Origin of the sequence: Aneurinibacillus sp. XH2 (genome assembly GCF_001439585.2) — a bacterium.
GTDB lineage: Bacteria > Bacillota > Bacilli > Aneurinibacillales > Aneurinibacillaceae > Aneurinibacillus > Aneurinibacillus thermoaerophilus.
This window is the reverse complement of sequence record NZ_CP014140.1, coordinates 3,330,001-3,445,343: the sequence shown is the minus strand read 5'-3', so window position 1 is coordinate 3,445,343 and position 115,343 is coordinate 3,330,001. Positions and strand designations below refer to the sequence as shown.

Here is a 115,343-nt window from a genome sequence, read left to right as displayed (position 1 = left end):
AGAGGTTAGTTTCTCTATAAAGCTGTTTTGTGATGGGATTTTTTGTTTATTTACTTATGGGTGCGAGAAATCGCACAAATGAAGAGGTAGGAACCTCGGAGCGGTTCGTCGAATTCGATCGAATATCGGATAAGGAGGAGAAAGATGAGTTCTACAGTAAAAGTGTCTATTCGTATTGATGGGCAGGAGGTAAAGGCGATCGAAGAACAGAATGTCATTGATGCGATTAAGGCGAGCGGCATTGATATTCCACACATCTGTTATCACCCGAACCTGGGCACGATTCAAACGTGTGATACTTGTATGGTGGAAATCAACGGTAAGCTGGCGCGTGCTTGCGCGATGAAAGTAGAGGACGGCATGAATGTAGAGACAAAATCACCGATGGCGAGGGCGGCGCAAGTGGAAGCGATGGATCGCATTCTGGAAAACCATCAGCTTTATTGCACTGTTTGTGACAACAACAACGGAAACTGCCGCATTCATAATACGGTCGAGATGATGCAAATCGAGCATCAAAAATATCCATATAAGCCAAAGCCGTACAAAGTGGATATGTCCCATCCGTTCTACCGCTATGATCCGGATCAATGCATTCTTTGTGGTCAATGCGTGGAGGCTTGTCAGAATGTTCAGGTAAATGAAACGCTGTCCATCGATTGGGAACGCGAGCATCCGCGGGTTATATGGGACGATGACGTTCCGATTAACGAATCATCCTGTGTATCTTGCGGCCATTGTGTAAACGTATGTCCATGTAATGCGCTGATGGAAAAATCAATGCTTGGCGAGGCTGGCATTATGACAGGCATGAAGCAGGAGTTGCTTGGCCCGATGATTGACTTTGTAAAAGAAGTGGAGCCGGGGTATAGCGGCATTTTTGCCGTATCTGAATTGGAAGCAACACTGCGCGCAACCCGCATAAAAAGGACGAAAACGGTTTGTACGTTTTGTGGTGTCGGCTGTACGTTTGAAGTATGGACCAAAGGACGCAAAATTCTCAAAATCCAGCCGACTCCGGATGCGCCGGTTAACGGTATTTCCACTTGTGTGAAAGGAAAATTCGGCTGGGATTTCATTAACAGTGAAGAGCGGCTGACGAAGCCACTTATCCGTAAAGGCGATGAGTTTTATGAAGCGACATGGGAAGAAGCATTGGAGCTGATTGCAAACAAATTCCAAGAAATCAGAGAACGCGACGGTGCGGACGCGTTTGGTTTTATTTCATCTTCTAAATGCACGAATGAAGAAAACTATTTAATGCAAAAGTTCGCGCGCGCGGTTATCGGAACGAACAATGTCGATAATTGCTCCCGCTATTGCCAATCCCCGGCGACAACGGGATTGTTCCGTACGGTCGGATATGGTGGTGATGCGGGCACGATTTATGACATGGCAGGAGCCGGCCTAGCCATTATCGTTGGCGCTAACCCGGCAGAAGCACATCCGGTTATCGCTACGCGTCTGAAGCGCGCTCATAAATTAAATGGACAGAAGCTTATCGTTGCCGATCTGCGCAAAAACGAGATGGCAGAACGCTCGGATTTATTCCTGCGTCCGGCGCCGGGGACGGATCATGTCTGGCTGTCCGCCGTCACAAAATACATCATTGACCAGGGATGGCATGACAGGGAGTTTCTCACCAAGCGCGTAAACGGTTTTGATGAGTACGTGAAATCGCTAGAAAAATATACGCTGGAGTATGCGGAAGAAGTCACTCGTATTCCGAAAGAACAGCTAATCCAGACAGCGAATATGATTTATGAAGCTGATGGAACAGCTATTTTCTGGGCGATGGGCGTTACTCAGCACTGTGGTGGCAGCGAAACGAGTACGGCGATCAGCAATCTGTTGCTTGTGACGGGAAACTTTGGCCGTCCGAATGCCGGCGCATTCCCGCTGCGCGGACATAACAACGTACAGGGGGCGTGCGACTTCGGGGCGCTTCCGAACTTCTTTCCGGGTTATGAACTTGTAACGGACGATGCGGTGCGTGAGCGTTATGAAAAAGCCTGGAACGTAAAATTGCCGCGAGAAAAAGGGCTTGATAATCCCGGTATGGTTGAAGCCATTCATAAAGGCAAGCTGAAAGCTATGTATCTAATGGGGGAAGATATGGCATGGGTTGACTCCAATGCGAACCATATTCATGCCGCACTGGAAAAGCTGGAGTTCTTCGTCGTTCAGGACGTGTTTTTCACAAAAACGGCTCAGTTCGCCGATGTTATACTTCCAGCTAGCCCGAGCCTTGAGAAAGAAGGCACATTTACGAACACGGAGCGCCGTATTCAGCGTCTGTATCAGGCACTGGAACCGCTAGGTGAATCCCTTCCAGATTGGAAAATCATTACCGCCTTGGCGAATCACCTTGGCGCGCATTGGTGTTATGAGCATCCAGGAGAAATTATGGCAGAAGCGGCAAGCCTTACGCCGCTGTTTGCTGGTGTAACGTATGAGCGCCTGGAAGGATGGAATAGCTTGCTCTGGCCGGTAAATGCGGACGGAACAGATACACCGCTGTTGTATACAGAGCGCTTCCCATTCCCGGATGGAAAAGCGCAGCTTATGCCGACTGACTGGGTTCCACCTGTGAAAACAGGGGACGAATATGACCTGGTGTTAAATAACGGTCGTTTGCTTGAGCACTTCCATGAAGGAAATATGACCAATAAGTCCAGGGGGCTTTTATACAAAGTGCCGGATACGTTTGTGGAGGTCTCGCCGGAACTTGCGAAAGAGCGCGGGATCAAAGACGGGTCCCTTGTCCGGCTCGAATCTGAATACGGTGCTGTAAAACTGCGTGTCATAGTTACTGACCGCGTGCGAGGGAACGAAGTGTATGTGCCGATGAATTCGACCAATGAAGATTCGGCGGTTAACCTTTTGACGAACAGCTTCTATGATTTGGTGACACATACGCCTGCTTATAAAGAAACAAGGGTAAAAATGCAAGTGCTCCAGGTGGAAGGTGAAAGTCCGCTTCCCCGCTATAACTCTCGTTTTGGCAAACGCAATCCGCAGCGCGGGGTAGAAGTGGAGCGGAAATGGAAGCGTGCGGATTATAGGGCATTGGAAACCGCTGGACAGGGGGAGAAGTAAATGGCAAAACCTACAACTACGATCAAGAAGCACGAACCGACCGAAGCCGAACTTCAGGCGCAGGCGCTCGAGGAATTGACTGGTCTTATCGCCAAAAACGGTGAAGCGCTGCAGGAATTACTGAAAGTGATTCGCCTTTTGTATGAAAGCGGAGCCTTAGAGATCATTGGGGGGCTAATCCAGGCGCGAGAGAAAGTTGTAGAAATCGGTATTTCCCAGCTTTCCAAACCTACGATGACCCGTGGTATTAATAGTGTTATGAGTGTGGTCGGAATGTTGGGGGAAATGGAGCCTGAAACAATTAAAAAAGTAGTGGAAGGCATTGTTAATGGCATGCGTTGTTCCGTCGAAAAAGCGAGAGCGGACGAAAAAATGAGCTTGTTTGATTTAATAAAAGCTTATAAAGATCCGGATGTAAATCGTGCTATAACGATTATGTTGAGCTTTCTGAAAGGGATGGGGCAAAAGTTGTAACTTCATCCAAATACAAAGAAAGAAACTGTCTCAAACGGTTATCTGATTATAAATAGAATACAATGTGTAGATTATTTATTGTTTTGTATATGCATATATAGCAACACAAAAAGGGGGCCCTATCACTTTGGGCCCCCTCTTTTTTTATATGCATAGAATTATGCGTATATGCATATGTGCGGAAAGTTAAAAGGCATTCTTCCTAATTTTTTAATTACTTTGACTTATATTGAAATTGGCATAATAATTGCTTTGTATATCTATTGTAAAAAGAGATGAAATGATTTTTTATGTTCATTCTCTTATTTCATGGAGTAGGAGTTGATGTTATGCAAAACAAACTATTTCTAATCGCTGTTCTACTTTCCATGATTTTACCTGCGTAAATGTAATTAACGGAGCCGGTTCTCAAGAATGCATTTGATGTTTTGTTTTATATAAATATGGACAACAAAGATAAATGGAGGGACCGAGATCATGCAATATCCGCTTTCACCGGATGTACAACCGGAATTTTGTACAACCGGTTCTTTTATGAGATTGCCTTCTAAACGTGAAAACGCAAAGGTTGCTATTCTTGGCATGCCTTTTGATACAGCTGCTTCCTTTAGGGTAGGCGCCAGATTTGCGCCGCAGGCAATTCGTCAGGCGTCAATGACATTATTCCCTTACCATCCAGTGAATGATGTGTATCCTTTTGAAGATACAAATGCCATTGACATAGGGGACGTACCTGTTATTCCACACAATATTCACCGTAGTTATGAGCTTATCGAAGAGACTGTATTGAATCTAATGAATGAGGAAATTGTGCCGATTGGATTGGGCGGAGACCATTCTGTCACATTGGCAAGCTTACGCGCGGCGGCCAAAGTATACGGTCCTGTTGCTTTGATTCATTTTGATTCTCATACAGATACGTGGGATACGTACTATGATGAAAAATATTGGCATGGTTCTACCTTTATCCGTGCATATGAAGAAAAATTATTGCAGTCAGATAAAGTGTTCCAAATCGGAATTCGGGGCACGCTCAATCATCCTGGAGATGTGCAGGCGAGTGTAGATTTGGGCTACAATGTGATCACGACTCAAGAGCTGCGTAAACGTGGGGTAGAGGATGTTGTCCAACAAGTAAAAGAGACAATTGGTAACACCCCTTGCTTTTTAAGCTTTGATATCGATTTTGTTGATCCTTCCTGCGCACCTGGAACCGGCACATTGGAAGTGGGCGGCTTTAACAGTCTTGAAACGCTTGAAATGATTCGTTCTTTCACCGGTTTTAACTATGTCGGTTTTGATTTGGTAGAAGTTTTGCCTCCTTATGATCCGACGCAAATCACCTCTCTTCTGGCTGCAACATTAGTGCATGACTTTGCCAGTCTGGTAGCGTTGAATAGAAAGAAAAAATAGAAGGTGTAATAAATAAGACAAACAGGCTTTCCGTAAGCAAATGTTAAGGAAATGTCTATACGTACATGAGCGTAGGTGCTACAACATCTACGCTCATGCTGTTGACAAAGTACAGGTCAACAGCATGAGCAAAAAATTCATACCCAAAATTGCATAAGTTATTCTATTATTCATAATTGTTATTACATAATTATTTGTAAAATTTAAATGTATTCTTTTTTGTTTTACGCATAAATCGCGCAAAATACTGCGATATATTTTCCTCTCAATAATTAGAACAATTTTAATATTCTTACATGGCATGGTGTTTGCTTTATCAATATGTTGTTCGAAAAATTTCGATTTATGTAGTAGTTACAAGGAGGAAGATATATGGAGAAAGTAACTTTAAAGCGTTCTTTGAAGTTGTGGCACATTGTTTTAATGGGCATTGGATATATGACGCCGATGGTTGTGTTTGACACGTTTGGAATTGCTTCTGAGACGACCGGGGGGCATGTACCCACAGCTTATATTCTTGCATTGGTAGCAATGTTATTTACAGCTGCTAGTTACGGTAAGATGATACAGGTATTTCCAAATGCTGGTTCTGCATATACGTATACACAAAGAACTATCAGTCCGCATATTGGGTTTCTTGTCGGTTGGGCCGCGTTAATGGATTATTTATTTTTGCCAATGGTAAATGCTTTGATTGCTCAAATTTATCTTTCTGCTACTTTTCCTGGGCTTCCTGCGTGGATATGGGTTATTGGATTTGTCGCTATTGTAACGTTAGTTAATATTTTTAGTGTAAACTTTACAGCTAATTTCAATACAATGCTTGTTGTTTTTCAAACACTAATCATGGTTGTTTTCATCGGGGTAGCCATAAAGAGGCTGCTGAATGGGGATGGTACAGGAATGCTGTTCTCCATAGAACCATTCTATAAAGAAGGAATTAATACTTCGGCGCTTATCGCTGGCGCGACCTTGATGTGTTTTTCTTATTTAGGATTTGATGCGGTGACAACACTTTCAGAGGAAACACCCAATCCAAAGAAAACGATTCCACGCGCGATTTTTCTTGTAGCATTGATTGGCGGTGCTATGTTTATTATAACGTCTTACTTTATTCAATCAGTATTTCCGACCGCGGCCCATTTTAAAGACCCGGAAGCCTCTTCTCCTGAGATTGCTGCGTATATGGGCGGCCTGGCATTTCAGGTATTTTTCCTTGCAGGAGGACTTGCAGGAACGCTTGCTTCCGGGGTGGCATCGCACGCCAGTGTTTCGCGTTTGCTGTATGTAATGGGACGGGACAGTGTGCTTCCGAATAAACTGTTCGGGTATATTCATCCGCGCTGGAGAACTCCGGTTGCAAATATTGTGCTCGTTGGCTTGATTTCTGTGACCGCGGTTTTTTTCGATTTGGCTACGGCTGCCTCTTTTATTAATTTTGGTGCATTGATTGCGTTTACATTTGTGAATCTTTCTGTTATTTCGTACTATGTTGTTCGTAAGAAAATGCATAAAACATTCAAGGGATTTTTCTCTTATCTGGTTATGCCGCTTTTGGGCGCTGGTGCTGTAGCTATTCTTTGGGCAAATTTAGAAAAAAGTTCTTTAATGCTCGGAATTGGGTGGGCTATTGTCGGTTTTATCTATTTATTGTATATTACGAAGTTATTTAAAGTTAAGCCGGCGAGCATTCACTTTGAAGAGATGGAGGAAATGCATCCTTCTAGTTACATCGATGAAGAAGAGAAATCATTTGCGGTTGAGGAAACAGGAGAGATTAATCAGGCTAAAAACGCATAGCTTTTATATTTAAAAAGCGTTGGATTCGTTAAGAATCCAGCCATTTTTTCTGTTATTTGGTAGTTCAACTTTCTCACCTTGAACCACGTTATGAAGCATTGTATAAAGGGCATAATTAAGCAATGGCACAATATTGGCGCCATCGAAAATCGCTGTGTAATGATCGTACGTTCTAAATCTAATACATTTTGCAGAGAAGATAAATGTCCTTAGTGAATAAAGTGCATGAGGAGACCAACCTTTCTCATTGAGTTGTCTGGACAACTACTCTATTCGAGATTTGGGAAGGTACTCTTTTTTTTATGCCAATTGAGCCTTACGGTTCAAGGAATTTTAGTTATGAAATTCATTCATTTGACTTTGAGTATTCTTTAGTGCGGCTCATCCGAATTTATCATTGGCAAAAATGGCCGATCGACTAGGGGTTAGCCGAATCGTACCCTTTCGTTATTCTCTGTAATGGTATTTTATGAAATGACTTGTTTGGGGCTCTGGGTACAATCCGATGCGGTTCACCTGTGTGTCAATAATTCCATCGGCTAACGCGAGCTGCTGTCGGATATTTTCCGCCTGTTCGGGTGTATTAAAGTAAGCGAGGATATATCGTTCCTTCATTAAACATGTCACAAAACATGTCGCATCCTTTCCGTAACATTCAGACTTATGCTTTTATTGTTCACGGTTTTATTCGTATTTATGCGCGAGTTGGAAAAACGTTTCGCATAAAAACCCAACAGAGCATAAGCAGTAAATTTAACCCGATCAGATACAGTACGAGCGCTTTGGTAGCTGTGGTCGCCATGACGAGCAATACGAATAATAGCGTGCTGAGCAGACGCCCCAGGCTGAAAGCAAACTCGCGAATAACGATATATTCTACCCTTAATTTTGCTTTCTCCATGCTTTCCCCGATCACATCAAATGATGTGGAAACAAGGGGCACGGCAAAAAAAGGGTAAAACAGAGCGGTACCGATACCAAGCAAAAGCAGTGTGCTGAAGCGGATTTGCGAGAGCAGTGGCAAAACGGCCACTATGAGCATGAAAGCTCCGATAAAAAGTGAATATTCCCGTTTGTGAGGACGAATCCATTTTCCCACAATATAGTAAGACACAAGTGACAGAGTAGACGTAAGAAATGCGTATATTCCTACTGTCAATTCGCTTGAAGAGGCGATAAACACCAGTAAACCGACGAGAAAGACAACTACGCCTTCTCGCATACCCCAGAAAAAATAGGAAAACACGACGTAATGCCAACGTGAAACGTTGCGGGTATCATTCCATACACTGCGCAATGAAAAGTGTCCTTCGCATTTTCTTTTGGTGATAAAGAAGCTGACCACTACCGCCAAAGTGAAAATGATGAGCGAAATAGAAAAAATAAGCCGGTATCCATTTGCTTGGTGTGAGACGAGCCATCCAGCAAGCAACGGGGCACCTCCGGCGGCCATCGACATAAGCAGTCCGTTCACCCCGTTAAAAACATCTCGGTTTTCTGGCCCGGTAATTTCAAAATACATAACGTAATATCCAAGCCAATAGAAGCCGGCTCCTATGCCAAGCAAAAGGCCAAGCAGAGCGACATAGTTTGTGGCTGACGGACCGAGCATGAGGACAGTTAGATAAAATATGGCCAGAATGAAAACGCCGAGGCGAATGCTTATGACACGATCCCATCTTTTTATAAGGTGACCGCCGATCCAAAATGTAGCTAGAATAGAAAAGAAGGTAAAAAAGTTAAACCATCCGATCATGGCATAGTCTTTTTTTACTTTCCACAGGTAGATATTGACGAAAGTGTTGGAGAGGCCGACGGAGATAAGGTATAGCGTATTCATTAGCAGAAGAAGCCAGGACTGTCTGTCCAGTTTTCCTGTTTGTTTCATATGAAAGCTCCTTTTTATCTTATTGAGACGGTCGTTTTTAGCGTACCCTGCCGTACTTCTCTTTTTGCAAACAGAAATTTCCACAGATGGTTTTTAGTTTATAGTGGATTGACAACATAAAAAATTTTTATAATATACCATAAGGGGTATATAGGGTATTTACTATTTGGACATATGCTATACGGGATTGAAAATTTACTGGGGAAATGGGCAAAAGAATAATGCAAGGGTATTTGGTGAGAAAATAAATGCATCCGCTGTGAAGCAGAAAGAAGGTGAAGATATGCTTCGCGTAACTCCGGAAGCGATTGCGAAGCTGAAGGAGACAATGGAATATCCGAAGCAAGATATTCTCCGCATTTTTATTGCTGGAGCTGGTTGAGGAGGCCCCAACTATGAGATGGCTCTGGAGGAATCCATCGAAGATACGGATAAAGAAGTTATGGTTGACGGCATTCGTTTATGTTTAAAAAGATGACCGGAATATTAGTTTCACGAAAAAAACAATACGATATCTCTTTGTACTTATTTAAGCGTACTGTTTTACTACTTATATGTGGCAAAAGAGAGGAGAGGGGCTTTGCTTGATGCAAGAAAAAATGAGCAAATGTTATATAAAAAAGCCCCGACATTTTCATGGCCGACTTCTAAAAGATTAATTTTGCAGTTTATCGCGGAGCAGGGCGATATCCGCTTCTAGCTCGTCCACTTTCATTGCCATTCGATTCTGGCGCAGCTCCATTCGTTCCAGGCGATACATACCTCGTTCTACGTCTTCAATTCGGGAAAGTAATTTCTGTTGTCCAGTTTCTAAAGATTGAAGAATCAATTTATCGGCTTTGATACTTTCAATGTGTTTGCAGTTAATAGAATCTTTTAGTTCGTCAAAGCGCTGATTCACCTCTTTTTCAAAAGTATCAATACGTTGGTTTAGGTTTTGAAGCTCACTTTGGACTCCTTGTAAAGCTGACAAAATCAAATCAAACCTATCGTTCATTTTTCATCACCTCCTGTTTATATTTTTAAAATTGTCCTTTCTAAGCCAAGCGCAAGAGGTATTTAACTAGTTCGTTAGTCGCAACGTTTCCTGCTCTCTTATTTTTCTCGTTATGTTATGGATGCTGAATGACTAAGATTGATACTCCACACGGCTAAAGCCGTGGGATTCTTGGGGCATTAGCGCCCGCCGTTCGCTTTGGACAACGCACAAGTTCAGGGTGGGGTGTCATCCCATCCCATACTACACCGCATGTACCCACATGGGCAGCGTACCACCAGTACGCTATTCGTGCGTTCACTCCCATGGTTTTACTTCGCTATCAGAACCTTATACCATGACGTCCACAGGAACATGTGACCTACTACCAGTAGGATAAGTGTCGCTCATATATTTAATTATACAGGAAATGGTTGCTCTAAGCATACCCATGGATGGGATACAGAGCAACGCCGCCTTTTATTCCATGATGAAAACCGTGGGTTTTCAGACGGTTGCAAACAAATACTTGTGAAACACCGCCTGTATACTTTGTGCAGACGAATTTCTTCGCTTAGAAAAAAGCGAGAGTGAAACAGAAGAGGCGAGAGTTTTCTTTCGATTTTGCGCCTTTCATCATGAAGTTCCGCTTCGGTTTGGAAGTGTGGTGATTTGCGTAAATCGAACAACAGGCAAGCTCGATCAATATCTGGGGCTTGATGTGTTTCCTGAGGAATTTGAGGCGATTTCCCCTGTGCCATCTGTTTCAAATGAACAAGCAGTAGCATGTTTTTGTTCCAAATTGGATTTTGAGTTGCAGTGGAGAAAAGAGTATACGGAGGATAACAAAGAGTACTACGAGCTAGCATATGTGCCTATATTTCCTTCGATACCGGGTGAGTTGCGTTTTATCGAGGCGCATACGGGAGAAATAATAGTAGGGAAAAAGTGACGAGACAAGACTGTTCCGAAAGCGGGCGGTCTTTTTTGTGTTTGCATAATCTTTACATGTACTTAAATCAAAATTAAAAGTTCTATAAAAAACGGCTTATAAAATAAAGGTGAATGTACATAAATATCATTTGATATTTCGATATTCTTGCGTGGTTGGAAGGAAGAAAGGGACACGAATTTAACAAATCAGGAGTGATATCTTTCATGGAGATGAACCGGAGGGAATTTCTTACATACTTAGGCGCCGGAACGGCTGCTTTGGCTTCTCTTGCAACAGGAATTCCGGCCTTTGCCGCTGAAAAAACATTATCCGAGAGAACGGCGAACCATCTTTTTGGTTTAAGTGAGGATAAGCGTAAGCCAACGAAAGTAAAGTTTAAACCAATCCAGGCAACAGATAAAGATGATCTTGTGCTTCCGCAAGGATACAAATATGACATTGTCGCTTTGTATGGAGATAAAATTAATGCAAAAGGTGATACATTTGGGTTCAACGCAGACTTTACCTGTTTTCTGCCGATAAACGGTAGCAGTGAACATGGTCTACTCTGGGTGAACCATGAATACCTTGGCGAGCTTGAATACTATGTGACTGGGTACGATGCTCTAAATGCTGATCCGAAAAATAATAAACGCACGGCCGAGCAAATCGAAAAGTACCTGTACTCGCTGGGGGGCTCTGTCATTGAAGTTAAGAAAGAAAACGGGCAGTGGCGCTTGATTTCTGATTCGAAATACGGACGGCGTGTTAGTGGTCTGACCAAGCATACATTAACAGGACCGGCCGCTGGTTCTCCAGCGGTAGGCGGCACACGCGAAGTGATTGGCACATTCGCCAACTGTTCCGGCGGGGTTACGCTCTGGAACACCATTCTTTCTTGTGAAGAGAACTTTGACAGCGTTGTTGAAGACACGAAACGAAAAGATGCAACACATTACGGCTGGGTGGTAGAAGTTGATCCGTTTGATCCGAATTCCACGCCGAAGAAGCATACGGCACTTGGCCGTTTCTCTCATGAAAATACGGCAATGACCATCGCGCCGGGAGGACAGTTAGTTGTCTACATGGGAGATGACGCAAATGACCAGTACGTATACAAATATGTTTCTAAAGGAACATATAAGCAGGATGCAGGGAAAGCAAACACGAAACTGCTTGAAGAAGGAACGTTATATGTGGCTAATTTCGGCAAAGGGAAATGGATTGCCCTGGACTATGAGAAGAATGAAGCGCTGCAAAAAGCCTTTAAATCACAGGCTGATGTGTTGGTTAATTGTCGGGAGGCCGCGAAGGTAGTAGGTGCAACGCCGATGGATCGGCCGGAGGATTTGGAAGTACATCCAATTGACGGCACGGTATTTATCTCTCTGACTAATAACTCCAAGCATGGCAATTTCTACGGTCAAGTTATCAGATTATTCGAAGAAGATAACAATCACGCTGCTGAAGAGTTTACGTTTGAAATTTTTGCGGCAGGCGGTCCGCAGAGCGGATTCGCTGCGCCGGATAACCTTGCTTTTGATAGTGCAGGCAACCTCTGGGTTGTAACCGATATTTCTTCCAGTTCGATGAATAGCGGAATCTATAAAACGTTTGGCAATAACGGTCTGTTCTTCATCCCGACGTCAGGCCCGGATAAAGGGATCGCTTCACAGTTCGCGTCTGCCCCAGTCGGTGCTGAAATGACCGGCCCGTGGTTTACGCCGGATGAAAAAACACTATTCCTGTCTGTACAGCATCCAGGTGAGAACCTGGAATCATACGCGGCACCGACTAGCCACTGGCCGCGTGGCGGCGCTTCCATCGCGCTCCCGGGTGTTGTAGCGATTACTGGATTTTAATTAAATAGAGGAGGCAATAGCATTATGCTATCAAATATCGGAATTCCGGGACTGATTCTCATTCTTGTGATTGCGCTCATCGTATTTGGGCCGAACAAATTGCCGGAAATCGGCCGTGCGTTTGGTCGTACGCTAACAGAGTTTAAGTCGGCGGCGAAAAATTTAACGCAGGATGATGACGAAGAGAAGAAAAGCACGCCAGCGCTTGTCAATTCTGAAGAGAAAGTTAAGAAGCTTTCGTAATCGTTACGAAAAGAACGGTATCTGTGGGTACCGTTCTTTTTTTATGCATAGAAAAAAGAACGGTTGATTATTCGATGCTTACTAGATATTTTGTGGATACTGCTTTTGGATTGAGGATGCGGACAGACAAACTTTGTTCGTTGAAAGTGAACACAGACGCAGAAAGAGGAAGCATATTTTGGTGTTATGCAAATAAGCATAACTTTAAAAAGAACGATGCTAATCTTGCTAGATTGTGTTATTTTGATTACCGCTCAAGGAAAAATACAAAATGGCCGTATGGTTGCTTTGTTTGGTTCTGGCACGTTTTTTGTTTCTATAAAAAATAAGGATGATATGTGTCATGTTGAGACATCAAAAGAAAATACGGAGGTGGTATTGATTCATTCGGCGCCGTTACCCATCTTTTTAGCCATACAATTTCCAACCAGGAACTGCCAGAGAAAGAGTGTGATGTGTTAAACATCACAAATTTTATAACTGCGTTACCAGCATTCGCTCCGGCTGTTTCCCAATACTAATATCATGATTATGCTTATATGAATATAATTATTCAAAAACGCATAAAAATGTCTGAATTAATAAAAAATGAAAGGGTTACGAGGCTATGAAAAAGTGTTGATATGATGCTATTCGTAAAAAGATAAGCGTTCGCTTTTAAATTTGGCACAGGTTTTGCGAGAAATTAAAAAGCGAATCGCAAAATTTAAACATGGAAAAGAGCGAGGAGGACTGCACATGGCAGAAGTGGCAAAGACACAAGGGTCGCAAAGCGTACAGGGAGCGGGCGCTTTTGAAGTATTAAAAATGTTTATTGACGGACAATGGGTCGAATCTTCAACAGGCGATACGCGCGAGGTTGTGAATCCAGCCAATGGTGAAGTAATCGCAGTAACGACTGAAGGAAATGAAGAAGATGTGCGCAAAGCTGTGGCAGCAGCAAAACGTGCTTTTTATGAAGATGGCTGGTGGGACACTCCGGCGAGCGAACGAGCGCGTCTGTTGTTCGAAGTTGCGAACAAGCTGGAGCAAAGAGCGGACGAATTTGCCAGACTGGAAACACAAGATAATGGTAAACCATTGCGTGAGACTCGGATCGACGTGGCGGACGCGGTCGCTTGCTTTCGTTATTATGCGGGGCTTGCCACGAAACCGCACGGTCAAACATACGAAGTTGCGGACCCGATACAAGCAATGGTTGTCCGTGAACCAATCGGAGTTTGCGGCCAGATTATCCCGTGGAACTATCCGCTGCTGATGGCTGCTTGGAAACTCGCTCCGGCTCTGGCTGCGGGCAACACGGTTGTATTTAAGCCTTCCGAAGTAACGCCGCTGACTGCCATCAAGCTGTTCGGCATTTTCGAAGAAGTCGGATTCCCGGCTGGCGTAGTTAACTTGGTGCTTGGCGCAGGTCAGACGGTGGGGCATGAGATTGCGGTTAACTATGACATCGACAAAGTAGCGTTTACGGGCGGCACGAAAACTGGTCGAAGCATTATGCAGGCTGCAACTGGGAACCTGAAGAAAATTTCGCTGGAGTTGGGCGGTAAGTCCCCGAATATTGTATTTGCGGACGCAGACTTTGAAACAGCGGTAGATTATGCACTATTTGGTATTTTTGTTAACCAAGGGCAGGTATGCTCCGCAGGTTCTCGTCTCTTGCTGGAAGAGAGCATTTACGACAAGTTCATCGAGCGTCTTGTAGAACGCGCAAAAAAAATCGAGGTAGGGCCAGGCTTGGCAGAAGAGACGGAGATGGGGCCGCTGGTTTCCGAAGCGCACATGGAGAAAGTGTTGAATTATATTAAGATCGGCCAGGAAGAAGGCGCGAAGCTTGTTTGCGGTGGATATCGCATTACGAAAGGCGAGCTGGCCAAAGGGTACTTCGTGGCACCAACGATCTTTGTCGACACAACACCGGATATGCGTATTGTACAGGAAGAAATTTTTGGACCGGTACTGGTTGTACAGAAGTTTAGGGATGAAGCAGAAGCGATTAAACTGGCAAACGATACGGTTTACGGCTTAGCTGGCGCGGTGTTTACACAGGATGGTGCAAAAGCACAGCGCGTGATTCGTAAGCTTCGCGCGGGTATCACTTGGATCAACTGCTATCATCCGACCTACAACGAAGCGCCGTGGGGTGGATATAAGCAGAGCGGTATTGGTCGCGAACTCGGCACATTCGGTTACGAAGAATACACGGAAGTAAAACAAATTAATATCAATCTACAGGTAGAATCGACTGGCTGGTTCAAAAACTAATACTGGTATTTTTCTTCTATCTCTATATATCGTATCAAGCCATAAAGCAAAAAAAACGGTAAGATTGCAGGCCGGATGCGGAAAGAAATGCATTCTGGCTAAATAAATTCAATGAAAGTGGAGGCATCAAAGCATGGAAACAACTATGAACAAATATAAAGAGGTATACGAATATACAGCCAAAGTTTTGGACATTATCGAGAAGACTGATGTAACGAAAGAGGAAGCACAATGGATTACGAGTGAAACCGTGAACGGGTTCCGCGAAAACGTAAACTCTGGATTTCTTGAGTACCGCAAATCGGTTACGAAAGGTGGACAATACGCTTCCGTAGAATGGAAAGACTCGGGTCCGAATTGCTTTATTGATGTAAACGGCAAAGAATACATTGACTGTCTGGGTGGTTTCGGTATTTATAATGTGGGACATCGCCATCCAAAGGTGGTAAAAGCGGTAAAGGATCAGCTTGATAAGCAGGCATTGCATAGCCAGGATCTTTTGGATCCGCTGCGCGCGATGCTGGCGAAAGCGTTGGCTATGCTCACACCGGGCGACTTAAAATATTCCTTCTTTGGCAACAGTGGTACCGAAGCGGTGGAAGCAGCACTGAAATTAGCGAAAATCTATCACCATAAAGAAGGGCGTAGCACTTTTATCGCGACGACACGGGCGTTCCACGGCAAGAGTCTTGGTTCCTTGTCCGGTACGGCAAAAGGCGTTTTCCGTAAGCCGTTTATACCGCTGGTAAGCGGATTTCGTCATGTTGCGTTTGGTGATATTGATATGATGAAGAAAACGATGCATGCCTGCCATATGGTTGGTGAGGATGTAGCGGCGGTTATCGTTGAACCGATTCAGGGCGAAGGTGGAGTTATCATTCCGCCGGACGATTATCTGCCGAAGTTGCGTGAACTGTGTGACGAGTATGGCGCATTGCTGATTTTCGATGAAGTGCAAACAGGTATGGGCCGTACGGGTAAAATGTTCTGTGCAGAACACTATGGAGTGACACCGGACATTATGACTTTGGCAAAAGCGTTCGGCGGCGGCGTTATGCCAGCAAGCGCAACCATTGCTACGGAAGAAGTATTCTCTCATCTATTCGATAACCCGTTCCTGCATACAACAACATTCGGCGGTAACCCGCTGGCATGCGCGGCGGCTCTTGCTACTATTAACGTGTTAATTGAAGAAAAACTGCCGGAACGCGCTGCGGAAATGGGAGAATATATGTTGAACGGGCTGCGTGAAGCGGCTAAAGGACATGAAAATAAAGTGCTTGAAGTACGTGGTAAAGGTCTTTTGATCGGTATCGAATTCGTTAGTGACGAAATTGGATACGAAGTGGCAAAAGGCTTCTTCGATAATGGAGTTTTGACAGCGGGAACACTCATCAATGCGAAAACAATCCGCATCGAACCACCGTTAACGATTGAAAAAGAACAGTGCGATAAAGTATGTGAAACATTTGCGAAGGTGCTAAAAGAGGTAGACAAAGCAGTTCTCGTATAGGCTGCGTGAGGTAGATGGTCATTCAGTATCCGGTGCTTAGTCCTTATTATGGAAAAGTAGAAAAATTATACATCCGTCTGCCTCATACTTTTACGAATGGGAGACATTGTTCTTGATTCGTACGAGTGACGGAATGATCGAAGAAATCGTAGCCGATACTGCTGGCTATGTATATTCCTATGAAGTAGCGAATGGGGATCGGATAATTCCAGGGATGGTACTCGCATATATTAGGGAAGAAGCCCCGCAAGCCGGAAATGATGAAAATGACAAAATGAGCGATTTATGCGCGGATGAATAAAAACAAGCAGGAAGTGTGGAACAAGTTTTAACGCTTTCCTGCTTGTTCTCATATGTATGCAGTAGTGTATAATAAAATTAGTTTATGCATAATTTCTTGAACGGAAGGAGGAAGGAAAGTGCTGGTATTTACCGAAGAGAATGTACGAAAAATTCATACCATATCTACAGACATGTCATTTTCTGAAGTTGAACGTTATTTAGAAGAGCAAAAAGAACCGGTTTTGTTTGTCAAGAAAAAAGAGGAAGTCATTGGCTATGTTCGTGTCCAGGATTTATCGTCCGATAAGGAAGCGGAAAACAATGAAATTCCTTTCTGGCAGGCACATTTGATACCGCTGCATTTTGCTTACCATATTTATTGCGATATATCTGTATCTGATGTATTTAAGCTGCTCGGAGAAGAGATTGTTATTGTAAAGAATAAGCAGGATGAAGTATGCGGATATTTGCGTAGGGAAGACATTTTGATAGAACTCCTGCGGCAAGACAACCACAATATTGACCTGTTCCGAACGATTCTTTCATCGATTCCAAAGGGGATTTTTGTGGTGGATAAACAGGGGAGTATCATCAATTATAACGATGAAGGATTGCGCATGATCCGCTGTGAGAAAGAGAAAATTCATAATCGACCAGCGCGTGAAATTTTCGGCGCGGAACAAATTGAACGTGTATTCGCCACAGGCGAGACGATTCTTAACCAACTTCATATTCGTCCTGAAATGGGAATTTTAGCTGATTATAGTCCAATTCTTAGTCCGGAACATGAGGTTAAAGGCGTTGTGATTGTGGTACAGGATTTGCCGATGCTAGAAGAGATGGCGATGGAACTTGATTATGTAAAAGATTTGAATAAAGATTTAAAAGCGATTCTTTCTACCATTTATGACGAGATTCTGGTTGTCAATCATAAAGGGGAATTGTTGCGTTTTAGCGACAATAACACGTTGAATTTTCGCCAGGATGATTTAGAAAATCTCGTAGGCAAAAATTTGCTGGAACTGGAAGATCAAGGGCTGTTTAAACCATCCGTTACACGCCTTGTGCTTGAGCGAAAACGAAAAGTTTCAGTTATTCAGGATATGAGTAACGGAAGAAAAGTGCTGGCAGTTGGAAATCCAGTGTTTGATGAAGAAGGCAACATTGAACGGATTGTCATTGCATCCCGCGATATTACAGAAACGACAAAGCTAAAAAGCGAATTAAAAGAAATGAAAAAGCTGTCCCAGCAGTATAAAGAAGAATTGGAAAGTTTGAAAAGCAGGCATACGTTAAACCGAAGCGTTGTATATTGCAGTCCCAAAATTGACCGTATTATGCGCGAAATTGAAAAGATTGCTCGATTTTCTTCCACCGTGTTGTTGACCGGTGAATCCGGCGTTGGTAAAGAGGTGTTTGCCAAGGCGATTCATCAATTGGGCGCACGCGTGAACCAGCCGTTTTTAAAAATCAACTGCGGCGCGATCCCGGAAAATTTGTTGGAGAGCGAATTATTTGGATATGAAAAAGGGGCGTTTACAGGCGCCGATCCGAGAGGGAAGGAAGGGTATTTTCAAAAGGCGAACGGTGGCGTACTCTTTTTGGATGAGATTGGCGAAATGCCGCTGTCACTACAGGTAAAGCTGTTGCGCGTGCTGCAGGAGCGGGAAGTGATTCCGGTAGGCAGCACACAGACGATTCCGGTCGATGTGCAGATTATCGCTGCAACCAACAAAAACCTAGAACAAAAAGTAGAGGAAGGAAGCTTCCGTGAAGACTTATTTTATAGATTGAATGTAATTCCGATTCATATTCCGCCGCTTCGAGAGCGCCCGGAAGACATTCCGGTATTAGCTTATTATTTCTTGCAGAAGCTGAACGAGAAGTATCACCGCGATATTCAATTGAGTCCGGACGCACTTAATTTGCTTGAAGTGTATTCTTGGCCGGGGAATGTCCGCGAGTTGCAGAATATCATTGAACGGGCGGTCGTGACGACCGAAGAAGAAATGATTCACGCCGATCATCTGAATCGGTTCCTGCAATGGAAAAAAGCTTCAACGAAAGTAAGACCGATTATCACGAATTTGATTCCATTGCAGGAAGCGCTCGAAGATGTGGAGGAGCAGTTAATTTTGCTGGCGATGGAGCGTTACAAAACGACCACCATGGCGGCGAAGGTGCTTGGCATTAGCCAGTCTTCCGTCAGTCGCAAATACCAAAAAATTGTGCAAAAGCAGGCGAGTATGCATGCATAAAATTGTTTGGCCCGCTGGTTCGCAAGTCTGAGAGGGGTGCGAATGGGCGGGTTTTTTAGGTGAAAAGGTCAAAAATAGGAGGATATATCTTGTTATTTATCATATTTGGCCTATATAATATTCGTTGTATGGCTATTTTTTATATTTAACTCATGGAAATGTTTTTATTTTTGATTATGGGGGAGAAAATGTCAAATTTATCTTGCAAATTTGACGGCAGAGAGTTTGCCAGTCTTGAAAAAATGGTAGAGATACTATTGCATGAAGCAAGTGAGCAAATGGCGCTTATTGATGGAGGAAAAAAGAAAAATAGCCATCAGGAAAGGGCATATGCGAAATGGCGTCTGGTTCATTTGCAACATTGCTTCGGAGAATATGTACCTGAACAATACAGAAGTACATATAACTCCCTGTGGAGTCAGCTCTATCGCTTGGAGCACCAGAGTAATTATCGGCATCCGTACATCGTATATCTGCTGGAAAAAGCGTTGGCTCAAGAGCATTCGCACATCGAATAAACGTGCTGTCCTATTAGAGGACGGCTTTTTTGTTATGCGAAATTTAAGCCAGGCTTAAGGAAAGAGGATTTTGGAATGTGTTATAATGACGGAAAATCCATGCCGCATACGATAGGTTGAGGTGACGGGAATGCTTGCGATGCCGGATATGTCCGCCAAAAAAATTTTGCTGATCGATGATGAGATAGATATTTTGCATTTGCTGGAAACCGTGTTAAAGAAAGAAGGATTCTCTCATATTTATAAGGCATCAAACGGATGGGATGGAATTGATATGTGCTGTGCACATCAGCCGGATATTATCGTGCTTGACATTATGCTGCCTGATATGGACGGCTTTGAAGTATGCCGGCGCCTGCGTGACATTACGGTGGCACCGATTCTTTTTTTATCGGCGAAAAACGAGGATACGGACAAAATCCTTGGTCTTGGGCTCGGTGGTGATGATTATATTACGAAACCGTTCAGCCCAAAGGAAGTAGCGTATCGGATAAAAGCTCATTTTCGCCGCCATTATTATTTAAGCAGAAAAGAAGAGACAGTATACACATTTGGTGATGTGGAAATTGATGCCAAGCGTGGAGAAGTGCGGAAGGCAGGGAAACTGGTAGCGTTAACTGCGAAGGAATATCAGTTGCTATTGTTTCTTGCGCGCCATCCGAACCAAATTTTCAGCAAAAGCAAACTGTATGAAGCAGTCTGGGAAGAAGAGTATTTCGGTTATGATAACACCATTATGGTGCATATGCGACATCTGCGTGAAAAATTGGAAGACAACCCGTCTGCTCCTGTGTATTTGCTGACGGTACGGGGGCTTGGATATAAATTGCAGAATGAGGGGAAAGTGCAAGCATGAAGTGGAAGATGACCAGTTTGTTCCTTGTCCCGCTCATTTTGATGACGGTCGCATTTACGTTTATTAATTTAGCGGCCGTTATTTATTTTTCATCGGCAGAACCGGAGAAAAACGCATTCATCTCCTTTTTTCCTTATGAGGAATATACACGGAAGTTTGGCCGTTTTATCGTATTTGTGGATGATAAGCCGCAAGTTTCGCCTGAAGGAAAGAAAGAACTAAGCAAGAAGCGAGCCTGGATTCAGATACTTAATGCGAATGGTACTGAAGTATACAATCTGAATAAGCCGGAAGCTGCCCCAAAGCATTATACGCCGGGAGAGCTTGTGCATTATTACAGATATACCGCTTCGATTCAAGACTCGACGTTGTTTGTTAGCTGGGTTACTCATGAGGACACGAAATGGACGTACATTCTTGGGTTTCATTATCATACGATTTCCCGATATGTGATGTCGTTTAGCCCGTTCAAAATGATAAATTTTTGGAAAGAAGTCATTTTGGCAGTGTTTGTGTTAACATTCTTAATGGTGATTACGATCGGGTATTTTTTTGGCCGCAAGTTGACACGGCCCTTGGTCGAGATTATCGGAAGTATACAGGCACTGGCACAAGGGCATTATTCCATAAAATACAACATACGTGGTTTGTATAAAGATGTATATAAAAGTTTGAATCAGCTGGCTGATGCCCTAAAGGCCAGCGAGGTGCAACGGATGCGGCTAGAGAAAATGCGTGATGAATGGGTTACAAATCTTTCGCATGACTTAAAAACGCCGCTTGCTTCCATTAAAGGGTTTGGGGAAGTGCTGGCCGATTCAGACTATGAAATTTCACCGGACGAAAGGCGAAAATATGCCGACATTATTGTTGGTAAAACGAGCTATATGGAAAAATTATTGGAAGATTTACGGTTGACATACCAGTTAAAAAATAATCTGCTTCCGTTGCAAAAAAAGGAAGAAAATGTGGTTGAGCTTGTCCGGGAAATTATTATTGATTTGTTGAACGATCCGCAATACGGAGATAGAGCGATCGAATTTGTTACAAACAAAGAGCATGTACCGCTTTTGCTGGACCGGGCTTATTTCACTCGTGCTTTTACCAATCTTATATACAATGCGGTTATTCATAATCTGCCCGATACCCGTGTCTGTGTAACCGTGACAGAAGAAGCGGAAATGGTGACAGTACTTATTCGGGACAGTGGGAAAGGGATTGCGGAAGAAGAGATAGATAAGCTGTTCACCCGCTATTACCGCGGGACGAGCACGAATGAGCGGCATCAGGGCTCCGGTCTGGGCATGGCGATTGCCAAACAAATTATTGACGCGCATGGCGGTGAAATTTGTGTCACAAGCAAACTTGGGGAAGGAACAGCGATTCGTGTTGTTTTTTTGCGGCAGAAAGACAAGAAATTATAAATATGTGTTCATGGTTTGATATTTGTTTGGAAGGGAAAGTAAGAGAGGAAGGAAGAAGGGCTTTGCATAAAGACAAGGGGCTCCGGCTTGCTTTTTCTTCTCCCCATTTTCCCTTTTTACCCCTCTTACCATCATATAAATTTCGAAACATTAATTTTATATCATTTAAGTTTTATTGGCCAGATTATAAAATGCTTCAGAAAACTTGAAGATAGCTTCTTCAATCGTATCCTCATAAGCTCGACCAAAAGTAAATCGAACATATCCTTTTTTTGTCCCTAAAGCACTTCCGGGTACAAAAATCACTCCATAATTCAGCGCAGTTTCGAGTAACTTTTCTTCATGTATAGGAGTTTTCATCTTACACCACATATGGATTCCGCCTTTGGGAATAAAAAATTCGACGTGATCGTGAAGATAATTCTTTATTGAAGAAACCATAGCATCCCGCCTCTTTTTTAATTCCAATACAAGTTGATTTATATGTTCATGAAAATAGGGAGACGTCAAAAATTCATTCGCTATCCACTGTGAAAAAATGCTATGTCCGAAATCAATCTGCTGTTTAGCATCGGACAGGCGGTTAATGACCCGTTGCGGCCCGGTAATCCATCCTATTCTCAAGCCGGAAGAAACGATCTTGGACAAAGAGCTAATATAAAGAACAATTCCATAAGGGTCCATAGATTTTAGCGTAGGAAACGGTTCCTGTTCAAAAGCGGTTAACGTATACGGATCGTCTTCGATAATAGGGATTCCGTATTTTGCCGCGATATCGAGAATTTTCTTGCGACGTTCGGGATGCAGACTGACTCCTGTTGGATTTTGAAAAGTTGGATTTAGAAAAATCATGCGAAGCCGATGTTTTTTATGAAGAGTCAGGAGATCATCAGGGTTTACTCCATTCTGGTCAACCGGCAACAAATGCACTTTTAAACCTACTGACTTAAAGATAGGCAGTGAATAGCAATACGAAGGATCTTCGATAGCGATCGAATCTCCCGGTTTGAGCAGGCATTGCACAATGAGATGCAACGCTTGTTGCGCGCCGGAAGTAATGAGAATGGAGGATGCGGTTGCATCAATGTTTTTGTATTTTTTTACATGGTTAGCAATCGTTTCACGCAACTGGAAATTTCCTTGCGGATTTTCATATCCTAAATGAAAATTGAAGTTTCCTGTTTTTATTATTTGTTGAAATTGTGCTTGCGGAAATAGATCAGGAGATAATTCTCCTGTGGCTAAATCGATAAGATCTTTATTGAGCGCTTCTTTTAGGATGCGGCGGATTAATGGTATGTTGGGTAAAAGAGAGCCTCCGACCACATATCGATTCCAATTCGGCACCCGTTCTTTAGAATTCTCCGCAAGAAATGGGCTCACGCGTGTCCCGCTTCCTTGTTTGCTAATAATAAGCCCTGATGCGCGCAGTTCCTCATAGGCCGTGACCACTGTGCTTCGATTCACGTTCAATTCTTTGGCAAGAATGCGTTCGGAAGGCAATAAGCTTCCGGGAGGATATTCTCCGTTGAAAATCCGGTATTCGATATATTCGACAATTTGTTTATAAATAGGTTTATCATGCAAACGATCAGGTTTCCATTCCATATTCATATTCCTCTTTCTTATGAATCCGGGTTGAATAAAAACTATTATAAACAAGTGGATGGTAAATAAAAAGTTGAATTGGATGGTCCATTTTTTTCATGTTTAATTATTCTAAAGGTATAAATGGCTGATTTGATGTAGAAGAGGGAGGAAAAATGAAAAAAGTTAAAATATATGAAGGTAAATATTGTTAAGGAATGCGGTGGGAATATGAGCGATAATATGTTTCTTTGGATAGTCCATATTTGTCTTGTCGTTTTCGGTGGAGCCATTTGGATTTTTTATAAAAATAATAAAGATTTTCTATGACATAAGTAAAGCCGGTTATTTCTTGATGGAGAAATAATCGGCTTTTTGTCATTTAAGAGGCACACTTGTTGATTAGCCATATGGTGGAGGAAGAAATTCAGCTATTTATTAATGTACGGAGCAAGGAATTCTTTCACTCTTTCTTGCACTTGTGGCGAGAGACGGGAGAACATCTCCAGCATCTCCGGTGTTATCGTAAAGTCTTTGTTCGTTTCCAGAAATGTTTTTGCGTTTTGCGCCATTGCTTCAAACAGCGTCAGCTGCTCTTTTTCCGGCAACTGAAGCGCATTTTCGAACATTTGCTTAAACATTGTCATTTGTTCTTCCGTCATTTTGTTCCCTCTTTTCCTGATGTAATTTTTTCAACGTTTATTATACATTAGCGATGGTATACGGAGAATGGGGAATAAGCGGAAAGTTCCTCATCTATTAGCGCAATAGAAAAGAAAATGTATCTTTTGCAAAGAAAAATGAACGATGGAAATGGATTGAACCAATATCAAATGTAGAATCAAAAAGGGGGGTGAGATGCGATGGAGCAGGAAAACGAAGAATTGTTGGAGAACATTAGGCGGTCGATTGCTGGTGACAGGGAAGCGTTTGCTAGAATTTATGATTGTACGGTGCGCGATGTGACGGGAACTGTGCGCTTTTTGCTTGAAGATAGAGCGAGTGCTGAAGATGTCATTCAAGAGATTTACATTGAAATATATAAATCGCTGCCGAAGTTTAATCCGGCTCGATCTTTTCGCTCTTGGGTTATCGGAATTGCCATTCGGCAAGTGAACAATTATCGGCGACGAAGATGGCGTTTATTTCGCCTATTGGCGAAAAACCAACAATATACTTCTCAGGAAACCGAGCCGGATTTTTCAGGGGAGGTGGCGGACAGGCTGGATAGTCTTGAGGTGATTCGCCTGGTTGACAATTTGCCTTATAAGTACAAACAGGTGATTGTACTGCGGTATTTGTACGAGTATTCACAGGAGGAAATCGCGCGTATTCTGGATATTCCGGTTGGCACGGTAAAATCACGGCTCCATTTCGCTCTCGAAAAGCTTCGTAACATATCGTATACGAACGCTTATTCTCTGGGAAAGGCGGGGGAAAGTCATGGACATTGAGAATCGGTTGCGTCAGATTTTGAAAGCAGAGGCGGAACGAATGAAAGGAACACCTGAGATGAGAAACCGAATTTTAAGCAGTATTTCATATAAGGGGGAACAGAAGAGAATGAAAAAACGTTTGATAGCGGGAGTTGCGGCAGCGGCAATTATGATTCCGACGGCAGGATTCGCAGGTTATTCATATTTGTCGGACGGTATTTTCGGCTCTCAGGAGAACTTCGTTGCCCAGGGAGGCACGAAAGCAGAATATCAGCATGTTGAAGAAAAGCTGGCACAGGCCAAAAGGGTATTGAACAGCAAAGAATACAAGGAAATGGAAGCTTTGTTGAAAGAAGCTGCGGGCTATCATGCGAAAATGGCGGGGCCGGACGGAACGCTTGATGCAAGCCGTTTGAGCGAAGAGGAAAAACAACGTTACAACCAACTGGAAAAAGAGCTTGCCCCTTATTCGGCGAAAATAATGGCGGCCGAAGAAAGCCCCGTTGACACTTTGACCTTGGAAGAGTCGCAAAAGCTGTTGACATTTCCGGTGCGAAAGCCGACGTATGTACCGGAAGGTTATGTGCTGCGCACCGAAGTAGGAGCAGTAAGCAAGGATACAAAGGAACGGAAGCCGGTCATTAATATCTATTATGAGAAAGGAGAAGAAGGGCTCGGCATTTTGCAGCAGGAGCTTGAAGACCCGGATGACGTTCATCTCTTCGGTACGTATTCCAATATAAAAGAGTATACGCTTGAAGGTTTTCAGGCGTTATATGGTGAAAAAGACAAGCGCAACGCAAATGGACTCTCTCTCATCGTTCCCGCAAAAGGAAAGCAAAGCGCGTACCATATTCATGTGTCCGGTCCGCTTCCGAAAGCCGAACTGGAGAAGGTGGCGCTTTCTATCGTACAGCAATAGAGTAGCTATAGTTGTAAAGTAGAGCATGTTATGTACATGATTCTTCCCTTAAACCATACAAGGATGTCGATATATCAAATGTGATTTATATAGAGTCTTCCGGAGAAGGAAGGCTCTTTTTGCGAGAGCGTAATTAAGAAAGAATTAAGGAACGCTAAAAGGGAGATTAAGATACGGACAGTACAATGAAGTCAAATTAAATCGAGAGGATAGGGGGAATAGCCATGACTTCATTTGTAATCGAAACAGAGCAACTAACCAAGAGATTTAAAAAATTTACACCGGTTCACAACCTTTCCTTACAAGTGCGAAAAGGGGAAGTGTATGGATTTCTCGGTCCGAACGGTGCGGGAAAAACGACAACCATTCGGATGTTGCTTGGGCTGATTAAGCCGACGTCAGGAGACATTCGCATTTTCGGTAAACCATTGGCAAGCCATAGACTGGACATCGCCCGGAAAGTCGGCTCTCTTGTAGAATCGCCTTCCTATTATGGACATTTGACCGGCTATGAAAACTTGGAAGTGACGCGCAGGCTGCTTGGCGCGGATAAAAAAGATATTGATCGTGTGCTTGACATTGTCCGGCTGACTGAATGGAAGAACAAAAAGACCAAAACGTATTCGCTGGGCATGAAGCAACGGCTCGGCATCGCGCAGGCGCTATTGGGAAATCCGGAATTGCTCATTCTCGATGAACCGACGAATGGTCTTGACCCGGCGGGCATTCACGAAATTCGTGATTTAATTGTCAGTTTACCTGAACACATGAATATTACGGTGCTTGTATCAAGCCATATTTTACGTGAGGTTGAGCTGATTGCTGATCGGGTGGGGATCATCAACCGAGGGCAATTGCTGTTTCAGGGCAAGCTTTCGGAATTGCAGGCCCGCAGTAAGCCGAAGCTGCGTGTAGAAACAGATAAGATGAACGAAGCGGCGAGACTGTTGTTTAATGCCGGGTATCGCGTAGAGAAAAGCGAGGATATTCTTTACATTAATACGGATAAAAGCGAAGCGGCTAACGTTAACCGTCATCTTGTATTAAGCGGTCATAAAGTATGGCATTTGAGCGAAGAGAGAAAATCGCTGGAAGATATTTTCCTTGAACTAACGAAGGAGGCGCAGAGCGTATGAGTCGCCTGGCTGTTTTTATGACTGAGATGTATAAGCAGAAGAACGGTGTGATGTGGTGGCTCGTTATCGGTGGCCCGCTGCTGATTGCGGCTCTCGTATGGATTGATGTAGGTGTCCGTTACGATTACTTAATTACAAAGAAGAGCAATGCGGGACTTGGTTCCTGGGGAATTATACTGGGTGAGTTAATGTTTTTGTGGGCGTTTTTTTGTCCGATTGGAGTTACGTTAATTGCTGCGATTGTGCATTACCGGGAGTTCAGCGAAAACGCGTGGAAACATTTGTTGAGTTTGCCGGTGACAAGAAGAAATGTCTATTTTTCAAAGTGGTTTTTAATATTATTGCTTACATATCTTGCTATTTTTGTTTTGTTTATCGGATTGTTTGTAGTCGGTAAAATACTTGAATTTTCCGAACCATTTGCCTGGGAGCTGTACGGTCGCTATGCCTTATATCAGGCATTGGGTGTGCTTGGCATCGTTAGCATCCAGCATTGGCTAAGCTCCCGTTTTAAAAATGTAATTGTACCGATTGCGATTGGGATTACCTTGAGCGTATGCGCCCTTTTTTTTGCTCAATCCGAAATGCTTAGTTTCTTTCCGCATGTGACGATTCTTTATGCGACACCATTAGAAGACATTGCAAACAACCGTCCCGTATGGAGCGGGCTGATTGCTGGACCGCTATTACTGGTGCTGGGAATGCACGAATTTAAGAACCGGGACATTGTATAGGAGGAAGGGAAGAGGATGAAACAATTGCTTGCGGCCGAATGGCTAAAACTGCGCCGTTCAGGCATGATATGGATCGCCGTACTTGTGCCGCTGTTTTTGGTGGTGCAGGGCGTAGGGAATTTTCTTCGTTATCGGGATACGGTTTTTGCCGGAAGCACGCGCACAGAATGGGAAATACTGTATGAACAATGCATGTTTATGTATCCTACTATGCTGATGCCGCTTGTCATTACGGTGCTGATCGCTTTGCTTGCGCGCGTTGAAAATGTTCACGGCGGATGGAAACAATTATTGACGTTTCCGGTGACGCGCGGTCAGGTTTATGTTGCGAAATTAGTGATAGCCTGCATGCTTGTTTTGCTTAATATGGCGGTATTGAGCGGCGGTACGTTGGCAGGGGGATGGATCACCGGAGCGGAAGGACAGGCACCTTATGGTTTGTTGCTGGGCAGAGGAGCACTGGCGTTTGTGGCCGCGTTGCCTATTATCGCGATTCAATTTGTGCTAAGTTTTCGTTTTTCCCACATCGGGATTCCGTTGACCCTTGGCGTCGGATTTGCGGCGCCGGCAATTTTCGCTGCGAACTCGGAAAAACTGTGGATTTTTTATCCGTGGACGTATCCGATTACTACATTTTTCGCACCTTCGATGGAACGGTTTGATAAAGGACTCTTAATGTATGGCATTGCCGTTACGCTGTTTGTTATCATCATGACGTTTGGCTTGCGCGAGTTTAAAAACAGGGATATGACATGAAAATGGAGAGGATAGCACAAAAAGGATGGATAGGAAATACAGTAAATAATGTAACGGAAAGAAAAACTACTTGCATTTTTTGCCCATATGCAAAATAATTTATATGAGGAAAATAATATCCTTTTCTTTTTTTAGACAAAAAGTTGAGCTTGGTAAAATATTTAGCGCTTGGCTAATTGTCAAGTTGTTTCGAGGTGATTGGATGGTTGGCAGCAAGCAAGGAATTATCCCTTTAGCGGAGCTCTTACCTGGTGATAAAGCGAAAGTAGTAGCGCTGTCTGGCGAGGGTTTAGTGCGCAGGCGGCTTCTGGATCTAGGAATTGTGCCACAGACCGTAGTAGAAGCCGTACGGCGCAGCCCGATCGGCGACCCGGTGGCGTACCGGGTGCGTGGAACGCTTATCGGATTACGAAAGGAAGACGCGATGAAGATCATGGTTGAACCGTTGCGAAATAAGGAGGAAGACAAATGAAAGGGTTACAAGCGGAGAGGAGAAAAGAGCTTTTACACAGTAAATTTGGAATCGAGATGACAACATCTGAGCAGATTGTCATTGCGCTTGCTGGAAATCCGAATACAGGGAAGAGTACAGTATTCAACGCGTTGACGGGCTTGAATCAACACACCGGAAATTGGCCTGGAAAAACGGTGGGGAATGCGCAGGGAACATTTACACATCGGGGTGAGTCGTTTCTTATGGTTGATTTGCCAGGCACATACTCTCTTTTGCCGAATTCCGCGGATGAACAGGTAGCGCGTGATTTTATCTGCTTTGGTCGTCCTGATGTGACGCTTGTTGTAGTAGATGCGACGGCGCTGGAACGGAACTTGAATCTTGCACTGCAAGTGATGGAAATTACTGATAAGATTGTGCTATGCGTAAACTTGATGGATGAAGCGAAACGAAAAGGAATTACGGTAGATACAGAGCGTCTTTCGCAAAAGTTGGGCGTGCCGGTCATTGCCACAGCTGCCCGTCAAAAGCAAGGACTGAAGGAATTGCAGGATGCGCTGTTCGATGTGGCAACCGGTCGTGTGGTTCCGAAGCCACTGATTCTCCGATATAGTGAACAGATAGAACGGGCGGTAGAGCAATTGGAAGCGGAGATCGCACCGCTGTTGCGAGGGGTGCTTAATCCGCGCTGGGTGGCGCTGCGCTTGCTGGATGGGGATCATACGTTGCTGGAAGATATGGAGAAATATTTGACGGATGACGTGCTGCCACTACATTCTGTAAGTCAGGGGGTATCGCCATCATGGCCGCAGGCATAGGGAAGAACGACTTGAACCATTTGTATGCGATTGCACGTCGAATTGAAATGGGGAACAAAGAGCCGATAAGAGATGTACTGGTAGAACAAATTTTTCAGTATTCTCAGAAAATTGCTGAAGAAGTCACCAAGACGAATGAAAATAAACGAATGGATTGGGATAACAAGCTGGATGACATTTTGACATCTCGTTACCTTGGATTTCCAATTATGTTGGCCATGCTGGGGGTAGTGTTCTGGATTACGATTGCGGGGGCCAACGTACCGTCGGATTTGCTGGCAAGCGGTTTTGGTTGGCTAGAAGGAAAATTGACGGCTTTGTTTATGTGGGCTGGCGCTCCAGCCTGGCTGCACGGCATTCTAGTGCTTGGTTTATTTAGAGGTGTTAGCTGGGTCGTTTCGGTTATGTTGCCGCCGATGGCCATTTTCTTTCCATTGTTTGCATTGCTTGAAGATTTTGGTTATTTGCCGCGAGTTGCGTTCAATCTTGACCGATTGTTTAAAAGAGCGGGCGGACACGGTAAGCAATCGCTAACCATGGCGATGGGGTTCGGATGTAATGCAGCGGGGATTGTTTCTTGTCGGATTATCGAGTCGCCTCGCGAGCGCATGATTGCGATTTTGACGAACAATTTTGTGCCATGCAACGGAAGATGGCCGACGTTGATTTTGATGTCGTCGCTATTTATGACCGCAGCGGTCGGCACAGGTGAAAGCATAACGGTTGCTGCACTAATTGTGGTTGGCATGGTATTGTTCGGTATTATGATGACGCTGTTTGTATCGTGGGCGCTCTCTAAAACATTGCTGCGTGGTGTGCCGTCCCACTTCACGCTGGAACTTCCACCGTACCGTAAACCACAGGTGGTGCGCACGTTTGTTCGTTCGGTATTTGACAAAACGTTATTCGTATTAAAGCGTGCTGTGATTACCGCTGCCCCGGCTGGCGTCATTACGTGGTTGCTGGCCAACATTACGGTTGGGGAGCAAAGCATGCTGGCGCATGCGGTAAATTGGCTTCAGCCGTTCGGACACGCGATTGGGCTGGACGGATATATTTTGATGGCGTTTATACTTGGACTGCCGGCCAATGAAATTGTTGTGCCGATTCTTATCATGGCGTATATGGCTTCCGGCGCAATGTTAGAGTTGGAAGATTTAAGTGCGCTTAAAGCATTGTTTTTGGAGCACGGTTGGACGTGGCTAACAGCGCTTAATGTGATGTTGTTTTCGCTTTTGCATTATCCGTGCGGTACGACGCTATATACGATCGCGAAAGAGACGAAAAGTGCAAAATGGACGGTGCTTGCGGCTCTTATTCCGCTTTCCATTGCGATTGTGGTTTGCTTTGTGGTTACTCAGATTGTCCGCTATTTCGGTTGGGTGGCATGATATAGATCATGATATAGATAATAAAGTTAGGAAGGCAGCTACCTGTGGTAAGGGGCTGCTTTCGCTCTATTTTCAGCTTTTCCTTTTTGAACGTGAAACGGAAAAGCGAACGGCTCGATCAGAAAAGGATTTGAATAAAGTCCAGAAGTCTGAGGAATTATCGCTTGTGCCTTTAGCTCATGAGTCGCTTCATAATTTTTTAGCTGGTCATATCCAGCATTCATCATGATAAATTCAATGTCGGTATTCGAAACTTCTTGGTAGTTAATGTCTCATTTTTTTGTTTACAAATCGTAATCATTACGTTATACTGTTTTTTGGAAATCGGAAGAAATCTTATTTACAGAGTGAGGGATGACAAAAGTGAAAGGTTATTGGAAACTTTTCTATAGTTTATTCGTACTAAGCCTTGTGCTGGCTGTTTTTTTGATAGGCTGTGGACAAAAAGGTGAAGGGGCTGCTTCTGCCGGGAAAGCAAATGGAGAAAAAATACAAGTATATACAAGTATATTTCCTTTATATGATTTTACACGGACTATTGGCGGTGAGCATGTACAGGTGACAAATTTGTTGCCGCCTGGAGCGGAAGGTCATGACTACGAACCGTCAGCAAAAGATATGGCCAAATTAAATGAAGCGAAGTTATTCATCTACAATGGGGCAGGTTATGAGACATGGATTGAGAACGTCACGAAAAATCTTGATCCGCAAAAAACGAAAGCACTGGATGCAAGTCAGGGATTGCAGCTTATAGAAACAGAAATGCATGAACATGAGGGAGAGCACGCTCATGAAGGGGAACATAGTCATAAAGGAGAATCGGTGCATGAAGAGGATCACAGTGAGCATGCTCATGGAAAATACGATCCGCACGTTTGGCTAAATCCGATGTTAGCCAAACAGCAAGCAGAGAAAGTGAAAAATGCGCTAGCAGAGGTTGATCCGGCTCATAAGGATGCATATGAAGCGAATTACAAGAAGCTTGCCGCGGATTTAGATGCGCTCGACAAAGAATATAAAGACGTGATCGGTAAAGCGAAGAAAAAAGAATTGGTTGTATCTCACAAGGCGTTTGCATATTTAACGAGACAATATGGTTTAATCCAGTTGTCTGTATCTGGTCTTTCTCCTTCAGAAGAGCCGTCTCAGCAGCAATTAAAAAGTTTGATTGATACGGTAAAAGCGCATAATATTAAATATGTGGCATTTGAAGGACTTGTTGAGAATAAAGTAGCAAAAACGGTACAGCGGGAATCCGGTGCGGAAGCTGTGACACTTTATACGATTGAGAATGTAACGAAAGAGCAATTTGACGCCGGTAAGACTTATATTGATTTAATGAAAGAAAATCTAAATACGTTGAAGAAGGTGCTGGAAGTACAGTGAGTGACATTGTTTTAGACGTGCAGCATGTTTCGCACCGTTATGGGAGCAAACGCGTACTCGAAGATGTTTCCTTACAGCTGCATCGGGGTGAAATGATGGGACTTGTCGGACCTAACGGGTCTGGCAAGTCTACTTTGCTTAAAGTTATTCTTGGCGCATTGCCCTTGCAGGAAGGAAATGTTACGTGGTTCGGTAAGCCGCTACGCAAGTTTGACGAATGGTCGCGTATTGGGTATGTTTCGCAGAAAGCGAATAGTTTTAATACCGGATTTCCGGCCACGGTATTCGAAGTCGTTATGATGGGATTGACTGCGAAGATGGGATTGTTTCGCAGGCCTGGCAAGAAGGAGAAAGAACGGGTCAGGGAGGCAATTGCGACAGTTGGTATGGGTGGATTTGAAGGGCGGAATATCGGTCGCCTGTCCGGGGGACAGCAGCAGCGTGTGTTTATTGCACGGGCGCTGGTCAGCGATCCGGATGTGCTCATTTTAGATGAACCGACCGTCGGCGTGGACGCACAATCAGAAGCGCATTTTTATGACTTGCTGAAGCGTTTGAACGAAGAAAATCGCATCTCTATTATTCTTGTTTCTCACGATTTAGGGGCTATTAGTACGAAAATGCATTCCATTTCCTGTCTAAACCGCAAGTTGCATTTTCACGGACGAGCCGAAGAATTCGAACGGATACGCCCCGAAATTTTGTTGAAGTCATACGGTTACGATGTACATGTGCTGCATCATAACCATTAGAAGGGAATCAGAAAGCGATGATTGAAGCGATACTAAGTTACAAATTCATGCAGCATGCGCTGCTATCCGGGTTAATTATCGGTTTTGTGGCCCCGCTAATCGGCGTGTTTCTTGTAGTACGCCGGATGTCGCTGATTGCGGATGCTCTGTCTCATATCACGCTATCGGGCGTAGCGGCGGGGTTGCTGCTTTCACAGTATATCCCGTCCTTTCAGAGCATCAGCCCGGTTTATACAGGAATGTTTTTCGCGGTAGGCGGCGCCTTTATGATAGATAAGCTGCGTCAAGCGTACAGGTTCTATCAGGAGCTTGCCATCCCGATTATTTTGTCCACCGGTATCGGACTTGGTGTAGTGCTTATTAGCCTGGCGAACGGCTTTAATGTCGATTTGTTCGGATATTTATTCGGCAGCTTGTTGTCTGTTACGGAAGAAGACTTGGTGCGGGTTGTGATCGCCAGCTTGGTTGTAATTGCAATTGTTTGGTTATTTTACAAAGAATTGCTATATCTTTCATTTGACGAAGAAGGAGCGCGCATTTCGGGCGTTCCACGCAATTTGATTAACGTTGTATTCAGTGTTTTGGTCGCGCTTGTCATTAGCATCTCCATGCAGGTGGTGGGCATTTTGCTTGTTTCGGCGCTAATTACGTTACCGGTGGCGGCCGCGTTGCAGTTGGCCAGCAGTTTCCGGCAGACATTTATCTATGCAATTGTCTTCGGAGAAGTATCCGTTTTGAGCGGACTGTTAATTGCCTATACGTTTGATTTGGCTTCGGGCGGCACGATTGTACTTGTTGCCGTCTTGCTGCTTGTGTGCGTACTTGTCGGCAAGCGGCTACGCAACTCTTGAAGTGAAGTAAAAGGCGGTGGAAATAATGACCGTGGAACAGGCTTTGCAGATTTTAAAGAAAAGTGGATATAAATATACGGGCAAGCGGGAAGAGATGATCCGCATTTTCGCCGAAGAAAAGCGGTATTTGTCGGCTCGCGATATGCTTGAGTATATGCAGGAGCATTATCCTGCGCTGAGTTTCGATACTGTATACCGGAATTTAACATTGTTCGCGGAGTTGAATATTTTGGAGGTAACCGAACTAGGCGGAGAGCGGAAGTACCGTTTCCGCTGTTCAACGGAAGACCATCACCATCATTTGATTTGCTTGTCCTGCGGAAAGACGCGCCATATTAGATTGTGTCCGCTGGATGGGGGATTTGGCGAGCCAGAAGGATTTACGATTACAGGGCATAAATTTGAAATTTATGGTTATTGCTCGGAATGTAGATAGTAGCAAGCGTGAAACCCCCTGATTTTTCAAGGGTTTTCTTTTAGCATCACGTGCCATTCTTTTACTAGCGGCATTAAGCGAGCGGAGTGCACCTTTCCAACCCATTATTTATCACCTCAAATATATTACATCTATGTAATAATTTTCTTTAACGCTTACAAAAACACCCTGCTTGTCCAATGGTCAGGCAGGGTTATTTTTTCTTAAGCTTCTTAACAAGCTCGATGGCTTGTTTTGCTTCCTCATACATATGTTCACGAAAGGCTTTTTGTTCTTCAGGTGTGAGATCGTCGTATCCTTCAAGTCCATCGTAGAAGAAGAGGTTCATTTTCTTATCTTCTTTTGGTGACGGATCGTCAGTACGGCCTAAAAGATAGTCGACAGATACCTCAAAAAAGTCAGCTATTTTTTGTAAGGTATCATAGTCTGGTTGACGCTTATCTGATTCATAACTAGAAAGTGTATTGTTTCGCACACCAATTTTTTCTGCGACAAATTTTTGTGCATATCCATTTTTTTCACGAAGATATTTAATTCGTTCTCCAAGCGTCATTTTGGCCAACACTATCACCTCTTATTTCACCTCCTAATTTATCACAAATTCTCTAAAAGAGAAAAAAATATCTCGAATCGAGAATTTTAATATTGACTTTCACGAATTGAGAATTTATACTTGTCTCAAGAATTCACAAAATGAGAATTTAAAAGCGAGAATAAAGGCGGTGAACAAGTTGAGTAAGATCATCGGAAAGAGAATCAGAAAGATCCGCTTAGAAAAAGGTATGACTCAGGTTCATCTTTCCAAGAGACTCGGGTATAAATCACCTTCGATACTTAGCGAAATTGAATCGGGTAAAAAAGGTTTTGATGCCGATAAGGTTCCTTTGGTCGCTGAAATCTTAGGCGTTGAAGTAAATGCGCTTTTTTTTTGATGAAGAAATTCTCGATTCGAGAATTAACTCGGCCTAACATCTAATTTTTTCCCCACTTCAATTACCAAAACCAACCTCAGTTGGAAGGGGAAAGCTACCAAATAGGCGGTGGCTACTTGATACGCTTAAGTTCAGCTTCTTGCTGAATAGAACGAGCAGAGAGTAATTCGATAATACGTTGCTGACTATCCTGAATTTCTTCCAAACGCTTAACGGAGTCGGATGTATCAAGAAAAGCACGTTTGATAAGCGGAATATCGGAGACTGATTCCTTTATATCTTTGAGTTCTGCTTTTACATCTTTAAGTTCATTAAGGATTTGTTCAAGTAACTTTTCACTCATTCTGATTCATCCTTTCTAACATGGTTTGGAGCATATCAGTGACTTTTTTCCGCTCTTCCGGCGTGAGTTTCTTGGCAGTTTCGATGAGTTGCAGGAGGTCGGGAGGGAGTTGGTCGGAGTCGTCAGAGAGAAACTGAATAACTGTAATTCCGAGTGCGGAACAAAGTCTTTCAATTATATCCAATGTCGGTTGGCGCTGCCCGGCTTCGATATAGCTGATAAACGATTGTGACACTCCGGACATCTTAGCTAATTGGTTTTTGCTTAATCCAAGTGATTCTCGAATCTCAGTTAGTCTTTTGGAAACATCCATTAATCATCATTCCATTCGTTTTATCTCAACAGTGATTTTATCACAAAAAATTTTCGTCAAAATTATCATTATAGTTTTTACTAATCATAATATTAGTGATAGTGTATAAACACGGAAGTGATAAGGGTGAATAGGATTAAGAAACTTCGACTTGAAAAAGAATGGTCGCAATTAGAGCTTTTCAAACGTTCCGGCGTTTCTCAGTCGCACATCCACTACTTAGAATCTGGCAACAAACAACCGACGATTACGATACTTCGCAAATTAGCCGACGCCCTCGGCGTAACGGTCGCCGAACTGCTGGATGAAGAAGAACAAACAGCCTAAAAATTTTACCGCTTCAGTTACCAAAACATTAGGAGGCAAAACATCATGGCGGCCAATCCTATCGAGGAAATGTTCCGCGAAATCGTTCGTGAAGAAGTTGGCAAGGCAATTGCTGAAATCAAGAAAATGCTTGCTGGAACTTCCCTTGAAAAAGAAAAACTTATCGGTGCTGAAGAAATCAGCGAATTTCTCGGCATCTCCAAACGTCGTGCCTGCGAATTATTACCGGGGAGGGTGTTGCGATGAGCTGGAATATGCGTATGCAGGAAGTGCTAGAACGGACGGCTGACTACGATATGAGCTTGATGGATGCCGAACAAAACGAAGCCTATCAACATCGTCTGGAACTGAATCGAATCAAACTAGAAATGCAAGAAGCCAAGAAAGAAGCTGATGAGTTCTTGAAGTTGGCTGAGGCATATAAAGCAGCAGGGGAAGAGAAAGGATATCTAGCAGCATGGTCATATCACAAATTGAATCTGCGGCGCTATCATGATTTGTCACTTTATTACACGAAAAAAGCTGCCGAGTGCGGGAACACTCAAACAGCTTAGCAGAAATGGTCACAAAAATCATAACACACGTTCGCGTGTACGGCAAGCTTTTCGGGCTTGCTGTAGGGGCCGGGAATTCCACCTCTTAACCACATCTTTTCTCTCTGCCTGGCTCCTACAGCACTTCCGAGCCAGGTGCTAAAAAATGAAAAGGAGGAAATCGCCCTTCAAGTAATTTTGAAGAGATGGCAAAGAAGACAGTCATTCGTCATATGTGGAAGTACCTGCCGATCAGCATTGAGATTCAGCAAATGGCTGTCCAGGATGAGACGGTGAAGAAAGTACATTACCAGTGGGCCGCGCAGTGTCTATGCAGACGCAATAGAGGCTGAAGGAGTAACGGCCGAGGATATCATGAACCTGCGTCGGAAGCTACAGAACAGCCACAGGAGCAGGCGGAGAAGCAAAAAGATTGGCAGCAGGATGAACAATTACAGCAGGCAATGGAAATGAAATTTGAATAGAAGAGTGGGCGCTCTCTGCGCCCGACTCTCTATCAAAAATTTGAGGGACAAGCTTCTTTTCTATCATTTGCTTGAACAAGCGGATTGGAATACAGGGGAAGTAAAAGTAAACGTTTCTGAGTTGGAACGGGAAACGGGATGGACGCGCTGGGAGATAAAAGGATCGCTTGATCAAAAGGCGAAAAAAATCCACAAGAGAAACCACATCTTTTATTTAATAACAGCATTATAAACAGCAATAAGAACAGCAATATAAACAATAAACCTAATACGTCGCTCGCTTCGGAAAAAGACATCGAAACCTTTGTCGATGAGAACATCCACATCTTGCCTTTAGGTGTAAACCGAAAACTCTTAATTCGTTATTGTGACATGCTGCGGCTAACGAGAAGTACATGCAAGATTTCCAAAAACGTTTTGCTCCAGGTTTTTGCGAAGATGAAAAAATACTCTGCGAATCAGATTAACTTCGCTGTATGGCATCACTTTGAAAAACACGACGATAAACGCGAGCAGTACACGCTAGGGATTCTTAGAAACACAAGGGATGATGAGGCTTATAGAAAACTAATGCGGATGTTGAACCGTCAAAGCAAGAATAGGTTCGAAATCAGAGAATCAAAAGGAGGCATACGCAGTGCAGCCAGCAGAGAACTTGATCCAGCGTTCCGTGATGAAATTAATTCCCTCTCTTTCTAAAGACGCTGAGGGAGATCGCTATTGTCCGATTTGTGGCCGGTTTGTGCCGAAGACACAGATTGAGTTGTTCGGCAAAGTGCGTATCGTACAAAGTCGTTGCCAGTGCGAAATTGACAAGTTCGTTTATGGCCAAAAGCAAGCTGAGACGCTGATTCAGCGAAAGATGATTGAGCGGAAGTTTGATATCTCAGAGCTGGGCAAGCGCTTTGAAGAGTGTTGGTTTCATACGTTTCAATCACGTCCGGGTACTGAAAAGGCGTATCAAATAGCACGAGATTATGCCCAAAACTTCGAGCACCACCAGGAAGAAATCGGGGTATTACTTTGGGGAACACCCGGGAACGGCAAGACACATCTTGCTGCGGCAGTGGCACACGAAATCAAAGATAAAGGGTTCACGGTTGTTTTTCAGACAATGGCTGAACTGCTAGAGCGTATTCGAAATACGTTTAACAAGAAAGAAAAAGAGACAGAAAGCGAGATTATGGACGCGCTTCGGGACTGTGATTTACTCGTTTTGGATGATATCGGCGCTGAGAAAGTCACAGACTGGGTACTGGATGTGATGTTCCGGATTATTGATGGCCGTTATCGAAAAAAGAGACCGATTCTGTATACGTCCAATTTTTCGCCGGCTGATTTGCTGATTCGATTCATGCCACAACAGCCGACAGAAGAGGACAAAATCAAAGCGCAACGGATTCATGACCGGATAATCGGTACAAGCATCATTGTGGAGAACAAAGCCAGCAGTTACCGACGTGAACGTGCGGCACAACGCTTTCGGGAGATGAACGGAGCATGATAGCAGCAACGAACATTGAGCGTCGGCATCTGACAGAGCAGCGCCGAAATATTTACATCGCTTGCGAAGACTTGAATTTCTTCTGGGATGATCAAGTGTCAGAAGTCATTGCAATGTGGAACATGGGCATCCCAGTTGAATATATCGCAAGTAATTTCGGCAGGGAAGTGGATGAGACAGCCATTCTGATTTTTGATTTGGCGCGGAAAGGAAAAATCAAGCTATGCCGCGGTGGTATTTGGGGGTGAATCGCATGAAAGAGAAGAAAAAACACAGAGGCCCAGTTCCGGTGGTGATTCCGAGCAAGCTTTCAAGATGGATACAAGATAGTTGCTCGGTCGGCCGAGTCAACTCAAACAAAATGGGTAGTGGCCGTCCGGCATGGAACGGGAGGAAGTAGGAGACCAGGAAGGAAAAGCGTGTGTTGCGCTTACAAATTGGTCGGATGCTGGGTAATTGCACGGAATGCGAAAGAAAAAAACAAGCATTGTCGGGGGTTGATAGGAGAAATCACAGCTTGGAATCTCATCGTTTCCAGCAGTATTGATGGAATGAATGTCAGGTAGGGAAACGAATGCGCGAACTTGGAGACCGATTGCTAGGCGATGAAAAAGTTGAGAAAACAAAGCCGAGGTCGAATGGCGTCACTATCACTGTTGAACAGTACATCGAACTGAAAAGAGAGGATTTGACGGACAAGGCTATTGTGGAGAAATACAAGATGTCATACAACAGTCTGTACAAGCGAAAGCGACGCTGGCGTAGCCGTTATCAACAAGCGGCCGACACCGATTAAAGTTTTATACGGAATTGTTGGCCACTTCAAAAGTCCAAGCACAGTGGATTACGAGGGGGCATACGCCGGACGCTCGATTGTGTTTGAAGCAAAGAGCACGAAAGAATTGAGGCGCTTTCCTCTTAGGAATATCGCCGAGCACCAAGTGGAGTACCTTGCAAAGTATCATCGGTGCGGCGCCATTAGCTTTCTACTTGTCGAATTTGCCAAGCATCAGACGGTCTACCTGCTGCCATATGAAGTGCTGGCGCAGTATTGGCAGCACACAGAGACAGGTGGCCAGGGAACCAAAAGAATGAAGGGGAGGTTTAAAATGTCAGACGAACATTTTGAAGAACAAAAGCGACCATTATGGGCATATATAACGGTTGCCATTACCACCTTATTTCTTCTTGCACAAGGGCCGAAGGTTTTCTTACTTCCGTTCTTTCCTTTTATGATGAGTGGATTTTTAAACCGTCCTTTTAATCCTAGTGTAATCCAAATTTTTTTCTTACTCGTTGGATTAACAATATTGGCAGTTGCTGTATGGCTCATTGTAAAAGCCATTCGTGCTATTATTAAAGACCAGAAAAGAAATCCATTCCGAAAAAATAAGGGAGAATTTAAGAGAAAAGGGCCTCTTTGGGCATGGATTGTAATAGCAATTTTCGGATTAGGTATTATTTGGATTGGACCTGGGATTTTAATGTTACCCATTTTGCCTTTAATAATGGCCGGATTTTCGGCCGATAGTCCAAACACTCCAGAATATGTTCCGCTTATGGTTATGGGCATTGGTTATGCATTGCTCATTGGATGTATTGTGCTTTTTATTTCAGCTATAAGAGCGATTAAGAAGTAGGAAGAAAAAAGGCCTCCCGCTCACTAACCGGAGAGGGGCTTCCTGCTTTTACTCTGCAAAAATATTTTACCATAGAGCAGGGGGATGCGAGAATGTCAGCAGAAATTAATGTAAAAGAATTGACTGTGAATATAGAAAAACAAACGGTAGAAATTCCAATAGTAGGACGGAATGCGAAAATTATCATAATAGAAAACGGTCGCGCTGGTGAAATCGAACTCCCTGAATATGGAGAATTTACATTTAAGATTCATCAAGGAAGAATTGCAGACATCGCCAGAGAAGCACGAAAACGGGGATTATGGACTACGTAATGGATATTGTAGTGACCATCCCGAAAAGCGAATATAAAAACGACGATACTGAAACAAAGCATATGGAAATAGATTCGGATTTTGAAGCGTTCTGGAACTCTTACGGGTGCCTAGGTGCCTCAATCCGGGCGACAGAATATATTTTGTCCGTGGTGGACGTGTGGAAAGCTCTATGTGCTGTCTACAGATAGAAGGGAATTCGATTACCAGATGTGAAACGACAGGACGTACATGGAGCGGTGGTTTTCAGATATTTATGGATGACTTACGAGCGGAGAATGGGCCAGCTACATGAGGATTTCAGGGGTTTCACTATCGCTGGTGGGAAATAGGCGCACATAAATAGTTATTCTTCAAAAAAGTAAATAATAGAAACTTAATTTTGGTTTGGTCGTAATTTAAATGTGAAATAAAGGAAGCATAATTAAATGACAGTTAAAAATTCTAATTATCTTAGCGACTAAGGAGGGAAATGAATGACGAACAATACAATATTTTTTCTGTTTAGCGCCTTTCTTTTACTGCTACTCATCCCGATTCTTATCATTAGGGATTTAAAAAAAGAGAAGAAATTAACTGATATCTTCATTTCGAATATAATGTTTTTAATAGTATTTTTGGTATCTGTTGGAGAAGTTTTGAAAGCTTTTCTTGAAACTGATACTATGAACAGTTTTAATCAAATCTTATTTCTTTTCGTAATCATATTTGTAGTAGCACCTTTACTGTTTATTGTTTTATTTCACATTAAAGATGATATTAAGAAATGGAGCAATCCAAAAGAATACAAATATTATTGGATGTATAGGATTAGATACATAGGATTGATTTCTTTAACTTTTATATTTTTTGGTGCAATTTATAAATTTTATTTAATTTTTAAAATAGTATTTCCGTAAGTGATATGAGCGGTTATTGCTCCTGAAGTGTTAGTGATGGGACCTAAAAACCTACATTCTGAGCCTACAATAGGCAAGAATGTAGGTTGGCGCAAAAGTTAAACCATCCTTTAAAACTTAATATGTTCTGCCGAACGAAATCGGAGGACACTATTCAGCAAAGTAAGGAACAAGTATATATCCCTTCTGGCTGTTGGTGTCCTTTTTTATTACCTAAAAGGGGGGATACATGAAAATTAGGAATTTTCATAAAAAATGCGTCATCCAACATGGCGACGTATAAGCGGGGCAATTAAACAAACCAGACGGTAATTATAAAACGATTCATTTAGGAGGATTTCGCTCATGGAACAAAAAATCAATCCAAACTATAATTTCATTGAGTCTGTATGCAGTAAATGCCCAGGAACACACTGGGGAAAAAGTTCAAAATGTCGGATTCACGACATGCACATCGGAAAGGTGCAGAGTTGCCTCCAATGGGATGAGTACCAGGCGGCACAGTGGAAGGAGCATGACGGGCAGCCAGCTTTTCTCGACTTAGAACCAGCACTTGAGGCTGTACAACGTGTGGAGCAGGACTTACGTAACTATCGCTGGATGGCAGAGAAGATTCAAACGTTACAAAAATGTGATGAGTATGAGAAGCAGTATCCGCGAGAGGTATGGGAGAATATTATTCATGCTGGTACGGCGCAATATGGTATTGAATCAATCCTTCCGAAAGCCCAAGGGGTTAATTCAGACGTGACGTATAGGGAAGCACAGAAGCTTTTACGGAACTGGGAACGCATGAAGCGATATGAGCGAAAAGTGAAGAAGTTAGAAGCTGCTGTGGCATCGTTACAGGACGAAAGAGAGCGTGCAGTGGCAGAAGGGATGATGGACGGTGAGAAGATGTATGAAATTGCGCAACAGTTAGATGTGAGCAGGCAGACAGTGGATAAAATTAGACGTTCAATGATTCGAAATCTAGCGTGGATTATGTATGAAGACGAGATGCGAGGAAGCCTGTCGGCGTAGGACAGGCTTTTTGCTTTACATTTTAGACATTAGTTTACAAACTAGACTTTAGTTTACACTCTTGACGTTTTTGGCAGATGAAAAGCGTGGTGTGGTATGCTGGACGCAGGAAAGATAAGCGAAGGCCGTTCCGGGAGAGCGGCCTTTTTGTTTGTCTTTTTTTCTTAAATTAACAAGTGAAGCTTACTAAAAACAAGTAAGGTTTATGTAACAACTGAATTGATTCAGAAATTACGCCGAATTTTCGGCGTTTTTTTATGCCCTTTTATCTTGGGCAACTCAAATAAACGTAAAAAAGGAGCTGTTTTATCATGCAAAAGGAAAGAAAAAATCAATATCCAATCGTTCTAGTTCATGGGTTTGCAGGTTGGGGAAGAGATGAAATGCTGGGTGTAAAGTACTGGGGTGGAATGCATGACATTCAAGAGGATTTGAAACAGTATGGTTACGAAACACACACTGCGGTAGTAGGACCGTTTTCAAGTAACTGGGATCGTGCATGCGAATTATATGCTCAACTTGTTGGTGGAACAGTGGATTATGGTGCTGCACACGCTGAAAAATATGGACATGACCGGTTTGGTCGAACCTATCCTGGGCTTTTGAAGAATTGGGATGGAGAACACAAAATCCATTTAATCGGACATAGCATGGGTGGACAGACGGTTCGTGTGTTAACGCAATTGTTAAAAGAGGGAAGCCAGGAAGAACGAGAGTATGCGAAAAAGCATGGGGTGCAATTGTCTCCGCTATTTGAAGGTGGGAAGTCGTGGGTTCACAGTGTAACAACGATTGCAACGCCGAACGATGGTACAACGTTGGCTGATGTAGTGACACAACTCATTCCAGCAGCACAACAAATTATGGGACTGGCTGCTGCGGTGTCAGGCAATACAAATGTACCGGTTTATGACTTCAAACTCGATCAGTGGGGATTGAAAAGAAAAGCAGGTGAATCCTTTGTGCACTATGCGGATCGCGTATGGAATAGTGGAATTTGGACAAATACAAAAGATATTAGTGCATGGGACCTCAAACCAGAAGGAGCCAAAGAGCTGAATAACTGGGTAAAAGCGCAGCCGGATGTCTATTATTTCTCATACAGTGGAGAAGCTACATTCAGAAGTCTGATCACGGGACATCATCTCCCAGATCTAACAATGAATAAATTGATTACTCCATTTGGTATTTTCTTAGGCTGCTACGGCAGTGATGAAAAGTGGTGGCAGAATGATGGGATTGTAAACACAATTTCGATGAATGGGCCGAAGCTTGGCTCAACAGATGAGATTGTCCCATATGATGGAACACCTAAAATCGGAAAATGGAATGACATGGGGATTCAGGAAAACTGGGATCATGCTGATTATATTGGGCTCAGTCTTTCATATGTTTTGGGAATAGAAAAAATTGAAGATTTCTACCGTGGCGTTGCAGATATGCTTGGTTCATTATCTGTGAGATAAGAATAAAGCATGGGGTGTCTTGTAATTAACAGGGGAGGGGCCTCCCCTTTTTTATGAAAAAAAGAAGATGCTACAAAGAGCATCGAGTGATGAGGGAGCTTTGAAGACTCGCTGGTGTCAGCAGCGGGTAAAGAAGGGTAAGATATTATCAACTATAATTTTACTGTTTGTAAAATGATATAGGAATAAAATTCGTTCGTCATTTTTTGTGGTTTGTCTCCAATAAACGACAGTACCAATAGAAAATTTGACGACAAATATTAGTTATAACGTCCTCTAATTTGATGCATAATATATATGGAAAATTATAGGAGTGTATAAATGTGGTAGTAAAAGTAGTTATGCCAAATCCGAAAAGTAATTGGGAGTCGTGTGTGCAGAGGTACTGGCAAAAGGAAAAAGAGAAGTGGGAACAAAGAAAACGACAGCAGAAATAAGCATCGGTTAATCCGGTGCTTTTTATTTTTGCCCCGAAAGGGGGTAAGGAGGAAAGTAGATGAGACAGGAAACAGATACATTTTATACTTTTGTAGTTGGGGGCGGCGCAGCGAGCGCTGCCTTTTTACTTGGAGGATTTGACCGTTTAGTGGTTGCCCTTGCTATTTGTATGGCAGCAGACTATCTATCTGGCGTTTTAGTCGGGTTTTTTAGAGAAAAAAAGATAAGCTCAGAACGAGCATTTCACGGACTGCTTAAAAAAGGGGCCATGATTCTACTGGTCATTGTTTCCCATCAGTTGGATGTAGTAGCTGGCAGTACAGATTCGCAATTCATGCGAAATGCAATGATTATGTTTTTAATCGCAGTGGAGGGGATTTCACTTGTGGAAAACATGGGGAGGCTTGGGGTTCCAGTCCCCGCGTTTTTGCGTCAACGTTTTGAACAAATGAAAAACGACAACGACAAGGAAGCAAAATTTTGAAGAGAAACGGAGGCAACAAACGGGCATCTATGCCTTTTCATGATCTAAAGCAGGAGGGATGGACATGGCCATTACATGGGACTGGCTGAAACAAAAGAACTTTCGGTTGAACGACCCGAATTTACATCCAGTCGTTGCCCAGCGTGGCTGGGAAGTTGTATTTGAAGCCTGGCAACGCGGTATCTATGTGCTGATTACGCAGGGGTATCGTTCAATCGCTGAACAGAATGAATTATACGCACAAGGTCGAACAAAACCGGGAAAAATCGTGACGAATGCTAAAGGCGGTACCAGCTACCATAACTACGGTTTGGCGCTGGACTTCGCTTTATATACACCGGATGGCAAACAAGTCGTTTGGGATATGAACACAGATTTTAATAAGAATCACAAAAAAGACTGGATGGAAGTCGTACAAATGTTTAAAGCCAGAGGATTTGAATGGGGCGGTGATTGGAGAAGTTTCAAGGACTACCCACACGTTCAAATGACCTTTGGTTTTTCTATTGCACAATTAAAAGCAGGAAAACGCCCATCACGTCCAGCTATGGTGGTACAGGTTCCAGAGCTGACGAAAGTTGTTGCATCGGTTACTGACAAAAAGGAGGAAGAATACATGATTCCCGTTTCAAAAGCGGACAAAATCATCGCACTCATCCAAGCAGAGTGGAAAGAGAAGGACGAACAAATTAAGCAGTATCAGAAAATGTGGCAGGAGGAAAACGCGAAGCCGGACAAGTGTCAGCAGAAGCTGGACGAGTACCATCGAGCAGCCGAAGCGTTGCGTAAGGATAAGAAAGAGCTTGGTGAGCTGGCTGACGAGGTGAGGAAGGCGTCAGGTAGACGAGTGGTGAATGGTTGACCATATTGAGTTGTTTACGAAAACACCCCGCCACCCATATGGATGGCGGGGCTTTTTTTGTTCGTACACCCTGTTTATAGACGAACGGCATACTCGATAACAACGATTATGTCGTACAAACCAAAAGAGGATAGATGCGATTTATTTGTGCAACCGGCAAATAGATAGGCGTCTATTCAAAAAAACAGGGAGGTAGTTAATATGTTGGTGTTATCTTTCTTGGCTGGAATTGCAAAATTTCTTTTTGGTGGAATCGCTATTTGGGCCGTATTTCGCCTTCGAAGTTTAAGAAGGTCGATAGGATGCGGAACCGAAAAGTTAGGAGCGGGATTTGCCCTAGTAGTTTCGCTTGTAATCTTGATGCTCCTTGAATCTAAGTTCTAGTAAGCCGAACGCTCCGTTGCCCTTATGGATGACGGGGCATTTCTATTACATACCCCTTGTCAAAATCAACATAAATTATTCCAAATTTTATTCTTTAAAAACCACTTGACGAATCATCCCTGCAACCATCTCACTAAAAAAGCTGAAATTTTGCAACCAAAATTCAAGAAAACGGTAAAACGATCCCCCGCTGTCCGTATGGATGGCGGTTTTTTTATTTATATAAATACTTGAAAGGATAAATATACAAAATTATATTGACGTGAGTAAATATAATTGGTATAATAAAGTCAAGGAGGTGAAATAAGGATGGATTTGAAAGACTGGGCGATTACAATCGCATCAGTGCTAGGATGCATCAAACTCGGATTTGAAATAGCCGAGAAATTCGAAGAAAGGTGGAAAAAATGGAAGAAGGAAAGAGAGAAAAAGAAAAAGCGCTCCACTAAAAAGCGGAAGCGCTAAGCCCAAAAAAATCTAAACGGAAAGGGGTGTTGCCCCACCTCTTTCCTTACTAAATAAGTATACCACATCCATCCTTAAATTATGAAGAAGCTCTCAACTGCTCTTGATGTTGTCCTGTTGATTGTATTCCTGTCTTGGTTATCTGATTTAGATTTCAGTAAGATGACACCTTTAAAATGGGTTGGCGTAATATCTATAGCTCTATGGTTCGTTTTAAATATCTGGAAGGTGATACTGTGGCGGAAGAAATAACATTCAAATCACGCGATGAATTAACAGCATACATCGTTAACGAAGTAGTAAACACAACTGAAGCACTTGAGATACTTGGCTGTTCACGACAAAATCTGAACGACCTGGTTAAACGTGGTGTACTAACACCAATTAAGGAACTTCCAAGGGATCGGCTATTTTACAAAGCTGATGTTTTAAAAAGAAAAGAACAAGCAGAGCAAAGAAAAAAACAATGATTTTATTAAAGCCCTGGAAGGGGCTTTTTGTTTTGTTCAGATAAAATTACGAAACGTCTTGTACAAATGGCAGAGCAACAATTGAGTGGTAGAAGCCCACAATAAACTATACACCCTGCATATTATGTTTAATATGAAGGGACGTGGAGAATCGGTTAGAGACCTTCCGGGAATCCGGAAGGTTCTTAATTTGTCCAAAGGGAACCATGCCTGATGGAGTTGTAAATGGAATTATTGCAGCTCACCAAACATGGAAACAGACAACAGAACGTAAATAAATAATTGCCCTACTACCCTTTATTGGGTGGTAGGGTTTTTTATAATTTATATGGTTCATATTATGATTTTTCTCAATCACTGAAAAGTATTTACGCATAAAACTTCCATGGTTTTTCAACCACAACCCTGACATAAAAATCGGGGTTCACAAAAAAATAGCAAGTTACAATAATCCCTATTTTAATGATAATATAGAATCAATTATTACTTTTATCATTTATTAGGGGGATGTAATTATGAAATTTGAAGTATATGACCTTATAGGTCCTACAAGTGAATTTCTTGCTACCAATAAAGAAAAATTACTGCAACACATAAAAGATTCAAGAACATTTACTGACGATAAAGGATTAAAATATTGTTTGAATAACATTGATTATGAAGATAATATTATTGGCGGGACTATAAGCCAAGAATATTTCGGTGATTTAAAAACAGTGGAAAATAAGGTGGAAAAGCCCATAAAAAGCAACCCTTGGGAAAAAACTTATTTTTTTATTGATATCGCAACATCAAAATTATTACTACAAAGGAGACGTTATTCTCCTAAAAATCTAAACCATTCAAAGACGGAACAAAGAATAATAGAAATTATACACCATGATGTTTTCTTAAAACATTTCGGCAGTTCCTTTAATATGATTAAAACTTCAGTTGGATTTAATAATGATTTTTTTAAAGAAATTATTAAAAAAGAAAAAATCCAACAATTAGATGTAACTAATCTAAGAGGAAAAAAAGTAGTTGTCGGAACACCATTACATAATCCCAGAGAGGATTGGGATAAGGTTCTGGCGGAAAGTTGGAATACTTATGATTCTAATTATGTCGATGAAATAGTTCTTCGATCGGAAAATGAAGATGGTCTATCTAAGTCTGTTTTTCAAAAATTAGTCCTAGCTGCAGGCGGAGATGTAAAAGCTGTTCGGTATTATGATGAAGAAGAAGAAAAAGTTATAACCGTTTCTCATAAATCTGTAGGTTCGTTGGATGTCGATGTTAAAAAAGACGAGGAAACTGTTACAGTTCTACAAAAGGCTTTTAATAAAATCAAAAGTTCGAGAGATGCACTAAGGAGATTCCGTAGAAAGTAAAACTAAGAGGGTGTATAGTGTGTCCGATATTGAAAGACAACTTCAATTTTATTTAAGAAACAAAAAGAAAAAAGTTATCCCCATGACATACAAAGAATTTGATAAAAATATTGACACCATTATAAGTATATTGGGCGATAATAAAGCTTTAGCGATTTTTAGTGATAAAGAAGTAACTCTTTATTTCGCTAAAGCTTCTAATGTGGGTTTTGTAATCAAGTCGCGAAAATTCTTAGAAAAGGAAAACTTTCCGAAACTTGATTTAACAGTAAAAGGGGCAAAACAACCTATTACTTTCTTTAGTTTTATACTCGAAGAAATAAAAATCCACTGGATCGCCCTTTTATTAATCCTGTTTCTTATAGGGCCATTCATGTTAATTCAAGATAATAAAGATTTTATTAAGGAGCTTAACGCAGCTCTTATTAGCGCATCGGCTATCCTTATAGGTGTCTTTCTTGTTTTTATAACGTTCTTTTATTTAGGTCGTGAACATGATGTGAAATATTTCAGTGAAGGGAGATTTTATATTCATTTTAAAAATGATAAATTCATCATCTCTTCTTCTTTTACATCAATATTGTTATCTATACTAGCTATCGGCATATCTTTTTATCACTATACTCCTACAGCTGCAATTTCACCCATTATAAAAAATTCAATTATCAAAGCTTATGGGATAATTTTATCTTGGCCATACCAAAATGTCGCAGCCGGATTAGCAACTTTGTTAAGTATAATTTTTTTCTGGATATCTTTTCAGGCGATGGTAGGTTACTATTTCCAACGAATAAAAAATGGAATTAATGTAGGAACTGTAGAGAAGATACACAAAGAGTTTTTTAGTGATAAAAATAACAATCAAGAGTAAATTCTTAAAGCTTATAGCACTATAAATAAAAGCCTCTCTGACAAGCGGGAGGCTTTTTCATTTCATAAAATTACCAACCTATCCTATGTATAAATTACTTCCTATGCGGAACTGTAAGAGTATCAAGTACCAACATCATCCACATAGGAGGAATGAATGTTATGCCACAACAAAGACAACAAAGCAGAAATACAAATGAATTGGTTGCACCACAAGCACGCGCAGCCCTGGATCAAATGAAATATGAAATCGCTTCTGAATTTGGTGTTGTATTAGGACCAGACACAACATCACGTCAGAATGGTTCTGTAGGTGGCGAGATCACCAAGCGCCTTGTACAAATGGCAGAACAACAACTTTCTGGTCGTGCTGGCAACATTCAATAATTCCCTCACAAAAACAAGTCCTATCCCCTTATTCGTGCATACCATATAAGGCAGGGAACAGTCAGAAACCTCTCGGAAATCCGGGAGGTTTTTAATTTTATGTACTAAACTAGGTAGTAAAGAAGAGCAATTCTAAGAAAAATGAAGACTATACGTTCAAAAAACAACGTGTTATTTCGTTATTTCCCAAAAGCTAAAAACGCCGATTTTGGCCAAATTTGAACCAAAACGGCGTTTTTAATGGTTATTTATTTATCATAAGTGATGTTTCTTTAACCGTAATTTCTATTCAATACTTAAATATCTAATTATAACCAAAAAGTAGGGTACTCACGATTACTACGTAAGTTATTTACCAATAAAGCTATTAAAACAATAGCTATGGAGCCAATTAATACAGGAGTAATTAAGTAATTCCATGTGTACGCCCCTAATATAACCACTATCGGATCTGCCCCAGCAGGTGGATGCGTCGTTTTCGTAATCATCATGCATGCTATAGCTACTCCCACTCCTAAAGCCAACGTCCAGGTATCATTGCCTAAAAAGTGGTAGACAATCAATCCCACTAATGTAGAAATAAAATGTCCACCAATTATATTTCTCGGTTGAGATAGAGGAGCATTCCAAACACCAAATGCTAATACACAACTTGCTCCAAAAGGAGCCATTAACCAAGATGTAGATGTGACTTGTGTCAGGTAAGCAAGGACAAAGATAGTTATGAATCCTCCAATAAGTCCTGTCATAGCATCTTTAACATTTACGCTTAGAGTGCTTTTTCCTTTGCCTTTCATTTTAGAAAAATAAATGCGACGGGATATACCTACCACTTTCTCTTGGTCAATAACGGTTTGATTTTTAGATATCATTTAATTCAACCTCCTTATCATTTTGATTCCATAATAACCCATCTTTAATAACTGGTCAAAAGATAATTTTATGGTTAGTTTAAAGAATAATTAGATAATTAACATAATAAAAAAACTTAAACCCAATGGATTTAAGCTTTTTGAGTATAACCACTCTTTTTATCATTTTTCTTTAGAGTTTTCTTTTCTTTTTCGCTGTTGATGGCGTGCAACTTTCTTTCTGTTACCGCATATTTCCATGGCACACCATTTTCGTCTTCCACTTTCATCTATAAACAATAATACGCAATCAGGATTTGTACACCGTTTAAGGTAATGTAATCTCTTCCTATCAAGTAAGTTTAATACATCATATGCAATAAGTGAAACGAACGCATCCTCAGGTTGTCCTATTGGAGATGGAAGAAGTTTATTCGGGGTCAATTTATACGAAAACGGTGCTTTTCTAATCATTCTTTCCAAAGAAGATACCCATTCATCTGAAATTTGATATCCATCTGCGATCCGTTCAAAATCACTTCTTAAAAAGGAACGTAATTCACGAAGTGAATGTAATATCTTATCCAGTCTATCTTCTGATTTAGATATAAGCTCATCATCAATTATGGAATTTGTTTCTTTCATTATCTTTATCCAATCAGCTAAATCTTTTTCGGATATCAATAAGTCATAACGCTGCCCACGTCTTATAACTTCAGTGTTTACTAAATCAAGAGAAAGGTGTCCGGATATAAGTGGAAATTTTTTTGTCTCTGCCATGATGTACCTCTTTTCTTCTCACAAAACACTAACATATATAAAAAACTAACCTAACCTTATTATATATGATTTTTTATTAACTTAAAGTTAATAAAAAAGAAACAATATAAATAATAATTTAATGGTTACCTTATGCCCAAGAAGTATAATTTAAACTAACTGTTTTTTATAACTTGACAGGTTAGTAATTAAATATTAAGATAATTAAGAACTAACCGTTTTTTATAAAAATATAGGTTAATATTTAAATCTAAAAATAAAACGCAAATTAAGAAGTAATACCCACAAATTACCAAACAGGACCGACATTTATTTCTCAATATTATGTTGTTCTTGGTTGGTAATTTTTTGTAAATTTAAGTAAAAAATGTTGAATTATACCATATAATACTTTATTATTATTTACGTAGCAAAAATACCCAAAAAGGAGTGTTTATTAATGTCCCAATTAACAGAGCAAAAGTATCAGACCGTTACTCAAGAAGAACTAGAAAGAGTGCGTCAACAACATTCATGGGTTGCAGATCCGATTATACGCGCTTCTGAAAGAGTTCTTGAAGAACCATTTTTCGAGTGGTTGCAAACAGTAAGATCTGTTCAAGAGTTAAAGCCTGTTGTTACTCAACTTTGGTATCATTCTGCTACTTTTCCAAAAGTAATGGGTATCATGTTAGGGTTAACTTCTCTCAAGGAAAATCACATGATGCCTTTCTATGCCATGCACATTTATGGCGAAGCTGATCATCATGAAATGCTAATGCAATGGATGTTGAAACACGGTATCTTACAAGACCGAAAAGAAATCGAGAAATTTATTCCAACAATTGCAACTAACGCTTGCGTCAACTTGGTCTACCAAATGGCTATTGAACAAGATCGTTCCAAGTGGTTAGCATGCTTAAACTCTGGAATTGAACGTTGTTCTAATCACTTTTTCATCAAAATGTCTGAAAAGTTAGATGAATTAGACGTCAATGATCCATACTTTACTGTTCATGTCGAAGCAGATCAGCATCATTCCATCCTTGGATTAGATTATTTAGAAGCTGCAAATGACTCATTCCGCCGTGAAGTTATTATAAACAAAGCATTAGAAGGTATTTCTTTGTGGGCATTCATGTTAAATTCTTGGATTGGTATAAATAGAATGCCTGAATTTGATTTGGAGGGTAATCTGTTAAACAAACAAGCAACTGGTATTAACAATTAAGAGGATCGACAATAAAAAGAGTGCATGTCTGCTATGCACTCTTTTATTGGAGGAAAAAAATGATAACAGTTTGCCAAGAACACATGAAAGATGGATTAAATTTATTAAATGTACCTCATGTAGAAGAAATAACACAACAGTACCTGGAACATAGATGCATTTTCTGTAACAAATTAGCTAAGTTCGAATTATTTTACGTTAAACCTATGAAAATTTCTCTTTCAAGGTAATCCCAAAACAAAAAGCGGGGGACATTCAAGTTCCCTCGCTTTTTGTTTTCATAACCGACATTATCGGATGCGCATTAATGTACAAAAACATTTTCCTTTATATTCCTTTTGTTATAACATGGAACAAAAAGGAAGGTGATAAAATGGATAAATCAAAGAAATTCTATATCACCCAGGTTAATCAAAATGGAGAACTCGCTATTCCTCCTGAGCTGACAAAAAACATTTATAGCGGCTTAATTGATATCGAAATAGAAGGTGGTCGAATTGTTATTAAACCATCTGAGCCCGATTACACTTTAACCTGGACTCCGAATAAAAATAAATAACCCGGCACATTAGGCCGGGATTTTTTATTACAAAAACAAGCGTGCCTGTACCCCCTTTACTTGGCTTTGCGCCCCTATTTTTTTGAACTGTATAACCTTTCTTTTCTTATTTTTTCGATCGCACTTTGATTTCTTCAGCAATATCAAGTGTTTTGTCAAATTTAGCAATGTATATTTTGATTGATATTTTTGAGCATATTATTTGGTATTAAGTGCATATCAGGGTGCATCAGGAGTTTGAAAGTAAAATAATAACCAAGATATGTACTCGAATATATAGTTAGTAACAATTGTGGTATGCACTCAGATATATAATCGCGACTATTATTCGATAAATTAAAACATGCTCCATTGATGCACTATTTGAAACCTCAATTTTTAAACCTTTTCACATTTAAATTCAAAAGCATTTACATTTTGTAACATTAAACAGACATATTTTCAAATAGTGTGTCATACGCTGTATAGCGTGTAGCGCGAAGCGACAGCAAGCCGAAGCGCATACAGCTCACCTAGAATAACTATGCCCTCCTATCAAAACGGTAGAAGGGCTTTATTTTTGGGTATAGATGATATGATATATCATGATAAATAACATTAAATACTCCAACGGAACCATGTAGGCAAACACAATATTAATGGTCATGGTTACTGCCATTATCATCGATACAGCGAACATCTAGATACTCTACTCGTTTGTTAATAGCATTCCCACCTACTTCCCCGTTTTCATCGGGTTCATTAGGGTACCGGGAAGAGCTTCTTTCCGGGAAAGATGGTATCCAATCACATGACAAATTCGGATGCTTTCTCTTAGCAAATCTCTTCTGCCGGGAACCAAGGCGGAATACAGCCGGGAAATCAGTGCTCGGTCTACAACAAACCATAAGGTTTTCCGTACCGTTGAAAGGAGATTGGACGGAACAAATACCGGGTAAAGTGGTTTTTCGTGTGCCATTCAGCAGATCAGATAATTACGACAACGAATACCCTAGACATATCACCGGTTATAAGGCGAACTAGACTAGTGAGTTTTCCTGGTTAGCTCCCCCCCTTTTTTCCCGTATGACAATACAAAGGGATTCCATACACCTCCAGGAAAAATGACAAGCCATTAATGCGATACGACTACTGGCCGGAAAAACATGCTCGGCCTTTATTGCCGATATGGTTCCCCCTCCCCCGGAAGTTAAGGATAGAAGTGAAGTATGGCAACGGTGTGCGGAACGGTATGGACGGCATTGGAAAGAAGTGCGTGACTCTATTCAAAACAAACGTTCTCTTTATCAACAAAAAGATTTTGAATGGATAACCAAACGATGGAAGCTGCACAAGCAGAAAAAGAAGCAAGAAAATCAGCGAAGGATAAAATAAACAAGTAATCATAGATACCTACCCTACTCCATAAAAATGTAAAAGAACAAAAGAACGGAAGGACAGGTGATGTTATATAGCTACCGATTAAGGGTTTAACAAACGGTTATTTGGCAATACTGGCTCCTATCATCACAATGATAAGGAGCGGATTATGTTATGAAAAAATCACTGATTACAAACACTCACGGATTTACGAGTGAAGCGTTACGAAAGGAAGAGCGTGCGATTTCTGATGCTTTTTTTCGGCAGCGTGTGACGGCTGTTCGGCTGATTCTTGAAGGTTTTTCTACGGTAAAAGCTGCAGAAGTACTGGGCATTTGTCGCCAGTCTGTCTCTACGTATGTCAAGATGTTTAATCGAGGTGGGATAGCTGAACTTCTTCAGCGTAATTTCCCTCCGGGAAAACAACCGTATCTTTCACCAGAAGAACAAATGGAGGTGAAAAAAGTGATATTGGAAAGCACACCGGAACAGGAAGGGATTGAACCGTCTCAATCGTGGGATACCCGCCTGCTTCAAAAATGGATCGAAGAACGGTTTTCTGTTACGATGTCACGTTCAGGTATCGCGGATATGCTTCATCGCTTAGGATTGCGTTGGAAGCGTACAACGTATGTATTGGCAAAAGCAAACAAAGAGAAACAGCAGGCGTTTGTACACCAGGTAGAGATGATAAAAAAAACGTAATGGACGAAAATACGGTACTGCTTGCACAAGACGAGACCCATGTTCACTCGTATCAAGCCCTTCGGGCTACATGGTCTCCGAAAGGAGAACAGAAGCAGATTCCAACATACGGTCATCACGCTCAGGTGACTTTATTCGGAACCGTAGATACGCAAACCGGCGACATATTCTGTACAACGGCAGATTCCTGTAATGCCGCTTCTTTTCTGGAATTCTTGAAGAAAGTGATGAAGCGCTATGCCAACAAGAAGGTCATTATGATCATCGATAATGCCCGTATTCATCATGCCAAACTCCTTCGTCCTTTTCTAAAAGAGCATCATCAGAGACTCTACTTATTGTTTTTGCCGCCGTATTCACCCAATCTAAATCCAATTGAAAAGCTTTGGCGCTGGCTTAAAGATAGTGTCATTTCAAACGTGTTTCACAAAAATCAATCGGAGATTGAACAGGCGGTTCAGCGATTTTTAGACTTTACACAATCTTGTCCAGAACAAGTACTACGTCGTATTGGCTATTAAACTGTCAATTGGAATGTATATAGTATATCTACACCAAACAGTCCACCCGCACCATAGTTTTTCAGAAACCATTTATAGCTTTGCGGAAACTCAACCTTTAGTTCACTTTCGATTTTTTCGATGTCCTCATCGGGGATTCCACCAGTAAAATCCGTATCGTCAGAGTGTTCTTGAATAAAAGCAATCAATTCGTCACGTTCCAATTTTTACCCCTCCTGAAAATACAAATTATCTTATTCTTTCCCTTCGAGTTGTTTGGCTCTCCATCTCCAGTACTTTGACCTGAAATTATCGCTTGGGTACGGGAAATCTGGATTTCGTCCACAAAAGCTACGAGTTTGACAGATTCGTCTTTAAAGATCATCTCTAGGCTATTCATGATTCCTTCTCTCCTTTTCCTTTACACACAAAGGAAATTTTTATGTAGGGGATACGGGATGTTACTGAAGCTATCTTTTCCAGACGCTTCCTAACGCTCATTTCCATAGTTTTTCTTATTTTTAGCTTCTGAACGATAGGTGGAGAGAGGGAAACTACCGCTTTCGTCCTCTTAGCGGGGGAATGGGGTGGTAGGGTAGGGGGGCATTCGTACTTTTTCGTATCCGAGAGAAGTCGGTATGTAGGAATTAAAATAACACGGACTGTTGCAGATATTACCACATATTATTTTTACCTCGGTTCTAAAATGGTTATGGGCGATTTAAACGGGGTAAATTTACATTCCCTCCTCAAACCATACGAATCTAAAACTAGTTAAACGAAATATCCCCTACAACGGTTTCTGGAAGTTTAACGCCCGATTTTCGCCGATAGGGGCTTTAAAATTATAAGGTAGTTCAAAGAGTTTTAAATTAAAGCATAGTACAATAGACTCCAGTGTAGGATGTACTTTCCCCGTCTTTTAAATGTCGAACGTTTTAAAACTATTCAAAGTCACCTTAAAGCTAATTAGGCCGCTTACGTCAAATAAAGGCTCTATTCGGCACTGGGTAGCCCCCACCAATAAGAAAAGCTATAGTAGGCAATTGTGCTCAACTATAGCTTCGCTTAAAATGTACTATCTTTTTAAAAACTCTACACTAATTCGGTCAACTTGCAACTCCACATACTTTCCAATTAAACCTAGATAATCAGCAAAATACTCATCTTCATCTAGGATCGTTATTCCTGCGTCTATTGAGTCCCTATTTAAAATACCTCGAATATAGTATTTGTAACCCGAGCCAATACGCTCCAATTCTTTCTTCTCATCGTATATTACTCTAATCTCTAACTCATCTAAAATTGTAAAACCGATTGAGACAGGATAACTTTTTCCTACTTCAATTTCATACGGACATACAGAAGTGAAACCTGTAAATTCAATTCCTTCCACCTCTAAGGTGACTTCTTCTTCTATATGCGGGTCTAATCTTTTAACTAATGCCAAATACTCCATCTCTAGCCCCCTCTTCTTACTCAACAGGATTGATTACCGGAATGTTTTTGCCGTTTATAGTTTTCCAAAACTTCTTGCCGCTTTGAGTATGATAAGTGGTAATTTCACCATTATTGTTCGTACCTACAAACTCAAATTTAGCTTTACCATCTCTGTTGTTACCCATAAATTTCACGTATCCTGTTCTAGTTTCTCCTTTATATTCATATTGTACCTTAATTCCGTTTTTGATTACGTCCTGTGCACCTTTTAAATACTCATCTGCATTCTTATATGTTCCACCAAATTCATTTCCGTGTTTTTTATAATGTGCCTCAAGTTTAGCACGGTCGGCAAACTGAGATGGAACTTTACCCGTCCCCTATGTTGTAAAGCTAGACTATTGAAAAGTAACGGTGGCTGCTAGATGTACCAGCAATACCACCAGTCAGCTTGCTTGTTTTTCTGCTTTTTCAGGAAGACGGAACGCTGTTTTGTTCTTCATCATGCCATAGATGATATTGACTAACCGCCGCATCACACATACCAATGCTTGGGTTGGCGTTTTGCCTTCTTCCTTCTTCCGGTTGAAGTATTCGTAAAAGAGCGGATTGCGCGGCTTTTTGCTCCCTTTTGAAACTTGTACTTGCTGGACAGCTAGGTTGTAAAACAAGCCATGCAATACCCTATTGCCCTGTCTGCTTTTTTGGTTCGTACCCTTACCGCCAGAACTGAAATTAACAGGTGCGATTCCTGCAAAACGTGCCAGTTTGTCTGCGCTGGCAAAGCGGTTAATGTCGCCTATTTCTGCAACTAGAGAAGATGCCGTTACCAAATCAATTCCTGGCATGGTTTCCAGTTGGAAATCTAGTACCTTCATCATTCTACCTAGTTCTTCCTCCACATACGCAATTTCCTTCTTTTTGAACTGTATATCTCTTACGTGGCTCTGGATAAGAAAGTTGCGCTGTTCTTGGTACTTTCTTGTTGTATCGCCATCTGCCTGAACCAATGCCAATATTTCCTCCGCCTTCCTTGTAGAGCAGGCGTTATTGCTCGACTTCCGCAAAAATGCCGACAATGTTTCTGCCGATACACCTTCCAGCAAATGCGGGGCGGGGTACTTCTCCCAAAACGCCAGCGCACATTTTCCGTCTATATCGCTAAAAAACTTCTTGTAACTGGGGTAATGGTAACTGAGTTGGGTGTGCAATTGGTTTTTAAGGGAGATCAATGCCTTCACCAAGCCATTCCTTCTCGTCACCAGTTGACCAATCGTCCAGTATACGTCTTGCGGGTTTGCGTCGGGTAACATGTCCAGCTTGTTTAGCAGGATTTTTGCTACACACTCCGCATCCCAGCTATCGCTTTTCTGTGTGGTCGGGTAACTTTTGCGCTCGGCGTAGGAAAGAGCGGAGTTTACTTCCTTCACCTTCTGTTTGTTTTCCAGCAGGTACACCGCTAATGCCCTGCCGTACCCGCCTACATCTTCCAACCCATACACAGGGGTCATGCCTCGCTTCTTGAACTGCTTGACATACGTGGTCAGTTCATCAAAAGCGGCGGGCTTGTTCTCAAACGTAATTTCCCCCAGCTTCTCGTTCCAGCAATTGATCACCACAGCCGTATGGGTCTTCTTGTGCAGGTCAACCCCGATGTAAATATGCTTCTGTTTGTAGTGCATGCAAGGCATCACCCCTGTCTATGAAATGCGTTGAAATGTAAAAAATGTCGGCAACCTCAGCTCAAGCGTTAGTCAACAGGTGACCCGCAACGGGACGCCAGCCAGTCCATTTTCTCGTCGTTCAACGTCTGACATATATCAATATCCTGTTGTTTTTTAAGCGCCGAGCAAAATTATTTTTGTTTTTTCTCCACTTGCTTCATTTTGCTGGATAATAGCGCTTGGGCAAAGTAACGGTTATACGTTGATGCGTAGTATACGATTTCTTCCAAAATCTGCACAACCCCGATTTTTTTAGTCGTTTTCCTAGGTGGAAAGATCGTAAACTAGTAGTAACCGTTACTACTTGGCAGAAAGGAGAATACCCGTCTATTGTCCGGCTGCGTCTAGGTGACATTTTGCAAGAAAAACAGATAACTCGTCAGCAACTTGCCAATCAAGCAGGCTTGCGTCCCAGTACCGTAAGTGATCTATGCAATCGTCCCGTTCAGCGTATCTATCTCAGCACGATTGCTACCCTTTGCGAGACGCTAGACGTATCTGTCAGTGATCTGTTTGTTATTGAACCTGCCGATTAACCCTCATTGCGGTTCAGAGGGTTCAATCTGATAAGTTGGAAGGTATGCAAACAAGCTTTTCTGCTTTATCCAGGGAGGTATTTTATCCATACCTCCCATGTTTTCAGCGGCTTTGTTCAATTTCCGCTTATTCCTAGCCTTTTCTCGGTCTAAATGTGTTAGCAGAAACACGAATTGTCCCATTGTCATATGTTTTGCTAAAAAGTACATCCGTTTCGAGCGAATATACCGAATCATGTCTTCGCACACTGCGATTCTCTCCTGTGCTTGCATCGCCTTTTTCGCGTAATTGGTTCTTCTCATGGGTTTGTCCTCCTCGTATTTGTTTCATACCCTGTAAATGATCGCCTCTGCATAACCGCTTGCTGCCCCTTCAAATAGTCAGCAGGTGGTTTTCTTTGGATTCGCTTCTGAAATGAGGAAATAGAGGCGTAGCTGTTCCTTCACTATGTCCGCTTCTTCCGTCCATCTTCGTTCGTCTTCTCTGACCGGTGCAAATCCATCCGGTATCATTCCCTGTGTTTTCCCCAGTAGAATATCTGTACCTCGCCATGAGCATCCTGCTTTCCGTAAATCTCGTAGATGTTCATAGAAGGTGGTAGGCTTGTAGGTTTTCTTGACAAATTCTTCGCCCAACGTCGCCATCATGTGCCATGTGCTAAACAAGCGACCTGCTCGTCTCTCCCCATACAGTTCCGCCAATCGTTGCTGAACAGCATGTATGGTACACACCAGGCTCATGCCGTTCCTTCCTCGTCTTACTACTTTCGCCATTTCTTTGTCATATACGCCTTTTAGATACTCATCTGTCACTTCTGAAACCAAGGGCTGATGCCCATAGTCGTCCCGCAGCTTTTTGGTGCGTATCTCCACCTCCGCCCGCAAAATTTGGTCAGCCAGCTTCTGCAATCGTTCTGCCTCTGCTTCCCCGAACACCTTTATCACCCGTTGCCTGTCGTGCTTACAAAACTCTGAACCTTTGTGATAATATTTCACACAGGTCGATTCCCCTTTGAGAAACACACCTTGCTTCCCATACGTCTGTACGTCCTTTCTTGCACATTTTTCGCCCAGTTGAAGCCCGCCGATCCACGCTTTCACTGCCTGTTCCGATGGCAATACAAACACTTCTGCCCAATCTACCCGCAGCACTTCCCACAACAAGGCAGAAGGTAATGGTACACCTAACCATTCTCCTACCTTCTCTACCAACCATACCATCGTCGTCTGAAAATGCTCGGGGCCGCCATACACGTTATGACCCATGAGCTGTTTATGTACGCTACATTCTAGCGTCACATACGGTTCACACTTGATGTTCCTACCCCCAAATCCACGCTTTGACCTTTCCACTTTCACAGAAATTCGCGCATCAAATGACCCTTCCAGACTTTTGGTCGTAAAGGAGTGCAAAACTTCCCCTGTTTGTTGGTCTACTTTTTGCCGCAATATGCTCTGCTGTTCAATCTTCTTCGCCAATTCTTCACTAATGAATGGTGAACGTAGGGTAACTGTGTCAATCGCCATTTTCTTTACTTCCTTTCCCGAATGTTGTTCTTGTAAGCGCCCGCGCCAAACGGCTGTTTTGTATTGTTTTTAACGGTTAAGCGTAGTTTTGTTGCGTGATATACTATTGGACAAACGTGTTCATCATGTTCCGTGTCCTGTCCATGAAAACTTTCATAGAGACATATAATAAACCCAAAGCAAAAGTTAAATTCTGAGAAATAAATTATCTATCTCTCCGGTCCGTCTTGAAAAATAAACAGCAAAAAAGCACTTGAAATCACTAATAAAAGTGTTTTTCAAGTGCTTTAAGTGTGTGCTTTCTAAGTTTCCAAAGTTTGGTTAAGTTAGTGATATCGACTGAAACGCAATGGGATACTGTATCGAGATTATGACATATGCTTTGCTTGGAGTCAATCATAACGTATAACCCTGTGAGCAGGTGCACTCTCGTTTATTTTCCTACGGCTCGGTGTTCTTTATGGTACGCCTACAAGAAAACTTCTTCTCGCCCGGTTCTCGTTGGTCTGCTGTTTTTCTTTCCGTATCCTAGTCGATTACTCCTAGCAGGCGGCGCATTTCGACCTCTAGTTCACGAAGCCGTTTTTGTCGCTTGACCAGTTCTTCAAACCATTCCTTGTCCTTCATGGCTAATGCCATGTCTATCAGTTCGTTGTAATCCTCTGAACACATCATCATCTGTTCTTTGAATTCGCTCATTTCTCCATCCTCCCATCGTTTATCGACGATTAGCTGACCTGCCTTGCCTTGTTCCACAACTGGCGGCTAATGATACGGGGAAATACGTCTTTCTGCCGGATGCCGTTCCGTTCTTTTTGTCCGTTGTACGTGTTGAAACCTGTATACGTCTCATTGTTCAAAATGTTTTGCACCTGCACCACTGTCCATTGCTTACCGTTCTTCGTTGTTATGCCTGCTCGGTTCAACTTGCAAGCGATTTTGTATGGGTTATTCCCTTCCACATAGAGTTGAAAGATGCTCTTTACCGTCTGCGCTTGTTGCTCGTCCAACAAGATCGTCCCATTCACTACCTGATAGCCGTATGGCACACCGCCACCTGCGTATTTATTCTCTCTAGCGGTGGCAATCCGTCCACTTTTCGTCCGTTCGTTGATAATCTTCCGTTCAAACTCTGCAAAAGAACCGATCATTTGCAGGAACAGCATCCCTTGCGGAGTGGAAGTATCAAAGTTTTCCGACACGCTAATGAAGGCGATGCCCTTCGGTTCCAGTTCGTCCTCTATCAGTTCCAGCAGATTTTTCAGCCGTCTATGGATGCGGTCTGCCTTTAGGACAACGATACCGCTGATCTCGTTTTCCGTTTGCTCTATGTATTGCATCATATCTCGGTAGCCGCCACGTTCTTTCGTGCTTCCACTTTCCCCTTCGTCAATGAACATCTTTGCCAGTTCCCAGCCTTGGCTGATACAGTATGCTTCTATCTTCCTTACCTGCTCCGCTATGGATGTATTTCCAATCTGGCTATCTGAAGATATGCGGGCATACCCGACCACCTTCTTGATTGTCTCTTGAACCATTTCCAGTTCCTCCTATTTTTTGTTACAGTATACGACCTGGGTGATGCGAATCACAATTCCTTTTATCCTTCCTGCCAGTCGCCAACCGTGATCGTGGTAAGCCAGCACCATTTTGATTTTTGCCTATCCCCACAGCGGCAATAAAAAAGAGCGAACAAAGCCCTGTAGCCTTGTTTGCCCCTCTGCTAGTTGAAATATTTCTTTCTCGCCTGATCGAGTATTTCAGCTAATTTGTCTAATGATCCATCGCTTTTATTGCCTTGCATTTCTAACAGCCTACTGCTCTCCCTTATCAGGTTTACCATGTTCATTTCAACCCTCGTGATTGCTTCCTCAATGGCACGTATGGCGGCAGGATTCGGCTTTTCCTTTTGTTGCTCTTGCTTAATGCGTTCCATCATGCGCCGTATGCGGATTTCAGATAACTTGAACCGATTTCTCACTTGCGCTGTCGGGTCAGTTGATACGAGGACATACAATTCCCGTTCTTCCTCAGTTAGTGTATCTAGCCAGATCGCTTCATACTGACCATGCTTCAATGCGTTTTTATTCCCTTTTAACTTTGAGCGGTCTTTCGGTCCAGTGGACTTTCCACCATGTAACCTACAGCGTCCATTCGCCAAAGCGGCTTTTCTACAAGGCTCGCTGTTTCTTGTCTTTGCCCCGCACAGTTTTTTCTCCATCCTTTCACCCCTAACCTCATTTCATGGGGTTCGTTTCCCCAATCGGGGGAGGACTACACGCCCCCAGCTTATCTGCTTATTTTCAATCAGTGCTTCAACTCCAAATCCTTACACCTATTTTCAAAATCTATAAACGCTTCTGTTAATCCGTTCGCTTGTATGAAGGCTCTGTATAGATCGAGTTTATCTGCCAGTATCTCCATTCTGTCTAAAAGCCTGTGATTCGTTTGTAGCTGATTCCATAATTGCTGTTCCAACTGTTGTTTATTCATCTGCTTTTTCCTCCTGTGACCGTTGTATTTGGTTTGTATCGTGGTTTCGTTCCTTGTCAGGTAAAATGCCCTTGCCTTGATTGTTGATACGGTTTGCGCTACAAGAGCGTGGGGCTGTGTGGGTTATTCTTTATACTGCCTTGCCTTGCGTTCCCAATATCGCCGCTCGTACTCTCTTTGCTTCTCTTTATTTTCTGGTTTTTGCCGCCATTTCCGTCTGTACTCTCTTTCGTACTGACGGCGTGCTTCTAAAGCTTCTTTGCTTAATTGTGCCATTCGTCTATCCCTCCAATTCTTCCAGTTTCGCCATTTGGAAAACTAATAGTTGTTCCGTTTCCCGTATTCGTTCCTCTGCCCGCCGAATCATCGCCGCCGCTTCTTCCTTTACCTCGTCCAAATCCTGTTTCTGACGGGCTAGCACACTTTTGTTATGCTGTACAGTCTCCCTTAATCCAGAGGCTTCACGTTGTAATTCTTCCAGACGGCGAATGGCTTCCAGCCTTGGGTGTCCGTCCTTTTTGTCGGCCAATTGGTCAAAGAATTCAGCCTGTTCGAGTAGCTGTTTTACTTCCTTCGCTACTTGCGGGTCGATACTGCCAGAGCGTCTTAACTCGTCCGCCTGTTTCCTCAGTTCCTGTGCTTTCTGGCAGAATCCCCTTACTTCCTCTACGATTGCCTCGTACTCTGCTTGTGCCTGAGCAATTAAGCCAACCTTTTCTTCTACTGCTTGTACACGTTTTGCCATCGTTTTTCTTCCCCTTTCGTTTTTTAGAATGAAAAAAGGCTCACTCCCCCTCACATTGCAAGTTGGAATAAGCCTTCTAAGTTTATTAGGCGTGTTTGTCAAGTGTGTAAGTGTATGGTTTGTTGGTTGTATTGTACGACCCTGCTTCAATGAAGTAAACCTGATAATATGTATTTTCTTCTACACGAAATCAACCATTACTTTGTCCTTTCCATTATCGTTCTAGCCATCCTGTACTTGCATGGAGTTTGCGTATGAAAAAAGCCTCGGGGTAAAAATGCCCCCAAGGCTAATAAAGTATTCTCCCTTTCTCCAGTTAGGACCTACCAAGTCCTCGTTCAATCTCATAGCTCATTTGTAAAGTCCGTTTACCCATATATTTCTTTGCTTTTTCCAACAGTGTCTTATCGTCACCGATATATTCTAACACTGTACATCCTAAAACCTCTTGAACCATGATATCTTCACAAGCAGCCATTCTTTCGAAGAAGTCAAATATTTTGACTAACAGCTCTTCTTCTCCCTGTTTACTTAATAAAGATCTGACAAAAGGATTTAAGACATCTCCAAAAATATTATGTGGACCAGGTTGTTCTTCTCCCCACCACTCCATTTCTTTTTCATAATCAGGCTTTATCTCAGGAACCGCCTTTAATAGTTCGTCGATTAAACAATCATAGTTCAAGATTTATCACATCCATTTATTTTATTTGCAGAGCGTCTTTGAGATCATCTAATAACTTCTGTGCTGTTGCTAGGTCGTTAGGGTTCAAATTCTCTTTCTTAATTATATTTTCTAGATTTCGAACTCGCTCAATACCTTTTTGAATATGAGACTTTCCACCTACAAGTTGACCTGTTGAGAGTTCATGTCGAATTGCATCCGCTAATCCACCATCCCCAATGGTTGCTCCTGGACGATACATTTGATCAATAGCATTTTTTAATTTTTGATTTGAAACCGCGTTTAACAGGGTATCGCGTGTTGAAAGTTTTCCCGTCCCCTTAGTTGCATTCCCAGTGGATTGTTTCGGCTTCGGCGGTTGTAATGGCTGTTTCGCTTTATCCAATCTTTTTGTAATTTTAACCGTTTTATTGATGTTTTTGACAACCTTAAGTCTTCCTAAAAACAAATTTTCTAATGCTCCGCCTGCGGCTTTCACATCATCCATCGTCCATTTATTGTCTGTTAATGCGTCAAAATTCTCTTTTCCAACTAATTCCCTGGTTAAGGGTTTATAATTTGAAAGCGTAGCAAGCTCTTTGGCTCCGTGAGAAAAAGCAGGTTTGAACTCTCTTCCAAACTTCTTTAATCCAACTACCAGATCATCCATCATACTACGCTTTGGTGGAGGTGATGGGGAGACTGATTTTGGTTTTTGAATGGATTTTGGCTTCTGCAACTTTTTAATAGCGGAATTTTGTTTCTTTATCACCTCAGCCTTCATGATCTTCTTTAATTTGTAAATCTGTTCAATGGGCAATAGGTTGGTTGCGAGTTTTCTAGCGGAAGTGCATACCTTACCTAAGGTCTGAAAGGACTGAGTGAACCCTTTCCACAATTGTTTTGTAGCTTTTTCATAAGCTTTTATTTCTTTTAATTGCCTTCTTCCAGCCTTTGTTCTTTTTAATTTTTCCTCCTGCTTTTTCCTTCTCTTTTGATATTCTTTTTCCGCTCTGTTGAGTGATTTTTGAAAACTTTTTGAGTTCACAACACTTTTTCCGAGCCTATACATATCATATATATTTTTTAACGATCCAAACACTTCGTCTTCACTCTTTCTTTTTTTGAGTCGGACGTAAAGGAAATAAGTTACATATAATGCATGCATCGCCCAATATATACATATATTAACAATTTAAAATATTTTCCACCTAATTCATAGACCTATTTTTACAAATTATAGGATTATGCATAATTGATTATATTTACCCTTTACCATTCAGCGATTATAAGTTTTGCAACACCATCTAAGTTTTTAAAGCATGAATTTTTAGGGACGAGTTAAGAGTCTATATAACCATGGAAAGTGGTATAAGTATGGGATTTAAAATAGCATCAAAAGTATTGAGTTTTGTTTTATGTTTTAGTTTATTGTTAGGAACAGTTTCGCCTGCTATGGCTATGAAATCAGGATGAGTCTATAACTGTTACTAACAAGGAGATTAAGTCATTTGAAGAAGAATTTACATTTCTGGTTGAGGACCCAGTTTTTCAGCAATTAGAGAGAGAATTAGAAGATAAACAAAAAGATAACAATGAGGTTCGAGCCGCAGTTGCTCCAGTAGTAGCAAACGCTTTAAGAGTATTATTAGAAAAAGTAGGTAAATAAGCGGCTGAACAAGCATAGAACGTTGCTAAGCCCTATGTTCAAAAAGCTTTAGATGCTGCTAATGAATATACTATAGATGGTCCAGGAGGTGGTGGGAGGATTATACAGGTAAGAGTTAAAAAAACCGGTCAACCAATATTTAGACTAGATTATTATCCAATAAAGGCCGGGGGACCTTATGTTTTACATTATCATGTAGCACCAGATATGAAGGAACATCATGTGATATTTTAGGAGAGGCGAGTGGTAATATTGTCTGATCAATATGACCATAATATCCATTTACATATTGGATATCAAGATGAAAATTATGACATAGAAGTTATAGCTTTTAAAAAGAAAGATGCAGATATTTGGGATGTTTATATAAATTTTGAAGAAAATAGTATATTGGTGAATAAAAGTTTAACTAATTCTCCTAAAATTGATCCTTTTGGTTACTATGCTTTTTCTATCATTCAAAAGGATATAAGCTACGAAGAGGGGAGTATAAAATTAAAAGAGTGGCTGTTAAAAAACCAAATTATTTGAATTTTGTAGATATGTATCCTTGTAAATAGGGGTCCCGGCAGAAAAATACAGGAAATATATGACAATGCAATTTGTGGAATTAAAAAATTGATTTTTCCTACATTAAGGAATCATCGGTTTTTTATTGGAGAATAATTTTACACTTTTGGTTCCATCTGATACGTTTCTAAAAGAAGAAGGAACAATTAGAATTCCCCTTTACATGTTACTATAGCAGTAAGCTGATCAGCCTACTGCTTTTTATTTTTAAAAATAAATTTGTTTCATTTTTACTTTTAACATAACACGCGATTCATCCCCCACCTACGCCGGAGGCGTGAAGGAAGGGGACTTCTTGCGTGTTATGTTAAATAGCTTTAAAATCAAGGATTTTCGCAGGCTCATAAACTACGTTTCACCCGCATTTCATCTGTTCTCTAAATTTGAAATTTACGGGTATTGCTTGGAATGCAGATAGTAGCAAACGTCAAACTCCTTGATTTTTCAAGGGCTTTCTTTTTTTTATAGTTGACCAAACGTTTAGAAAATAGTGTTTTGCCCCCCCTTTTTTTTAAATTTTATTTTATTAATAAAACAATATGAATAATTAGATATAATTTATGTTATTACAGTATTGAAGTAATGGAACTTTATGACTATAATATAAGAGATATAAGTGCTAATTAACTGCAAAACTTAATTTAACGATAAAGGCAAACTTATCGAAAGATAAGGACGCAAAGCCACGGGTCTAAGGTTCAATGTGAATGATGACAGCCGGGTTACCGAAATCTTTTTAAAAAGTTTGATGAATTTAAAAAAAGGCTATTCCGCATTCGGTAATCTTAGGGAGCGGTATGGCCTTTTCTGTTTTTTACATAAGTAGCGATAAGCCTAGCTTTCGTATCGTATTTATGTAGTTTGTTTATCAATATAGAGTCATAATGAAAGGGAGTGAGATTTAGCATTCAGTACATAGTAATTAGTGAAGGAATAGACAGATATACGTTCAGTTTGGTAGCTAGGAAACATCAATTAAATAGTAAGACAATATATCGCTCGATACGCAAATATAAGGAAGGTAAAACAGTCTTTATAAAAGGAGGATATTACTATGATAAAAAGGAAAATTATTTTTAGTATAAGATGGAAATTAATAATAGCAGTAACCATTTCAATCATGATTTCAAGCTCTCTGGTAGGTGTTGTTACTTATTACTCTGCAAAAAGCGAACTTGAGAAAGCAGGTATTGAGCATTTACATCAAATTGTTGATGGTGCAATCACGATAATTCAGGTAATGGATGAAGAAGTTAAAAATGGCCATCTTACATTGGAAGAAGCCCAAAACAGAGCAAAGGATTATATCAACGGTCCGTTGTTAGAAGATAAGAAAAAGCGGGATTTAAGTAAATCGCATTTTATCTATAAAAAAGAAGGCTATATGTGGGCTTATGATGACAATTACATTGCAGTTATGCACCCGCTAGGATATGAAGGACAAAATCAAAAGGATTTCAAGCTTGAAGATGGTTCTTATTTGATACAAGATCTTGTGAAAGCTGGTAAAAATAGCGATCCTAACGAACGGTTATTAACCTATACGTGGAAAAATCAAGACGAGGCTAAAGAACGACCACAAATGAGTTATGTAGAGTATTACAAACCTTGGGGATGGACACTTGGTATTGCTGTATATCCAGAAGAATTTTATGGCTCTCTTCCTCTTATAAAAGGGGTTATAGCCGGAGGTATTGCTTTATTTTCACTAATTTGTATGGGTGTATTTATATGGTTATTTAATAAAAAAATCAAACTTATTTTGTATGTTAGTAGTATAGCGAAAAAGATAAGTGAAGGAGACTTAACGGTAAAGACGATTGATACAAAGTCTCAAGACGAGATAGGAGAACTTGCTAATGCGATTAATGAAATGGTAACAGGCCTAAAAGGCATTATCAAAAAAGTAAATGACGCCAGTATGCATGTTATTGCTTTATCGGAACAACTAATAAAAAATATGGAACAAACAGATGAAGCCAGCAAGCAAATTGCTATCACTGTTGAGGGGCTGAACCAAGGAGCAGAAGCCTCTTCTCAAACAGCGGAAGAGGTGGCAAGTACGATGGAGGAAACAGCCATAGGAATTGAACGTATTGCTGATTCATCCTCTAGAGTGGCGGAAACATCTGAAAGCTCGGTGAAAGAAGTGGAAAATGGAAATGAAGCGCTATCCAAGGCAATTCAACAGATGCAATCTATTAGCAAATCAGTTGATGATACGACTTCGTTGGTTAAAAAACTAGAGGACCATTCTAAGGAAATTGAGAGAATTACAGATGTAATTACGGAGATTACAGAACAAACAAATTTATTATCCTTAAATGCGGCTATTGAGGCAGCGCGTGCTGGAGAACATGGAAAAGGTTTTGCGGTTGTAGCAGATGAAGTAAGGAAACTTGCTGAACAATCGAAAAAATCGGCAGAGGGGATTACTGGGTTTATTAAGCAAATGCAGGAGCATACTCGTAAAGTTATATCTGGTATGCAGAAAGAAGCGGAGGAAGTTGAGTCTGGAATGGCGGTTATCAATGAGGCGGGCAAATCTTTAGAGAGTATTAGAATAGCCTTCCAACATGTGAACAATCAAATCCAGGAAGTGTCAGCAGCTTCCCAGCAATTATCTGCAGGAGCAGAACAGGTAACGGCTTCTATACAGGAAATGGCTGGGGTAGCCAAAGAAGTAGCCGTTGGTTCAGAAAATATCGCATCAGCTATTGAAAAACAATCCTCTCTAATAGATGAATTGTCAAGTTTCACTATTACTCTTAGAAATCTTGCGCAGGAATTGCAATTGTCTGTAGATAAATTCAAATTATAATTGAATTTTACAGTTTCTTTTAGAATTCAAGCAAGCTGCCAAACGAAATGTCAGAATGAAGAGAAAACAGGTAAGTAAATGGCTCAGATGATCCCATACCAGCATCCCCGCCAAATTATTAAATGTTTGGCGGGGATTTTTGGATCGTTCAATAATTATTCACAAAAGCATTATTAATACTATGTTAATATGAAAATGATTATCTAGTATAAGGAGAATGTGAACATGGGATATATAGTTTTACTTGCTGTTTGTCTTGTTTCTGGAGTGGCGGTTTTATTTGGAGCGTCTAAGTCACTAAAAAATGAATAGCAAACACAAACCATGAAACCCGGCGTGCTCGGACTTTTTGTTTGCTATCACTAACCGTGAACCTCAACATATTTCAATAATTATTCATAAAAGTCTCATAAAGATATCGAAATTTTGAATTAAAATAAATAGGAGATTGATTTGATTAAGGAGGAACGATCCATGAATACGGAAACTTTCGATGGCATATTCTTGATAGTTTTTACTGTTTTGATGGTGGCTACATTTGTTATAACATGGTTAGGATATAAAATGATAAAAAGTAAAGAGTAGAAATGGAGCATACTCTTTTTTTTTGGCTGTAGTTGATATTTCGATGTCGATTTTATGGTGAGAGGATAGATAAATGATATTATGTTTCTTCTTACCATCCTATACCGGGATTTTGAGCCAAGCGATTTTTATCCCCTCAATGAATGAAGGGGCGTTTAGTCACATGAATTCGTAAATATGAAAGGGGTTGGCCCATTATTTTTAGGACAGCCCCTTTTTTAATGGTTAGTAACTTTTCAACCTTCGAATAACAAAATTAGAAATGATAAGAGGAGTGGATTAGCGCTTGAATCCTTCGCCCAATACTTCTATAGAATTGGATATAATAACGAACGCAGAAGGATCGGCGTTTTTAACTAGCTGCTTTAATTTTGACAGTTCGCTTTGTTCAAGTACGCATAGTAAAACCGGACGTTTTTCATTCGTGTAGCCGCCTATGCCGGTTATTTTCGTAACCCCTCTATCGATTTCATTTAAAATTACGTGACGAATTTCTTCATCTTTATCCGAGATAATGATGGCCATTTTTGTATAGCTTAAGCCTAATTGTACAATATCAATGATCTTTCCGGTTAAATAGATGCTGATTAAAGCGTAAAGCGCCTGCTCAAAGCTAAACACGAAAGCAGATGTAACAACAATCAGACCATCAATAATCACCATGCAAATTCCCAGTGATAGATTGGTGAATTTGTGAATAATATGGCCGACAAGCGCCGTTCCGCCAGTGGAGCCTTTTCCGCGAAATACGATGCCAAGCCCTAAGCCCACACCCAATCCGCCAAACAGCGCTCCTAAAAGCGGATCGGTGGTCGCTGGTTTTATTCCTTCCGTCAAATAAACGACAAAAGGTAAAAACGTTGTTCCCACAAGGGTTTTTAAACTGAATTCTTTTCCGAGCAAAAGGGTTCCTAAGAAGAATAAGGGAAGATTGAATGCCCATTGAACATAAGATGGCTTCCAGCCAAATAATCCGTAAAAAATGGTGCTAAGGCCGCTAATTCCGCCGGCGGCAATTTCATTTGGCAATAAAAACAGAGTAAAAGCTAAAGCAACAATCGTTGAACCAATGAGTATTTCTACGTATTCCAATCCCAAAATTACTTTAGGATTCAAGGACATGATTCTACGATAGAGTGTTGTAGCCATGGTTGTTTCCACGCTCCTAACCCCTATTGATGCAGGAAAATACGTTTGAAAGTATAACACTATTCTCAAGAAAATGTAAACAGCAGCCAGGTGCTGCTTCACCTTATTAAAATTATGCTGGACTCGCAGGAAATGATGTATGCAGATTTTTGATCGATAAAGTTTCCTGCTCCACATAAATACAAATATGTTTTAATGTGGAGCCAATGAATCATCAAATGCATAAAAAATAATGGAGGGGGAAAATATATTTTTGTATAAAAATAAGCGATAGGAGGCAACGAGCATGGCCCTAATTCCTTACGAGCCATTTCGTCACCTTGAAAATTTAAGAAGAGAGCTCGATCAGTTCTTTGCAACCGGTTTTCCGGCTGATAAGGATTTTGGCGTCCCTCGGATCGACATACATGAGACTGAGAACGAAATTGTAGCATCTTGTGATATTCCCGGATTAGAGAGAAAAGAAGACATTAATATTGATGTCGAAAATAATGTACTTTCGATCAGCGGAAGTGTTAACAGAGTTCATGAAACGAAAGAAGAGCAAATGCACAGGCAAGAACGGTTTATTGGACGTTTTCATCGTTTGGTGACGTTGCCTGCTCGTGTTTCGGCTGAAGGGGTAAAAGCGACGTACAGAAACGGGGTGCTTGAGATACGGATGCCGAAAGTAAAGCAGCACAATAACAAGAGAATTGACGTAGAATTCCATTAAAGATAAGCGAAACACGAAAGCGCTCTAAGCGTTTCATATGCAGACGCAATGCTTCTCATACAGATAATAATGAATCCCCGCTTGTTAGCAGGGATTTTTTTGTCCTAAGCTCCGATTTAGCGACAATATACGTCTATATGTATCGGGATCAAGGTTCATCTTGCACATGTTCCTCCTTTCTCTTTCCTATATCTTCCAACTTTTGATTGCGTTCTGGTGTACTGGGTGCCTGCTTCTGCTTTTTGTGCTTTTCCTCCAGCTCTCTGAGCGTTGTCGGAGTTCCTATCTTTTCCTGATCCATACTAATCTCCTCCTGTAATTCTTGCACCTATAGAAATAGTATGTGAGAAGAAATTCTGTTTTACTCCGTCGCACTGCTGGCTTTCAAAATTAGGTTTTTATATTTTGGCTTGATTAAGCCGGAACGAAAAACAGGCTATAATAGAAGTGTTATGATTTTATTATGTCAATCAGAAAAAATGAAAGGAAGAAGGAGGCGCACACATCTATGGATATGAACCGTTTCACCCAGAAATCGCTGGAAGCGATTCAACAGGCGGAAACGAAGGCGCTTCGGTACGGGAATCCTGAAGTGGAAACGGAACACTTGCTGCTTGCTTTGTTGACGCAGCATGAAGGACTGTTGCCGCGCTTGCTGAACAGAATGAATATCCCTTGCGAAACGATAACGCGAGAAGTGGAAAAAAGAATCTCACAAAAGCCTCGCGTATCTGGTCCAGGGCGAGAAGCGGGCAAAATTTATATAAGTCCTGCGGTCAACAGTATTTTATTGAAAGCGGAAGATGAAGCGAAAGCGATGCATGATGAATATGTGTCGGTTGAGCATTTGTTTCTTGGCATTTTGGAGGAAGCGAAGAAAACAACGTTGCACAATATTTTTGCTGCTCATGCTGTTACTCGTGAAGCATTTCTTGCCGTTTTGCATGAAGTAAGAGGGGGACAGCGCGTCACAAGTGCGACACCGGAAACCACATATGAAGCGCTTGAGAAGTATGGATATGATTTGGTAGAAGCGGCCCGCCGCAATAAGTTGGATCCGGTCATTGGCCGCGATGCGGAAATTCGTCATGTTATCCGGATACTGTCCCGTAAGACGAAAAACAATCCCGTTCTTATCGGGGAGCCGGGAGTAGGGAAAACGGCTATCGTTGAGGGGCTGGCCCACAGAATTGTGCGCGGGGACGTGCCGGAAGGATTGCGCGATAAACGAATTTTTGCGCTTGATATGGGCGCGCTCATCGCCGGTGCCAAATACAGGGGTGAATTTGAAGAACGGCTGAAAGCCGTGTTGCAAGAAATTAAGCGGAGCGAAGGCAAAATCCTGCTCTTCATCGACGAGATTCATACGATTGTTGGTGCGGGTCGGACGGAAGGTGCGATGGATGCGGGCAATCTGCTGAAGCCGATGCTAGCCCGCGGCGAACTGCACTGTATTGGTGCCACAACGCTTGATGAATACCGTAAATATATTGAGAAAGATGCGGCGCTCGAACGTCGTTTTCAGACAGTGATAGCGGATGAACCGACGGTAGAGGATACGATTTCGATTTTGCGCGGTCTTAAAGAGCGATTTGAAGTGTTTCATGGTGTCAAAATTCACGACAATGCGTTGGTTACGGCGGCCGTGTTATCGCATCGCTATATTATGGATCGGTTCTTGCCGGATAAAGCGATCGATCTTGTGGACGAAGCGTGCGCCATGATTCGCACCGAAATTGATTCCATGCCGGCCGAGCTTGATGAAGTGGCGCGACGCGTGATGCAGTTGGAAATTGAAGAAGCTGCGTTGAAAAAAGAAACAGATCCGGCGAGTCAGGAGCGGCTGGAACAATTGCGGAAAGAACTGACCGAGCGCCGTGAACGGCTGGCGGCGATGAAAGCACAGTGGGAAAGCGAAAAGCAGGCGCTGGGGAACATTCGGAAGCTGCGTGAAGAAATCGAACAAATTCATCAGGCGATCGCGCGGGCGGAACGTGAATACGATTTGAATAAAGCCGCTGAACTTAAGTACGGCAAGCTTCCGGAAGCAGAAAAGAGGTTGAGAGTGGAAGAAGAAAAGCAGGCGTCCCGCAAGATGGAAGGCTCTTTGCTGCGGGAAGAGGTGACGGAAGACGAGATCACCCGCATTATTTCTCGCTGGACAGGCATTCCACTTTCCAAGCTGGTGGAAGGCGAGCGGGAGAAGCTGCTTAAGCTTGATAAAATTTTGCACCGGCGTGTTATCGGTCAGGATGAAGCGGTAGATCGCGTAGCGGATGCCATTATTCGTGCCCGAGCAGGCATTAAAGATCCGCGCCGTCCGATTGGCTCCTTTATCTTCCTTGGACCGACCGGCGTCGGGAAAACAGAGTTAGCCAAAACGCTCGCTGAGACGCTGTTCGATACGGAAGACAATATAGTGCGCATTGATATGAGCGAATATATGGAGAAGCATAGCGTATCCCGCCTGATTGGCGCACCGCCCGGCTATGTCGGATTTGAAGAGGGCGGACAGCTGACGGAGGCGGTGCGCCGCAAACCGTATTCCGTTGTTTTGTTTGATGAAATCGAAAAAGCGCACCATGATGTATTTAATGTATTGTTGCAAGTGCTGGATGATGGAAGAATTACTGATTCGCAGGGACGTACGGTCGATTTTAAAAATACCGTCATTATCATGACATCTAACATTGGCTCCGCTTATTTGCTGGAGGGAATTACGGAAGACGGAGATATTAAGGATGAAGCGCGCGAACAAGTAATGGCAGAGTTGCGGATGCATTTTAGACCTGAATTTTTGAACCGGGTCGATGAAATTGTGTTGTTTAAGCCGTTGACTACAGAAGAAATCAACCGGATTGTTGATTTGCTTGTAGATGATTTAAGAAAACGGCTCGCAGAGCGTGGAATCGAGCTGAAATTGGCGGAAACGGCCAAAGCTTATATTGCCAAAGAAGGTTATGATCCGGTATATGGGGCGCGTCCGTTGCGCCGGTTCTTACAGCGTCACCTTGAAACGTTGATCGCCCGCGCGCTTATTGGCGGAAAAATTATGGAAGGCGCATTGCTGACAGTGGATTATGAAAATGAAAAGCTTACGCTTAATTGGAAAAATCGCCCTGAAGACTAATAGAGATAATAGAGAAAAAGACATCCCGCTTTCCAAATGGAGGGTGGGATGTTGTTATTTGAGATAAGGGGTTAATTGTTCAACTGCGTTTTGCAATTTTGCGGCCGCTTTGTTGTACAGTTTCTTTGATTCGCTTGACTTTGTCTCAAGTGCGAACAATTCAAATTCAGCCTGGCATTTTTTTAATGTGGCTAATAGTAATTGATTTTCAGACGGCTCCGGTATTTGAAGCTGGTCATTATACAAGTCTAGGTACAATTGTCCCTGAGCATCAACCTGTCCGATGAATACATTATCAAGTGTAACACCTGCTTTTTCTAATTCCGTATTCAGCCATTGTATGTTGTGGCCGCTTGCTTTTAGCGCGTCCAGTATAATATTTCCGTCCATAATGACAGTTTCAGGTTCGTGTTCTGCATCAACAACAGAGTTTAAATCTTTAAGGGTTACGGATTGCGCTTCTTTCTTTGGCATGACGCTCAATTCTCCGCTTGTTTCTAGCATGGCGAATTCCACATCGGCAATTTTAAAATTACCTTTCAGGCGCAATTGTTCAAGCAATTCATCTGTGCTGATGCGTTCTTTTTTCATGTTTTCTTCCAGCACTTTTCCGTTTTTGATGAGAACAGTGCCTTTTCCCTCGAATAAGTCGCGCACGAACTTGCTCTTCAGTGAAAGATAATCCACCAGGAAAGGAATCAGGGCAAAAACCAGCAAACTGGTATAGCCATGAACGAGATTGTTTTCAAGATCCGTGGCGACGTAGGCGGCCATGTCCCCGATGCTAATGCCTAACACATACTCGAAAAATGTTAGTTGGGCTAACTGTTTTTTTCCATTTAAACGCGTAACAATAAATAAAGTAATAAGAGCAAAAAAGGCACGCAGTGCAATGTGGATAACGTCATTCATGCCATTCACCTCATAATGGCAGGGAAGACGGAGTCGGTGACCCGTCTTCCTATGTTTTTTCCCGGGTTTAGAACCCTTTGTACTGTGGTTCTTCTTGTTCTAGTTGTTTTACGCGCGTTTCTAATGAATTGATAATCGCTTGGGCTTGCTGCGCGTTTTGCGTGAACAGTTGCTTAGCCTGTTGGTTTTGTGTATTCAGTGCAAATGTTTCCAGACTTGCCTGAGCACTCTTCAGGCTTGCAAGCGCTTGTTTTACTTGTGCAGATACTGTCATGAATTTCACCTCCACAGCAGATAGTATGTGCTTATCCTTTTGGATTAAACACAAGTGCGCACAAAAAACCGAAAATAATAGCCGCAGAAATACCGGCGCTCGTTACTTCAAAAATTCCCGTAATAATGCCGATGACACCATCTGTTTGCATTTCCTGTATCGCTCCATGAACAAGCGCATTTCCAAAGCTTGTAATCGGAACAGTTGCTCCTGCTCCGGCAAATTTGATCAGCGGCTCATACAGGCCGAGCCCATCCAGAATGGCGCCGGCCACGACAAGTGTGGACATCGTGTGTGCGGGTGTCAATTTTGCCACATCCATTAGCAATTGACCGATTACGCAAATGATTCCACCTACGATAAAAGCCCAGAAAAAAATCATGCATTGTGTGCCTCCTTGCTGTTTATTGTTCGATAGCTACGGCATGCGCGATACATGGAATCGTTTCGTTTTGCTGAAAGCTGAGCGGAGAAAGCAGAGCACCGGTCGCTACGACCAAAATGCGTTTCCATTCGCCCTGACGCAGCCGTCTGAGCAAGTGTCCGTATGTCACGGTGGCGCAGCAGGCGCAGCCGCTTCCCCCGGCGATTACTTGTTGATCTTCGTTGTAAATAAGCAAGCCGCAATCGGTTAGACGTTCATCCGAGATCGGAATTTCGTGTTTGGCAAATAAATCCTTGGCGATCGAATGACCAATTTGGCCAAGGTCACCCGTAGCAATTAGATCATAGTGATCGAACGGGAGTTGCAAATCCCGGAAATGGGCTGTGATCGTATCAACGGCCGCCGGAGCCATGGCGGCTCCCATATTAAAAGGGTCTGTGATCCCCATGTCTACTACCCGTCCAACGGTGGCGGCGGTGACTCGTGGCCCGGCTCCGGACGCGGCGACGATGGCGACGCCAGCTCCGGTTACTGTCCACTGGGCCGTTGGCGGTTTTTGTGAACCGTATTCCGTAGGATAACGAAATTGTTTTTCCGCTGTCGCGTTATGGCTGCAAGTTCCGGCCATAGCGTACTTGGCGGCACCGCTGTCGACAAGCTGAGCGGCAAGAGCCAGACCTTCCATCGATGTAGAGCAGGCGCCGAAAATTCCGAGGTAAGGGACGCCAACAGTACGGGCCGAAAAGCTGCTGGAAATAATTTGATTCATCAAATCGCCCGCGATAAAAAAGTTAATGTCTCCCTTTTGGATTCCGGCTTTTTTAATAGCGGTATCGCAGGCATCTTCCATCATTTTTTTCTCCGCTTTTTCGAAGCTATCTTGTTGTAGCCAGATGTCCCCATACAAAAGATCGAAATCTTCAGCGATTTTTCCCTGTGCTTCGAACGGCCCACCGACTGTCGCCGAAGCAAGGATGACCGGACGATTCGTGAACACCCAGGATTGATGTCCTTGTAGCATTACGACATCCCTCCCAACGCCGTCCACGCCCATTTCAGCAACCCGATGACAAAAGCGGCAAAAACTCCGAAAACAATGACACAGCCTGCCATTTTAAACATATTTCCGCCTACTCCGAGCACGAATCCTTCACTTTTGTGTTCAAGTGCAGCAGAAGCGATAGAATTGGCAAATCCTGTTACAGGAACAGCTGTTCCTGCTCCAGCGTACTGGGAAAATTTGTCGTACACGCCCAATCCGGTAAGTAAAGCAGAAATGAAGATAAGTACAGCTACCGTTGGATTTCCCGCAGTTTTTTCTGTGAAGTTAAAATAGGTTATAAAAAATTTTTGAATGAATTGACCAAGCAGGCAAATAGCTCCTCCAACAAAAAAAGCACGTAGGCAGTTTTTGATGACGGAACGGGGGGGTTCGTGCGCCTTAGCAAAAGTTTGGTATTCGATTTGGGTCGGGGTTAATTTTTTGTTTTTTGCTTTGTTTCCCATATGCATTCTCCTCACATAATAAAGTGACTATGTATTATTTTGGAGAAAAAAGAAGTTTTCATTCACTGTGAAAGGGAGAGAAAGGTGAAATGAAAAATAAAAGCACGAGGAGACAAATGCTTCCTCGTGCTTTGGAACAGCGATTTATTTACATTTTTGTCGAGCGTATGAACGCTTGCGGCTTATGATGCTTGTTTGGAGTGCTCGATTTTTCTTGTTAATATTGATTACGATTTCGCTTTGAACAGATTGATGCGCGGGGCTGCAAGCAACTGTTCATACGTAAACTTCGTTCCCAAAAGGGAAATGTCGTTTAGATAAAGTGCGTCTTCAATTTTTTGCGAGATGTCTTCCGGTACGAACTTGTCGTAGCAATTTGGGCAATCGACGGAAGGAATGTTCAGGATTTGCACCGTTTTTTTACCATCAGGTGTTACCCAGTAACAATCCTGTACGCCTTCTTTTGCTTCTTCGGTTCCACACCATATACAATTCATTGATGTTCCCCCACGTTGTTTATTTGTTTTCTTTTGCTTTTGCCATTTTTGCCTTCATTTCGTCGCGTTTTGCCCGGCGGTCTTTTAGGGAAGCATGGTCTTCGGACTGCTCGTATTGCTCACGTTTTTCCATGCGTTGCAGACCTTCTGGAACGAGGTTGAACTTTTCATCACGCATGATGGCGGTGATGCCTACCGATTGTTTTTCTTCCGTAATGCCATAGTACTCGTTGAAGTATGCGTCTGCACGTCCCGGTACGTAGTTCTTCGGCTCTGGATAGGAAGTGATAACACCTTCGAAGTTGCGGAGTACAACTTTGTCCGGGCTTTGTGAAATGAGATAGTTCGGTTGTAGCGCAATCTTTCCGCCGCCACCCGGTGCATCTACTACGAATGTCGGAACCGCGTAACCGGACGTATGGCCGCGTAGGCCTTCGATAATTTCCAATCCTTTGGATACCGGGGTGCGGAAATGGCCGATACCTTCGGACAGGTCACATTGATAGATATAGTACGGACGAACGCGGATTTTTACGAGTTCGTGCATAAGTTTCTTCATGATCGGTACGCTATCGTTAATACCAGCAAGGATAACGGCCTGGTTGCCGACCGGAACACCCGCGTTGGCTAGCATTTCGCACGCACGCTTGGATTCTGGAGTAATTTCCAGCGGCGTGTTAAAGTGCGTGTTGAGCCAAACCGGATGGTATTTTTTCAGAATATTGCACAAGTTTTCTGTAATCCGCTGCGGGAATACGACCGGGGCGCGGGTACCGATACGAATAATCTCCACATGCGGGATCGCGCGCAGATTTTTGAGAATGTATTCGAGCACCGTATCGTTAATCAATAAGCCGTCGCCGCCGGAAATCAGAACATCTCGTACTTCCGGTGTATTCCGGATATATTCAATAGCTGCATCCAATTGCTTTTTCGGTACTCCCATGCCGATTTGACCGGAGAAACGGCGCCGCGTACAGTAGCGACAGTACATGGAGCACTGATTAGTTACGAGAAACAGTACGCGGTCAGGATAACGGTGTGTCAGACCAGGAACCGGAGAGTCCTCGTCTTCATGCAGCGGGTCTTCCAGGTCGTATTTCGTTTTCATGATTTCAGCCGAAATAGGAACCGATTGCATGCGCACCGGACACCGCGGATCATCCGGATTCATTAACGATGCATAATACGGCGTGATGTTTAACGGAATGGTTTGCGTAGAAATGCGTACACCTTCTTCTTCTTCCGGTGTTAGATTGATTACTTTTTTCAAGTCATCGACCGTTTTGATTGTATGAGTAAGCTGCCAGAGCCAATCATTCCACTGTTCTTCTGTTACATCTTTCCAAAGCTCGATTTCGCGGTAATCGCGACATTTAGCGGGAGTCGGGTGCCACCCTTCGCCTGGTGCCGGAGTGTGTTGTTGTCCTTTATTTAAATCTTTTTCAAGCAAGCTCATCTGCTGTACCCTCCTCAGAAATTTTCTAGTCGCTATTTAAATACAGCAAGATGTGTGCCAAAAGTAATAAATTTTCTAAAAATATTGATTTGGCGGTGTTTACGTGAAAAAAGGAGGGATATGCTCCCTCCGGAATTTTTAAATGGAGTGCCAAAAAACTGGCACTTCCAGAATTTTTTGCTGCAAAAATTTTGTCTATAAATTGAATTTTTTAAGTTTGTATTGCAATGCTTGGCGTTTAATACCGAGCGCTTCGGCTGTTTTGCTTACGTTACCTTTATAGCGGCGCAGTGCATCATCGATGATATTGCGTTCGATCGTTTCCATATAGCTAGGCAAATGCATCGGGTGGGAAGGCAGGAAAGCGTCCGCTCGTTCGATGGTTGCAGCCGGCTCAAGGTCAAGCGGTTTCTCCGTAAATTGTGGCGGAAGATGATGCAGCCTGATTGTTTCTTCGTTTTCCTCTAGCATATTAAATGCCGATTCAATAGCGTGACGCAGTTCACGAATATTACCCGGCCAGGAGTAGTGCAGGAACGTTTCCATTACTTCGTTGCTTACGCCTGTAACTTTCATGGCAAACGTTTGATTAAATTTTTCTATAAAATGATGGATAAGCAACTCGATATCTTCTTTACGCTTGGTCAGCGGCGGCAGTTCAATGTTGACAACATTGAGTCGGAAGAACAAATCTGAGCGAAGAATGTTATTTGCCAGCGCTTCCTGTGGCCCGATGTTCATAGCCGCGACAATGCGTACGTTTACCTCCTGCTCGGTAGAGCCTCCGACTCGCCGGACACGTCCGTCCTGAAGTACGCGCAGTAATTTGGCCTGTAGCATAATATCCAAGCTGTTGATTTCATCAAGAAAGAGCGTGCCACCGTCCGCCTGTTCAAAAATTCCGGGCCGGTCGATAGCTCCAGTAAAGGCGCCTTTGGTCGTGCCGAACAGCAGTCCTTCCATCAGTTCACGCGGTACCGCAGCACAGTTCTGTGCGATGAACGGTTTGTCGCGTCGGATGCTGGCGTTATGGATACTCTGGGCAATCAGCTCTTTTCCCGTCCCCGTCGGGCCACAGATAAGCACAGGGGATTGGGTTCTGGCCGCCCGCTTGGCGCGCGTAAGCGCTTGCTGGAAAAGAGGGCTTTGGCCAATAAGATCGCTGAAATGATATTGCGTATCGTTCCGCGAATTTTTTTTATGTGTTGTTTTCTTATATAGTTGCTGGCGCAAATCGAGCACTTGATCGTTGAGTTGAACGATGCGTGTAATATCTTCCGCGAGTTCGACGGCACCGATGATTTCTCCGTCTCTAAACAATGGATACGTACTGTTAATCGAAGTGATTTGTTTGCCCTTCATGTTCATATAGGTTTGTACTTTATCGACCGTTTCTTTTCCGGTACGCAGGGCACGGATAAGGGTGCTGCTTTCGTTCGTAAGGGACGGGAAAAGATCGAACACGCTCTTTCCGATAACATCCTCCCGATCCAGACCGTCAATTTCCGCCATTGTTTCATTGAAAAATACAGTTGTTCCTTTTTTATCAACCATATGGACGCCTACATTGATAATGCTAAGGAGCCATTCGAATTCATTTGACCAGATTGCTGCAAGTTCAGACACATAGATCACCCTTTTCTTGAAAAATTTAGGGAAACGTGTTGGCGGTATATACTTTTTAACAAAAGGTATCGTTTGAAAAATCCGCAAGTTTTTCCTGTTCTTATGGCATATTTTTTGCAATATTATTTGCAATATTAAAACTATAAAAATACCAAGAGAACGGAGGATTTATTTATGACGACAAAAAACGATATTTATTATCATGCATGCACGGAAAAAGATGAGCGCTTCATTATGGATGTTTGCCTTGATCCGTTTAATGCCCGCTTGCGTGTTGACGATTATCGTGGTGACGTTCGCGCCATGCATTCGCGGATTCTTGAATTGGTAGAGCAACATTCATTCACAAAAGTATTCATCAAATCCCGTCAAGAAGACTGGCAGACGTTTTTAAGTCTTGGCTATATGCTTGAAGGTGTGTATAAAAAGTATTTCAATGGCAATGACGCGTACAGCATGGCCATGTATTTTACGGATGAACGTCGCACGAGCGATTACTGGATGGAAGAGGATACAATCCTTCGACAGGTGCTCGCGCTTCCACGTAAACTATCCGATGAATCGTTGGCTTTAGGATATTCGCTGCGCCTTGCGGTGACGGAAGACGCGGAACAATTAGCTAATTTGTACGGTGCGGTGTTCCAGACATACCCGACCCCAATGAATGACGTTTCCTATATCAAAAAAGTCATGCTAGAAGGCACTATTTTCTATATAGTAGAAAAAGAAGGTAAAATTGTTAGTGCCGCTTCCGCCGAAATCAACGCAACTTACAATAACGCGGAAATGACAGACTGCGCTACTTATCCCGAACACCGTAAACACGGATTGATGCGTCATTTGATTTCCGCGCTTGAGAAGGAACTGCGCCGCCGTCACATGTACTGCGCATATTCGCTGGCTCGCTCGCTGTCCTTTGGCATGAACGCTGTATTTCATCAGCTTGGTTATGAGTATACGGGCCGCATGACCAAAAATTGCAACATCTTCGATAAATTTGAAGATATGAATCTTTGGGTAAAAAATCTTTCAGCAAAATAGTGCATTTACAGTACGGAAAGCGCCGCATGGTCAAGACGGTAGGCCATGAGCGCAAGATGCAGCTGGGTGAGAACGTGCGCGTTTTGCAGCTCCTTGCCCGTTTTTTCTGCGATTTGCTCTAGACGGTATTTCAGCGTGTGGCGATGGATGAACAATGCCGCCGCTGTGTTTTTGATATTCGAATTGTTTTGCAGATAACATTCAAGCGTATCGATTAGACTTGAACCATGTTTTTGATCGTATTCAATCAGCGGATCAAGCAGCGGTCGATATAATTGTTCCAGCGAAATTCCCGCTTCCTGCATTTGCAGAAGCGGGGCATAGGCCCCGATTTTGTCGTAGGAAAGCAGCGGTTCGCCGGCAGCGATAGCGACCTGCAACGCTAAGCGCGCTAAGCGCGCTTGGTCTGCGATTTGGCTTAAACCATGGAACGGTTCGCTTAGGCCGATATAGAGAGCGCCGGGCGGGAGAAACGATAGCGCTTCCTGCTGTAGGGATTGCGCGGCCCTTATTATTTCTTTTTCTTGTTGAATGGTCATAAGCAGGGTAATGGTCTTCTGCTTTTCTCTCATCAATACGGGTTTGTTTTGCTTTTGTACCCATCGCTGAATGAAAGGCCGTATACTCTCGGTAGACGGGGAGGCAAGCTGCATAACCGCCATTGTTCCTTCCAGCCTGTAACCGAGGCGCTGGGCCAGTTTTTGCAGTTTCGTTTCATCCTGCTCCCTGCTTTCCAGCAGTTCGTCCAACACGTTTTCTTGCAGGCGGAGCAGAGCTTCGTCGACCGCTTTTTGTTTTAAAAATTCAATGGCGCATACCATGGAGGCTTGTTCCACGATGAGACGGTCCATTTCCGTAAGCGGAGCTCGTTTTTTTATATAGAGAAATCCGTAATGCTCACGATCGGTAGCAATCGGATGAAGCCATTCATTTTCTGCAAGCAGAATGGAGCTGCTTGTTTTTTTGGGTCCGAGAGCTTCGACAAGCTCAGCGGGAGAGATTGCTTCTGTCGTTTGCCCGCTTCCTTCCAGCCACTTGCCATTCGCATCGTATACTTCTACATCGGCTTGCAGATGAGCGGCAAGCGTATGGGCAAGGGGCGCCAGGCCTTTATTATTGAGCGCGAGCAGTGTTAGTTCCCGATGGATTTGCTGTGTATCCTGCATGAGCTGAAGCTGACGGTTTACAATATGGCCGAGCAGTGCCTTGGTTACTTCGGAAAAGTTCATATGGCGTGGAATCTCGAACAACGGTAAATCATACGCGTTCGCTGCAGCAATAAACTCAGGCGGAATCTGTTTCATATAGAACCCGGTATGAATAGCGACTGCTGATAAGTTTTGCCGCGCGAGCCGAGCGATAAAGTCTTTTCGGTTCGCCTCTGTGTCCAGACCATATCCGGTCGTAATCAGAAATTCCCCTTCCTGCAGTCGTGTCACATCCTCAATGATTTCCACAATTGTTACCCATTTGATAATTCTGTGCAGGCCGCCGTGCCCTCCTACGAGCTTGATTTGTTGGATATCAGGTAATTGTAACGCTTCTTTTAGTGTAATGGACATACTTCGTTCCTCTCTTTATACATGGTGTATAAAAAATATACTACAAATTTATGTAATAGTGAGAATATTTTTTTTCCAACTAGCTTGATATGATAAAGGCAGCGAAGCAATGAAAAGAGGGAGATGCGCGTGAAAATAAAAAGTCATGTCATTAAGCCGTTGCTAGACAAAGAATATCCCACTGTTTCCCATGGACGCGGAGTTTATTTATATGATACCGAAGGGAAAGCATACATTGATGGATGTTCAGGCGCGATTACCGCTAACATTGGACACGGTGTACAATCGGTCATTGATGCAATGAAAGAGCAGGCCCAAAAAGTGTCATTCACGTATCGCTCACAGTTTACAAGCGACGCGGCGGAAGAACTTGCAACCAAGCTTGCCAGTTGGGCACCGGGTGATTTAGATTATGTGTTTTTTGTTAATAGCGGATCAGAGGCGACGGAGACAGCGATGAAAATCGCTATTCAATATTGGCAGGAACAGGGCCGTACGGGGAAAAATAAAATTTTGTCCCGCTGGATGAGCTATCACGGTATTACGCTTGGTGCTTTATCTATGTCCGGGCATATCCTGAGAAGAAAGCGCTTTATTCCTTTGCTGGAGGAGTTTCCATCAGTAGAGCCGCCTTATTGCTATCGTTGTCCGTTTGGCAGCACGTATCCGAGCTGCGATTTGCTTTGCGCAAATCAGTTGGAGCAGGCCATTCATCGCATTGGGGCGGACAATATTGCGGCATTTATCGCAGAGCCGATCATCGGTGCCTCTGCTGGTGCAGTGACTCCGCCGCCATACTATTATCAACGAATTAAAGAAATTTGTGAGCGCTACGAGATTTTATTTATTGCTGATGAAGTGATGACCGGAAATGGTAGAACCGGTAAACCGTTCGGCATTGACCATTGGGGAGTGGTTCCCGATTTGATGGCGCTTGGAAAAGGAATGAGCGCGGGCTATACACCGATGGCAGCCACCATCGCGAGCAAGCGGATTATTGATGTTATCGCCGCTGGTTCAAAATCGATTATGTCCGGTCATACGTTTAGTGCCAATCCACAATCGGCCGCTGTTTCGCTTGCGGTCATGAAATACATTGAAGATCATCGGTTAATTGGAAAAGTAGAAGAGCGCGGTCAGCAATTAATCGCAGGCTTGCAAGCGCTTATGCAAAAATACGAGATTATCGGCGATGTCCGCGGCAAGGGATTGCTTTGCGGTATGGAGTTTGTAAAAGATCGCACGACGAAAGAGCCGTTCCCGTTCCATCTTCGCGTGACAGAGCGGTTAATTGAAAAAGCGATGAATAACGGTTTGCTCATATACAGCGCGTCCGGCGGCATTGACGGGCAAGCGGGAGATGCAATTCTGGTTGCGCCACCATTCGTTATCACGGAAGAAGAGATCAATGAGTTGCTTTTTATTCTTGATCGGTCGCTTGGTGAGCTTGCGCTGGAGCTTGAACAAGAAGGGCAGCTCGCTTCCAAAGAAAGCGTATAGAAAGGGGAGAGGGGAAGTGCAGCAGACATTATCGAAAGTTGTTTCCCTAGAAGAAGCGCTGACACATATAACAGATGGCATTACGCTTATGTATGGGGGATTTGGTGGTATAGGCAGTCCGCCAACCCTCATTGATGGCATCTTAAAAAAAGGTGTGAGCAACCTAGATTTGATCGGCAATGATACGGGATTTCCTGATGTCGGGATCGGCCGTCTGGTTACGGCTGGTCGCGTCCGCAGCTTGATTACTTCGCATATCGGTTCCAACCCGAACGCCGGGCGCCTGATGACAGAAGGAAAGATGAAAGTGACTTTCTATCCGCAGGGGACGCTGGCGGAAAAAATTCGTGCAGGCGGCATGGGGCTCGGCGGTATTCTGGTTGATGTCGGTCTTGGTACGATCGTAGAAGACGGCAAACAAAAAATTAAAGTGGAAGGCAAAACGTATATGGTCGAGCCGGCGCTTACGGCAAAGGTGGGAATCGTATATGCGCTGAAAGCCGACGAGTACGGCAATCTTGTATACGACAAGAGCGCACGCAACTTTAACCCGCTGGTGGCAATGGCGGCAGACATTACTATCGCAGAGGTTGAAGAAATTGTGCCGCTCGGCGAGCTTGACCCAGAATGCATTGTTACGCCTGGGGTGTATGTTGACTACATTGTAAAAAGCGAAGGGGTGAACTGGAAATGGGCGTGGGAGTAGAACAGCGACATCTTATCGCGCGCCGCGCGGCGAAGGAAATCCGACCGGGGATGCTGGTGAATTTGGGCATAGGCATTCCAACGCTGGTTGCGGACTATATCCCACCGGAGTGGCAAGTCATGTTTCACGCGGAAAACGGGATTCTGGGTACGGGCCCTTCGCCAGCCAGAGGAGAAGAAGATGAAAATTTGTGCAATGCCGGTGGATTTCCGATTACAATCGTGCCAGGCGCTTCATATTTTGACAGTACGGTCGCCTTTGGCATGATTCGTCGCGGCTATCTGGATATTACAATTCTCGGCGCACTTGAAGTAAGCGAAAAAGGCGATTTGGCCAACTGGATTGTTCCTGGTAAGCGGGTACCCGGCATGGGTGGTGCCATTGAATTGGCACAAAAATCGAAAAAAGTGATTGTGCTGATGAATCACACTAACAAAGCGGGTGAACCGAAAATTCTCCGGCAGTGTACGTTGCCTTTGACCGCTCCGGAATGCGTGGATATGATCATTACGGAGCGCGCGGTAATTGAAGTGGTAAATGGGGAACTGCATTTGAAGGAAGTGCTGTATCCGTACACGGTGGAGCAAGTAGTCGAAAGTACAGGCGCGCCGCTTCACTTCAAGGAAAGCAGCCAGATTCCAGTCTTTAAATAATATGGGAGGGGGCCAAGTCATGATTCAGGAGAAAATTAAGCGTTGGATGCAGGAACACCGGCAGGAAGCGATTGATTTTTTGGCGCAGGTTGTGCAGGCGCCGAGTGTACAGGGCAGAGAAGCCGAGGCGCAGAAGCTTATCGCCGATAAGCTGGCATCGTTAGGACTTGAAGTGGACGTCTGGGAACCGGCCGGCGAGGAATTGGTGAAGCATCCATATTTTTGTTCGCCGCGGACTTCATTTGAAGGAAGCCCGAATGTAGTGGGGATCTGGCGGGGCGAAGGCGGTGGCAAATCCCTTATTCTGAACGGCCATATTGATGTTGTGCCGGCCGGTGACTTGGATCAGTGGGAGGATGATCCCTTCAGCGGTAAAGTTAAAGACGGTAAAATGTACGGGCGCGGCGTTACGGATATGAAAGGTGGCAATATTGCCATGCTGTTTGCCATTGAATGTTTAAAAGAGCTAGGTATTAAACTAAAAGGCGATATTATTTTCCAAAGTGTGATTGAAGAAGAAAGCGGGGGCTCCGGCACGCTATCTACCGTATTGCGTGGCTATACGGCAGACGCCGCGCTCATTCCAGAGCCGACCCAAATGAAGATTTTCCCGAAACAGCAAGGCTCCATGTGGTTCAAAATTAAAGTGAAAGGCCGTTCTGCACATGGCGGTACACGTTACGAAGGAGTAAGTGCAATCGAAAAAGCGATGATTGTCGTAGATGCCGTCCGCAAGCTAGAGAAAGAACGCAACGAAAAAATTACTGACCCGTTGTATAAAAACATTCCCATTCCGATTCCAATTAATATCGGAACGATCCAAGGTGGCGAGTGGCCTTCCTCCGTTCCTGATCTGGTGGAGTTACAAGGGCGTATGGGTGTTGCCCCGGATGAGGAAATGGAAGATGCGAAGCGTGCAATGGTAGAAGCGTTGGCGGCGATTGACGACGAGTGGCTTAAGCAGCATCCGCCACAGCTGGAATGGTTTGGCGCACAGTGGGTACCGGGCAAGATTGACATAGACCATGAACTGATGAATCACTTAATCCATTCGTACCGTACTGTGCTAGGAGAAGAACCGATTATTGAAGCATCCCCGTGGGGAACGGACGGCGGGTTGCTGACGAAAGTAGGCGAGACGCCGGCTATCGTCTTCGGGCCTGGAGTAACCAGCATGGCCCACTACCCAAATGAGTACATCGAATTGGATCGGGTTATCGAATGTGCGGAAATTATGGCGCATACTATTATGCACTGGTGCGGGGTAGCGAGCACGTGAAAAAACAACCCCTTTACCCCTCCCTTCTACAAGTGGAGGGAGATTTTTATTTGGTAAAAAATGCAATGCTCTCTCCGCTTTAGTGGAGAGAGTTCCTAAATCAATGAAGCAAGTATACAGGTGCTGTATTAGAATGAATTTCGCTTATGTTGTTTTCCGATTTGTTTTTTCAATAAGGTCACTAATAAGACATCTAGCTCCTGGCTTATTTTTAGAACATCTGGATGCAATAAATTTAAGTTGTTATAAGCTGCTACCGAAATCATCTTATTCCTTTTTATCTCTATTTTATGAGAAATCTCTGCTTGTTTCTTGTCGTTGGTACCCATGATTAAAGTTCCTTTCTGGACAACTTCATTCTATTTTGGGGCTGTTTTAGACTTTGGATGTTGAAAGTCCGACGCCATCGTCCAGTACGCTTTCGTTTTTGCCGCCAAAGAGATGTATCAATTATATCCAGATAACTACTCAATTGGAAATTTTTCGTCTCTCTACAGTGTAAGCTACTACTTTCCTACTTGTCTATCCCCTTCTGGTCTACGCAAAATATCGTGAACAATGGTTCATTATGAATGAATTACTATTGATATTTTTTGGAAAATATGTTTATATTATCGCTTTTGAATTATAAATACGTATTCATAATGTGTGAATTCCTATTCATAATGAAAAGATAGAGACATTAGTCTTATTCTTCTGTTTTGTTATATTAATTGTCTTTGAGGTTTCGACTGTGGATGGTGGAAAGAGAATGGGAAAAGGAATAAAGCGTTTGCAAATTGTCACTTTCTATTTATTTCATACGTTTGCTATACTAGTATAGAAAGGGGGGGAGCCGGAGTTACTGCACCTAACTTCATGACAGCGTATGATCGTGCAATTAGTTATAGGTATCCTTTTTTCTATCATTGAAGAAGCTACAACTCTTATTTTCTTTTTGTGCCTTTTTCGTTATGAGGTTAAAGAAAAAATAAAAGAAGTTATATTGGTCAGTGTATTGGTAGCGATTTTTTCGCGCATCATTCGAATGTATCTTGACCTCTCGTATGCTGTTCTGCTCACTATGGTAGTTTTTTATGCTCTTTTTATTTTAATTTTTCGTTCCCGGTTATTAAACGGGATCATTATTATTTCTATGGCATATATCGCTAACATGGTCATAACGACTATTGATTATTTTATTGTAACTTTAATGACGGATCACCTGTTTAGTGAAGTTGTAAGCCAAATTCTTTATCAAATTTCCATTATATTGGCCAATGCATTATTGATGCTTGGGGCGGCTTGGCTTGTTCATAAAAAACAGTGGGGAGTTAGCCTGGTTCAGGATAGTTTTTCTAAAGTGGGCCGCCAGATTAACATATTAATTGCCTGCTATTCGTTAGTTGGTATGATTATTGTCGTACAGACGGTTACGACACTCGAGGTATCGTATGACAATTTATACTATAATATTTGGATAATTCTTAGCATGTTCAGTTTATTTTTATTGATGTTTTTGCTGGTGCGCAACATTCAAGTCATGCAAAAACAGATGAAAATGGAAGAAGAAAGGTTATATTTAGAAAATTTACATAGTTATACAGAGGAAATTAAGCAAATCAACCGGGATTTCTATTCACAAACTCAAACGTTACGCCATATGGCTAGCTGTCAGAATGTTCACATGCTGGTACAGTATCTCGATCACCTGCTGCAAGAACGAAATTTCATGCAGGCATCGATCGAGATTCATGAACCGATGCTGGCCGCTTTTTTAGGGAAGGAGCGGCACGTTTGTCAATCGTATGGCGTAAGTTTAACAGTAGAGTGCATCGGCCATTATTTCACTCCTGAATCGATTTCTGGCTATCAGTTGAACCGGATTTTGAACATGATTTTCGATGAGATCATTGCTGTGCTGAAAGACAAGCCCAGCGCTGATAAATTCATTCACTTTCAAATACATAGCGTCATCGGTGGAACGACAACATTTACGTTGAAAACGAAGCATGTACAGGCGATGCCAGTCGACATCGTCAAACAACTGAAGATGAATGCGGGTACATTGGCGCTTCAGTATGATCCGGATACCTCCAAGTCTACCATCATCGTTACGTTTCAGGGGGATGCATTATGAGAAAGCTTGCCCATAGACTCGCTGTATATCTTAAAGACAAGAGCGGCCATCCGGCTTCTGTGGCTGTGCTGCAATTTGGTATCGAAGGGTTCCTCCATACATTGGTGACTATGCTGGTGCTGGCTGTCGTCGCGATAGTGACAGGACAAAGCAGAGACGTTTTGTTTCTCGTTTTGGGGTTTAGCGGTCTTAGACTTTTGACCGGAGGCGCGCATGTAGAAAGCGGCCTCGGTTGTACGCTTGTCTCGGTTACGATTTTAGTTGGCAGCAGTTATATTCCGGTGTCATTATGGACAGGCTTGCTGCTTTGTGTGCTGTCTTTATGGCTCATTGAAGTGTATTCTTATTACCTTGAGCCATACCAGTCGACCCGTCCCCTGAAGCATAAAGACAAATTTAAGGTGCTGGCTAGAATCTGGCTTGGACTTGGGTTTATTTTTTCCTTTTTTGAAAGCAGCCGTCCGTTCGCCATCGGTCTAATGTTACAAGCATTATCCGTAACTCCGTACGGTGTGCGTTTGGTGCATAGTTTGAATCGGTTGTTTGGGAAAGGGGGTGAGTCGCGATGATGCGAAAAGCTCTGTATTCGGTAGCTGCCTTTTTTACGGGACTTGCAACCTTAATGGTAACCTCGATGTGTATGTTAATGGTTTATGCTCCGGAAGCACCGGAGGAACTGCGCTAAAGGAATGGACTCATACAAGGATAAGGTGGTGATATCATGAATATTTTAGTATGTGAAGACAACAAATTTCAGGCGCAAACGCTTGTCGATCATTTAAAAACACTGGAATATATTGACCACGTGGACGTAGTAAACACAGGGGAAGCGATGATTTCTGCTGTGCTGGAAAAAAATGATATCACCGCCATTTTTCTTGATATTGACTTACCGGATATGAACGGACTGGAAGCATATGGGATTTTGAAAATGCGTGGCAAACACATTCCCGCCGTGTTGATCACAGGCATGAAACCGCTGGCCAGCGATACATATCATTTGGATATTATCGACGTAATCGAGAAACCATATTTGCCGCCGCGTGTTGAGGAAGCGTTGCGCAAAATCCGATTGCATATCGAGTATCAACGCTTCATCAGAGTGGGGGGCATGTATGTGCCGATTATCAATGATAAGATTATCCAGGTTGTTCCGGATGACATTTTGTTTTTCGAGTCTTGTTCCAGAGGTGTCAAGGTTCATATTGTCCATGATACGATTGAAGCAAAATATATTCCTTTGAAGGTGTATGAAGAATATTTGCGCAATCACGGTTTTGTTTTTAGTCACCGCGCCTTTTTGGTAAACACCAATAAAATTGCGGCGGTGAATGACGAAGGGATCTTTTTTAAAGGAGAAAAAGAAAGAAAAGCGTTGGTGGCGGAGGAGCGCTCGGGGCTTATTAGGAAACTTTTGCGAAGGCTTGATATTTTGCCTACATAGGGACGAGTTGCCTTTGCGATGACGAGTGTGCGACAATGCTTAGTGAGGTGATCGTATGGAGCAATCCATATCGGTATCATTTGCGTGGTTTGCGGGCTTGATTTCATTTTTTTCGCCATGCGTATTTCCATTGATTCCGGCTTATGTGACACACTTGACCGGAGGGATGGTGCAGGACGATCGGTTGGTGATTCGGCGCAGTACATTGTTTATTCGCTCTTTTGCATTTGTTATCGGATTTTCGATCATTTTTGTTTTATTTGGGGCAACAGCCAGCTACCTCGGTCAGTTTCTTCGTTCAAATCGTGAATTGCTTGAGCAGTTGAGTGGCATTTTGATTGTTATTTTTGGGTTTCAGACGATCGGATGGTTGAAATTACGGTTTTTGGCGCGTGAAAAGCGATTTGATATGTCGCGCATTCAGGCTGGCAAATGGTTTTCTTCCCTGCTTCTCGGCATGGCGTTTGCTGCTGGCTGGACACCGTGTGTTGGTCTGGCGCTTTCTTCAATTTTGCTTCTGGCTAGCAATACGGAAACTGTAAACACAGGCATTTTTTTGCTTAGCATCTACTCCTTGGGACTTGCCATTCCATTCTTTATTATTTCTTTTATTATGTTGTACTCTGTTAGAGCGATTCGTCGGCTTAATCGATGGATGCCGGTGATTAAGAACGTGAGCGGTTGGGCGCTCATTGCTATGGGCGTACTTATCTATACTGGGCAGATGCAGCGTTTAAGCGCGTGGCTGTCCTCGTTTCTTATATTTCCGGGAATATAATATACTCCCGTAATAAAAAAACAAAAGGTATAATATGTAAGAGAAGGTTGAAAGAGAAAGTTGAAATACCTTCTTTTTTTTATATGTTGCCTTCTCCGGCTTGGAACGGACAAGGCATTATTTTATGGGCATTTTATTGCTTGCTGGAATAGAAGGTGGTGCTGAATATTGAAAGGTTTTTGTCCAATTGCAGGAAAATTTCATCGACACCATATACAGGTTTTATGTTTTTGGGTATAATTATAATCTATGTGGGAGAGGCGAAATCTCCTGGATTGCCAAGAAAAAGGACGTGTTCGGAAATGGAACTATCGCTTGTCATTCCGGCATACAATGAAGAAAAAAGAATCAAACATACGCTTGAGGCGGTCATGCCTTTTATGGACAATCACTTTGCAAGCTATGAGGTGCTTGTTGTAGACGACGGCAGCACTGACGGAACAGTAGCCGTTGTAGAAGCATTGGGTCACCCTTGTCTTCAGGTTGTATCGCTGAAGAAAAATATGGGCAAGGGAATGGCTTTGAAGCACGGTATGCTGCTTGCAAAGGGGAAGTATATATTCTTTATGGACGCTGACTTGCCGTATCCGTTGGAAAGCATTACAAAAGCGCTTCATGTATTTTATGCTAAAAAAGCGGATCTTGTTATCGGTGGACGTGACTTGTACCAGGAACAGTCAGACGTTCCATATCCGTTGTCGCGAAAAATTGCTTCCGCCGTATTTTCACGGTTTATTAACGCGGTATTACATTTGGACATCCCGGATACCCAGTGCGGATTCAAAGGATTTACCAAGGCGGCGACACGCGTAATTTTTCCGCAGTTGACTATTCAGGGCTTCGGCTTTGATTTTGAGATGTTATTTTTAGCTCGCAAGTATGGGTATCATATCGAGAGGATTCCTGTAAATCTGCGTCATTCCGTTGATTCGAAAGTACACATTATCAGAGATTCATGGAAGATGTTTCGGGATGCCTTGCAGGTGCGAACAAATGATTGGAATGGCGTTTACAATAAGCTAAAGGAAGTGCGACATGAGGGGTAAGTACATACAGCTTGCTGTTGGTATTGCCATTACGTGTCTGTTTCTGTTTTTAGCCTATCGCAATCTTGGAAATGTAAATATTGCTCGCTTGCTGCGTTACCCGGTTGATTATTTCTATGTGTTGCTTGCGGTATTCGCTTTTGCAGCGAGCCAGTGGTTTCGCGCATTATCCTGGACAAGAGGGTTTGCGCCGGACATCCCTGTCAGGAAAATGTTTGCGTCAGTATGCATGGGCAACGGTTCGAACATGCTGCTCCCATTTCGGATGGGGGAAGCGATCCGCGTTATGACAATCGGACAGATGAGAAGAGATTACGCATCAGTGGGCGTAAACCTTGTGCTAGAACGTTTGTTGGACGTATTTATTTTGATTGTGCTTGCGGTCAGCGTCGCATTTTTTGTCCCGTTTGAGCCTGTGGTAGAAGCGAAACTACAGCTTATTCGCAACCTGATGCTTGCAGCGATGGTAGCAGGGGGGCTGCTGCTATTGCTTGCGTTGCGTTTGCGTCCGCGTGTGCTGGCATCAGAAAAAACGCCAGCGGTAGCACGCAGATTGTTTCATTTTCTCGATAGCCTTGCGGTTTTTAAATCACCGCTTGTGATTGTGCGTGCGTTGTGTTATCTTGTCTGTTCTTGGGGATGCGTATACTTATCGACCGTATTCGGATTAATGGCGGTTGGGATTTACGGCAGCAAAGCCTGGGTAGCGAGCCTGGTCGTCATTGTGCTGACGAACTTGATTATGCTGATCCCGTCCGCGCCGGGAGGTATCGGGGTATTTCAGTATGCTTGCATCTATTCGTTATCTTTGTTTGATGTGCACGCGTTTCAAAGGGCAATTTTGTCCGTGCTGCTTCACTTGGTTCAGTATGCGGCTTTGCTCCCGCTTAGCATTTATTACTTTATGCGGGGCGAGTTTACGGTTAGGGAGATTTACCGCAATGTGGCAAAACGGCAACGTGCCCGGCTATCAGAACGATAGAGAAAAGGAAGACAGGCGGAGACCTGTCTTCTTTTTTTCGAGATAGGAACAGGACTAACGAAGGAAGGAGTAAAATCATTGGGCGAGAAGAAAAAACTACAGCTTTTGCCATGGTTTTGGTTTTTGTTTGGTGCAGCTATGGCATTAAAATACGGATATGAAAAGTTTCGCTATTATCCCGTGCTAGATGACTGGATTCAATATGGGGCGTTTCAGCTTTATGACGACCCGTTTCGGCAAATTTTTCTAAATTACAGCTATCATACACGACCGCTCGCTTCATTGTTTGATTTGTTCGTATGGGGTAAGTTCTGGCCGAATCTTGCCGGGGCGCTTGTGATTATTACGGCTTTACATACGGCCAGTTGCTACTTACTTTATCGCATTTTCGACAGGCTAGGTTTGCCGTTGGGAACGGCGGTAGCCATTATCTTCGGCCTTCTTCCTTTGGGCAGCGAAGCGACATACTGGCTGTCCGCTTCATCACGGTTGGTCGTGGGGCTTTTCTTGATGCTTCTTTCGCTTTATTTGCTTGTGCTGAGCTTTGAACAGAAGAAAAAAATAGGATATGTTGCAGGTTTTGTAATTGTTCAGCTTTTGTCTTTTGGTTTTTATGAGCAAATTATTGCGCTTGGCGCGGCTTGTTCTTTTCTGATTATGCTCTGGAAACAAAGATGGCGTTTGCTTTGGCTACCTATTTTAAATGTCGGATTTATTGGAATTTATTATGTGGTATTTAAAGAAGGGGGCAATACCGCCGAACGGGGACAGCTTGTTCCATGGGAAAGGTTGCTTGTTCATACGGGTGGTGTGTTTCATGAATTTTATGATATTGTCGTATTGTTGCACACTAAATTTTACAGTATCGGTTTTGGACGTGGCCTGTCTCTTTTGTTGAAGAATCATTCCTATCTTTACTTATTCTTGATTACAATCGTGGCGCTGACTATCGGCTGGCTGGCCTTCCGGATGGCAGACAAGGAAAGCAGGTTGCGCCGACCGGGCGTGGAGATTCTGCTCGGAATTATCATAGCAGTTGTACCGCTTTCCCCGTTCTTTATTCTTGATAAAAGCGGACTGGCGTTGCGCAATGTATTTCCGTCTTTCATAGGGCTTGCGCTTCTTGTGGACGGTTTGCTGTTGCTGATAGTTAGAAAGAGAGTGGGACGGGCTGTATACGGTATGCTGATCGCCAGCCTGACATTTATTTTCACCGTTGTGAATGTAGCGGAGATTGTTGATTATAAAAATGTAAGTCAGGCGGATCGCTATATTGCGGAGCAAATTATCGCGCTGGGAAAGAAAGAACATAAAATAAATGGAAAGTATCCCGTTTATTTGTTTGGGGCTGAGCCGCAAATGGTTCAAGTAGGCGTTTCATTTTTAAACCATGTGCGCAATGCGACCAGCAGTGATTGGGCAATGGCAGGAGTTATGCGGGCGGTTGGTCAAAATCGTTATTATCCGTCAGTTACACCGGTTTCTGTCAAGAAGGATATTATTATCGCAAGCCGAGATATGGAGCGGGGACTGATTCTTGGGCTGGAGCCCGATTTGACGGTTGTGCCGCTGCGGCCGCAGAAAAAGCGCAACGGGGATTATCATCTGGTAAGGCCGGACGGTACAAGATTCGGCATCTATTTCACAAGCAAGCAGTATTTCCGTAAATGGTAGTTGTTATGATAAAAAGAATAAGCGAATACTATCTGGTGTAATGGCATGAAATTAAACATAGTGATAAAACATCCTGATGCGCTATAATAAAGAATGGTGTTTTGCTCACTGTAAAGAAAGGATGTTTTGTTAATTCCATGAGAACGTTAAAAACCATTCTAAGAATGACGTTTGTTTTTTTGTTATTATTCGGAATCGGGTTAGGTGCGTATTACGCCTATTCTTTTTATTCTTTCACGACGAAAATTCAGAAACCGGGCACCGCGACATCGCTTCCGGAATGGACGGGAAAAGAACGTGTCAATATTTTATTGTTGGGTGTGGACAAGCGTGATTATGAGGAGTCTACGCGTTCAGATTCAATTATGGTAGTAAGCATCGACCCGGTAACTCAAAAAGCGCATCTATTTTCTATTTTGCGCGATTCATGGGTAGAAATTCCGGGTCATAGAAAAAACCGGATTAATGCTGCATATGAACTTGGCGGCCCGGAATTGATGGCTGAGACGGTGGAGAATTTAACCGGGCTTCCGATTCAATATTATGTAGTGACCGATTTTAAAGGGTTTGAAAAAGTAGTGGATGCGCTTGGCGGCGTTGATTTGTATGTTGAAAAAGACATGGAATACTATTTGTATGAAAATAATGGGTACTATGATATTCTGCTGAAAAAAGGCTATCAGCACCTGGATGGTCGTAAAGCGCTGCAATATGTGCGTTTCCGCCACGACAAAATGGGCGACTTCAGCCGGACAGAGCGGCAGCGTAAATTCTTGAAAGCTTTGGCTGAAAAGGCGAAAAGTGGAACGAGTATCTGGAAAGTGCCGCGTGTGCTGGAGGCTATTTCTCCTTATGTAACGACTAATATGGGTTCCACCGATATGTTGCGTCTGGCAAACCTGGCCTATAAAATCGATCTGGAGAATCTACAGACGGAACAAATTCCGCCTTCTACGATTTTGCGGGAAAAAACGATTGGTGGGGCACAGGTAATCGATCCACGTGCAGAGCGGACAAAAGAATACATTCGTGAACTTCTGGAAAATCCGGTGGATGGCCAAGCTGAGGTAAACAAAGAGGTCAAGGGTTCTATAAACTGATTTTGTGTATAGGATAGTTGATAAAGGGGGACGGACTTATGGGAAAAATGCTTGAAACGATTGGATCCTGGATTACCGCCATTATCGACTATCTGGGGTATATGGGTGTGTTTCTCGGCATGCTTCTAGAAAGCGCCTGTATTCCGATTCCGAGCGAGCTAATTATGCCGTTCGCCGGTTTTTTGGCTTCTCAAGGCAAGATGGACCTGGTTTTTGCGATTGCGGCGGGAAGCTTTGGAGGCACGATCGGTTGCGTTGTCGCATATATCATCGGGCATCGTTATGGACATTTGTTGGAGGGGCCGCTTAGGTTCATCTTCCCGCTGCATGAAGTACGACGTGCGCAGCGCTGGTTGGCCCGGCATGGAGATAGTGTTGGGTTCTTTACTCGCTTGCTTCCGGCTATCCGTACGTTTATCTCCTTGCCTATGGGAATGGCACGTGCGCCATTTTTGCGTTTTATTGTCTATAGTTTTCTTGGCACGACGATGTGGTGTACGGCCCTTGCCTATGTAGGCTGGATTCTAGGTGAGAATTGGGCGGAGATTAAAACGTATTTACATTACGGGGACGCGTTTGTTTTGGCCGCGTGCGCGGTGCTTGTCATTTATTACTTGTGGAAAAGAAAAAAGCGAAGTCGTTTTGTATGAAGGAAGGCTCCTGGTTTTTGCCGGGAGCCGCTTTAAGTTAAGGAATGTTCTGCTTTCTTCTGAAATGCCCAAAAGGTTCCTTTATTAACCACAATATATTATGTTATAATCTCCTTATAAAACTAAATATAGGTAAGCTTTATGGTGTGTTTGCATGATTTTTTATCTTACTAAGAGATCAGGTAAACACTTAAAAGGGAAGACCGGTGAAAGTCCGGCGCGGTCCCGCCACTGTGAACGGGGAGCAACTCTTGGATTCACCACTGTTTCATAAGACTGAAATGGGAAGGTATAGAGAAGCGATGATCCGTAAGCCAGGAGACCTGCCATAAAGAAAGCACCGTTGGAACCACGAGGATGGGGAGGTGTAATCAGTCATGAGGGCGTTTGCCCTTTCTTAGGCGCGTTAAGCTTAGGCACAGGTATGCCTTTTTTCATTGCCTATTACAAGCATCCTTATACCCAACGGGAGAGGATGCTTTTTTTATTACCGCAAAGGAGATGGAAGAATTGCAAACATTTGTTTTTGATATGGATAAACAGGTTCCTTCACTCATCAGCGATATCTTGAGTGATTTTCCCCAATTAGATGCGGATGCGCTTATTCGGGGTACGTTCGCGAAAGGGAAACACAAAGAACTAACGGAACAAGAACTGGCGAAAATCGTTTCCATGTCAGCCGCGGAGCTGATCTCTAAAGAGGAGCCGGAATGGACCTATGTTGCAGCTAGAGCATATATCATTGCGCTGTATCACGAAGTGGCCCGAAGCCGTGCATACCCATTCAGACTTTCTCGTCCCTATGGTTCTTTTCTCGACCTGTTGGAGCAGTTAGTGGAAAAGGGCATTTATCAAAAGGAGATGCTAACGGCCTACCGCTTACAAGACATTATGGAACTGGAACAAGAGATCGATCCCGAAAAGGACAAGCTATTTACTTATTTGGGGATTGTTACTCTTGCCGAGCGGTATTTGGCCAGGGATTACACCGGCAACCTGTTTGAACTGCCCCAGGAGCGATTTATGATCATTGCTATGCACCTCATGATGCAAGAACCCAGAGAAAAAAGATTGGCGCTGGTGAAAGAAGCCTACTGGGCACTGAGTCATCAGTATATGACGGTGGCAACGCCGACTATGGCGAATGCGGGAAAAGCAAGGGGGGGCCAGCTTTCCAGCTGCTTTGTGGACACGGTTGATGACTCGTTGCAAGGCATCTACGATTCCAACACCGATATTGCCCGGCTGTCCAAAATGGGAGGCGGCATCGGCGTATATATGGGAAAAGTGCGGGCTCGTGGCTCTTCCATTCGCGGCTATGAAAACAAATCGAGCGGGGTTATTCCTTGGATTCGCCAACTGAACAACACGGCGGTAAGCGTCGACCAGCTTGGAACAAGAAACGGCAGCGTTGCTGTTTATCTCGATGTATGGCACAAAGATATCCTGGCTTTTTTAGATTTGAAAATGAACAACGGTGATGAGCGCTTGCGGGCGCATGACATCTTCACGGGTGTGTGTATCCCTGATCTTTTCATGGAAGCGGTAGAAAACAGAGAGGAATTTTATTTATTTGATCCGCATGAAGTTCGCAATGTAATGGGCTTTTCTCTGGAGGATTTCTATGATGAGGAGCCGGGGCAAGGCAGCTTTCGCGAACGTTACGAAGCGTGCGTCCGTAATGCCAGCTTGAGCCGTGTGACGGTACCGGCTATAGAAATCATGAAGCGGATCATGATCTCGCAGTTGGAAACGGGAACTCCGTTTATGTTCTACCGGGATACTGTTAACCGCGCGAACCCGAATAAACATGCGGGAATGATTTACTCCAGCAATTTGTGTACGGAAATTCTAGAGAACATGTCTCCTACAACGGTGTGCGAAGAAGTGTTACAGGACGGAGAGATTGTGATTCGGAAAATACCGGGCGATTTTGTTGTCTGCAATCTTTCCAGCATTAATCTGGGGCGTGCGGTACCCGCAAACGTATTGGAACGATTAATTCCCATTCAGGTGCGCATGCTGGACAACGTGATTGACGTAAATCAGATTGATGTTCTACAGGCCCACTATACTAACAAAAAGTATCGAGGCATTGGGCTTGGAGCTTTTGGATTACATCATCTGCTCGCCGTCAATAAAATCAGATGGGAAAGTGAAGAGGCGGTTAGATTCAACGATCGGTTGTTTGAACGAATCAATTATTTAGTCATTCGCGCTTCACTGGAATTAGCGAAAGAAAAAGGAGCCTATCCGCTCTTTTCAGGCAGCGAGTGGGAAAATGGAGAATATTTTGTCCGCAGACGTTATGATTCTCCCGAGTGGAAAGAACTCGCGAAAGAAGTAGCCGTATGCGGCATTCGAAACGGATATCTGATGGCCATTGCACCAACCGGCTCAACGTCGCTGATTGCTGGCTCCACCGCTTCTGTTGATCCAGTGTTCGAGCCGGTCGCTTATGAAGAGAAGACCACATACAAAATTGCCAATCCAGCTCCCGATTTGTCTTCTCGCACACTGTGGTACTACAAGGGAGCGTATCATCTGGATCAGCACTGGTCGATCAAACAGGCTGCCGCCCGCCAGCGTCATCTCGATCAGGGACAAAGTATCAATTTATATGTCCGTCCTGACATCCATGCCAGGGATTTACTACGGTTGCATATGGAGGCCTGGAAACAGGGATTGAAGACAACCTACTACATCCGCAGCCGTGCGATTGAGATTCATCAGTGCGAAGCCTGCACATAATAGCAGAAAGGGGAACGGAAATGCTGCAGCAACAGAAAGTTTTTGAGACAAACGCTCCAAACAAGTCAAACAAAATCATTAATGGCAAGTGTTCTGGGGTATTAAACTGGGACGATATCCGACACCCGGCCATGTATAAGCTGTACAAGGTGTTAATTTCCAACCACTGGATTCCGTCCGAGATTCCGATGAACAAGGACAAGCAGCAGTTTTCGGAATTGACACCGATCGAGCAGGACGCTTTTAAGAAAATTATCGGGCTTCTTGCTGTTTTGGATAGCATGCAGACCAATTTTGTGACCGATGTTGGGCAATACTTTACAGATTCCTCTCTGGTGGCAATTGCCGCTATTATTAACCAGCAGGAAGTGATTCACAATCAATCGTATTCTTATGTGCTCTCCAGCCTGGTTGATTACCAGACTCAAAAAGACGTATTTGAATACTGGAAACATGACGAGGTGTTGCTGGAGCGAAATCTTTTCATTGCAGACATGTACCAGCGTTTTCGGGATCAAAAAAGTCCTCAGACTTTCTTCGAGGGGCTTGTCGCTGACATGATTCTGGAAGGAGTTTTCTTCTACAGCGGGTTTGCTTTTTTCTACAATCTGGCTCGTCACCAGAAGATGCTGGGAACCAGTCAGATGATTAGCTACATTCAGCGGGACGAGGCTCAGCATACGTTCTTTTTCGGAGAAGTGTTTCAGCTTCTATTGAACGATTATCCTGAGTTAAATACAGAGAAAAACCGCGCCTTTGTGTATCACAAAATGCACCAAGCGGTTGAATTGGAAATGAAATGGGCTCGTCATGTTCTGACAGGAGTCGAAGGTATTGATTTTGAAGAATTTGACCGTTATATCCGGTTTATTGTAAATAAGCGATTGTCCATGATGGGGCTTGAGAAAGCGTATAAGGGAGTGGATAATTGCATGCCGTGGATCCGGCCGTTCTCAGATGAAGCCCTGAACCAAACAAAAACGGATTTTTTCGAGGGAAAATCCCGCACTTATGCCAAGGTAACGAAAGAGAACGGTTTTGATGAGTTGTAAAGATGGTTAAATCCCTGAGTTTTAGAACCAATCTCCTTTATTTTTGAAGTTTTATTGCTCCTTTGCTTTTCTTTGATTAGCTAGGAAGGGAAAGTCTGGTGTCACGGAAAGTACTTGACCCTAGACTTTTCCCTATCAAGTCGCAGAAAAACTTGTTCTGCAAACAATTTTGACCAAATAATAGAGCGGCATTAGTAAACAGAAAATTGAAAATGTTAAGGATGAAAAGGGGACAGGGAGGGAAAGATTATGCATTTACAATTTAGTGAAGGAATGCGAGTAGAACGGTTTGACGGGATGCAAGGACAGGTGCTTGCGGTTTACGAACTTTTTCTCATTGTGTTGTGGGAGGATCAGCAAATCGGTGAATATCATCTTGTGGATGATTTGCCGCCGTATTACTTGTATCCCATTGATAATTATAAAGATGAAAGTTGGGAATAAGTATGCGTAACGATTATGAGGGGATTACATTTATTTCAGTATTTTCAGCACAGCAACTGATTTATCCGTTTCATTCAGGTTTGGCTTGTTTCCGTGAGCCGGGTGAGCAATGTTCATATTTGCGGGGAGTGCTGGAAGAGACAGCTATGCAAATTTCCGCAGCTGTCCATCATAACCAGATTGTTGGATATGCCACACTTTTGCCCCCTGATTCGGAGGAGCGCTGGAAAGCGCTCCCTTATATTAGAATGATGGGGGCTTTAGAGGTGGCTCCCTCGTATCGCCGTCAAAAAATTGCTCGTCGTATTTTACAGCGTTTATTTGCTGATGCCAGAGATATTGAAAATCAGATTGTACTTGCTCTTGAATATTATTGGCATTGGGATTTAAAAAATAGCGGTGTTGATGTGTATGAATATAAAAGAATGCTAAAACGCTTGCTTGCGTCAGCGGGCATGGAAGAAGTCTATACGGACGATCCTGATATTCAGGCGCATGCTGCTAATTTTGCTATGGCGCGTATTGGACGTAATATTTTAGCTGAACAAATGCAGGAATTTTTTTATCTCGCGAATCCTCGCGTATGGTAGAAGTATCGCTGTCAAAACCCCGGATATCGATAGGTAAAAAATCTCTTTTTTACTTTAGTCCTATCTTGCTCAAATAGTCTTGATTTTGTCTCATTTGTGCCGATACATATATAAGAACATTGTAATGAAAAGAGAACTATCGAGAGAAATAGGGGATGTCAAATGGATTTAGCCTCAATTATCGGAATTCTTGTAGCTTTAGCCGCTGCGGCGTTCGGTTTTTTCTATGATGGAGGAAATCTGAATCTCCTCTGGAGCGCGTCTTCATTTGTACTGGTTCTTGGTGGAACCATGGGAGCGGTCATTCTTTCGCTGCCTACGAGCGAATTGAAAAAAGTGCCCAAGCTCTTTAAGAAACTGTTTACTGAACAGAAATTGGATTATATGGGCCTGATTAACCAAATGGAGCAATTGGCAGGGAAGGCACGTCGTGAAGGATTGCTTTCGCTTGAGCAGGAGATAGAAAAGATCGATAATCCTTTTATTGTAAGAGGATTACGTAGTGCGGTTGACGGGGTCGATCAATCGATCATAGGAGAAATGCTGGAGTATGATATTTCTGCTATGGAAACTCGCCATCAGCACGGCGCCAAAATTTTTGAGAACGCGGGCGGTTATTGCCCCACCATCGGGATTTTGGGAACCGTTATGCATATGGTAGTGATTATGACACATTTGAATGAACCAGAGTCATTGGGGCCATCCATTAGCGCTGCTTTTCTTGCCACGCTTTATGGGGTGGCGTTTGCAAACTTATTCTTCTTTCCCTTTGCCGAGAAGTTGAAGGCAAAGTCAAAAGATGAAGTGCTTTATTTGACAATCGCCCTTGAAGGTATCATTGGTGTGCAGCAAGGAATGAACCCGGTTGCGTTACGTGAGAAGCTGCTTGTCTTCCTTTCTGAAGCGCATCGGAATACAAAGGCGGGCGGTGAAGAAGCACATGTTCAGAAAGAGGCAGAAGCATGATAGTCATGTTAATTTAGAGCGTTGGCTGATATCCTATGCTGACTTTATCACTTTATTGTTTATTGTTTTTCTTATTCTTTTTTCTATGAGCGCGGTTGACGCGAAGAAATTCCAGGCTTTGCGGGAATCATTTAGCCAGATAACAGGATCGGGTGCTTCACTTGTAATGCCGGCGCCCGGCTCAGCTGCGCTTTCTTCGGCAAACATAAATACAGGGAAGGAAAAGAAAAAGAACGAAGTTCCATCCGAACAAGAACGGTTTGAACAAATTAAAGAAAAAATGGAGCAATATACGCAGGCCAAAGGCTTGGATAAAAACGTGAAAATTAACATAGACCAGAACGGGATTAACGTAACGATTACTGGAACCGTTTTGTTCGCGATTGGCGATGCTACGCTGCAACCGGAAGCGAAGAAGGTTATTAAGGATATGTTTAATTTTATTAATTCTATCGACAATCCGTTGCGGATTGAGGGGCATACGGATAATGTTCCGATTCATAACGCACGATATCCTTCTAACTGGGAGCTTTCTGCCGCTCGCGCTATGAATCTAGTTCGTTATCTTGCGGAGGAATATAAGATTAAACCAGAGCGTCTTTCAGGCGCAGGTTACGGTGAATATCACCCGGTAGCTCCGAATGATACGCCGGAAAACCGAGCTAAAAACCGCCGAGTGGAAATTATGATTTTAAGTTCAAAAGCGGCGGCCGCGGACGCGCAAAAACCACAAAGCAAGCCATAAAGCAGGTGTTTTCTTGGGACGCCTGCTTTTTTTCTGCCCTGACTGATGCCATTTGGTGGCATAATATATCAAGAACTGCCGTTTTTACCACGCTTAAAGTGATGTTCCTGCTATAATTGTGATTGGAGAATAGATGGTATAAAAAAAGGTGGTAAAGTTTTCCATTGCTCGAGAAAAGTATGATACGGCTAAAGTTCAAAAAGCGAGGCACTAGAATAGGGAGGGAGAAACGGTATGTCGTATGAAGCCATTGGGATTTCAGTACTGTGGACGTTTTTATACGGATATTTAATTGTTGCCTCCATTGATTTTGGTGCCGGCTTCTTCTTTTTTTACGGAAAGTGGAAAAAGAAAGATCATATTATAAATGGTATTATTGCCCGTTATCTTTCCCCTGTCTGGGGGATAGCGAATGTTTTTCTTGTTTTCTTTTTTGCCGGACTCATCGGTTTCTTCCCAGATGCTGCAACCTATTATGGCGCAGTATTTTTGGTACCAGGGAGCGTTGCGCTTATGTTATTGGTTGTACGCGGATTTTTCTATGCGCTTGCCCATTTTGGTGCGCGGGAAAATCTAAGTTATTTATTCATTTACGGAATTACAGGCCTGTTAATTCCCGCATCTTTATCTACCGTTTTTACGATTTCAGAAGGGGGATTCATTACGGAGCAACCAGAAGGATATATGGCATTTACGCCGGGCTTGCTGTTTACCAGTCCTTATTCATGGGCGGTAGTTCTTCTGGCAATTGTTAGTGTGTTGTTTATTAGCACTAGTTTTCTTACGTATTACGCTAATAAGGTCGGGAACACTGAAGCAATGGAATTGTTGCGTCGTTTCGCACTCTTTTGGAGCGGTCCGACCCTTCTGGCAAGCGTAATTGTATTTATAACACTACGTGCTCACAATGCTTGGCATTTTGGTCAAATGATTGACGTCAGCTGGATGTTTATTGCTTCTTTGCTTTTTTTTGTAATTGCTGTCTATTTTATCGCCCAGCGTCAGGCGCTGGGGACAGCGTTTATTATGGTTATGTTGCAGTTTGGATTCGCATTTTTTGGTTATGGAGTATCCCATATGCCTTATCTGCTGTACCCATATTTGATGATTCGTGCCAGCGTTACCAGCTCACAGTTGGGACTTTTGCTTGTGGTTGCGTTCATCATAAGTCTTTGTCTTTTAATTCCAGTCTTATACTTTTTAATGCGCTTTTTTCTCTTTAATGGAAATCATCCAAAAAGGAAATTGAAGTAAGTTTTATCTTAGAAACATGCGGCCTTTTTGTATGGGAAAATTGTTCAATCTTAGAGAAAGAAGTAGTACAATGAGAGAAAATGCTTCCAATAAATATGTTTATTTGTCGAAACGAGAGTAGAAGTGTAAAACTATGGAGAAAGAGAGGATATGGATGAAAAAAGCGTGGCGGAGGATAGGGATATTTCTTTTTCTTTTGCTAGGCGTATGGTCTGCTACCGTTCAGGCTGCTTCTAATGCCTCGATTCAATTGTGGATGAATGGCAAACGGATAAAACCGGATGTTCCTCCCCAATTGATAAACGGCCGTATGCTTGTACCGATTTATATTGTGCAGGAAGGCATGGGAATGAAAGTTGAATGGGACGCGAAAACACGCCGGGTGACCGTATCAAATGGCAACAAAAAAGTGGAGTTAACGATTCATTCCAAAACGGCACGTGTGAATAGTTCAAATAAAAAACTTGATGTAGCTCCGGTTATTATTAGCAATCGGACGTTTCTTCCTTTCCGGGCTGTAGGAGAATTGTTGGGGATGGAAGTCGGCTGGGAAGAAAAGACGAAAAGCGTTATTTTGAACAATCCTGTACAGCTTCGCATAAATGGACAAGCTGTCGCTGCCGATATATACAATCATAACGGTACATATTTTGTCGATGCGCAAAAAATTGCTGCATCTACCGGATATACTATAAAGTCGCAAAAAGATAAGGTTGTGTTTATAAAAGACGGGGAAGCAAAAACAGTGTCTGCGGGTTTATACAAAAAAATTGATAACAAAATTACAGTGCCGTTATCCTTTCTTGCAGAACTTGTTCATGGCACGGGCAGCTGGAACGCGAGTAAGACTATCTATACTCTAACGTCTCAGGCGGAGCGCCCGGCATCGGAGGAGCAGCCCAAGAAGCCGGAAGCAAAGCCGGAAGCACCAGCTAAAATAAAGGTAACGGGGATTAGCCAATCTGGAAATGTATTAGAAATTAAAACAATTGGAAAGCCCCGAGCAAAAGATCAAGTCATGAAAGCACCGTTTCGTATTGTAATCGATGTGCAGAACGCGCAGTTAGCGATTGCGTCACCGCTTCCGCTTAACGGAGAGGCGAATTCCGCAATAAAAGAAGTACGGTATAGTCAGTTTTCTCCAGATACAGTTCGCGTAGTGATGGAATTGGTCGGTTCGGCGAAGTATGACTTGGTTTCGAATCAGGATGGCATTCAAGTAAGGTTGAAAGATGTACAGTATCCGCAGCCTCCGGTACCTGTCCCCCCAGCAACGCAATCACCGGATGTTCCGGCTGTTATTGAACCATCTAATGGTGGCGAAGGTTCTGTGACAAGTCCGTCCGAAGACAATGTTAATACACCGACTTCTGTACCACCAGTGGCTCGGTTGTCCTCTAAAGAAAAGGTGAAGATTGTTGTTGATGCGGGCCATGGCGGTACCGACTCGGGAGCGGGAGGTAACGGCCTAAAGGAGAAAGATTTGACGCTAGGAATAGCGCAACGTTTGGCTAACAAATTGCGGGCAGATTCCAAGTTTCAGGTTATTATGACGCGCGAGGGAGATACGTATCCCACCTTGGCAGAACGTGTAGAATTGGCAAACAAGGAAAATGCTGATCTGTTCATTTCTGTTCATATCAATTCGGCCACTTCGGCGAGCGCCAAAGGAACCGAAACGTATTATTACACCGAGAAGAGCAAAGAATACGCCCAAACAATACACAAGTACTTTGTAGAAGCTACCGGGTTTTATGATCGAAAAGTAAAAACAGCAAAGTTCTATGTTATCAAAAATACAAAAATGCCAGCTGTTTTAGTTGAAGTCGGATTTATTACCAACCCGACGGAAGCGAAGGAAATGGCAAAAGACGAATTTCAACAACGCGTGGCGGATGCATTGTACACCGCTCTCCGCGAATATGTAGAACAACATTAGTTTTTACAAGCAGCCAGTCCAGTGAAGGACTGGCTGCAATTTTTTTAATGTGCAAGAAACAGAGATATTGATGATCAATAATACGCCTTTGCTTCCTTTACGTCTTTTGCCTTTCTGCCCGTCACCGAAGCGTAAAAAAGCGAAGCAGTGGTTGTGGCTTCAGTTATGAGCATGGCGTAGATGATGTGTTCTTGCTGGCAATCACTTATAATGATAAAAAACGAGGGGAAGGAAGAACGCATGATTATCGGTATGGGCATTGATATTGTAGAACTTGACCGCATTAGAAAAATTCTTGCAAGGCAAGAAAAAAGCTTTCTGAATCGTATTTTCACGGAACGGGAGATTGGGTATATACCGGAAGCGAAAGCAAGAAGAGCTGAATTTGTGGCAGGGCGCTATGCGGCAAAAGAAGCGATTGCCAAAGCACTGGGCACGGGCATTGGTAAACGTTTTTCGTTTCGAGATGCAGAAATTATCCCCGAAAATGGGGGAAGACCGATTGTTGTAATAAGAAGTAGTTTCCTTCATGACATTACTGGATACAGCGAATGCTGTTGCCATTTATCGATTTCGCATAGTGAGCAATACGCGGTTGCCCAGTGCATTTTAGAGAAGCGGTAGACTTGTCTGCATATCGGCGGATGGCCGGACATACATATATAACGCGGGTTAGGAGGGAATGATATGTACGTGGTGAGCGCACAGCAGATGCGTGAGATTGACCGGTTCACCATTGAGCAAATCGGTATTCCAAGCCTCGTTCTCATGGAAAACGCAGGGGTTGCAGTCGTCAGGGAAGTGGAAAAACGGTGGCCTTACGGCAACATCGTTATTCTTGCAGGGCCCGGAAATAACGGTGGGGATGGATTGGTTGTTGCACGTCATTTGATGAACCGAGGGCGCGATGTTTCGGTTTGGTTATTCGGAGAAGAGAACAAGCGAAGCGAAGATTGCAGACGTCAAGTGGACATGTTGCTGAACTGTGGTTATACCATACGCGAATGGCGGGAAGGACAAAATGAAGCACTAAAGGCAGATATGCGTAAAGCGCGCGTCATTATTGATGCCTTGTTAGGAACAGGCACACGAGGAGAGTTACGTCCTCCTTATCCTCTTGTAATTGAACAACTTCAGCAATGTGAGAGTAAAGTAGTGGCGGTTGATATTCCAACAGGGGTAGACAGCGATACAGGGAAAACGTTGCAACATGCGGTTCAAGCCGATCTCACGGTAACATTCGCTTTTCCGAAGTGGGGACATTTTTTGTATCCGGGCGCAGCTTATGTTGGTGAATTGGTAGTAGCTGATATCTCTATACCTTCACGGGCGACGAGTGAATTTGTGTTGAAAGATCAACTGCTTACGGCTGAAGGAATGCAGAAGAAATTGCCCCAGCGTCCGCGCTTTTCACACAAAGGAACGTATGGTCATGCGTTGATAATTGCAGGTTCAAAAGAGATGACAGGAGCACCTGTACTTTCTGCGGCTGCCGGGCTTAGGACGGGCTGCGGTTTATTAACGTTGGCGATCCCGGAACCGGCGTTGCCAATCGTGGCCGGTAAAATTAACGAGCCTGTCTTCTGGGAATGGCCGGCTGAATCAGGACACTTTGCGTGCGGGAGTTATGCTTTTTTAAAGCAGCGTGTTTCTTCATTTGACGTTGTGGCTATCGGTCCAGGTCTAGGTAAATGGACAGGAGGGAATCAGTGGCTTAGCGAAATTATTCGCATGGTTGATGTGCCGCTTATTTTGGATGCTGACGCTTTGAATTTACTTTCCGAAGACCTTTCCATCCTTCGCGCTAAGAAAAGTCCGGTTATTTTGACGCCTCATCCGGGAGAAATGGGCAGATTATGCGGATGCAAAACGGCAGATGTTGAAAAAGACAGGGTCGGTTATGCGCGTGAATTTGCCCAAAAGTACCAGGTTTACGTGGTACTAAAAGGAACATACACTTTAATCGCCACTCCTGATGGTAGGATTTTTGTAAACCCGACGGGAAGCGCTGCACTTGCCAAAGGCGGTAGCGGAGATGTTTTGACAGGAATGCTGGCGGGAATGCTGGCACAAACCGAAGATATAGAATCGGGCATTCAGTTGGCTGTGTTTATCCATGGACTGGCTGGCGAAATTTGTGGTGCAAAGTCGATGTACGCCACATTGGCGGGCGATATTATCGACGCGATCGGGCCGGCGCTTCAAAAACTGTCGTTTGCAGGCGACTCATTTCGTACAGATTTCCCAGGAAATTGACATGGGATCCCTCCTTTGTCGAAAAAAAGGCGAAGGAGTTGAAAACTTGAAACGCGTTTTTTCATTGTTTGTTTTATTATCGCTGTTATGTCTGGCTCTGGTCGGTTGCGGTTCGAAGTCATCCGAAGATGTAGCAGGGGATTTAGCGAAACAAGTGGAAAAGATGTCAGGGTATAAATCTAGAGCATCTCTTTTACTGCAAACCGGCAAGACTCCTCAGGAATATGAAGTGGAAGTATGGTATAAAAAGCCAAACTTTTATCGGATTGCTTTAACGTCGAAGCAGCGGAACATTACGCAGATTATTTTGCGGAATGAGGAAGGAGTCTTTGTTTTAACTCCACATTTGAACAAAAGTTTTCGTTTTCAAAGCGAGTGGCCTGAAAAGCATGGACAGGTTTATTTGTATGAGTCGTTGGCAAAAAGCATTGTAAATGACACAGCAAGAAAGTTTCAAGGTGAAGGAGAAAACTACACTTTTGAAGTAAAAGCCGATTACCAAAATCGTTCGCTTACAACCCAAAAAATTGTTTTAAATAAATCTTTGGAGCCTGTACGCGTTGACGTAATGGACAGCAATATGAACTCAATGATAACAGTACAATATAGTTCTTTTGAGTTAAATCCGAAATTTGATAAAGATGCTTTTGACAAAGAACGTAACATGCAGGCGGCAATTTTGGATTCAGTGCCGGTTGTAGCAGATGCTACTGCCAGAAAGCATGAGAGTAGCTTTGGGCTTATTGAGCCGATGTATCTTCCTAAGGGCGTATCGTTAAAAGGAATAACAAGAGTAAAAGATGAAGATGGCTACCAAATTGTTTTAAGGTATCAAGGAACGTATTCTTTCAATATTATGGAAAATAAATCTCAGGCAACGACTGCAAGCTTTGTGACAGGAGATCCTATAGACCTGGGCTACACCATCGGGATAATGACTGGTGATGCTAAGAAAACGTTACGCTGGGATCATGATGGAGTAGAATATACATTGTCTGGAGAAATGCCGCAAGAAGAAATGATTGAGGTTGCAAAATCCATGTTTAATCAGGTTGGGAAATAAGGGTGGTAAGCCGCCCTTTTTCTTTTAAAAAAGTAAAAAATAATAAAAGGTGTTGACATACAGAAAGACCCTGTGATAGATTATTTCTTGTCGCTGTAACGAGGCAAAAAACTTGCTTTCAAAGTTTGCTTTGTTATAATGAACCTTTTCATAACAACACAACAAGAAATCAACATAAAAGCAGCAAAAAAAGTTGTTGACAAAAATCTTAGGTTATAATAAGATAAAAAAGTCGCCGCTAAAAAGAGGCGAAATAAAAGAAGTTCCTTGAAAACTGAACAGTGACACTCGTTTGTGTGCGAGGTAAATATCCCGTGAAAGTGAAGGTCAGCTTCAAAGTTGATTTCAGGCACTTTTATGGGGCCCGAAAAACATTCTTTCTTTATGAGCTAGCTTACGAGCTTGCGTATCAACCTTCAACTTTTTTGGAGAGTTTGATCCTGGCTCAGGACGAACGCTGGCGGCGTGCCTAATACATGCAAGTCGAGCGAACCGATGGAGTGCTTGCATTCCTGAGGTTAGCGGCGGACGGGTGAGTAACACGTAGGCAACCTGCCTGTACGACCGGGATAACTCCGGGAAACCGGAGCTAATACCGGATAGGATGCCGAACCGCATGGTTCGGCATGGAAAGGCCTTTGAGCCGCGTACAGATGGGCCTGCGGCGCATTAGCTAGTTGGTGGGGTAACGGCCTACCAAGGCGACGATGCGTAGCCGACCTGAGAGGGTGAACGGCCACACTGGGACTGAGACACGGCCCAGACTCCTACGGGAGGCAGCAGTAGGGAATCTTCCGCAATGGACGAAAGTCTGACGGAGCAACGCCGCGTGAGTGAGGAAGGTCTTCGGATCGTAAAACTCTGTTGTCAGGGAAGAACCGCCGGGATGACCTCCCGGTCTGACGGTACCTGACGAGAAAGCCCCGGCTAACTACGTGCCAGCAGCCGCGGTAATACGTAGGGGGCAAGCGTTGTCCGGAATTATTGGGCGTAAAGCGCGCGCAGGCGGCTTCTTAAGTCAGGTGTGAAAGCCCACGGCTCAACCGTGGAGGGCCATCTGAAACTGGGGAGCTTGAGTGCAGGAGAGGAGAGCGGAATTCCACGTGTAGCGGTGAAATGCGTAGAGATGTGGAGGAACACCAGTGGCGAAGGCGGCTCTCTGGCCTGTAACTGACGCTGAGGCGCGAAAGCGTGGGGAGCAAACAGGATTAGATACCCTGGTAGTCCACGCCGTAAACGATGAGTGCTAGGTGTTGGGGAGTCCACCTCCTCAGTGCCGCAGCTAACGCAATAAGCACTCCGCCTGGGGAGTACGGCCGCAAGGCTGAAACTCAAAGGAATTGACGGGGACCCGCACAAGCGGTGGAGCATGTGGTTTAATTCGAAGCAACGCGAAGAACCTTACCAGGGCTTGACATCCCGCTGACCCCTCCAGAGATGGAGGTTTCCTTCGGGACAGCGGTGACAGGTGGTGCATGGTTGTCGTCAGCTCGTGTCGTGAGATGTTGGGTTAAGTCCCGCAACGAGCGCAACCCTTGTCCTTTGTTGCCAGCATTCAGTTGGGCACTCTAAGGAGACTGCCGTCGACAAGACGGAGGAAGGTGGGGATGACGTCAAATCATCATGCCCCTTATGTCCTGGGCTACACACGTGCTACAATGGACGGTACAACGGGCGTGCCAACCCGCGAGGGTGAGCCAATCCCTAAAAACCGTTCTCAGTTCGGATTGCAGGCTGCAACTCGCCTGCATGAAGCCGGAATCGCTAGTAATCGCGGATCAGCATGCCGCGGTGAATACGTTCCCGGGTCTTGTACACACCGCCCGTCACACCACGAGAGTTTGCAACACCCGAAGTCGGTGAGGTAACCTTCTGGAGCCAGCCGCCGAAGGTGGGGCAGATGATTGGGGTGAAGTCGTAACAAGGTATCCGTACCGGAAGGTGCGGATGGATCACCTCCTTTCTACGGAGTCTCGGCACGCAATGAGCCTTCACTGTTCATTTTTGAAGGAACTTCGTTCCTACAAAAAGAAAATATGAAGACGACCGATGAAAACATACAATGTTTTGTTGGAATGTCGGTGTTTTCATTTGCATTCTGGGGGCATAGCTCAGCTGGGAGAGCGCCTGCCTTGCAAGCAGGAGGTCAGCGGTTCGATCCCGCTTGCCTCCACCATACGATGTCTGGTGACGATAGCGAAGGGGTCACACCTGTTCCCATCCCGAACACAGAAGTTAAGCCCTTCAGCGCCGATGGTACTTGGGCGTATGCCCTGGGAGAGTAGGACGTTGCCAGGCTGGAATGAACGTATCTTTTTTGTTTGTGGGTTTTGCCTGTAAACAAAAAGTACGTACTCATTCTAAACCCATCATAGAAGTTGTACCTTGAAAACTGGATACAGAAGAAACACGCGCAAAACAAGGATTCCATAAAAGAAACCCTTCAATGTGGTTAAGCTACGAAGGGCGCACGGTGGATGCCTTGGCGCCAGGAGCCGATGAAGGACGTGGCAAACGACGAAACGCTTCGGGGAGCTGTAAGCAAGCGTTGATCCGGAGATGTCCGAATGGGGAAACCCACTTCCCGTAATGGGGAAGGACTCCTGCCTGAATCCATAGGGCAGCGAGAGGCACACCAGGGGAACTGAAACATCTAAGTACCCTGAGGAAGAGAAAGCAAATGCGATTCCCTTAGTAGTGGCGAGCGAACGGGGAACAGCCCAAACCGGAAGGTTCGCCTTCCGGGGTTGTAGGACACTCTATACGGAGTTACAAAAGGATGAGGTAGAAGAATCGATCTGGAAAGGTCAGCCATAGAAGGTAACAGCCCTGTACTCGAAACTTCATCCTCTCCTGAGTGGATCCTGAGTAGGACGGGACACGGGAAACCCCGTCTGAATCCGGGAGGACCATCTCCCAAGGCTAAATACTCCCTGGCGACCGATAGTGAACCAGTACCGTGAGGGAAAGGTGAAAAGCACCCCGGAAGGGGAGTGAAACAGAACCTGAAACCGTGTGCCTACAACTAGTCGGAGCACTGTCTATGTGTGACGGCGTGCCTTTTGTAGAATGAACCGGCGAGTTACGGTTGCGTGCAAGGTTAAGGCGGATAGGCCGGAGCCGCAGCGAAAGCGAGTCTGAACAGGGCGCATGAGTACGTAGCCGTAGACCCGAAACCGTGTGATCTACCCATGTCCAGGGTGAAGGTGCGGTAACACGCACTGGAGGCCCGAACCCACGCACGTTGAAAAGTGCGGGGATGAGGTGTGGGTAGCGGAGAAATTCCAATCGAACTCGGAGATAGCTGGTTCTCCCCGAAATAGCTTTAGGGCTAGCCTCGGACGCCTGTACCGGAGGTAGAGCACTGATTGGATGCGGGCCC

Annotated in this window: 119 protein-coding genes, 1 tRNA gene, 3 rRNA genes, 2 pseudogenes and 2 riboswitches (1 of these 127 running past the window's edge); of the genes and pseudogenes, 88 read left to right on the top strand and 37 right to left on the bottom strand. The window is 43.2% G+C overall.

Annotated elements, in window-relative coordinates:
- The first annotated feature begins 144 nt into the window (after positions 1-144).
- The 4 genes from fdhF (at position 145) to ACH33_RS17100 (ending at position 6,786) form a co-directional block, all read left to right on the top strand.
- Complete coding sequence (fdhF, locus tag ACH33_RS17115; protein ID WP_057900085.1) at positions 145-3,099, top strand: formate dehydrogenase subunit alpha; 2,955 nt, start codon at positions 145-147, stop codon at positions 3,097-3,099.
- Entirely contained in the window at positions 3,100-3,573 is a 474-nt protein-coding gene (locus ACH33_RS17110) for a helical membrane plugin domain-containing protein (RefSeq protein ID WP_057900084.1), read from the top strand.
- Positions 3,574-4,050: 477 nt separating this feature from the next.
- Positions 4,051-4,986 carry an agmatinase gene (gene speB / locus ACH33_RS17105; RefSeq protein WP_057900083.1) on the top strand — a complete coding sequence of 312 codons (936 nt, stop codon included), beginning with the start codon at positions 4,051-4,053 and terminating at the stop codon, positions 4,984-4,986.
- 372 nt (positions 4,987-5,358) lie between these two features.
- Entirely contained in the window at positions 5,359-6,786 is a 1,428-nt protein-coding gene (locus tag ACH33_RS17100; RefSeq protein ID WP_057900082.1) for an APC family permease, read from the top strand.
- A gap of 447 nt (positions 6,787-7,233) precedes the next feature.
- Here ACH33_RS17100 and ACH33_RS19555 read toward each other — a convergent pair whose 3' ends face one another.
- On the bottom strand, positions 7,234-7,401 hold the full coding sequence (locus ACH33_RS19555) for a hypothetical protein (RefSeq protein ID WP_156424112.1): 168 nt from the start codon (positions 7,399-7,401) through the stop codon (positions 7,234-7,236).
- Between the two features lie 79 nt (positions 7,402-7,480).
- On the bottom strand, positions 7,481-8,674 hold the full coding sequence (locus ACH33_RS17095) for an MFS transporter (RefSeq protein ID WP_057900080.1): 1,194 nt from the start codon (positions 8,672-8,674) through the stop codon (positions 7,481-7,483).
- A 166-nt stretch (positions 8,675-8,840) separates the two neighbouring features.
- Between ACH33_RS17095 and ACH33_RS19755 the strand changes: the two genes are divergently transcribed.
- Positions 8,841-9,056: a hypothetical protein gene (locus ACH33_RS19755; protein ID WP_057900079.1), complete on the top strand. Its 216-nt coding sequence runs from the start codon at positions 8,841-8,843 to the stop codon at positions 9,054-9,056.
- A 273-nt stretch (positions 9,057-9,329) separates the two neighbouring features.
- Here the strand turns inward: ACH33_RS19755 and ACH33_RS17085 are convergent, their stop codons facing one another.
- On the bottom strand, positions 9,330-9,671 hold the full coding sequence (locus tag ACH33_RS17085) for a hypothetical protein (protein ID WP_057900078.1): 342 nt from the start codon (positions 9,669-9,671) through the stop codon (positions 9,330-9,332).
- 643 nt (positions 9,672-10,314) lie between these two features.
- Here ACH33_RS17085 and ACH33_RS17080 point away from each other — a divergent pair.
- From ACH33_RS17080 to ACH33_RS17030, 10 genes are all read left to right on the top strand, one after another.
- Positions 10,315-10,602: a hypothetical protein gene (locus tag ACH33_RS17080; protein WP_139184986.1), complete on the top strand. Its 288-nt coding sequence runs from the start codon at positions 10,315-10,317 to the stop codon at positions 10,600-10,602.
- A gap of 206 nt (positions 10,603-10,808) precedes the next feature.
- Entirely contained in the window at positions 10,809-12,446 is a 1,638-nt protein-coding gene (locus tag ACH33_RS17075) for a PhoX family protein (protein WP_057900076.1), read from the top strand.
- A gap of 24 nt (positions 12,447-12,470) precedes the next feature.
- Positions 12,471-12,689 (top strand): twin-arginine translocase TatA/TatE family subunit, encoded by a 219-nt coding sequence (locus ACH33_RS17070; protein ID WP_057900075.1) that lies wholly within the window; start codon positions 12,471-12,473, stop codon positions 12,687-12,689.
- Between the two features lie 807 nt (positions 12,690-13,496).
- A complete protein-coding gene (locus tag ACH33_RS17060) occupies positions 13,497-14,954 on the top strand; it encodes an aldehyde dehydrogenase family protein (RefSeq protein WP_057900448.1) in 1,458 nt (485 codons plus the stop codon).
- Positions 14,955-15,087: 133 nt separating this feature from the next.
- The gene (locus ACH33_RS17055) at positions 15,088-16,467 is read left to right on the top strand and encodes a putrescine aminotransferase (protein WP_057900073.1); all 1,380 of its coding nucleotides are present in this window, start codon (positions 15,088-15,090) and stop codon (positions 16,465-16,467) included.
- Between the two features lie 112 nt (positions 16,468-16,579).
- Entirely contained in the window at positions 16,580-16,768 is a 189-nt protein-coding gene (locus tag ACH33_RS17050) for a biotin/lipoyl attachment domain-containing protein (protein ID WP_236781921.1), read from the top strand.
- A gap of 118 nt (positions 16,769-16,886) precedes the next feature.
- Positions 16,887-19,007, top strand: a complete 2,121-nt coding sequence (locus tag ACH33_RS17045; RefSeq protein ID WP_408863274.1) for a sigma 54-interacting transcriptional regulator — start codon at positions 16,887-16,889, stop codon at positions 19,005-19,007.
- A gap of 188 nt (positions 19,008-19,195) precedes the next feature.
- Positions 19,196-19,525, top strand: a complete 330-nt coding sequence (locus ACH33_RS17040) for a hypothetical protein (protein ID WP_057900071.1) — start codon at positions 19,196-19,198, stop codon at positions 19,523-19,525.
- A gap of 130 nt (positions 19,526-19,655) precedes the next feature.
- Positions 19,656-20,381, top strand: a complete 726-nt coding sequence (locus ACH33_RS17035; protein WP_057900070.1) for a response regulator transcription factor — start codon at positions 19,656-19,658, stop codon at positions 20,379-20,381.
- The gene (locus ACH33_RS17030; protein WP_057900069.1) at positions 20,378-21,805 is read left to right on the top strand and encodes a sensor histidine kinase; all 1,428 of its coding nucleotides are present in this window, start codon (positions 20,378-20,380) and stop codon (positions 21,803-21,805) included. Before ACH33_RS17035 ends, ACH33_RS17030 begins: the two co-directional genes overlap by 4 nt.
- 165 nt (positions 21,806-21,970) lie before the next feature.
- Here ACH33_RS17030 and pdxR read toward each other — a convergent pair whose 3' ends face one another.
- Together pdxR and ACH33_RS17020 are read right to left on the bottom strand one after the other, a co-directional pair.
- Entirely contained in the window at positions 21,971-23,413 is a 1,443-nt protein-coding gene (gene pdxR / locus ACH33_RS17025) for a MocR-like pyridoxine biosynthesis transcription factor PdxR (protein ID WP_057900068.1), read from the bottom strand.
- 410 nt (positions 23,414-23,823) lie between these two features.
- Positions 23,824-24,054, bottom strand: coding sequence for a hypothetical protein (locus tag ACH33_RS17020; protein WP_057900067.1), 231 nt, complete (start codon positions 24,052-24,054; stop codon positions 23,824-23,826).
- A gap of 201 nt (positions 24,055-24,255) precedes the next feature.
- Between ACH33_RS17020 and ACH33_RS17015 the strand changes: the two genes are divergently transcribed.
- From ACH33_RS17015 to ACH33_RS16980, 8 genes are all read left to right on the top strand, one after another.
- Positions 24,256-24,846: a sigma-70 family RNA polymerase sigma factor gene (locus tag ACH33_RS17015; protein ID WP_057900066.1), complete on the top strand. Its 591-nt coding sequence runs from the start codon at positions 24,256-24,258 to the stop codon at positions 24,844-24,846.
- Positions 24,836-25,750, top strand: coding sequence for a DUF3600 domain-containing protein (locus ACH33_RS17010; protein ID WP_057900065.1), 915 nt, complete (start codon positions 24,836-24,838; stop codon positions 25,748-25,750). The genes ACH33_RS17015 and ACH33_RS17010 overlap by 11 nt, the downstream gene beginning before the upstream one ends.
- 224 nt (positions 25,751-25,974) lie before the next feature.
- On the top strand, positions 25,975-26,886 hold the full coding sequence (locus tag ACH33_RS17005; RefSeq protein ID WP_057900064.1) for an ABC transporter ATP-binding protein: 912 nt from the start codon (positions 25,975-25,977) through the stop codon (positions 26,884-26,886).
- Positions 26,883-27,620 (top strand): ABC transporter permease, encoded by a 738-nt coding sequence (locus ACH33_RS17000; RefSeq protein WP_057900063.1) that lies wholly within the window; start codon positions 26,883-26,885, stop codon positions 27,618-27,620. Before ACH33_RS17005 ends, ACH33_RS17000 begins: the two co-directional genes overlap by 4 nt.
- 15 nt (positions 27,621-27,635) lie before the next feature.
- Positions 27,636-28,376 (top strand): ABC transporter permease, encoded by a 741-nt coding sequence (locus ACH33_RS16995; protein WP_057900062.1) that lies wholly within the window; start codon positions 27,636-27,638, stop codon positions 28,374-28,376.
- 184 nt (positions 28,377-28,560) lie between these two features.
- Positions 28,561-28,848: a FeoA family protein gene (locus ACH33_RS16990; protein WP_236781920.1), complete on the top strand. Its 288-nt coding sequence runs from the start codon at positions 28,561-28,563 to the stop codon at positions 28,846-28,848.
- Between the two features lie 56 nt (positions 28,849-28,904).
- Positions 28,905-29,648 (top strand): FeoB small GTPase domain-containing protein, encoded by a 744-nt coding sequence (locus ACH33_RS16985; RefSeq protein WP_204244872.1) that lies wholly within the window; start codon positions 28,905-28,907, stop codon positions 29,646-29,648.
- Entirely contained in the window at positions 29,633-31,039 is a 1,407-nt protein-coding gene (locus tag ACH33_RS16980; protein WP_057900059.1) for a nucleoside recognition domain-containing protein, read from the top strand. Before ACH33_RS16985 ends, ACH33_RS16980 begins: the two co-directional genes overlap by 16 nt.
- Positions 31,040-31,077: 38 nt before the next feature.
- Here ACH33_RS16980 and ACH33_RS16975 read toward each other — a convergent pair whose 3' ends face one another.
- On the bottom strand, positions 31,078-31,266 hold the full coding sequence (locus ACH33_RS16975) for a hypothetical protein (RefSeq protein WP_057900058.1): 189 nt from the start codon (positions 31,264-31,266) through the stop codon (positions 31,078-31,080).
- Between the two features lie 136 nt (positions 31,267-31,402).
- Here ACH33_RS16975 and ACH33_RS16970 point away from each other — a divergent pair, with 136 nt between their 5' ends.
- The 4 genes from ACH33_RS16970 to ACH33_RS16955 are packed head-to-tail and all read left to right on the top strand — an operon-like array spanning position 31,403 to position 34,464.
- Entirely contained in the window at positions 31,403-32,425 is a 1,023-nt protein-coding gene (locus tag ACH33_RS16970; RefSeq protein WP_236781919.1) for a metal ABC transporter substrate-binding protein, read from the top strand.
- A complete protein-coding gene (locus ACH33_RS16965; RefSeq protein WP_057900056.1) occupies positions 32,422-33,177 on the top strand; it encodes a metal ABC transporter ATP-binding protein in 756 nt (251 codons plus the stop codon). The genes ACH33_RS16970 and ACH33_RS16965 overlap by 4 nt, the downstream gene beginning before the upstream one ends.
- A gap of 17 nt (positions 33,178-33,194) precedes the next feature.
- Positions 33,195-34,028: a metal ABC transporter permease gene (locus ACH33_RS16960; RefSeq protein ID WP_057900055.1), complete on the top strand. Its 834-nt coding sequence runs from the start codon at positions 33,195-33,197 to the stop codon at positions 34,026-34,028.
- Positions 34,029-34,053: 25 nt separating this feature from the next.
- The gene (locus ACH33_RS16955) at positions 34,054-34,464 is read left to right on the top strand and encodes a Fur family transcriptional regulator (RefSeq protein WP_057900054.1); all 411 of its coding nucleotides are present in this window, start codon (positions 34,054-34,056) and stop codon (positions 34,462-34,464) included.
- Between the two features lie 193 nt (positions 34,465-34,657).
- Here the strand turns inward: ACH33_RS16955 and ACH33_RS16950 are convergent, their stop codons facing one another.
- Complete coding sequence (locus ACH33_RS16950; RefSeq protein WP_236781918.1) at positions 34,658-35,035, bottom strand: helix-turn-helix domain-containing protein; 378 nt, start codon at positions 35,033-35,035, stop codon at positions 34,658-34,660.
- A 160-nt stretch (positions 35,036-35,195) separates the two neighbouring features.
- Here ACH33_RS16950 and ACH33_RS16945 point away from each other — a divergent pair, with 160 nt between their 5' ends.
- Positions 35,196-35,396 carry a helix-turn-helix domain-containing protein gene (locus ACH33_RS16945; RefSeq protein WP_057900053.1) on the top strand — a complete coding sequence of 67 codons (201 nt, stop codon included), beginning with the start codon at positions 35,196-35,198 and terminating at the stop codon, positions 35,394-35,396.
- Between the two features lie 112 nt (positions 35,397-35,508).
- On the opposite strand, the gene ACH33_RS16940 is transcribed toward ACH33_RS16945, so the two are convergent.
- Complete coding sequence (locus tag ACH33_RS16940) at positions 35,509-35,739, bottom strand: hypothetical protein (protein WP_057900052.1); 231 nt, start codon at positions 35,737-35,739, stop codon at positions 35,509-35,511.
- Positions 35,732-36,052, bottom strand: coding sequence for a helix-turn-helix domain-containing protein (locus tag ACH33_RS16935; RefSeq protein WP_057900051.1), 321 nt, complete (start codon positions 36,050-36,052; stop codon positions 35,732-35,734). Before ACH33_RS16935 ends, ACH33_RS16940 begins: the two co-directional genes overlap by 8 nt.
- A gap of 126 nt (positions 36,053-36,178) precedes the next feature.
- Between ACH33_RS16935 and ACH33_RS16930 the strand changes: the two genes are divergently transcribed.
- The 20 genes and pseudogenes from ACH33_RS16930 (at position 36,179) to ACH33_RS16835 (ending at position 49,976) form a co-directional block, all read left to right on the top strand.
- Positions 36,179-36,379: a helix-turn-helix domain-containing protein gene (locus ACH33_RS16930; protein ID WP_156424111.1), complete on the top strand. Its 201-nt coding sequence runs from the start codon at positions 36,179-36,181 to the stop codon at positions 36,377-36,379.
- 45 nt (positions 36,380-36,424) lie between these two features.
- Positions 36,425-36,625, top strand: a complete 201-nt coding sequence (locus tag ACH33_RS16925; RefSeq protein WP_057900049.1) for a hypothetical protein — start codon at positions 36,425-36,427, stop codon at positions 36,623-36,625.
- Positions 36,622-36,933, top strand: coding sequence for a hypothetical protein (locus tag ACH33_RS16920; RefSeq protein WP_057900048.1), 312 nt, complete (start codon positions 36,622-36,624; stop codon positions 36,931-36,933). Before ACH33_RS16925 ends, ACH33_RS16920 begins: the two co-directional genes overlap by 4 nt.
- 170 nt (positions 36,934-37,103) lie before the next feature.
- Positions 37,104-37,386 (top strand): annotated as a pseudogene (locus ACH33_RS18910) (recombinase RecT); the annotation flags it as partial.
- 3 nt (positions 37,387-37,389) lie between these two features.
- Positions 37,390-37,629: a hypothetical protein gene (locus ACH33_RS16915; protein WP_162265058.1), complete on the top strand. Its 240-nt coding sequence runs from the start codon at positions 37,390-37,392 to the stop codon at positions 37,627-37,629.
- Between the two features lie 405 nt (positions 37,630-38,034).
- Entirely contained in the window at positions 38,035-38,901 is an 867-nt protein-coding gene (locus tag ACH33_RS16910) for an ATP-binding protein (RefSeq protein WP_156424110.1), read from the top strand.
- Positions 38,898-39,149, top strand: a complete 252-nt coding sequence (locus tag ACH33_RS16905) for a hypothetical protein (RefSeq protein ID WP_057900046.1) — start codon at positions 38,898-38,900, stop codon at positions 39,147-39,149. Before ACH33_RS16910 ends, ACH33_RS16905 begins: the two co-directional genes overlap by 4 nt.
- 326 nt (positions 39,150-39,475) lie before the next feature.
- Complete coding sequence (locus tag ACH33_RS19750; RefSeq protein ID WP_057900045.1) at positions 39,476-39,697, top strand: hypothetical protein; 222 nt, start codon at positions 39,476-39,478, stop codon at positions 39,695-39,697.
- Entirely contained in the window at positions 39,606-40,541 is a 936-nt protein-coding gene (locus ACH33_RS16895; RefSeq protein WP_082706122.1) for a Holliday junction resolvase RecU, read from the top strand. The genes ACH33_RS19750 and ACH33_RS16895 overlap by 92 nt, the downstream gene beginning before the upstream one ends.
- A 92-nt stretch (positions 40,542-40,633) precedes the next feature.
- Positions 40,634-40,855 (top strand): hypothetical protein, encoded by a 222-nt coding sequence (locus ACH33_RS16890; RefSeq protein WP_057900043.1) that lies wholly within the window; start codon positions 40,634-40,636, stop codon positions 40,853-40,855.
- A 476-nt stretch (positions 40,856-41,331) separates the two neighbouring features.
- Complete coding sequence (locus ACH33_RS16880) at positions 41,332-41,754, top strand: hypothetical protein (protein ID WP_057900041.1); 423 nt, start codon at positions 41,332-41,334, stop codon at positions 41,752-41,754.
- 345 nt (positions 41,755-42,099) lie between these two features.
- On the top strand, positions 42,100-42,777 hold the full coding sequence (locus ACH33_RS16875) for a helix-turn-helix transcriptional regulator (RefSeq protein WP_057900040.1): 678 nt from the start codon (positions 42,100-42,102) through the stop codon (positions 42,775-42,777).
- Positions 42,778-43,091: 314 nt separating this feature from the next.
- Positions 43,092-44,243 (top strand): annotated as a pseudogene (locus ACH33_RS16870) (esterase/lipase family protein); the annotation flags it as partial.
- Between the two features lie 496 nt (positions 44,244-44,739).
- Positions 44,740-45,165 carry a phage holin family protein gene (locus ACH33_RS16865; protein ID WP_057898677.1) on the top strand — a complete coding sequence of 142 codons (426 nt, stop codon included), beginning with the start codon at positions 44,740-44,742 and terminating at the stop codon, positions 45,163-45,165.
- A gap of 64 nt (positions 45,166-45,229) precedes the next feature.
- Complete coding sequence (locus ACH33_RS20470; protein WP_057900038.1) at positions 45,230-46,027, top strand: M15 family metallopeptidase; 798 nt, start codon at positions 45,230-45,232, stop codon at positions 46,025-46,027.
- 693 nt (positions 46,028-46,720) lie between these two features.
- Positions 46,721-46,876 carry a hypothetical protein gene (locus tag ACH33_RS19550; RefSeq protein WP_156424017.1) on the top strand — a complete coding sequence of 52 codons (156 nt, stop codon included), beginning with the start codon at positions 46,721-46,723 and terminating at the stop codon, positions 46,874-46,876.
- 203 nt (positions 46,877-47,079) lie between these two features.
- A complete protein-coding gene (locus ACH33_RS16850; protein WP_057900444.1) occupies positions 47,080-47,346 on the top strand; it encodes a MerR family transcriptional regulator in 267 nt (88 codons plus the stop codon).
- Between the two features lie 515 nt (positions 47,347-47,861).
- Entirely contained in the window at positions 47,862-48,719 is an 858-nt protein-coding gene (locus ACH33_RS16845) for a hypothetical protein (protein WP_057900036.1), read from the top strand.
- Between the two features lie 19 nt (positions 48,720-48,738).
- Positions 48,739-49,590 (top strand): hypothetical protein, encoded by an 852-nt coding sequence (locus ACH33_RS16840; RefSeq protein ID WP_057900035.1) that lies wholly within the window; start codon positions 48,739-48,741, stop codon positions 49,588-49,590.
- A gap of 161 nt (positions 49,591-49,751) precedes the next feature.
- Positions 49,752-49,976: an alpha/beta-type small acid-soluble spore protein gene (locus tag ACH33_RS16835; RefSeq protein ID WP_057900034.1), complete on the top strand. Its 225-nt coding sequence runs from the start codon at positions 49,752-49,754 to the stop codon at positions 49,974-49,976.
- 308 nt (positions 49,977-50,284) lie between these two features.
- Here the strand turns inward: ACH33_RS16835 and ACH33_RS16830 are convergent, their stop codons facing one another.
- Together ACH33_RS16830 and ACH33_RS16825 are read right to left on the bottom strand one after the other, a co-directional pair.
- On the bottom strand, positions 50,285-50,848 hold the full coding sequence (locus ACH33_RS16830) for an HPP family protein (protein WP_057900033.1): 564 nt from the start codon (positions 50,846-50,848) through the stop codon (positions 50,285-50,287).
- 162 nt (positions 50,849-51,010) lie between these two features.
- Positions 51,011-51,607 (bottom strand): CGNR zinc finger domain-containing protein, encoded by a 597-nt coding sequence (locus ACH33_RS16825; RefSeq protein ID WP_057900032.1) that lies wholly within the window; start codon positions 51,605-51,607, stop codon positions 51,011-51,013.
- Positions 51,608-52,046: 439 nt separating this feature from the next.
- On the opposite strand from ACH33_RS16825, the gene ACH33_RS16820 reads away from it, so the two are divergent.
- From ACH33_RS16820 to ACH33_RS16800, 5 genes are all read left to right on the top strand, one after another.
- Positions 52,047-52,817 (top strand): iron-containing redox enzyme family protein, encoded by a 771-nt coding sequence (locus ACH33_RS16820; RefSeq protein ID WP_057900031.1) that lies wholly within the window; start codon positions 52,047-52,049, stop codon positions 52,815-52,817.
- A gap of 373 nt (positions 52,818-53,190) precedes the next feature.
- Complete coding sequence (locus ACH33_RS16815) at positions 53,191-53,376, top strand: hypothetical protein (protein ID WP_156424109.1); 186 nt, start codon at positions 53,191-53,193, stop codon at positions 53,374-53,376.
- Positions 53,377-54,543: 1,167 nt separating this feature from the next.
- Positions 54,544-54,750, top strand: coding sequence for a hypothetical protein (locus tag ACH33_RS16810; RefSeq protein WP_139185013.1), 207 nt, complete (start codon positions 54,544-54,546; stop codon positions 54,748-54,750).
- Between the two features lie 159 nt (positions 54,751-54,909).
- Complete coding sequence (locus ACH33_RS16805) at positions 54,910-55,440, top strand: helix-turn-helix domain-containing protein (RefSeq protein ID WP_057900028.1); 531 nt, start codon at positions 54,910-54,912, stop codon at positions 55,438-55,440.
- Positions 55,440-55,961: an IS630 family transposase gene (locus ACH33_RS16800; RefSeq protein WP_057900027.1), complete on the top strand. Its 522-nt coding sequence runs from the start codon at positions 55,440-55,442 to the stop codon at positions 55,959-55,961. Before ACH33_RS16805 ends, ACH33_RS16800 begins: the two co-directional genes overlap by 1 nt.
- Here ACH33_RS16800 and ACH33_RS20245 read toward each other — a convergent pair.
- The 4 genes from ACH33_RS20245 to ACH33_RS16780 all read right to left on the bottom strand — a co-directional run bounded on the left by ACH33_RS20245 (position 55,958) and on the right by ACH33_RS16780 (position 59,062).
- Positions 55,958-56,164 carry an SMI1/KNR4 family protein gene (locus tag ACH33_RS20245; protein ID WP_057900026.1) on the bottom strand — a complete coding sequence of 69 codons (207 nt, stop codon included), beginning with the start codon at positions 56,162-56,164 and terminating at the stop codon, positions 55,958-55,960. The genes ACH33_RS16800 and ACH33_RS20245 overlap by 4 nt on opposite strands.
- Positions 56,165-57,018: 854 nt before the next feature.
- Positions 57,019-57,399 (bottom strand): hypothetical protein, encoded by a 381-nt coding sequence (locus tag ACH33_RS16785; RefSeq protein ID WP_057900024.1) that lies wholly within the window; start codon positions 57,397-57,399, stop codon positions 57,019-57,021.
- A gap of 16 nt (positions 57,400-57,415) precedes the next feature.
- The gene (locus ACH33_RS19910) at positions 57,416-57,565 is read right to left on the bottom strand and encodes a hypothetical protein (protein ID WP_175493683.1); all 150 of its coding nucleotides are present in this window, start codon (positions 57,563-57,565) and stop codon (positions 57,416-57,418) included.
- 261 nt (positions 57,566-57,826) lie between these two features.
- Complete coding sequence (locus tag ACH33_RS16780; RefSeq protein WP_057900023.1) at positions 57,827-59,062, bottom strand: IS110 family RNA-guided transposase; 1,236 nt, start codon at positions 59,060-59,062, stop codon at positions 57,827-57,829.
- Positions 59,063-59,337: 275 nt separating this feature from the next.
- Between ACH33_RS16780 and ACH33_RS20615 the strand changes: the two genes are divergently transcribed.
- A complete protein-coding gene (locus ACH33_RS20615) occupies positions 59,338-59,640 on the top strand; it encodes a helix-turn-helix domain-containing protein (RefSeq protein WP_442854484.1) in 303 nt (100 codons plus the stop codon).
- A 3-nt stretch (positions 59,641-59,643) separates the two neighbouring features.
- Here the strand turns inward: ACH33_RS20615 and ACH33_RS16775 are convergent, their stop codons facing one another.
- The 10 genes from ACH33_RS16775 to ACH33_RS16740 all read right to left on the bottom strand — a co-directional run bounded on the left by ACH33_RS16775 (position 59,644) and on the right by ACH33_RS16740 (position 66,171).
- The gene (locus tag ACH33_RS16775) at positions 59,644-59,943 is read right to left on the bottom strand and encodes a hypothetical protein (RefSeq protein WP_057900022.1); all 300 of its coding nucleotides are present in this window, start codon (positions 59,941-59,943) and stop codon (positions 59,644-59,646) included.
- A gap of 78 nt (positions 59,944-60,021) precedes the next feature.
- Positions 60,022-61,167 carry a phage/plasmid replication protein, II/X family gene (locus tag ACH33_RS16770; protein ID WP_057900021.1) on the bottom strand — a complete coding sequence of 382 codons (1,146 nt, stop codon included), beginning with the start codon at positions 61,165-61,167 and terminating at the stop codon, positions 60,022-60,024.
- 528 nt (positions 61,168-61,695) lie between these two features.
- Positions 61,696-61,845 (bottom strand): IDEAL domain-containing protein, encoded by a 150-nt coding sequence (locus ACH33_RS18895; protein ID WP_162265057.1) that lies wholly within the window; start codon positions 61,843-61,845, stop codon positions 61,696-61,698.
- A gap of 50 nt (positions 61,846-61,895) precedes the next feature.
- Positions 61,896-62,705, bottom strand: a complete 810-nt coding sequence (locus ACH33_RS16765) for a recombinase family protein (protein ID WP_057900020.1) — start codon at positions 62,703-62,705, stop codon at positions 61,896-61,898.
- A 185-nt stretch (positions 62,706-62,890) separates the two neighbouring features.
- Positions 62,891-63,388, bottom strand: coding sequence for an HGGxSTG domain-containing protein (locus ACH33_RS16760; RefSeq protein ID WP_057900019.1), 498 nt, complete (start codon positions 63,386-63,388; stop codon positions 62,891-62,893).
- Between the two features lie 86 nt (positions 63,389-63,474).
- Positions 63,475-63,660 (bottom strand): hypothetical protein, encoded by a 186-nt coding sequence (locus tag ACH33_RS16755; RefSeq protein WP_057900018.1) that lies wholly within the window; start codon positions 63,658-63,660, stop codon positions 63,475-63,477.
- 123 nt (positions 63,661-63,783) lie between these two features.
- Positions 63,784-63,936, bottom strand: coding sequence for a hypothetical protein (locus ACH33_RS19905; protein WP_204244846.1), 153 nt, complete (start codon positions 63,934-63,936; stop codon positions 63,784-63,786).
- 4 nt (positions 63,937-63,940) lie between these two features.
- Positions 63,941-64,405, bottom strand: coding sequence for a hypothetical protein (locus ACH33_RS16750; RefSeq protein WP_057900017.1), 465 nt, complete (start codon positions 64,403-64,405; stop codon positions 63,941-63,943).
- A gap of 316 nt (positions 64,406-64,721) precedes the next feature.
- Positions 64,722-65,090 (bottom strand): DUF7674 family protein, encoded by a 369-nt coding sequence (locus ACH33_RS16745; RefSeq protein WP_057900016.1) that lies wholly within the window; start codon positions 65,088-65,090, stop codon positions 64,722-64,724.
- A 16-nt stretch (positions 65,091-65,106) separates the two neighbouring features.
- The gene (locus ACH33_RS16740; protein ID WP_057900015.1) at positions 65,107-66,171 is read right to left on the bottom strand and encodes a hypothetical protein; all 1,065 of its coding nucleotides are present in this window, start codon (positions 66,169-66,171) and stop codon (positions 65,107-65,109) included.
- 819 nt (positions 66,172-66,990) lie between these two features.
- Here ACH33_RS16740 and ACH33_RS16735 point away from each other — a divergent pair.
- A complete protein-coding gene (locus ACH33_RS16735; RefSeq protein WP_162265056.1) occupies positions 66,991-67,269 on the top strand; it encodes a DUF3986 family protein in 279 nt (92 codons plus the stop codon).
- Positions 67,270-67,950: 681 nt separating this feature from the next.
- Positions 67,951-68,038, top strand: a riboswitch (cyclic di-GMP riboswitch).
- A 324-nt stretch (positions 68,039-68,362) separates the two neighbouring features.
- Positions 68,363-70,129: a methyl-accepting chemotaxis protein gene (locus ACH33_RS16730; RefSeq protein ID WP_057900013.1), complete on the top strand. Its 1,767-nt coding sequence runs from the start codon at positions 68,363-68,365 to the stop codon at positions 70,127-70,129.
- An 864-nt stretch (positions 70,130-70,993) separates the two neighbouring features.
- On the opposite strand, the gene ACH33_RS16725 is transcribed toward ACH33_RS16730, so the two are convergent.
- A complete protein-coding gene (locus ACH33_RS16725) occupies positions 70,994-71,836 on the bottom strand; it encodes a YitT family protein (RefSeq protein ID WP_091260927.1) in 843 nt (280 codons plus the stop codon).
- A 313-nt stretch (positions 71,837-72,149) separates the two neighbouring features.
- Here ACH33_RS16725 and ACH33_RS16720 point away from each other — a divergent pair, with 313 nt between their 5' ends.
- Positions 72,150-72,578: an Hsp20/alpha crystallin family protein gene (locus ACH33_RS16720; RefSeq protein ID WP_057900012.1), complete on the top strand. Its 429-nt coding sequence runs from the start codon at positions 72,150-72,152 to the stop codon at positions 72,576-72,578.
- A 148-nt stretch (positions 72,579-72,726) separates the two neighbouring features.
- On the opposite strand, the gene ACH33_RS19545 is transcribed toward ACH33_RS16720, so the two are convergent.
- Complete coding sequence (locus tag ACH33_RS19545) at positions 72,727-72,879, bottom strand: hypothetical protein (protein ID WP_156424107.1); 153 nt, start codon at positions 72,877-72,879, stop codon at positions 72,727-72,729.
- Between the two features lie 207 nt (positions 72,880-73,086).
- On the opposite strand from ACH33_RS19545, the gene clpB reads away from it, so the two are divergent.
- Positions 73,087-75,708, top strand: coding sequence for an ATP-dependent chaperone ClpB (gene clpB / locus ACH33_RS16715; RefSeq protein ID WP_057900011.1), 2,622 nt, complete (start codon positions 73,087-73,089; stop codon positions 75,706-75,708).
- 54 nt (positions 75,709-75,762) lie between these two features.
- Here the strand turns inward: clpB and ACH33_RS16710 are convergent, their stop codons facing one another.
- From ACH33_RS16710 to ACH33_RS16675, 8 genes are all read right to left on the bottom strand, one after another.
- Positions 75,763-76,620: a DUF421 domain-containing protein gene (locus ACH33_RS16710; RefSeq protein WP_091260921.1), complete on the bottom strand. Its 858-nt coding sequence runs from the start codon at positions 76,618-76,620 to the stop codon at positions 75,763-75,765.
- Positions 76,621-76,687: 67 nt separating this feature from the next.
- Positions 76,688-76,894 carry a DUF1657 domain-containing protein gene (locus tag ACH33_RS16705; RefSeq protein WP_057900009.1) on the bottom strand — a complete coding sequence of 69 codons (207 nt, stop codon included), beginning with the start codon at positions 76,892-76,894 and terminating at the stop codon, positions 76,688-76,690.
- Between the two features lie 31 nt (positions 76,895-76,925).
- Positions 76,926-77,276 carry a stage V sporulation protein AE gene (spoVAE, locus tag ACH33_RS16700; protein WP_057900008.1) on the bottom strand — a complete coding sequence of 117 codons (351 nt, stop codon included), beginning with the start codon at positions 77,274-77,276 and terminating at the stop codon, positions 76,926-76,928.
- Between the two features lie 22 nt (positions 77,277-77,298).
- Entirely contained in the window at positions 77,299-78,300 is a 1,002-nt protein-coding gene (spoVAD, locus tag ACH33_RS16695) for a stage V sporulation protein AD (RefSeq protein WP_057900007.1), read from the bottom strand.
- A complete protein-coding gene (spoVAC, locus tag ACH33_RS16690) occupies positions 78,300-78,791 on the bottom strand; it encodes a stage V sporulation protein AC (protein ID WP_408863276.1) in 492 nt (163 codons plus the stop codon). Before spoVAC ends, spoVAD begins: the two co-directional genes overlap by 1 nt.
- Before the next feature lie 221 nt (positions 78,792-79,012).
- Complete coding sequence (locus ACH33_RS16685; RefSeq protein ID WP_057900005.1) at positions 79,013-79,282, bottom strand: YokU family protein; 270 nt, start codon at positions 79,280-79,282, stop codon at positions 79,013-79,015.
- A 19-nt stretch (positions 79,283-79,301) separates the two neighbouring features.
- The gene (gene ablA, locus ACH33_RS16680; protein WP_082706118.1) at positions 79,302-80,741 is read right to left on the bottom strand and encodes a lysine 2,3-aminomutase; all 1,440 of its coding nucleotides are present in this window, start codon (positions 80,739-80,741) and stop codon (positions 79,302-79,304) included.
- 195 nt (positions 80,742-80,936) lie between these two features.
- Positions 80,937-82,367 carry a sigma-54 interaction domain-containing protein gene (locus tag ACH33_RS16675; RefSeq protein WP_057900004.1) on the bottom strand — a complete coding sequence of 477 codons (1,431 nt, stop codon included), beginning with the start codon at positions 82,365-82,367 and terminating at the stop codon, positions 80,937-80,939.
- Between the two features lie 174 nt (positions 82,368-82,541).
- On the opposite strand from ACH33_RS16675, the gene ablB reads away from it, so the two are divergent.
- Positions 82,542-83,408, top strand: coding sequence for a putative beta-lysine N-acetyltransferase (gene ablB / locus ACH33_RS16670; protein WP_057900003.1), 867 nt, complete (start codon positions 82,542-82,544; stop codon positions 83,406-83,408).
- Between the two features lie 5 nt (positions 83,409-83,413).
- Here the strand turns inward: ablB and ACH33_RS16665 are convergent, their stop codons facing one another.
- Complete coding sequence (locus tag ACH33_RS16665; RefSeq protein ID WP_057900002.1) at positions 83,414-84,970, bottom strand: PucR family transcriptional regulator; 1,557 nt, start codon at positions 84,968-84,970, stop codon at positions 83,414-83,416.
- A 129-nt stretch (positions 84,971-85,099) separates the two neighbouring features.
- Here ACH33_RS16665 and ACH33_RS16660 point away from each other — a divergent pair, with 129 nt between their 5' ends.
- The 4 genes from ACH33_RS16660 to ACH33_RS16645 are packed head-to-tail and all read left to right on the top strand — an operon-like array spanning position 85,100 to position 89,108.
- The gene (locus ACH33_RS16660; RefSeq protein ID WP_236781916.1) at positions 85,100-86,470 is read left to right on the top strand and encodes an aspartate aminotransferase family protein; all 1,371 of its coding nucleotides are present in this window, start codon (positions 85,100-85,102) and stop codon (positions 86,468-86,470) included.
- 16 nt (positions 86,471-86,486) lie between these two features.
- Positions 86,487-87,176, top strand: a complete 690-nt coding sequence (locus ACH33_RS16655; protein ID WP_057900000.1) for a CoA transferase subunit A — start codon at positions 86,487-86,489, stop codon at positions 87,174-87,176.
- The gene (locus tag ACH33_RS16650; protein ID WP_057899999.1) at positions 87,161-87,829 is read left to right on the top strand and encodes a 3-oxoacid CoA-transferase subunit B; all 669 of its coding nucleotides are present in this window, start codon (positions 87,161-87,163) and stop codon (positions 87,827-87,829) included. Before ACH33_RS16655 ends, ACH33_RS16650 begins: the two co-directional genes overlap by 16 nt.
- A gap of 1 nt (position 87,830) precedes the next feature.
- Positions 87,831-89,108 (top strand): peptidase, encoded by a 1,278-nt coding sequence (locus ACH33_RS16645; protein WP_057899998.1) that lies wholly within the window; start codon positions 87,831-87,833, stop codon positions 89,106-89,108.
- Between the two features lie 128 nt (positions 89,109-89,236).
- On the opposite strand, the gene ACH33_RS16640 is transcribed toward ACH33_RS16645, so the two are convergent.
- Entirely contained in the window at positions 89,237-89,437 is a 201-nt protein-coding gene (locus ACH33_RS16640) for an aspartyl-phosphate phosphatase Spo0E family protein (protein WP_057899997.1), read from the bottom strand.
- Positions 89,438-89,976: 539 nt separating this feature from the next.
- On the opposite strand from ACH33_RS16640, the gene ACH33_RS16635 reads away from it, so the two are divergent.
- From ACH33_RS16635 to ACH33_RS16520, 25 genes are all read left to right on the top strand, one after another.
- Complete coding sequence (locus ACH33_RS16635) at positions 89,977-91,227, top strand: hypothetical protein (RefSeq protein ID WP_057899996.1); 1,251 nt, start codon at positions 89,977-89,979, stop codon at positions 91,225-91,227.
- The gene (locus tag ACH33_RS16630) at positions 91,224-91,796 is read left to right on the top strand and encodes an accessory gene regulator ArgB-like protein (protein WP_057899995.1); all 573 of its coding nucleotides are present in this window, start codon (positions 91,224-91,226) and stop codon (positions 91,794-91,796) included. The genes ACH33_RS16635 and ACH33_RS16630 overlap by 4 nt, the downstream gene beginning before the upstream one ends.
- Positions 91,793-91,912, top strand: a complete 120-nt coding sequence (locus ACH33_RS19540; RefSeq protein ID WP_156424105.1) for a cyclic lactone autoinducer peptide — start codon at positions 91,793-91,795, stop codon at positions 91,910-91,912. The genes ACH33_RS16630 and ACH33_RS19540 overlap by 4 nt, the downstream gene beginning before the upstream one ends.
- 36 nt (positions 91,913-91,948) lie before the next feature.
- Entirely contained in the window at positions 91,949-92,671 is a 723-nt protein-coding gene (locus ACH33_RS16625) for a LytR/AlgR family response regulator transcription factor (protein ID WP_057899994.1), read from the top strand.
- Between the two features lie 55 nt (positions 92,672-92,726).
- The gene (locus tag ACH33_RS16620; RefSeq protein ID WP_204244845.1) at positions 92,727-93,449 is read left to right on the top strand and encodes a cytochrome c biogenesis CcdA family protein; all 723 of its coding nucleotides are present in this window, start codon (positions 92,727-92,729) and stop codon (positions 93,447-93,449) included.
- A gap of 302 nt (positions 93,450-93,751) precedes the next feature.
- Positions 93,752-94,495 carry a dolichyl-phosphate beta-glucosyltransferase gene (locus ACH33_RS16615; RefSeq protein ID WP_162265055.1) on the top strand — a complete coding sequence of 248 codons (744 nt, stop codon included), beginning with the start codon at positions 93,752-93,754 and terminating at the stop codon, positions 94,493-94,495.
- The gene (locus ACH33_RS16610) at positions 94,485-95,477 is read left to right on the top strand and encodes a lysylphosphatidylglycerol synthase transmembrane domain-containing protein (protein WP_057899992.1); all 993 of its coding nucleotides are present in this window, start codon (positions 94,485-94,487) and stop codon (positions 95,475-95,477) included. Before ACH33_RS16615 ends, ACH33_RS16610 begins: the two co-directional genes overlap by 11 nt.
- A 78-nt stretch (positions 95,478-95,555) precedes the next feature.
- Positions 95,556-97,151: a hypothetical protein gene (locus ACH33_RS16605; protein ID WP_057899991.1), complete on the top strand. Its 1,596-nt coding sequence runs from the start codon at positions 95,556-95,558 to the stop codon at positions 97,149-97,151.
- Between the two features lie 137 nt (positions 97,152-97,288).
- A complete protein-coding gene (locus ACH33_RS16600; RefSeq protein WP_057899990.1) occupies positions 97,289-98,251 on the top strand; it encodes an LCP family protein in 963 nt (320 codons plus the stop codon).
- A gap of 38 nt (positions 98,252-98,289) precedes the next feature.
- Positions 98,290-98,901: a DedA family protein gene (locus tag ACH33_RS16595; RefSeq protein WP_057899989.1), complete on the top strand. Its 612-nt coding sequence runs from the start codon at positions 98,290-98,292 to the stop codon at positions 98,899-98,901.
- A gap of 125 nt (positions 98,902-99,026) precedes the next feature.
- Positions 99,027-99,246: riboswitch (cobalamin riboswitch) on the top strand.
- 186 nt (positions 99,247-99,432) lie between these two features.
- Positions 99,433-101,652 carry a ribonucleoside-diphosphate reductase subunit alpha gene (locus tag ACH33_RS16590; RefSeq protein ID WP_236782038.1) on the top strand — a complete coding sequence of 740 codons (2,220 nt, stop codon included), beginning with the start codon at positions 99,433-99,435 and terminating at the stop codon, positions 101,650-101,652.
- 23 nt (positions 101,653-101,675) lie between these two features.
- Positions 101,676-102,704 carry a ribonucleotide-diphosphate reductase subunit beta gene (locus ACH33_RS16585; protein WP_057900440.1) on the top strand — a complete coding sequence of 343 codons (1,029 nt, stop codon included), beginning with the start codon at positions 101,676-101,678 and terminating at the stop codon, positions 102,702-102,704.
- A 249-nt stretch (positions 102,705-102,953) separates the two neighbouring features.
- Positions 102,954-103,148, top strand: a complete 195-nt coding sequence (locus ACH33_RS16580; protein ID WP_057899987.1) for a hypothetical protein — start codon at positions 102,954-102,956, stop codon at positions 103,146-103,148.
- Between the two features lie 2 nt (positions 103,149-103,150).
- The gene (locus ACH33_RS16575; protein ID WP_057899986.1) at positions 103,151-103,738 is read left to right on the top strand and encodes a GNAT family N-acetyltransferase; all 588 of its coding nucleotides are present in this window, start codon (positions 103,151-103,153) and stop codon (positions 103,736-103,738) included.
- A gap of 162 nt (positions 103,739-103,900) precedes the next feature.
- Positions 103,901-104,704, top strand: a complete 804-nt coding sequence (locus ACH33_RS16570) for a flagellar motor protein (RefSeq protein WP_057899985.1) — start codon at positions 103,901-103,903, stop codon at positions 104,702-104,704.
- Positions 104,679-105,449: an OmpA family protein gene (locus tag ACH33_RS16565; protein WP_057899984.1), complete on the top strand. Its 771-nt coding sequence runs from the start codon at positions 104,679-104,681 to the stop codon at positions 105,447-105,449. Before ACH33_RS16570 ends, ACH33_RS16565 begins: the two co-directional genes overlap by 26 nt.
- Positions 105,450-105,683: 234 nt before the next feature.
- Positions 105,684-106,703, top strand: coding sequence for a cytochrome d ubiquinol oxidase subunit II (locus ACH33_RS16560; protein ID WP_057899983.1), 1,020 nt, complete (start codon positions 105,684-105,686; stop codon positions 106,701-106,703).
- Positions 106,704-106,857: 154 nt separating this feature from the next.
- Entirely contained in the window at positions 106,858-108,642 is a 1,785-nt protein-coding gene (locus ACH33_RS16555) for an N-acetylmuramoyl-L-alanine amidase family protein (protein WP_057899982.1), read from the top strand.
- 240 nt (positions 108,643-108,882) lie between these two features.
- Positions 108,883-109,266 (top strand): holo-ACP synthase, encoded by a 384-nt coding sequence (gene acpS, locus ACH33_RS16550; RefSeq protein WP_057899981.1) that lies wholly within the window; start codon positions 108,883-108,885, stop codon positions 109,264-109,266.
- 63 nt (positions 109,267-109,329) lie between these two features.
- Entirely contained in the window at positions 109,330-110,898 is a 1,569-nt protein-coding gene (locus ACH33_RS16545; RefSeq protein WP_057899980.1) for a bifunctional ADP-dependent NAD(P)H-hydrate dehydratase/NAD(P)H-hydrate epimerase, read from the top strand.
- A 46-nt stretch (positions 110,899-110,944) separates the two neighbouring features.
- Positions 110,945-111,961 (top strand): DUF4367 domain-containing protein, encoded by a 1,017-nt coding sequence (locus ACH33_RS16540; RefSeq protein WP_057900439.1) that lies wholly within the window; start codon positions 110,945-110,947, stop codon positions 111,959-111,961.
- Between the two features lie 422 nt (positions 111,962-112,383).
- Positions 112,384-113,924, top strand: a 16S ribosomal RNA gene (locus ACH33_RS16535).
- Positions 113,925-114,061: 137 nt separating this feature from the next.
- Positions 114,062-114,137: transfer RNA gene (locus ACH33_RS16530), tRNA-Ala, on the top strand.
- Between the two features lie 7 nt (positions 114,138-114,144).
- Positions 114,145-114,259, top strand: a 5S ribosomal RNA gene (rrf, locus tag ACH33_RS16525).
- 152 nt (positions 114,260-114,411) lie between these two features.
- A 23S ribosomal RNA gene (locus ACH33_RS16520) occupies positions 114,412-115,343 on the top strand; it runs 2,004 nt beyond the window's last position.
- The 16S, 23S and 5S rRNA genes sit together here with 1 tRNA gene alongside, the layout of an rRNA operon.

Coding starts and splice junctions, on each gene's coding strand:
- fdhF (WP_057900085.1), top strand. CDS start 145: ATGAGTTCTACAGTAAAAGTGTCTATTCGTATTGATGGGCAGGAGGTA.
- ACH33_RS17110 (WP_057900084.1), top strand. CDS start 3,100: ATGGCAAAACCTACAACTACGATCAAGAAGCACGAACCGACCGAAGCC.
- speB (WP_057900083.1), top strand. CDS start 4,051: ATGCAATATCCGCTTTCACCGGATGTACAACCGGAATTTTGTACAACC.
- ACH33_RS17100 (WP_057900082.1), top strand. CDS start 5,359: ATGGAGAAAGTAACTTTAAAGCGTTCTTTGAAGTTGTGGCACATTGTT.
- ACH33_RS19555 (WP_156424112.1), bottom strand. CDS start 7,401: ATGAAGGAACGATATATCCTCGCTTACTTTAATACACCCGAACAGGCG.
- ACH33_RS17095 (WP_057900080.1), bottom strand. CDS start 8,674: ATGAAACAAACAGGAAAACTGGACAGACAGTCCTGGCTTCTTCTGCTA.
- ACH33_RS17085 (WP_057900078.1), bottom strand. CDS start 9,671: ATGAACGATAGGTTTGATTTGATTTTGTCAGCTTTACAAGGAGTCCAA.
- ACH33_RS17075 (WP_057900076.1), top strand. CDS start 10,809: ATGGAGATGAACCGGAGGGAATTTCTTACATACTTAGGCGCCGGAACG.
- ACH33_RS17070 (WP_057900075.1), top strand. CDS start 12,471: ATGCTATCAAATATCGGAATTCCGGGACTGATTCTCATTCTTGTGATT.
- ACH33_RS17060 (WP_057900448.1), top strand. CDS start 13,497: ATGTTTATTGACGGACAATGGGTCGAATCTTCAACAGGCGATACGCGC.
- ACH33_RS17055 (WP_057900073.1), top strand. CDS start 15,088: ATGGAAACAACTATGAACAAATATAAAGAGGTATACGAATATACAGCC.
- ACH33_RS17040 (WP_057900071.1), top strand. CDS start 19,196: ATGTCAAATTTATCTTGCAAATTTGACGGCAGAGAGTTTGCCAGTCTT.
- ACH33_RS17035 (WP_057900070.1), top strand. CDS start 19,656: ATGCTTGCGATGCCGGATATGTCCGCCAAAAAAATTTTGCTGATCGAT.
- ACH33_RS17030 (WP_057900069.1), top strand. CDS start 20,378: ATGAAGTGGAAGATGACCAGTTTGTTCCTTGTCCCGCTCATTTTGATG.
- pdxR (WP_057900068.1), bottom strand. CDS start 23,413: ATGGAATGGAAACCTGATCGTTTGCATGATAAACCTATTTATAAACAA.
- ACH33_RS17020 (WP_057900067.1), bottom strand. CDS start 24,054: ATGACGGAAGAACAAATGACAATGTTTAAGCAAATGTTCGAAAATGCG.
- ACH33_RS17015 (WP_057900066.1), top strand. CDS start 24,256: ATGGAGCAGGAAAACGAAGAATTGTTGGAGAACATTAGGCGGTCGATT.
- ACH33_RS17010 (WP_057900065.1), top strand. CDS start 24,836: ATGGACATTGAGAATCGGTTGCGTCAGATTTTGAAAGCAGAGGCGGAA.
- ACH33_RS17005 (WP_057900064.1), top strand. CDS start 25,975: ATGACTTCATTTGTAATCGAAACAGAGCAACTAACCAAGAGATTTAAA.
- ACH33_RS17000 (WP_057900063.1), top strand. CDS start 26,883: ATGAGTCGCCTGGCTGTTTTTATGACTGAGATGTATAAGCAGAAGAAC.
- ACH33_RS16995 (WP_057900062.1), top strand. CDS start 27,636: ATGAAACAATTGCTTGCGGCCGAATGGCTAAAACTGCGCCGTTCAGGC.
- ACH33_RS16985 (WP_204244872.1), top strand. CDS start 28,905: ATGACAACATCTGAGCAGATTGTCATTGCGCTTGCTGGAAATCCGAAT.
- ACH33_RS16980 (WP_057900059.1), top strand. CDS start 29,633: ATGGCCGCAGGCATAGGGAAGAACGACTTGAACCATTTGTATGCGATT.
- ACH33_RS16975 (WP_057900058.1), bottom strand. CDS start 31,266: ATGATGAATGCTGGATATGACCAGCTAAAAAATTATGAAGCGACTCAT.
- ACH33_RS16960 (WP_057900055.1), top strand. CDS start 33,195: ATGATTGAAGCGATACTAAGTTACAAATTCATGCAGCATGCGCTGCTA.
- ACH33_RS16955 (WP_057900054.1), top strand. CDS start 34,054: ATGACCGTGGAACAGGCTTTGCAGATTTTAAAGAAAAGTGGATATAAA.
- ACH33_RS16940 (WP_057900052.1), bottom strand. CDS start 35,739: ATGAGTGAAAAGTTACTTGAACAAATCCTTAATGAACTTAAAGATGTA.
- ACH33_RS16935 (WP_057900051.1), bottom strand. CDS start 36,052: ATGGATGTTTCCAAAAGACTAACTGAGATTCGAGAATCACTTGGATTA.
- ACH33_RS16925 (WP_057900049.1), top strand. CDS start 36,425: ATGGCGGCCAATCCTATCGAGGAAATGTTCCGCGAAATCGTTCGTGAA.
- ACH33_RS16920 (WP_057900048.1), top strand. CDS start 36,622: ATGAGCTGGAATATGCGTATGCAGGAAGTGCTAGAACGGACGGCTGAC.
- ACH33_RS16905 (WP_057900046.1), top strand. CDS start 38,898: ATGATAGCAGCAACGAACATTGAGCGTCGGCATCTGACAGAGCAGCGC.
- ACH33_RS19750 (WP_057900045.1), top strand. CDS start 39,476: ATGCGCGAACTTGGAGACCGATTGCTAGGCGATGAAAAAGTTGAGAAA.
- ACH33_RS16890 (WP_057900043.1), top strand. CDS start 40,634: ATGTCAGCAGAAATTAATGTAAAAGAATTGACTGTGAATATAGAAAAA.
- ACH33_RS16880 (WP_057900041.1), top strand. CDS start 41,332: ATGACGAACAATACAATATTTTTTCTGTTTAGCGCCTTTCTTTTACTG.
- ACH33_RS16875 (WP_057900040.1), top strand. CDS start 42,100: ATGGAACAAAAAATCAATCCAAACTATAATTTCATTGAGTCTGTATGC.
- ACH33_RS16865 (WP_057898677.1), top strand. CDS start 44,740: ATGAGACAGGAAACAGATACATTTTATACTTTTGTAGTTGGGGGCGGC.
- ACH33_RS20470 (WP_057900038.1), top strand. CDS start 45,230: ATGGCCATTACATGGGACTGGCTGAAACAAAAGAACTTTCGGTTGAAC.
- ACH33_RS19550 (WP_156424017.1), top strand. CDS start 46,721: ATGGATTTGAAAGACTGGGCGATTACAATCGCATCAGTGCTAGGATGC.
- ACH33_RS16850 (WP_057900444.1), top strand. CDS start 47,080: ATGGTTCGTTTTAAATATCTGGAAGGTGATACTGTGGCGGAAGAAATA.
- ACH33_RS16845 (WP_057900036.1), top strand. CDS start 47,862: ATGAAATTTGAAGTATATGACCTTATAGGTCCTACAAGTGAATTTCTT.
- ACH33_RS16835 (WP_057900034.1), top strand. CDS start 49,752: ATGCCACAACAAAGACAACAAAGCAGAAATACAAATGAATTGGTTGCA.
- ACH33_RS16830 (WP_057900033.1), bottom strand. CDS start 50,848: ATGATATCTAAAAATCAAACCGTTATTGACCAAGAGAAAGTGGTAGGT.
- ACH33_RS16825 (WP_057900032.1), bottom strand. CDS start 51,607: ATGGCAGAGACAAAAAAATTTCCACTTATATCCGGACACCTTTCTCTT.
- ACH33_RS16820 (WP_057900031.1), top strand. CDS start 52,047: ATGTCCCAATTAACAGAGCAAAAGTATCAGACCGTTACTCAAGAAGAA.
- ACH33_RS16815 (WP_156424109.1), top strand. CDS start 53,191: ATGGATAAATCAAAGAAATTCTATATCACCCAGGTTAATCAAAATGGA.
- ACH33_RS16810 (WP_139185013.1), top strand. CDS start 54,544: ATGGTTCCCCCTCCCCCGGAAGTTAAGGATAGAAGTGAAGTATGGCAA.
- ACH33_RS16805 (WP_057900028.1), top strand. CDS start 54,910: ATGAAAAAATCACTGATTACAAACACTCACGGATTTACGAGTGAAGCG.
- ACH33_RS16800 (WP_057900027.1), top strand. CDS start 55,440: ATGGACGAAAATACGGTACTGCTTGCACAAGACGAGACCCATGTTCAC.
- ACH33_RS16785 (WP_057900024.1), bottom strand. CDS start 57,399: ATGGAGTATTTGGCATTAGTTAAAAGATTAGACCCGCATATAGAAGAA.
- ACH33_RS19910 (WP_175493683.1), bottom strand. CDS start 57,565: ATGGGTAACAACAGAGATGGTAAAGCTAAATTTGAGTTTGTAGGTACG.
- ACH33_RS16780 (WP_057900023.1), bottom strand. CDS start 59,062: ATGCACTACAAACAGAAGCATATTTACATCGGGGTTGACCTGCACAAG.
- ACH33_RS16775 (WP_057900022.1), bottom strand. CDS start 59,943: ATGAGAAGAACCAATTACGCGAAAAAGGCGATGCAAGCACAGGAGAGA.
- ACH33_RS16770 (WP_057900021.1), bottom strand. CDS start 61,167: ATGGCGATTGACACAGTTACCCTACGTTCACCATTCATTAGTGAAGAA.
- ACH33_RS18895 (WP_162265057.1), bottom strand. CDS start 61,845: ATGATGATGTGTTCAGAGGATTACAACGAACTGATAGACATGGCATTA.
- ACH33_RS16765 (WP_057900020.1), bottom strand. CDS start 62,705: ATGGTTCAAGAGACAATCAAGAAGGTGGTCGGGTATGCCCGCATATCT.
- ACH33_RS16760 (WP_057900019.1), bottom strand. CDS start 63,388: ATGGAGAAAAAACTGTGCGGGGCAAAGACAAGAAACAGCGAGCCTTGT.
- ACH33_RS16755 (WP_057900018.1), bottom strand. CDS start 63,660: ATGAATAAACAACAGTTGGAACAGCAATTATGGAATCAGCTACAAACG.
- ACH33_RS19905 (WP_204244846.1), bottom strand. CDS start 63,936: ATGGCACAATTAAGCAAAGAAGCTTTAGAAGCACGCCGTCAGTACGAA.
- ACH33_RS16750 (WP_057900017.1), bottom strand. CDS start 64,405: ATGGCAAAACGTGTACAAGCAGTAGAAGAAAAGGTTGGCTTAATTGCT.
- ACH33_RS16730 (WP_057900013.1), top strand. CDS start 68,363: ATGATAAAAAGGAAAATTATTTTTAGTATAAGATGGAAATTAATAATA.
- ACH33_RS16725 (WP_091260927.1), bottom strand. CDS start 71,836: ATGTCCTTGAATCCTAAAGTAATTTTGGGATTGGAATACGTAGAAATA.
- ACH33_RS16720 (WP_057900012.1), top strand. CDS start 72,150: ATGGCCCTAATTCCTTACGAGCCATTTCGTCACCTTGAAAATTTAAGA.
- ACH33_RS19545 (WP_156424107.1), bottom strand. CDS start 72,879: ATGGATCAGGAAAAGATAGGAACTCCGACAACGCTCAGAGAGCTGGAG.
- clpB (WP_057900011.1), top strand. CDS start 73,087: ATGGATATGAACCGTTTCACCCAGAAATCGCTGGAAGCGATTCAACAG.
- ACH33_RS16710 (WP_091260921.1), bottom strand. CDS start 76,620: ATGAATGACGTTATCCACATTGCACTGCGTGCCTTTTTTGCTCTTATT.
- ACH33_RS16705 (WP_057900009.1), bottom strand. CDS start 76,894: ATGACAGTATCTGCACAAGTAAAACAAGCGCTTGCAAGCCTGAAGAGT.
- spoVAE (WP_057900008.1), bottom strand. CDS start 77,276: ATGATTTTTTTCTGGGCTTTTATCGTAGGTGGAATCATTTGCGTAATC.
- spoVAD (WP_057900007.1), bottom strand. CDS start 78,300: ATGCTACAAGGACATCAATCCTGGGTGTTCACGAATCGTCCGGTCATC.
- spoVAC (WP_408863276.1), bottom strand. CDS start 78,791: ATGCATATGGGAAACAAAGCAAAAAACAAAAAATTAACCCCGACCCAA.
- ACH33_RS16685 (WP_057900005.1), bottom strand. CDS start 79,282: ATGAATTGTATATGGTGTGGAACCGAAGAAGCAAAAGAAGGCGTACAG.
- ablA (WP_082706118.1), bottom strand. CDS start 80,741: ATGAGCTTGCTTGAAAAAGATTTAAATAAAGGACAACAACACACTCCG.
- ablB (WP_057900003.1), top strand. CDS start 82,542: ATGACGACAAAAAACGATATTTATTATCATGCATGCACGGAAAAAGAT.
- ACH33_RS16665 (WP_057900002.1), bottom strand. CDS start 84,970: ATGTCCATTACACTAAAAGAAGCGTTACAATTACCTGATATCCAACAA.
- ACH33_RS16650 (WP_057899999.1), top strand. CDS start 87,161: ATGGGCGTGGGAGTAGAACAGCGACATCTTATCGCGCGCCGCGCGGCG.
- ACH33_RS16645 (WP_057899998.1), top strand. CDS start 87,831: ATGGGAGGGGGCCAAGTCATGATTCAGGAGAAAATTAAGCGTTGGATG.
- ACH33_RS16640 (WP_057899997.1), bottom strand. CDS start 89,437: ATGGGTACCAACGACAAGAAACAAGCAGAGATTTCTCATAAAATAGAG.
- ACH33_RS16635 (WP_057899996.1), top strand. CDS start 89,977: ATGATCGTGCAATTAGTTATAGGTATCCTTTTTTCTATCATTGAAGAA.
- ACH33_RS16630 (WP_057899995.1), top strand. CDS start 91,224: ATGAGAAAGCTTGCCCATAGACTCGCTGTATATCTTAAAGACAAGAGC.
- ACH33_RS19540 (WP_156424105.1), top strand. CDS start 91,793: ATGATGCGAAAAGCTCTGTATTCGGTAGCTGCCTTTTTTACGGGACTT.
- ACH33_RS16625 (WP_057899994.1), top strand. CDS start 91,949: ATGAATATTTTAGTATGTGAAGACAACAAATTTCAGGCGCAAACGCTT.
- ACH33_RS16620 (WP_204244845.1), top strand. CDS start 92,727: ATGGAGCAATCCATATCGGTATCATTTGCGTGGTTTGCGGGCTTGATT.
- ACH33_RS16615 (WP_162265055.1), top strand. CDS start 93,752: ATGGAACTATCGCTTGTCATTCCGGCATACAATGAAGAAAAAAGAATC.
- ACH33_RS16610 (WP_057899992.1), top strand. CDS start 94,485: ATGAGGGGTAAGTACATACAGCTTGCTGTTGGTATTGCCATTACGTGT.
- ACH33_RS16600 (WP_057899990.1), top strand. CDS start 97,289: ATGAGAACGTTAAAAACCATTCTAAGAATGACGTTTGTTTTTTTGTTA.
- ACH33_RS16595 (WP_057899989.1), top strand. CDS start 98,290: ATGGGAAAAATGCTTGAAACGATTGGATCCTGGATTACCGCCATTATC.
- ACH33_RS16590 (WP_236782038.1), top strand. CDS start 99,433: ATGGATAAACAGGTTCCTTCACTCATCAGCGATATCTTGAGTGATTTT.
- ACH33_RS16580 (WP_057899987.1), top strand. CDS start 102,954: ATGCATTTACAATTTAGTGAAGGAATGCGAGTAGAACGGTTTGACGGG.
- ACH33_RS16575 (WP_057899986.1), top strand. CDS start 103,151: ATGCGTAACGATTATGAGGGGATTACATTTATTTCAGTATTTTCAGCA.
- ACH33_RS16570 (WP_057899985.1), top strand. CDS start 103,901: ATGGATTTAGCCTCAATTATCGGAATTCTTGTAGCTTTAGCCGCTGCG.
- ACH33_RS16565 (WP_057899984.1), top strand. CDS start 104,679: ATGTTCAGAAAGAGGCAGAAGCATGATAGTCATGTTAATTTAGAGCGT.
- ACH33_RS16560 (WP_057899983.1), top strand. CDS start 105,684: ATGTCGTATGAAGCCATTGGGATTTCAGTACTGTGGACGTTTTTATAC.
- ACH33_RS16555 (WP_057899982.1), top strand. CDS start 106,858: ATGAAAAAAGCGTGGCGGAGGATAGGGATATTTCTTTTTCTTTTGCTA.
- acpS (WP_057899981.1), top strand. CDS start 108,883: ATGATTATCGGTATGGGCATTGATATTGTAGAACTTGACCGCATTAGA.
- ACH33_RS16545 (WP_057899980.1), top strand. CDS start 109,330: ATGTACGTGGTGAGCGCACAGCAGATGCGTGAGATTGACCGGTTCACC.